118 protein-coding genes and 2 tRNA genes (1 of these 120 cut by a window edge) are annotated in these 110145 nt (G+C 64.6%); 75 read left to right on the plus strand and 45 right to left on the minus strand.

The window, feature by feature from the left end:
* Window positions 1-127: 127 nt before the first annotated feature.
* Window positions 128-997: a signal recognition particle-docking protein FtsY gene (gene ftsY / locus IEW81_RS10365; RefSeq protein ID WP_097061402.1), complete on the plus strand. Its 870-nt coding sequence runs from the start codon at window positions 128-130 to the stop codon at window positions 995-997.
* Here ftsY and IEW81_RS10370 read toward each other — a convergent pair.
* A complete protein-coding gene (locus tag IEW81_RS10370) occupies window positions 994-1515 on the minus strand; it encodes a gamma carbonic anhydrase family protein (RefSeq protein WP_097061401.1) in 522 nt (173 codons plus the stop codon). The two genes, ftsY and IEW81_RS10370, sit on opposite strands and share 4 nt — an antisense overlap.
* A gap of 57 nt (window positions 1516-1572) precedes the next feature.
* Here IEW81_RS10370 and ffh point away from each other — a divergent pair, with 57 nt between their 5' ends.
* Together ffh and IEW81_RS10380 are read left to right on the plus strand one after the other, a co-directional pair.
* Complete coding sequence (gene ffh, locus IEW81_RS10375) at window positions 1573-3117, plus strand: signal recognition particle protein (RefSeq protein ID WP_097061400.1); 1545 nt, start codon at window positions 1573-1575, stop codon at window positions 3115-3117.
* Between the two features lie 86 nt (window positions 3118-3203).
* Window positions 3204-3998 (plus strand): LLM class F420-dependent oxidoreductase, encoded by a 795-nt coding sequence (locus IEW81_RS10380; RefSeq protein WP_097061399.1) that lies wholly within the window; start codon window positions 3204-3206, stop codon window positions 3996-3998.
* Window positions 3999-4148: 150 nt separating this feature from the next.
* Here IEW81_RS10380 and IEW81_RS10385 read toward each other — a convergent pair whose 3' ends face one another.
* Window positions 4149-4817 carry a peroxiredoxin-like family protein gene (locus IEW81_RS10385; RefSeq protein WP_097061398.1) on the minus strand — a complete coding sequence of 223 codons (669 nt, stop codon included), beginning with the start codon at window positions 4815-4817 and terminating at the stop codon, window positions 4149-4151.
* A 180-nt stretch (window positions 4818-4997) separates the two neighbouring features.
* Between IEW81_RS10385 and IEW81_RS10390 the strand changes: the two genes are divergently transcribed.
* The 5 genes from IEW81_RS10390 to trmD all read left to right on the plus strand — a co-directional run bounded on the left by IEW81_RS10390 (window position 4998) and on the right by trmD (window position 8139).
* Window positions 4998-5939, plus strand: coding sequence for a DMT family transporter (locus IEW81_RS10390; RefSeq protein WP_229671358.1), 942 nt, complete (start codon window positions 4998-5000; stop codon window positions 5937-5939).
* A 146-nt stretch (window positions 5940-6085) separates the two neighbouring features.
* A complete protein-coding gene (rpsP, locus tag IEW81_RS10395; protein WP_097061397.1) occupies window positions 6086-6547 on the plus strand; it encodes a 30S ribosomal protein S16 in 462 nt (153 codons plus the stop codon).
* Between the two features lie 3 nt (window positions 6548-6550).
* Entirely contained in the window at window positions 6551-6787 is a 237-nt protein-coding gene (locus IEW81_RS10400) for an RNA-binding protein (RefSeq protein WP_097061396.1), read from the plus strand.
* Window positions 6788-6850: 63 nt separating this feature from the next.
* Window positions 6851-7459: a ribosome maturation factor RimM gene (rimM, locus tag IEW81_RS10405; protein WP_373285396.1), complete on the plus strand. Its 609-nt coding sequence runs from the start codon at window positions 6851-6853 to the stop codon at window positions 7457-7459.
* A 2-nt stretch (window positions 7460-7461) separates the two neighbouring features.
* Window positions 7462-8139: a tRNA (guanosine(37)-N1)-methyltransferase TrmD gene (gene trmD, locus IEW81_RS10410; protein WP_097061395.1), complete on the plus strand. Its 678-nt coding sequence runs from the start codon at window positions 7462-7464 to the stop codon at window positions 8137-8139.
* A gap of 14 nt (window positions 8140-8153) precedes the next feature.
* Here the strand turns inward: trmD and map are convergent, their stop codons facing one another.
* Window positions 8154-8921: a type I methionyl aminopeptidase gene (map, locus tag IEW81_RS10415; protein WP_097061394.1), complete on the minus strand. Its 768-nt coding sequence runs from the start codon at window positions 8919-8921 to the stop codon at window positions 8154-8156.
* Between the two features lie 216 nt (window positions 8922-9137).
* On the opposite strand from map, the gene rplS reads away from it, so the two are divergent.
* The 4 genes from rplS to IEW81_RS10435 all read left to right on the plus strand — a co-directional run bounded on the left by rplS (window position 9138) and on the right by IEW81_RS10435 (window position 11336).
* Window positions 9138-9485: a 50S ribosomal protein L19 gene (gene rplS, locus IEW81_RS10420; RefSeq protein WP_097061393.1), complete on the plus strand. Its 348-nt coding sequence runs from the start codon at window positions 9138-9140 to the stop codon at window positions 9483-9485.
* Window positions 9486-9579: 94 nt separating this feature from the next.
* Window positions 9580-10332, plus strand: a complete 753-nt coding sequence (gene lepB / locus IEW81_RS10425) for a signal peptidase I (RefSeq protein ID WP_097061392.1) — start codon at window positions 9580-9582, stop codon at window positions 10330-10332.
* Window positions 10332-11000: a ribonuclease HII gene (gene rnhB / locus IEW81_RS10430; protein ID WP_097061391.1), complete on the plus strand. Its 669-nt coding sequence runs from the start codon at window positions 10332-10334 to the stop codon at window positions 10998-11000. The genes lepB and rnhB overlap by 1 nt, the downstream gene beginning before the upstream one ends.
* A gap of 12 nt (window positions 11001-11012) precedes the next feature.
* A complete protein-coding gene (locus IEW81_RS10435) occupies window positions 11013-11336 on the plus strand; it encodes a DUF2469 family protein (RefSeq protein ID WP_097061390.1) in 324 nt (107 codons plus the stop codon).
* A gap of 184 nt (window positions 11337-11520) precedes the next feature.
* Here the strand turns inward: IEW81_RS10435 and IEW81_RS10440 are convergent, their stop codons facing one another.
* On the minus strand, window positions 11521-12195 hold the full coding sequence (locus IEW81_RS10440) for a hypothetical protein (RefSeq protein ID WP_218840043.1): 675 nt from the start codon (window positions 12193-12195) through the stop codon (window positions 11521-11523).
* A 230-nt stretch (window positions 12196-12425) separates the two neighbouring features.
* Between IEW81_RS10440 and IEW81_RS10445 the strand changes: the two genes are divergently transcribed.
* From IEW81_RS10445 to IEW81_RS10470, 6 genes are all read left to right on the plus strand, one after another.
* Window positions 12426-12563 carry a hypothetical protein gene (locus IEW81_RS10445; RefSeq protein ID WP_188732716.1) on the plus strand — a complete coding sequence of 46 codons (138 nt, stop codon included), beginning with the start codon at window positions 12426-12428 and terminating at the stop codon, window positions 12561-12563.
* 98 nt (window positions 12564-12661) lie between these two features.
* On the plus strand, window positions 12662-13018 hold the full coding sequence (locus tag IEW81_RS10450; RefSeq protein ID WP_097061389.1) for a YraN family protein: 357 nt from the start codon (window positions 12662-12664) through the stop codon (window positions 13016-13018).
* Window positions 13019-13034: 16 nt separating this feature from the next.
* A complete protein-coding gene (locus tag IEW81_RS10455) occupies window positions 13035-14570 on the plus strand; it encodes a YifB family Mg chelatase-like AAA ATPase (RefSeq protein WP_097061388.1) in 1536 nt (511 codons plus the stop codon).
* 2 nt (window positions 14571-14572) lie between these two features.
* On the plus strand, window positions 14573-15853 hold the full coding sequence (dprA, locus tag IEW81_RS10460) for a DNA-processing protein DprA (protein WP_218840042.1): 1281 nt from the start codon (window positions 14573-14575) through the stop codon (window positions 15851-15853).
* 41 nt (window positions 15854-15894) lie between these two features.
* The gene (locus IEW81_RS10465) at window positions 15895-16830 is read left to right on the plus strand and encodes a phosphodiesterase (protein WP_097061386.1); all 936 of its coding nucleotides are present in this window, start codon (window positions 15895-15897) and stop codon (window positions 16828-16830) included.
* The gene (locus IEW81_RS10470) at window positions 16827-17750 is read left to right on the plus strand and encodes a tyrosine recombinase XerC (RefSeq protein WP_097061385.1); all 924 of its coding nucleotides are present in this window, start codon (window positions 16827-16829) and stop codon (window positions 17748-17750) included. Before IEW81_RS10465 ends, IEW81_RS10470 begins: the two co-directional genes overlap by 4 nt.
* A gap of 217 nt (window positions 17751-17967) precedes the next feature.
* Here IEW81_RS10470 and IEW81_RS10475 read toward each other — a convergent pair whose 3' ends face one another.
* Entirely contained in the window at window positions 17968-18459 is a 492-nt protein-coding gene (locus IEW81_RS10475) for a M23 family metallopeptidase (protein WP_097061383.1), read from the minus strand.
* 308 nt (window positions 18460-18767) lie between these two features.
* Between IEW81_RS10475 and rpsB the strand changes: the two genes are divergently transcribed.
* From rpsB to IEW81_RS10520, 9 genes are all read left to right on the plus strand, one after another.
* Window positions 18768-19832, plus strand: coding sequence for a 30S ribosomal protein S2 (rpsB, locus tag IEW81_RS10480; RefSeq protein WP_097061382.1), 1065 nt, complete (start codon window positions 18768-18770; stop codon window positions 19830-19832).
* Window positions 19833-19885: 53 nt separating this feature from the next.
* Window positions 19886-20713 (plus strand): translation elongation factor Ts, encoded by an 828-nt coding sequence (gene tsf, locus IEW81_RS10485; protein ID WP_097061381.1) that lies wholly within the window; start codon window positions 19886-19888, stop codon window positions 20711-20713.
* A gap of 167 nt (window positions 20714-20880) precedes the next feature.
* Window positions 20881-21594 carry a UMP kinase gene (gene pyrH, locus IEW81_RS10490; protein WP_097061380.1) on the plus strand — a complete coding sequence of 238 codons (714 nt, stop codon included), beginning with the start codon at window positions 20881-20883 and terminating at the stop codon, window positions 21592-21594.
* Window positions 21595-21676: 82 nt separating this feature from the next.
* Complete coding sequence (frr, locus tag IEW81_RS10495; protein WP_097061379.1) at window positions 21677-22228, plus strand: ribosome recycling factor; 552 nt, start codon at window positions 21677-21679, stop codon at window positions 22226-22228.
* Window positions 22228-23103 (plus strand): phosphatidate cytidylyltransferase, encoded by an 876-nt coding sequence (locus IEW81_RS10500; RefSeq protein WP_097061378.1) that lies wholly within the window; start codon window positions 22228-22230, stop codon window positions 23101-23103. Before frr ends, IEW81_RS10500 begins: the two co-directional genes overlap by 1 nt.
* 45 nt (window positions 23104-23148) lie before the next feature.
* On the plus strand, window positions 23149-23700 hold the full coding sequence (locus tag IEW81_RS10505) for a DivIVA domain-containing protein (protein WP_097061377.1): 552 nt from the start codon (window positions 23149-23151) through the stop codon (window positions 23698-23700).
* Window positions 23701-23745: 45 nt separating this feature from the next.
* Window positions 23746-24426, plus strand: coding sequence for an aggregation-promoting factor C-terminal-like domain-containing protein (locus IEW81_RS14700; RefSeq protein WP_308421901.1), 681 nt, complete (start codon window positions 23746-23748; stop codon window positions 24424-24426).
* Window positions 24427-24491: 65 nt separating this feature from the next.
* Window positions 24492-24791: an Rv1322 family protein gene (locus tag IEW81_RS10515; RefSeq protein WP_097061376.1), complete on the plus strand. Its 300-nt coding sequence runs from the start codon at window positions 24492-24494 to the stop codon at window positions 24789-24791.
* Complete coding sequence (locus tag IEW81_RS10520) at window positions 24788-25537, plus strand: alpha/beta hydrolase (RefSeq protein ID WP_097061375.1); 750 nt, start codon at window positions 24788-24790, stop codon at window positions 25535-25537. The genes IEW81_RS10515 and IEW81_RS10520 overlap by 4 nt, the downstream gene beginning before the upstream one ends.
* A 7-nt stretch (window positions 25538-25544) precedes the next feature.
* Here the strand turns inward: IEW81_RS10520 and IEW81_RS10525 are convergent, their stop codons facing one another.
* Together IEW81_RS10525 and IEW81_RS10530 are read right to left on the minus strand one after the other, a co-directional pair.
* Window positions 25545-26606, minus strand: a complete 1062-nt coding sequence (locus tag IEW81_RS10525) for an AI-2E family transporter (RefSeq protein WP_097061374.1) — start codon at window positions 26604-26606, stop codon at window positions 25545-25547.
* Between the two features lie 47 nt (window positions 26607-26653).
* A complete protein-coding gene (locus IEW81_RS10530) occupies window positions 26654-28570 on the minus strand; it encodes a coiled-coil domain-containing protein (protein WP_097061373.1) in 1917 nt (638 codons plus the stop codon).
* A 299-nt stretch (window positions 28571-28869) separates the two neighbouring features.
* Here IEW81_RS10530 and IEW81_RS10535 point away from each other — a divergent pair, with 299 nt between their 5' ends.
* Genes IEW81_RS10535 through IEW81_RS10545 form a run of 3 tightly spaced genes read left to right on the plus strand, consistent with a single transcriptional unit; the run spans window position 28870 to window position 32010 of the window.
* On the plus strand, window positions 28870-30627 hold the full coding sequence (locus IEW81_RS10535) for a DUF8094 domain-containing protein (protein ID WP_218840041.1): 1758 nt from the start codon (window positions 28870-28872) through the stop codon (window positions 30625-30627).
* Window positions 30624-31541 carry a co-chaperone YbbN gene (locus IEW81_RS10540; protein ID WP_097061372.1) on the plus strand — a complete coding sequence of 306 codons (918 nt, stop codon included), beginning with the start codon at window positions 30624-30626 and terminating at the stop codon, window positions 31539-31541. The genes IEW81_RS10535 and IEW81_RS10540 overlap by 4 nt, the downstream gene beginning before the upstream one ends.
* 4 nt (window positions 31542-31545) lie before the next feature.
* Complete coding sequence (locus tag IEW81_RS10545) at window positions 31546-32010, plus strand: hypothetical protein (RefSeq protein ID WP_143544714.1); 465 nt, start codon at window positions 31546-31548, stop codon at window positions 32008-32010.
* 1 nt (window position 32011) lies between these two features.
* Here IEW81_RS10545 and glgB read toward each other — a convergent pair whose 3' ends face one another.
* Window positions 32012-34189 carry a 1,4-alpha-glucan branching protein GlgB gene (gene glgB, locus IEW81_RS10550; protein ID WP_097061370.1) on the minus strand — a complete coding sequence of 726 codons (2178 nt, stop codon included), beginning with the start codon at window positions 34187-34189 and terminating at the stop codon, window positions 32012-32014.
* The gene (locus IEW81_RS10555; RefSeq protein ID WP_373285397.1) at window positions 34189-36168 is read right to left on the minus strand and encodes an alpha-1,4-glucan--maltose-1-phosphate maltosyltransferase; all 1980 of its coding nucleotides are present in this window, start codon (window positions 36166-36168) and stop codon (window positions 34189-34191) included. Before IEW81_RS10555 ends, glgB begins: the two co-directional genes overlap by 1 nt.
* A 379-nt stretch (window positions 36169-36547) precedes the next feature.
* Between IEW81_RS10555 and IEW81_RS10560 the strand changes: the two genes are divergently transcribed.
* The 6 genes from IEW81_RS10560 to glgP all read left to right on the plus strand — a co-directional run bounded on the left by IEW81_RS10560 (window position 36548) and on the right by glgP (window position 43166).
* The gene (locus tag IEW81_RS10560; RefSeq protein ID WP_097061369.1) at window positions 36548-37153 is read left to right on the plus strand and encodes an alternate-type signal peptide domain-containing protein; all 606 of its coding nucleotides are present in this window, start codon (window positions 36548-36550) and stop codon (window positions 37151-37153) included.
* A gap of 134 nt (window positions 37154-37287) precedes the next feature.
* The gene (locus tag IEW81_RS10565) at window positions 37288-37875 is read left to right on the plus strand and encodes a hypothetical protein (RefSeq protein WP_097061368.1); all 588 of its coding nucleotides are present in this window, start codon (window positions 37288-37290) and stop codon (window positions 37873-37875) included.
* Entirely contained in the window at window positions 37872-38591 is a 720-nt protein-coding gene (locus tag IEW81_RS10570; RefSeq protein ID WP_143544713.1) for a hypothetical protein, read from the plus strand. The genes IEW81_RS10565 and IEW81_RS10570 overlap by 4 nt, the downstream gene beginning before the upstream one ends.
* Window positions 38588-39688: an RICIN domain-containing protein gene (locus IEW81_RS10575; RefSeq protein WP_097061366.1), complete on the plus strand. Its 1101-nt coding sequence runs from the start codon at window positions 38588-38590 to the stop codon at window positions 39686-39688. Before IEW81_RS10570 ends, IEW81_RS10575 begins: the two co-directional genes overlap by 4 nt.
* A 71-nt stretch (window positions 39689-39759) precedes the next feature.
* The gene (locus IEW81_RS10580) at window positions 39760-40548 is read left to right on the plus strand and encodes a signal peptidase I (protein ID WP_097061365.1); all 789 of its coding nucleotides are present in this window, start codon (window positions 39760-39762) and stop codon (window positions 40546-40548) included.
* A gap of 62 nt (window positions 40549-40610) precedes the next feature.
* On the plus strand, window positions 40611-43166 hold the full coding sequence (gene glgP / locus IEW81_RS10585; protein WP_097061364.1) for an alpha-glucan family phosphorylase: 2556 nt from the start codon (window positions 40611-40613) through the stop codon (window positions 43164-43166).
* Between the two features lie 37 nt (window positions 43167-43203).
* Here glgP and ybaK read toward each other — a convergent pair whose 3' ends face one another.
* Together ybaK and glgX (IEW81_RS10595) are read right to left on the minus strand one after the other, a co-directional pair.
* The gene (gene ybaK / locus IEW81_RS10590; RefSeq protein ID WP_097061363.1) at window positions 43204-43677 is read right to left on the minus strand and encodes a Cys-tRNA(Pro) deacylase; all 474 of its coding nucleotides are present in this window, start codon (window positions 43675-43677) and stop codon (window positions 43204-43206) included.
* 3 nt (window positions 43678-43680) lie between these two features.
* Window positions 43681-45729 (minus strand): glycogen debranching protein GlgX, encoded by a 2049-nt coding sequence (gene glgX / locus IEW81_RS10595; protein WP_097061362.1) that lies wholly within the window; start codon window positions 45727-45729, stop codon window positions 43681-43683.
* 76 nt (window positions 45730-45805) lie between these two features.
* On the opposite strand from glgX (IEW81_RS10595), the gene IEW81_RS10600 reads away from it, so the two are divergent.
* The 6 genes from IEW81_RS10600 to gatA all read left to right on the plus strand — a co-directional run bounded on the left by IEW81_RS10600 (window position 45806) and on the right by gatA (window position 54400).
* Window positions 45806-46963 (plus strand): cysteine desulfurase family protein, encoded by a 1158-nt coding sequence (locus IEW81_RS10600; protein WP_097061361.1) that lies wholly within the window; start codon window positions 45806-45808, stop codon window positions 46961-46963.
* 46 nt (window positions 46964-47009) lie between these two features.
* Entirely contained in the window at window positions 47010-48149 is a 1140-nt protein-coding gene (gene mnmA / locus IEW81_RS10605; RefSeq protein ID WP_097061360.1) for a tRNA 2-thiouridine(34) synthase MnmA, read from the plus strand.
* An 89-nt stretch (window positions 48150-48238) separates the two neighbouring features.
* Window positions 48239-50593, plus strand: coding sequence for an NAD-dependent DNA ligase LigA (gene ligA / locus IEW81_RS10610; protein ID WP_373285398.1), 2355 nt, complete (start codon window positions 48239-48241; stop codon window positions 50591-50593).
* A 353-nt stretch (window positions 50594-50946) separates the two neighbouring features.
* Window positions 50947-52545, plus strand: a complete 1599-nt coding sequence (locus tag IEW81_RS10615) for an alpha/beta hydrolase (protein ID WP_229671359.1) — start codon at window positions 50947-50949, stop codon at window positions 52543-52545.
* 35 nt (window positions 52546-52580) lie between these two features.
* Window positions 52581-52907, plus strand: coding sequence for an Asp-tRNA(Asn)/Glu-tRNA(Gln) amidotransferase subunit GatC (gene gatC / locus IEW81_RS10620; protein ID WP_097061359.1), 327 nt, complete (start codon window positions 52581-52583; stop codon window positions 52905-52907).
* Window positions 52904-54400 carry an Asp-tRNA(Asn)/Glu-tRNA(Gln) amidotransferase subunit GatA gene (gatA, locus tag IEW81_RS10625; RefSeq protein ID WP_097061358.1) on the plus strand — a complete coding sequence of 499 codons (1497 nt, stop codon included), beginning with the start codon at window positions 52904-52906 and terminating at the stop codon, window positions 54398-54400. The genes gatC and gatA overlap by 4 nt, the downstream gene beginning before the upstream one ends.
* 33 nt (window positions 54401-54433) lie before the next feature.
* Here gatA and IEW81_RS10630 read toward each other — a convergent pair whose 3' ends face one another.
* Window positions 54434-54976, minus strand: a complete 543-nt coding sequence (locus tag IEW81_RS10630) for a CGNR zinc finger domain-containing protein (RefSeq protein ID WP_097061357.1) — start codon at window positions 54974-54976, stop codon at window positions 54434-54436.
* 68 nt (window positions 54977-55044) lie between these two features.
* Here IEW81_RS10630 and IEW81_RS10635 point away from each other — a divergent pair, with 68 nt between their 5' ends.
* Both IEW81_RS10635 and gatB read left to right on the plus strand, forming a co-directional pair.
* Window positions 55045-56103: an EamA family transporter gene (locus tag IEW81_RS10635; protein WP_097061356.1), complete on the plus strand. Its 1059-nt coding sequence runs from the start codon at window positions 55045-55047 to the stop codon at window positions 56101-56103.
* A gap of 9 nt (window positions 56104-56112) precedes the next feature.
* The gene (gene gatB / locus IEW81_RS10640; protein WP_097061355.1) at window positions 56113-57627 is read left to right on the plus strand and encodes an Asp-tRNA(Asn)/Glu-tRNA(Gln) amidotransferase subunit GatB; all 1515 of its coding nucleotides are present in this window, start codon (window positions 56113-56115) and stop codon (window positions 57625-57627) included.
* A gap of 107 nt (window positions 57628-57734) precedes the next feature.
* On the opposite strand, the gene IEW81_RS10645 is transcribed toward gatB, so the two are convergent.
* The 5 genes from IEW81_RS10645 to IEW81_RS10665 all read right to left on the minus strand — a co-directional run bounded on the left by IEW81_RS10645 (window position 57735) and on the right by IEW81_RS10665 (window position 63377).
* Window positions 57735-58610: a CAP domain-containing protein gene (locus tag IEW81_RS10645; protein WP_179691884.1), complete on the minus strand. Its 876-nt coding sequence runs from the start codon at window positions 58608-58610 to the stop codon at window positions 57735-57737.
* A gap of 133 nt (window positions 58611-58743) precedes the next feature.
* Window positions 58744-60228, minus strand: coding sequence for an HNH endonuclease signature motif containing protein (locus tag IEW81_RS10650; RefSeq protein WP_097061353.1), 1485 nt, complete (start codon window positions 60226-60228; stop codon window positions 58744-58746).
* A gap of 477 nt (window positions 60229-60705) precedes the next feature.
* Window positions 60706-61758 carry an ABC transporter permease gene (locus IEW81_RS10655; protein ID WP_097061352.1) on the minus strand — a complete coding sequence of 351 codons (1053 nt, stop codon included), beginning with the start codon at window positions 61756-61758 and terminating at the stop codon, window positions 60706-60708.
* The gene (locus IEW81_RS10660) at window positions 61755-62699 is read right to left on the minus strand and encodes an ABC transporter ATP-binding protein (RefSeq protein ID WP_097061351.1); all 945 of its coding nucleotides are present in this window, start codon (window positions 62697-62699) and stop codon (window positions 61755-61757) included. Before IEW81_RS10660 ends, IEW81_RS10655 begins: the two co-directional genes overlap by 4 nt.
* A gap of 60 nt (window positions 62700-62759) precedes the next feature.
* Window positions 62760-63377, minus strand: a complete 618-nt coding sequence (locus IEW81_RS10665) for a DUF1294 domain-containing protein (protein WP_097061350.1) — start codon at window positions 63375-63377, stop codon at window positions 62760-62762.
* Window positions 63378-63555: 178 nt separating this feature from the next.
* Here IEW81_RS10665 and IEW81_RS10670 point away from each other — a divergent pair, with 178 nt between their 5' ends.
* The 4 genes from IEW81_RS10670 to IEW81_RS10685 all read left to right on the plus strand — a co-directional run bounded on the left by IEW81_RS10670 (window position 63556) and on the right by IEW81_RS10685 (window position 65435).
* Entirely contained in the window at window positions 63556-63792 is a 237-nt protein-coding gene (locus IEW81_RS10670; RefSeq protein ID WP_097061349.1) for a zinc-binding dehydrogenase, read from the plus strand.
* Window positions 63793-63802: 10 nt separating this feature from the next.
* Window positions 63803-63982, plus strand: a complete 180-nt coding sequence (locus IEW81_RS14780; protein ID WP_097061348.1) for a DUF1905 domain-containing protein — start codon at window positions 63803-63805, stop codon at window positions 63980-63982.
* Window positions 63983-64060: 78 nt separating this feature from the next.
* Window positions 64061-64660: an RNA polymerase sigma factor gene (locus IEW81_RS10680; protein ID WP_179691883.1), complete on the plus strand. Its 600-nt coding sequence runs from the start codon at window positions 64061-64063 to the stop codon at window positions 64658-64660.
* 1 nt (window position 64661) lies between these two features.
* Window positions 64662-65435 (plus strand): hypothetical protein, encoded by a 774-nt coding sequence (locus IEW81_RS10685; protein ID WP_097061346.1) that lies wholly within the window; start codon window positions 64662-64664, stop codon window positions 65433-65435.
* A gap of 15 nt (window positions 65436-65450) precedes the next feature.
* On the opposite strand, the gene IEW81_RS10690 is transcribed toward IEW81_RS10685, so the two are convergent.
* From IEW81_RS10690 to IEW81_RS10705, 4 genes are all read right to left on the minus strand, one after another.
* Window positions 65451-66836 (minus strand): pyridoxal phosphate-dependent decarboxylase family protein, encoded by a 1386-nt coding sequence (locus IEW81_RS10690; RefSeq protein ID WP_097061345.1) that lies wholly within the window; start codon window positions 66834-66836, stop codon window positions 65451-65453.
* 54 nt (window positions 66837-66890) lie between these two features.
* Window positions 66891-67103: a hypervirulence associated TUDOR domain-containing protein gene (locus IEW81_RS10695; protein WP_097061491.1), complete on the minus strand. Its 213-nt coding sequence runs from the start codon at window positions 67101-67103 to the stop codon at window positions 66891-66893.
* A 72-nt stretch (window positions 67104-67175) separates the two neighbouring features.
* Entirely contained in the window at window positions 67176-68099 is a 924-nt protein-coding gene (locus IEW81_RS10700; protein ID WP_097061344.1) for an SDR family oxidoreductase, read from the minus strand.
* A gap of 105 nt (window positions 68100-68204) precedes the next feature.
* Window positions 68205-68384, minus strand: coding sequence for a PspC domain-containing protein (locus IEW81_RS10705; RefSeq protein ID WP_097061343.1), 180 nt, complete (start codon window positions 68382-68384; stop codon window positions 68205-68207).
* Window positions 68385-68437: 53 nt separating this feature from the next.
* Between IEW81_RS10705 and IEW81_RS10710 the strand changes: the two genes are divergently transcribed.
* The 3 genes from IEW81_RS10710 (at window position 68438) to IEW81_RS10720 (ending at window position 69902) form a co-directional block, all read left to right on the plus strand.
* Window positions 68438-68770: a hypothetical protein gene (locus IEW81_RS10710; RefSeq protein ID WP_097061342.1), complete on the plus strand. Its 333-nt coding sequence runs from the start codon at window positions 68438-68440 to the stop codon at window positions 68768-68770.
* Window positions 68771-68798: 28 nt separating this feature from the next.
* Complete coding sequence (locus tag IEW81_RS10715) at window positions 68799-69086, plus strand: hypothetical protein (RefSeq protein WP_097061341.1); 288 nt, start codon at window positions 68799-68801, stop codon at window positions 69084-69086.
* Between the two features lie 81 nt (window positions 69087-69167).
* On the plus strand, window positions 69168-69902 hold the full coding sequence (locus IEW81_RS10720; RefSeq protein WP_097061340.1) for a YidC/Oxa1 family membrane protein insertase: 735 nt from the start codon (window positions 69168-69170) through the stop codon (window positions 69900-69902).
* A 20-nt stretch (window positions 69903-69922) separates the two neighbouring features.
* Here the strand turns inward: IEW81_RS10720 and IEW81_RS10725 are convergent, their stop codons facing one another.
* Window positions 69923-70789: an NYN domain-containing protein gene (locus tag IEW81_RS10725; protein WP_097061339.1), complete on the minus strand. Its 867-nt coding sequence runs from the start codon at window positions 70787-70789 to the stop codon at window positions 69923-69925.
* A 102-nt stretch (window positions 70790-70891) separates the two neighbouring features.
* On the opposite strand from IEW81_RS10725, the gene IEW81_RS10730 reads away from it, so the two are divergent.
* Window positions 70892-71554 carry an SDR family NAD(P)-dependent oxidoreductase gene (locus tag IEW81_RS10730; protein WP_097061338.1) on the plus strand — a complete coding sequence of 221 codons (663 nt, stop codon included), beginning with the start codon at window positions 70892-70894 and terminating at the stop codon, window positions 71552-71554.
* Here the strand turns inward: IEW81_RS10730 and IEW81_RS10735 are convergent.
* Window positions 71538-72671: an AI-2E family transporter gene (locus IEW81_RS10735; protein WP_229671360.1), complete on the minus strand. Its 1134-nt coding sequence runs from the start codon at window positions 72669-72671 to the stop codon at window positions 71538-71540. The genes IEW81_RS10730 and IEW81_RS10735 overlap by 17 nt on opposite strands.
* 9 nt (window positions 72672-72680) lie before the next feature.
* Entirely contained in the window at window positions 72681-73496 is an 816-nt protein-coding gene (locus IEW81_RS10740; protein ID WP_097061337.1) for an alpha/beta fold hydrolase, read from the minus strand.
* Window positions 73497-73694: 198 nt separating this feature from the next.
* On the opposite strand from IEW81_RS10740, the gene IEW81_RS10745 reads away from it, so the two are divergent.
* Window positions 73695-75386, plus strand: a complete 1692-nt coding sequence (locus IEW81_RS10745; protein ID WP_097061335.1) for a long-chain-fatty-acid--CoA ligase — start codon at window positions 73695-73697, stop codon at window positions 75384-75386.
* A gap of 20 nt (window positions 75387-75406) precedes the next feature.
* Here IEW81_RS10745 and IEW81_RS10750 read toward each other — a convergent pair whose 3' ends face one another.
* From IEW81_RS10750 to IEW81_RS10765, 4 genes are all read right to left on the minus strand, one after another.
* Entirely contained in the window at window positions 75407-75922 is a 516-nt protein-coding gene (locus tag IEW81_RS10750) for a DUF427 domain-containing protein (protein ID WP_097061334.1), read from the minus strand.
* A complete protein-coding gene (locus IEW81_RS10755; protein WP_097061333.1) occupies window positions 75892-77214 on the minus strand; it encodes an acyltransferase family protein in 1323 nt (440 codons plus the stop codon). Before IEW81_RS10755 ends, IEW81_RS10750 begins: the two co-directional genes overlap by 31 nt.
* Window positions 77215-77236: 22 nt before the next feature.
* Window positions 77237-77677 carry a hypothetical protein gene (locus IEW81_RS10760; RefSeq protein WP_143544711.1) on the minus strand — a complete coding sequence of 147 codons (441 nt, stop codon included), beginning with the start codon at window positions 77675-77677 and terminating at the stop codon, window positions 77237-77239.
* Window positions 77678-77741: 64 nt separating this feature from the next.
* Complete coding sequence (locus IEW81_RS10765) at window positions 77742-78509, minus strand: alpha/beta hydrolase (RefSeq protein WP_097061331.1); 768 nt, start codon at window positions 78507-78509, stop codon at window positions 77742-77744.
* A 280-nt stretch (window positions 78510-78789) separates the two neighbouring features.
* On the opposite strand from IEW81_RS10765, the gene IEW81_RS10770 reads away from it, so the two are divergent.
* On the plus strand, window positions 78790-79278 hold the full coding sequence (locus IEW81_RS10770) for an SRPBCC family protein (protein WP_097061489.1): 489 nt from the start codon (window positions 78790-78792) through the stop codon (window positions 79276-79278).
* Between the two features lie 18 nt (window positions 79279-79296).
* Here the strand turns inward: IEW81_RS10770 and IEW81_RS10775 are convergent, their stop codons facing one another.
* Together IEW81_RS10775 and IEW81_RS10780 are read right to left on the minus strand one after the other, a co-directional pair.
* A complete protein-coding gene (locus tag IEW81_RS10775) occupies window positions 79297-79779 on the minus strand; it encodes a pyridoxamine 5'-phosphate oxidase family protein (protein ID WP_097061330.1) in 483 nt (160 codons plus the stop codon).
* A gap of 77 nt (window positions 79780-79856) precedes the next feature.
* Complete coding sequence (locus IEW81_RS10780) at window positions 79857-80351, minus strand: FBP domain-containing protein (protein ID WP_097061329.1); 495 nt, start codon at window positions 80349-80351, stop codon at window positions 79857-79859.
* A gap of 334 nt (window positions 80352-80685) precedes the next feature.
* On the opposite strand from IEW81_RS10780, the gene IEW81_RS10785 reads away from it, so the two are divergent.
* Window positions 80686-81066: a VOC family protein gene (locus IEW81_RS10785; protein WP_097061328.1), complete on the plus strand. Its 381-nt coding sequence runs from the start codon at window positions 80686-80688 to the stop codon at window positions 81064-81066.
* A gap of 45 nt (window positions 81067-81111) precedes the next feature.
* Entirely contained in the window at window positions 81112-82587 is a 1476-nt protein-coding gene (locus IEW81_RS10790; RefSeq protein ID WP_097061327.1) for a DUF7059 domain-containing protein, read from the plus strand.
* An 84-nt stretch (window positions 82588-82671) separates the two neighbouring features.
* Here IEW81_RS10790 and IEW81_RS10795 read toward each other — a convergent pair whose 3' ends face one another.
* Window positions 82672-83229, minus strand: coding sequence for a TIGR03086 family metal-binding protein (locus IEW81_RS10795; RefSeq protein ID WP_097061326.1), 558 nt, complete (start codon window positions 83227-83229; stop codon window positions 82672-82674).
* Window positions 83230-83362: 133 nt separating this feature from the next.
* Between IEW81_RS10795 and IEW81_RS10800 the strand changes: the two genes are divergently transcribed.
* The 4 genes from IEW81_RS10800 (at window position 83363) to IEW81_RS10815 (ending at window position 86138) form a co-directional block, all read left to right on the plus strand.
* Entirely contained in the window at window positions 83363-83770 is a 408-nt protein-coding gene (locus IEW81_RS10800; protein WP_143544710.1) for a VanZ family protein, read from the plus strand.
* 162 nt (window positions 83771-83932) lie between these two features.
* A complete protein-coding gene (locus IEW81_RS10805) occupies window positions 83933-84619 on the plus strand; it encodes a M23 family metallopeptidase (RefSeq protein ID WP_097061324.1) in 687 nt (228 codons plus the stop codon).
* A gap of 76 nt (window positions 84620-84695) precedes the next feature.
* Window positions 84696-85250 (plus strand): hypothetical protein, encoded by a 555-nt coding sequence (locus IEW81_RS10810; protein ID WP_097061488.1) that lies wholly within the window; start codon window positions 84696-84698, stop codon window positions 85248-85250.
* A gap of 51 nt (window positions 85251-85301) precedes the next feature.
* On the plus strand, window positions 85302-86138 hold the full coding sequence (locus IEW81_RS10815) for a DUF3097 domain-containing protein (protein ID WP_097061323.1): 837 nt from the start codon (window positions 85302-85304) through the stop codon (window positions 86136-86138).
* A gap of 27 nt (window positions 86139-86165) precedes the next feature.
* Here the strand turns inward: IEW81_RS10815 and IEW81_RS10820 are convergent, their stop codons facing one another.
* The 4 genes from IEW81_RS10820 to glgX (IEW81_RS10835) form a co-directional block, all read right to left on the minus strand.
* Window positions 86166-86462, minus strand: coding sequence for a hypothetical protein (locus IEW81_RS10820; RefSeq protein ID WP_097061322.1), 297 nt, complete (start codon window positions 86460-86462; stop codon window positions 86166-86168).
* Between the two features lie 118 nt (window positions 86463-86580).
* A complete protein-coding gene (gene treZ / locus IEW81_RS10825; RefSeq protein WP_097061321.1) occupies window positions 86581-88305 on the minus strand; it encodes a malto-oligosyltrehalose trehalohydrolase in 1725 nt (574 codons plus the stop codon).
* Window positions 88306-90612, minus strand: a complete 2307-nt coding sequence (gene treY / locus IEW81_RS10830) for a malto-oligosyltrehalose synthase (RefSeq protein ID WP_097061320.1) — start codon at window positions 90610-90612, stop codon at window positions 88306-88308.
* The gene (gene glgX / locus IEW81_RS10835; RefSeq protein ID WP_097061319.1) at window positions 90609-92726 is read right to left on the minus strand and encodes a glycogen debranching protein GlgX; all 2118 of its coding nucleotides are present in this window, start codon (window positions 92724-92726) and stop codon (window positions 90609-90611) included. The genes treY and glgX (IEW81_RS10835) overlap by 4 nt, the downstream gene beginning before the upstream one ends.
* A 378-nt stretch (window positions 92727-93104) precedes the next feature.
* Here glgX (IEW81_RS10835) and IEW81_RS10840 point away from each other — a divergent pair, with 378 nt between their 5' ends.
* The 6 genes from IEW81_RS10840 to IEW81_RS10860 all read left to right on the plus strand — a co-directional run bounded on the left by IEW81_RS10840 (window position 93105) and on the right by IEW81_RS10860 (window position 97993).
* Window positions 93105-93950, plus strand: coding sequence for a glycosyltransferase family 2 protein (locus IEW81_RS10840; RefSeq protein WP_097061318.1), 846 nt, complete (start codon window positions 93105-93107; stop codon window positions 93948-93950).
* A 23-nt stretch (window positions 93951-93973) separates the two neighbouring features.
* The gene (locus IEW81_RS10845) at window positions 93974-94477 is read left to right on the plus strand and encodes a DUF1697 domain-containing protein (protein WP_268236661.1); all 504 of its coding nucleotides are present in this window, start codon (window positions 93974-93976) and stop codon (window positions 94475-94477) included.
* A 139-nt stretch (window positions 94478-94616) separates the two neighbouring features.
* Complete coding sequence (locus IEW81_RS14535) at window positions 94617-95240, plus strand: ECF transporter S component (RefSeq protein WP_229671362.1); 624 nt, start codon at window positions 94617-94619, stop codon at window positions 95238-95240.
* Entirely contained in the window at window positions 95237-96670 is a 1434-nt protein-coding gene (locus tag IEW81_RS10850; protein ID WP_229671382.1) for an ABC transporter ATP-binding protein, read from the plus strand. The genes IEW81_RS14535 and IEW81_RS10850 overlap by 4 nt, the downstream gene beginning before the upstream one ends.
* Complete coding sequence (locus IEW81_RS10855) at window positions 96667-97452, plus strand: energy-coupling factor transporter transmembrane component T family protein (protein WP_229671363.1); 786 nt, start codon at window positions 96667-96669, stop codon at window positions 97450-97452. The genes IEW81_RS10850 and IEW81_RS10855 overlap by 4 nt, the downstream gene beginning before the upstream one ends.
* Window positions 97439-97993: a nucleoside/nucleotide kinase family protein gene (locus IEW81_RS10860; protein ID WP_097061315.1), complete on the plus strand. Its 555-nt coding sequence runs from the start codon at window positions 97439-97441 to the stop codon at window positions 97991-97993. The genes IEW81_RS10855 and IEW81_RS10860 overlap by 14 nt, the downstream gene beginning before the upstream one ends.
* Window positions 97994-98013: 20 nt before the next feature.
* Here the strand turns inward: IEW81_RS10860 and IEW81_RS10865 are convergent, their stop codons facing one another.
* The 6 genes from IEW81_RS10865 to orn all read right to left on the minus strand — a co-directional run bounded on the left by IEW81_RS10865 (window position 98014) and on the right by orn (window position 100751).
* Window positions 98014-98571, minus strand: coding sequence for a hypothetical protein (locus IEW81_RS10865; RefSeq protein ID WP_097061314.1), 558 nt, complete (start codon window positions 98569-98571; stop codon window positions 98014-98016).
* 99 nt (window positions 98572-98670) lie between these two features.
* On the minus strand, window positions 98671-98952 hold the full coding sequence (locus IEW81_RS10870; RefSeq protein ID WP_097061486.1) for a metallopeptidase family protein: 282 nt from the start codon (window positions 98950-98952) through the stop codon (window positions 98671-98673).
* A gap of 64 nt (window positions 98953-99016) precedes the next feature.
* Window positions 99017-99589: a DUF2017 domain-containing protein gene (locus tag IEW81_RS10875; RefSeq protein WP_097061313.1), complete on the minus strand. Its 573-nt coding sequence runs from the start codon at window positions 99587-99589 to the stop codon at window positions 99017-99019.
* A complete protein-coding gene (gene clpS / locus IEW81_RS10880; protein WP_097061312.1) occupies window positions 99586-99876 on the minus strand; it encodes an ATP-dependent Clp protease adapter ClpS in 291 nt (96 codons plus the stop codon). Before clpS ends, IEW81_RS10875 begins: the two co-directional genes overlap by 4 nt.
* Window positions 99877-99960: 84 nt before the next feature.
* A tRNA-His gene (locus tag IEW81_RS10885) sits at window positions 99961-100036 on the minus strand.
* Between the two features lie 94 nt (window positions 100037-100130).
* The gene (gene orn / locus IEW81_RS10890) at window positions 100131-100751 is read right to left on the minus strand and encodes an oligoribonuclease (RefSeq protein ID WP_097061311.1); all 621 of its coding nucleotides are present in this window, start codon (window positions 100749-100751) and stop codon (window positions 100131-100133) included.
* Between the two features lie 308 nt (window positions 100752-101059).
* Between orn and IEW81_RS10895 the strand changes: the two genes are divergently transcribed.
* From IEW81_RS10895 to IEW81_RS10905, 3 genes are all read left to right on the plus strand, one after another.
* Window positions 101060-101335, plus strand: a complete 276-nt coding sequence (locus IEW81_RS10895; RefSeq protein WP_097061310.1) for an oligoribonuclease — start codon at window positions 101060-101062, stop codon at window positions 101333-101335.
* A gap of 76 nt (window positions 101336-101411) precedes the next feature.
* Window positions 101412-101630, plus strand: coding sequence for a thioredoxin domain-containing protein (locus IEW81_RS10900; RefSeq protein ID WP_229671364.1), 219 nt, complete (start codon window positions 101412-101414; stop codon window positions 101628-101630).
* Window positions 101631-101662: 32 nt separating this feature from the next.
* A tRNA-Arg gene (locus tag IEW81_RS10905) sits at window positions 101663-101738 on the plus strand.
* A gap of 16 nt (window positions 101739-101754) precedes the next feature.
* On the opposite strand, the gene IEW81_RS10910 is transcribed toward IEW81_RS10905, so the two are convergent.
* Window positions 101755-102987, minus strand: a complete 1233-nt coding sequence (locus IEW81_RS10910) for a helix-turn-helix transcriptional regulator (protein WP_097061308.1) — start codon at window positions 102985-102987, stop codon at window positions 101755-101757.
* A 156-nt stretch (window positions 102988-103143) separates the two neighbouring features.
* On the opposite strand from IEW81_RS10910, the gene fdhA reads away from it, so the two are divergent.
* Window positions 103144-104364, plus strand: a complete 1221-nt coding sequence (gene fdhA, locus IEW81_RS10915) for a formaldehyde dehydrogenase, glutathione-independent (protein ID WP_097061485.1) — start codon at window positions 103144-103146, stop codon at window positions 104362-104364.
* Window positions 104365-104758: 394 nt separating this feature from the next.
* Here the strand turns inward: fdhA and IEW81_RS10920 are convergent, their stop codons facing one another.
* The 3 genes from IEW81_RS10920 to IEW81_RS10930 form a co-directional block, all read right to left on the minus strand.
* Window positions 104759-105433, minus strand: coding sequence for a hypothetical protein (locus IEW81_RS10920; protein ID WP_097061306.1), 675 nt, complete (start codon window positions 105431-105433; stop codon window positions 104759-104761).
* Between the two features lie 64 nt (window positions 105434-105497).
* A complete protein-coding gene (locus IEW81_RS10925) occupies window positions 105498-105755 on the minus strand; it encodes a hypothetical protein (RefSeq protein WP_097061305.1) in 258 nt (85 codons plus the stop codon).
* Between the two features lie 76 nt (window positions 105756-105831).
* Window positions 105832-106839: an aldo/keto reductase gene (locus tag IEW81_RS10930; protein WP_097061304.1), complete on the minus strand. Its 1008-nt coding sequence runs from the start codon at window positions 106837-106839 to the stop codon at window positions 105832-105834.
* 68 nt (window positions 106840-106907) lie between these two features.
* On the opposite strand from IEW81_RS10930, the gene msrA reads away from it, so the two are divergent.
* The 5 genes from msrA to ettA all read left to right on the plus strand — a co-directional run.
* Window positions 106908-107435: a peptide-methionine (S)-S-oxide reductase MsrA gene (gene msrA / locus IEW81_RS10935; RefSeq protein WP_097061303.1), complete on the plus strand. Its 528-nt coding sequence runs from the start codon at window positions 106908-106910 to the stop codon at window positions 107433-107435.
* 72 nt (window positions 107436-107507) lie between these two features.
* Window positions 107508-107720: a methyltransferase gene (locus IEW81_RS10940; RefSeq protein WP_097061484.1), complete on the plus strand. Its 213-nt coding sequence runs from the start codon at window positions 107508-107510 to the stop codon at window positions 107718-107720.
* 196 nt (window positions 107721-107916) lie between these two features.
* A complete protein-coding gene (locus tag IEW81_RS10945) occupies window positions 107917-108447 on the plus strand; it encodes a single-stranded DNA-binding protein (RefSeq protein ID WP_097061302.1) in 531 nt (176 codons plus the stop codon).
* A 99-nt stretch (window positions 108448-108546) separates the two neighbouring features.
* Window positions 108547-109065 (plus strand): DUF6993 domain-containing protein, encoded by a 519-nt coding sequence (locus IEW81_RS10950; protein ID WP_097061301.1) that lies wholly within the window; start codon window positions 108547-108549, stop codon window positions 109063-109065.
* A gap of 34 nt (window positions 109066-109099) precedes the next feature.
* Window positions 109100-110145 carry the 5' portion of an energy-dependent translational throttle protein EttA gene (gene ettA, locus IEW81_RS10955; protein ID WP_097061300.1) on the plus strand. It continues 637 nt past the right edge of the window, so only the first 1046 of its 1683 coding nucleotides appear in the window; its start codon is at window positions 109100-109102; its stop codon lies beyond the right edge, outside the window.

Genomic DNA, 110145 nt, shown 5'->3' on the forward strand with positions numbered 1-110145 from the left:
CTGCACTGCGCGTCTGCACTGCGCGTCTGCACTGCGCGTCTGCACTGCGCGTCTGCACTGCGCGTCTGCACTGCGCGTCTGCACTGCGCGTCTGCACTGCGCGTCTGCCCAGCGATACCCTTGGAGCATGGCATCACCGTGGTCTCTCTCCAGCGCGCTCAAGGGCATGTTCGCGCGCCCCACCATCGACGACACCACATGGGATGACCTCGAAGACGCCCTCATCTCCGCCGACTTCGGGCCCGACATCACCGAATCGGTCATCGACGAGCTGCGCGCGAGCGTGGTGAAATACCGCACGACGGATCCCGTAGACCTCAAAAGGATGCTCCGCGAGACCCTCGAAGAACGCCTCGCGAAACTCGATCCGACGCTGCACCTCAGCAACCGTCCGGCGGTCGTGCTGGTGGTCGGCGTCAACGGGGTCGGCAAGACGACGACGATCGGAAAGTTCGCGAAGTTCCTCACCAATTACGGTCGCACGGTCGTGGTCGGGGCGGCGGACACCTTCAGGGCGGCCGCCGTCGAGCAGCTGGCAACGTGGGCCGAGCGTGGGGGAGCCGAGATCGTGCGCCCGCAGCAGCCGGGCCAGGATCCGGCATCCGTCGCCTTCCAGACCGTCGAGCGTGCCCAGCGGGAAGGCATCGAGATCGTGCTGATCGACACGGCGGGCCGGCTGCAGACCAAGAGTGGGCTGATGGATGAGCTCGGCAAGATCCGCCGCGTCGTCGAGAAGCAGACCGAGATCGCCGAGGTACTGCTCGTGCTCGACGCCACGACCGGCCAGAACGGGCTCTCGCAGGCCGAGGCGTTCATCCAGCACGCCGGAGTCACCGGGCTCGTGCTGACCAAGCTCGACGGTTCGGCCAAGGGCGGGTTCGTGCTCGCTGTGCAGGAGAAGACCGGCATCCCGATCAAGCTGGTCGGCCAGGGTGAGGGAATCGGCGACCTGACGGGCTTCACGCCCCATGTCTTCGTGCAGGGGCTGGTCGGCTAACCCTCCGAAGCGAGCCTGTGGCCGGCGCTGATGTCGAGGTAGTGACTCGCGTTGTCCCGGATGCTCGCCTTCTCGCCTTCGGTCAGCTCACGTCGCACCTTCGCAGGTACCCCCGCCACGAGCGACCCCGGCGGAACTACGGTGCCCTCGAGCACCACGGCACCGGCCGCCACGAGGGATCCTGTCCCGATCACTGCGCCGTTGAGCACCGTTGCGCCCATCCCGACCAGGCTGTCGTCTTCGACGGTGCAGCCGTGCAGGATCGCGCCGTGTCCGACGCTCACCCGGGCGCCCACGGAGGCCGGTTTCCCGGAATCGCAGTGAATGGTGACGTTGTCCTGGAGGTTGGTGTCGTCGCCGATCGTGATCGAGTCGACGTCGGCGCGCAGCACGGCACCGTAAAACACGCTCGCGCGCTCGCCCAGCGTGACCCGGCCGATGAGGGTCGCATTGGGCGCGACCCACGCGGAATCTGCGATGGTGGGCGACATTCCGGCATACGCAACGATGAGAGCCATGGATTCAGGCTAGCGGGTGAGATCTCCGCGCTGGCGAGCAGTTAAACTGGCCTCACCATGGCACTTTTTGGAAACCTCACTGATCGCCTCGCCGATACGTTCAAAAACCTGCGCGGCAAGGGCAAACTCAGCCCCGCAGATATCGATGGCACCGTGCGGGAGATCCGGCGCGCCCTGCTCGAGGCCGACGTGGCGCTCGAAGTCGTCAAGGACTTCACCGGGCGCGTGCGTGATCGTGCACTCGGCGATGAGGTCTCAAAGTCCCTGAACCCGGCCCAGCAGGTCGTGCAGATCGTCAACGACGAGCTCGTGGCGATCCTCGGGGGCGAGGCCCGTCGAATCCAGTTCGCCAAGACCGGGCCGACCGTCATTATGCTCGCCGGCCTCCAGGGCGCAGGTAAGACCACGCTCGCCGGCAAGCTCGCGAAGTGGCTCAAGTCAGAGGGCCACACCCCCATGCTGGTCGCGGCCGACCTCCAGCGACCCAACGCCGTCACGCAGCTTCAGGTCGTGGGTGAGCAGGCCGGGGTGGCCGTGTACGCACCCGAGCCCGGCAATGGCAAGGGCGACCCGGTGAGGGTAGCCAAAGACGCGATCAAGGAAGCTAATCGCAAGCAGTACGACGTGGTCATCGTCGACACCGCGGGTCGACTCGGTATCGACACCGAAATGATGAAGCAGGCTGCCAACATCCGCAAGGCTGTCGATCCTGACGAGGTGCTCTTCGTCATCGACGCGATGATCGGACAGGATGCCGTCACCACAGCTCGCGCCTTCCAGGACGGCGTCGATTTCACGGGTGTCGTGCTCTCCAAGCTCGACGGCGACACCAGGGGTGGAGCAGCACTCTCCGTCGCGAGTGTGACAGGACGCCCGATCCTGTTCGCGAGCACGGGTGAGTCGCTCGACGACTTCGAGCCGTTCTACCCGGATCGCATGGCGAGCCGCATCCTCGACCTCGGTGACATCCTCACCCTCATCGAGCAGGCGCAGAAGAACTTCGACGAAGAAGAGTCGCTCAAGATCGCCGAGAAGTTCGCGACAGACACTTTCACCCTCGAAGACTTTCTCGTGCAGATGCAGCAGCTCAAGAACATGGGCTCCATCAAGAACATGCTCGGCATGCTGCCGGGCGCGAAGGGCATGCGCGAGCAGCTCGAGAACTTCGACGAATCCGAGATCACGCGCACCGAGGCGATCATCCAGTCGATGACCCTGCAGGAACGGCGCGTTCCCAAGCTGCTGAATGGATCCCGTCGCGTGCGCATCGCTCGCGGGTCGGGAACCACCGTCACCGAGGTCAACGGCCTCGTCAACCGCTTCGAGCAGGCGGCCAAGATGATGAAGACCGTGGCCCGTGGTGGAACGCCGCAGATTCCAGGCATGGGCCCGATCCCCGGGCAGAAGTTCGGATCGTCGAAGCAGCAGCCCAAGAAGAAGGGTTCGAAGTCGGGTAACCCTGCCAAGCGAGCAGCGGAGAACGCTGCCCTGGCTGCGCCGAAGCCGACGGCTGCGGCCGGATCGGGGTTCGGTCTCGGCTCCACGCCGGGCGGCCCCTCCGAAGAAGAACTCGCCAGCCTGCAGAAGTTTCTCGGCCGCTGATCATCCTGGTGTGAGGGCTGGCCTCGTGTGAGGGCCGGCCTGGTGTGAGGGCCGTCACAGCCTGGAGGCCGTCGTAGTCTGAACCTATGACGACACGAACGATCAGACTGGGCGTCCAGGTCCAGCCGCAGCACGCCGATTACGCCACGATCCGCGCTGCTGTGCAGGAGCTCGAGCAGCTCGGCGTCGACATCCTGTTCAACTGGGATCACTTCTTTCCGCTCACCGGCGAACCGGACGGCCTGCATTTCGAGGCCTGGACCGAGCTGGCCTCGTGGGCCGAGCTGACCAGCCGCGTCGAGTTCGGCACCCTCGTCAACTGCAACAGCTACCGCAACGCCGACCTGCAGGCCGACATGGCCCGCACCATCGACCACATCAGCGCGGGAGCCACCGGCACCGGCCGCTTCATTTTCGGTACGGGATCGGGTTGGTTCGAGCGCGACTATGACGAGTACGGCTTCGAGTTCGGCACGGCCGGGCAGCGGCTGGATGCCCTGGCCGAGGCCCTGCCCAGGATCGAGCAGCGCTGGGCGAAGCTCAACCCCGCCCCAACCCGCACGATCCCCGTGCTCATCGGCGGTGGCGGCGAGAAGAAAACCCTCAGGATTGTGGCGCAGCACGCTGACATCTGGCACAGCTTCGCCGCCCCGGACGTCCTCGAACGCAAGCTCGCCATCCTGGCAGAGCATGGCGCCGCCGTCGGCCGCGATGTCAGCGAGATAGAGATCTCGAACGAACTCCGCGGCCGGGCCGAAGCCGATGCCGACGCACTGCTTGCGCACGGTGTGACATTGTTCACGCTCGGGATCACCGGGCCCGACTATGACTTCTCCGAGGTCAAGCGCTGGCTCGCCTGGCGCGACGCCCAGAACGGCTGAGCCGGCCGCGAGAGCCGGTTCCGATTGCCGATCGCGAGAGTGGTTTACGAGCGGCGATCACGAGCGCCAGTCGCGAGCGCCAGTCGCGAAAGCCAGTCGCGAAAGCCGATCAGGAGATGCTGCCCGGGAGTCCCGGGCAGCATCTCTCCGTTAGAGCGCCTCGACGGCTTCCAGGATGACCGGCACCTCGGTGCGCCTCGTGTAGTCGACGTGGACGTCGGCGAAGGTGACGACTCCGTCGGCCCCGATGACGAGCACCGTCGGGAAGGGGATGGCAGCCGTGGCGTCAGCGTTGCTGTCTGCGACGGCGAAACCGAGCTGCCCGTGAGCATCCTGGGCTCCGGCACTGGGTGCCGTGACGATGCCGAATGTGCTGGCGAGGGCATTGCCAGGATCGGAGAACACGCTGAAGGAAAGGTCGTCCTTGAGGATCGCGGCTTCGGTTCCGGCGGGCGTCTGCGGGCTGATGGCGATGAGTCGGACGCCGCGCCCGGCGAGCACCGGTGCGAGGTTCTCGTTGTAGTGCTTGAGGGTGATGTTGCAGTAGGGGCACCACGCGCCCCGGTAGAAGACCAGGACGGCGGGGGAACCGGCGAGCTCGTCCGACAGGCTGACGGTGGTTCCGTCGGCACGCAGCAGGGTTGCCTCCGGAAGGGTGTCGCCGGGGGAGACGACCGTGGCCGGGAGGCCTGCAGTCACGAGGTCCTGCTGCTCGAGCGCGAACACCTCGGCCAGCGCGGGCCCCACGGCCTCGTTGAAGCCTGTGTTGAATTCGGTCACGCTCGACTGGATGCTCGTGACGCTTTGGGTGCTGCTCATGGCGGTGCCTCCTCGGTATGGTGTGCTCTGAACTTATGCACTTTCCCCGAGAGGATGGCTGGGAGCGCGTAACGAAGCGTCATAGTGAAAATTGCGCAGACTTCGTCGACTTCCCGCCATCCTCTCGCCATCCTCCCGCCGGTCGCGTTCGAGGCCGGTCGTGGTCGTTAGCCTGTCGAGGTGAGCATCGATAGCATCGCCGAGGGTCCCGGTCGCCGCGTGGTTCTGGCCATGGTGGTGACGGTGCTCGCCTGGGCCAGCGCGTTCATCGTGATCAGGGGCACCGGCGAGTTCATCTCCGGCGGTGCGCTTGCGCTCGGACGACTCGTGGTTGGGGCCATCGTGCTCGGCATCATCGCGCTCGCGGGCGGTGCATGGGTGCGGCCGACGAGTCGCGAATGGCTGCTGATGGCTGGATTCGGTGTGCTGTGGTTCGGCGGATACAACGTCGCCCTCAATATCGCCGAGCAAACCCTCGACGCTGGCACCACGGCGATGATCGTCGGCATCGGGCCCGTGCTGATGGCGCTCGGCGCTGGCGTCTTCCTGGGGGAGGGCATCCCGAAGTGGCTGGCCGTCGGAGCCGGTGTCGCCCTGTTCGGCGTCATCCTGATCGGCATCGGTTCTGGCGCATCGCGTGTCGGTGACGGCAGCGGCATCATCTGGTGCCTCGCCGCAGCGCTGGCGTACACGGTCGGAGTGCTGCTGCAAAAGCCCGCACTGAGGCGACTTCCCCACACCCAGGTCACGTGGCTGGGGTGCGTGATCGGCATGGTGGCCTGCCTGCCGTTCTCCGCAGACTTGCTTCGTGAGGCGATGGATGCCCCGGCCAGCGCCATCCTCGGCGTGATCTATCTCGGTGCCGTGCCGACCGCGCTTGCATTCACGACCTGGGCCTACGCACTCTCGAGGATGCCCGCCGGCCAACTGGGAATTACCACCTACCTCGTGCCCCCGATCGTGATCGTGCTCGGCCTGGTCGTGCTGGGCGAGGTGCCGGCGGCACTCGCGGTGGTGGGCGGGGCTGTCTGTCTCGTGGGGGTCGCGTTGTCCCGCCGGCGCCCGCGTACACCGCCTGCTGTACTGCTCGGTACCGGTCCGGGCAAAACCGTGGCAGAATAGCGAGTCGAGTCCTTCGCAGCCCGACCCTCTAATCAGGCGCGAGTGGAATCCATCAGAGCTTTTGTGCCGAGTGTGCCCCCACGCTCACGGCTAGCGGTTCGCCACCAAAACCAACTCTTCAAGAGTTACACACCAACAGGAGCATTGTGGCCGTCAAAATTCGTCTCAAGCGCATGGGTAAGATCCGCGCGCCGTACTACCGCATCGTCGTCGCCGACTCACGCAACAAGCGCGACGGTCGCTCGATCGAGGAGATCGGCAAGTATCACCCCACCGAGGAGCCGTCGTTCATCGAGGTCAACTCAGAGCGCGCCCAGTACTGGTTGGGTGTCGGCGCACAGCCGAGCCCGCAGGTCGAGGCCATCCTGAAGCTCACCGGCGACTGGGGAATCTTCAAGGGCGACAAGAACGCCGTCAGCACCGTGAAGACCAAGGAAGCCAAAGAAGCTTTCCAGGCCGACGAGAAGAAGAAGCCGGTCCTCAAGCCCAAGGCCGAGAAGCCTGCTGAAAAGCCCGCCGAGGCTCCCGTCGACGCTGACGCGTCCGCTGCCGTGGCCACCGAGGCGCCCGCCGCCGAGGAAGCCGCAGCAAACGCCGACAAGGCGTAGCCCATGCTCGCGCCTGCTCTCGAACACCTGGTCAAGGGGATCGTCGATCACCCCGACCAGGTCCAGGTCGTCGCAAAAAGCTCGCAGCGCGGTGATGTCCTCGAGGTGCGCGTGCACCCCGAAGACCTCGGCCGTGTCATCGGGCGCGCAGGCCGTACCGCGAAGGCGCTACGCACCCTGATCTCGGCTCTCGCCGATGGCCAGCGCGTGCGCGTCGACGTGGTCGACACCGACGCTTAGACAGTCACGGTGTCAGAGCACAAGGTCGCCCCAGCGAAATCCACGACGTCGAAAGACGGCGAGGTGCAGGGTTCGGGTGCCGAACAGGCGATCCCGAAGCCGAGCAAATCGCAATTGAGGGTGGGGCGCCTGACCAAGGCGCACGGCCTCAAAGGCGCCATCAAGGTCGAGCTCTACACGGATGCCCCGGAACGACGTTTCGTTCCGGGCGCCGTGTTCTCCCTGCAGGTGCCGACCAGTTCAGACTGGCACGGCAAAACTCTCGAGCTCATCGAGCTCAAGTTCTATAACGCCCAGCCCGTCGCTTTCTTCGCTGGCGTGCTCGACCGTTCGACGGCCGAGACTCTCATCAAGGCCATCCTCTGGATCGAACACGATCCGGCAGAGAAATCCGACGAAGAGGATGCGTGGTTCGACCACCAGCTCATCGGGCTCGCCGTGATGCGAGATGGCGCAAAGGTCGGCACGATCTCACAGATCGACCACTTCCCGGCCCAGGACCTGATCACCGTCGACACTCCGACCGGCGATGTGCTCGTCCCGTTCGTCAAGGCGATTGTCGCCTCGGTCGACATCGAGGCTGGCACCATGACCGTCACGCCTCCACTGGGGTTGTTCGAGGAGATCGCGGACGACGTGCCCGATGAGGCCGAGTCCACCACCGGAAACTAGCCGTGAAGATCGACATCGTCACGATCTTCCCGGAATTCTTCGGGGTACTCGATGTCTCCCTGCTCGGCAGGGCACGCCAGTCCGGGCTGATCGACGTCGACGTGCACAACCTGCGTGACTTCACCCACGACAGGCATCGCACGGTGGATGACACACCCTACGGCGGGGGCGCCGGCATGGTGATGCGACCCGAGCCGTGGGGGGAGGCGCTCGATTCCGTCGTGGTCGAGTCATCCGTCGTCATCTTCCCCTCACCAGCAGGCGAGGTGTTCACCCAGGCCACGGCGCGTCAGCTCGCCCTGGAGCCCAGGCTGGTGTTCGGCTGCGGCCGGTACGAAGGAATCGACCAGCGAGTGATCGACTCCACGAGGTCGAGAGCTCGCGTCCGTGAGATCAGCCTCGGTGACTACGTGTTGAACGGCGGTGAGGTAGCCGTCATGGCGATGATCGAGGCCGTCGGTCGACTCGTGCCCGGGGTGATCGGCAACGCCGCGAGCCTCGACGAGGAGAGCCACGAGGGTGGGCTCCTCGAATACCCGAGCTACACGAAGCCCGCGCGGTGGCGCGACCTCGATGTGCCGCCGGTGCTTCTCAGCGGCAACCACGGGGCGATCGCAGCATGGCGGCTCGAGCAGCAACTCGAGAGAACCCGTCGGGTTAGACCAGACCTGCTGTCGTAGCCGTCCAGCTGTCGCTAGCGGCGCGCGGTCAGCACGATGGGGCCGTTCTCGGTGATCGCGACGGTGTGCTCGGCGTGTGCGGCGCGGGATCCGTCTTCGCTGCGAAGGGTCCAGCCATCCGGATCGGTGAAGATCCGGTCTGTGCCGATCATGAGCCACGGTTCGATCGCGAACACGAGCCCGGCGCGCAGGGGGAGACCCCGGCCCGGCCTGCCATCGTTCGGGATATGCGGGTCACCGTGCATCGTGCGACCCACGCCGTGGCCACCGAAGTCGACGTTGACGCTGTAGCCGTCCGCGTGCGCGACGGCGCCGATCGCGGCCGAGATGTCGCCCACCCTGTTGCCGACAGTCGCCGCCGCGATTCCTGCATCGAGCGCGCGAGAGGTGGTATCGATGAGAGCCGTATCTTCCGGGGCGGCAGTACCCACAACGAAGCTGATGGCCGAGTCAGCGACCCATCCGTTCACGGACGCAGCGAAGTCGAGCGAGACCAGGTCGCCGTCACGCAGGGTGTAGTCGTGCGGGAGCCCGTGAAGTGCCGCGTCGTTGACCGAGGTGCACAGCACTTTTCCGAAGGGCGACGCGCCGAACGATGGGTGGTAGTCGATGTAGCAGCTTTCGGCGCCGGCCTTGCGAATCATGTCATGGGCCAGCTTGTCGAGAGCTATCAGGTTCTTGCCGACAATGGATGCCGCGGCCGTGGCCTCCAGTACACTCGCCACGAATCTTCCGGCGGCGCGCATCTGCTCGATCTCGGCGAGGGTGCGTAGTTCTATCACTCGTCCGATAGTACGGCGTGCCCGGTTGCGGCCTCGCGAGATGGCCCACGAAGTAGCCGTAGGTGTGCCAGATGTGCGAGAATGAACGCTTGTGCCCACATCCGGCTCTGCCACAGGGGTTTCGGTTGGTCTCTTCGGAGATTCACCGGGCACACACTCCATTTTTTCTACTGAACACGCGTTCGGCCTGTGGCGGGCGCAGAGAGCGAAAACTCCATGCATATTCTCGACGCAGTCGATGCACCGTCACTGAAAGACAACATCCCGGACTTCCGCGCCGGTGACAACGTCAAGGTGCACGTCAACATCATCGAAGGCACGCGCGCACGTATCCAGGTATTCCAGGGTGTCGTTATCGGCCGTTCCGGCGAGGGCGTCCGCGAGACGTTCTGTGTTCGCAAGGTCAGCTTCCAGATCGGCGTCGAGCGTACCTTCCCGGTTCACTCCCCGGTCATCGACCACATCGAGATCGTCACCCGCGGTGATGTTCGACGCGCCAAGCTGTACTACCTCCGTGCTCTTCGCGGCAAGAAGGCGAAGATCAAAGAGAAGCGCGACTTCTAAGTCTGCGCATCGCCTGTCGGCCCCATTGTCGACGGCGTTGTGAGCATTTCCTGAGCTCCCGGCAACATATGCTTGCTGGGAGCTCAGGGGTTTAATGACAAGTGAAGTGCAGCCTGCCGTTGCCGATGGCGCTGGTGCGACTCGACCGCGTAACGGTCGCGGATGGAGGATCTTTCTCCGTGACATCCTGTTGATCTTCCTGGCAGCGTTGTTGATCTCGTTTCTGATCAAGACCTTCCTGATCCGCTCGTTCTACATCCCGTCAGACTCGATGAACAGCACCCTCATCCAGCAGGACCGCATCATCGTCAACCAGCTCGAGCCCGGACTCATCCCCATCGCGCATGGCGATGTCGTGGTTTTCCGTGATCCGGGCAACTGGCTTCCCCCGAGGGTCGACGTGCCGGTGAACGGTTTCGTCGGCGCGGTGGATGCCGTGCTCGGCTTCGTGGGTCTCAGTGCGCCCGACAGCAACGACCACCTGATCAAACGTGTCATCGGGCTGCCGGGTGACACGATCAAGTGCTGCAATGACTTCGGCCAGATCACGGTCAACGGAATCCCGCTCGAGGAGCCCTACATCCTGCTGCCGGATGGCGTCACCAAGGCGACGCGTGATGACTTCGAGGTGACCGTCCCGGAAGACAAGCTCTGGGTGATGGGGGACAACCGTTACAACTCGGCGGACTCCGCGTATCACCGCGACGACCCGACGGGCGGTTTCGTGCCGATGAGCAATATCGTCGGGCGCGCCCTGCTCATCAGCTGGCCCGTCGACCGCTGGACCTGGCTCGACAACTATCCGGTGACGTTCCGCGATGTCGGCAGCGGCACCTCCGGGCAGTAATGCCTGTCGCTGATCCCACACTCGATCTCGAGCGCCAGCTTCACGGTGACGGCGCCAGGTTCGTCATCGGCTGCGACGAGGTCGGGCGCGGAGCGATAGCGGGCCCGGTCGCTGTGGGGATGTCGGTGGTCGGCCCCGGGGTGGGCGCACAACCGACGGGCCTGAGGGATTCGAAGATGCTCAGTGAGAAGCGGCGCGAAAGCCTGGCGCCGCTCGCACAGGAGTGGTCGTTGCACTCCGCAGTGGGCCTCGCAACGGCGGCAGAGGTCGACACGTTCGGCATTATGGTGGCACTGGGGCTCGCGGGCAAGCGCGCCCTGGCCTCCCTGCATGAGTCGGGGGCATCCATCATGAACTGTGTCGTGCTGCTGGACGGATCGTTCGACTGGCTGACTCCGGCGCTCTCGAGCCCGCCGCGCGTTCGCACGCAGGTCAAAGCCGACCGGGACTGCGCGTCGGTGGCTGCGGCATCCGTCATCTCGAAGGTGCATCGCGACCGCTTGATGATCGCGGCAGACGACTCCCTGCCCGGCTACGGATGGAAGGGCAATAAGGGATATGGATCCGCGGAGCATTTCGCAGCCATCGCGAGTCTCGGTGCGACCGAGCTTCACCGGCATACGTGGCTGCGCTCGCGCGGCCGCAACGGTGACTTCGTGAAGGATTAGACTCGACTCAGCATGGATGAAGACGAGTTCGAAGACTACGACCGCGAGGTCGAGCTTGCGCTGTACCGCGAATACCGCGACGTCGTGAGCCAGTTCCGATATGTGGTCGAGACCGAGCGCAGGTTCTATCTTGCTAACGAGGTCGAGCTCGTTCGCCAGGACACGGAGCACGACTTCTACTTCGAGCTCACGATGAATGACGTGTGGGTGTGGGATGTCTACCGCTCAGACCGTTTCGTGAAGAGCGTCAGGGTGCTGACGTTCAAGGACGTCAACGTCGAGGAGCTCTCGGCGAAAGAACTCGAGCTGCCCAAGGAACTCGCACTCGACGAATAGCACCTTGTCTACCGCCGCTGCCGGTCTCGGGCTGGAGCGCTCTCTCATCGTCGCCATCGTCTTTTGCCCACTCCGTCGTGCGGGGCAGCTTAATGCCGACAGGCCCCGTTGATGCCGGATCCGAGGGCGGATCTGGGCTCAACAGGGCCTGCACCCAGCGCGACGCCAGCTCTTGGCGGAATCCTTAGCGCAGGACTCCACAGGCGGCTGGGTCGGTCGCTTCAGCCGGCAGGTTCGGGTCAAGCTCGCTTGCACCGCTGCTGAAATCGTACGTGCCGTTACCGTTGTAGTCGACGCCGTGGATCACCACGACGCCTTCGCCCGCGCGGATGCCGTCGGCAATTTCTTTAGCCGTGCCCGTTCCCGCCACCTTGGTGATCCGAATGCCGTCGCGGCTGTAGTCGTAGCTGCCGTTCTCAGAAACCGGGAAACGGCTTACGTCGAGGAAGCTGGCTGGCGTCGTGTCGCCCGTCGTATTCAGCGACACTACGACCGGCCCGTAAGCCGGGGTTCCTTCCGCGGTGTCGAGGCGACCGTCACCGTTGACGTCGAGTGCCGCAGCGGGGCACTCGTGCAATGCTGTCGCGCCATAGTGGATGTGCTGCGCGTGCGGGGCGTTTGGTGTGAGCCCCGAAGCGTGCACCTCGATGTGTTGGATCTTCTGGTTACGAACTACCGCGGTTGCAACGGCGGATGCCCCGGAGTCGTTTAGCTCGGTGAGGTTGGCAGTCAATGTGACCGTCTTGTCAGAACCGTTGGATTGAGGACTATGAGCCTGAGCTGCGCCTACTCCGAGCACTCCCGCAGCGAGTAGCGCAACGGTGGAAGCCCCAAAAATCCCCTTAAAGTACCGTTTCACGATTGTCTCCTTGATCAATGTCCAACGAGAAGGTCACGTCGGACGGAAGGCCATCGGCAGCATCACCACTCCTAGGACGTTTGCGTTGCCGTAGTCGATGGGTTCATGCTCTTACGCTAGGCAGAGACATCTACGTTGGCGACCCGGTTGACAGCGCGGTCGAAATAGGTAGGAGCACAGGTCGGTCTATCCACAGGAGAACAGGGCGATCGCATCCATCACTGGTGAAGATGTCGAATACCCAACGCGTTGGTCTCCTGCTGAAGCCCGTACTCGGCACCCTTCTTCCGATCAACGATTTCCAGGACTGGCCGGTGCTGACCGGTGCTGACCTTCCACGCGATGCGCACCCTCCGATGGTGGGATGAGGCACACCACTAGTTCCCCACAGCGGCCTGCCCGGGTCGAAGGGCACTGGTTTGGCGCCCGAGACCCCGGTGGCCGCACGCTCGGCCACTCTCGAGGCATGGCAGCAAAAGATGCACTGGGTGTTCGCGGTGAGGCGGTCGCCGCGAGATACCTCGAACTCGCGGGGCTGTGCATCGTCGACCGCAACTGGCGGTGCCCCCAGGGCGAGATCGATCTCGTGGCACAAGACGGCCACGAACTCGTCTTCGTCGAAGTGAAGACCCGGTCGAGCGTCGCATTCGGGCATCCCCTCGAAGCAATCACGGCCAGCAAGCTCGCGAGGCTCCGGCGGCTCGCGGCCGCCTGGTGCGAAGCCCACCCCGGCAGTCATAACAGCATCAGAATCGACGCGGTCGGCATCATCATGCCTGCCGTCGGTGAGGTCGAAGTCGAGCATCTCGAGCGGGTGTTCTGATGTTCTGGAGACACCGATGACGATCGGTCGCACCTGGTCGGTGTCGCTGCTCGGTCTGCGCGGGGCCGTGGTCGAGATCGAGGCAGACATCTCGAGCAACCTCCCGGCCTTCGTGCTGATCGGCCTGCCGGATGCGGCGCTCGGCGAAGCAAAAGATCGCGTACGCGCAGCGGCGACCAATTCAGGATGCGGGCTGCCCAACCGCAAGATCACCGTCAACCTCTCGCCTGCCGCACTTCCGAAGCACGGCTCAGGCTTCGACCTCGCGATCGCTCTCGCTGCACTCGCAGCAGCGGGCACGGTCAGGGTGGAGTCGATTGACAGCGTGCTGCATCTCGGCGAACTGGGTCTCGACGGGCGACTGCGGCCGATCGACGGCATCCTGCCGTGTGTGCTGGCGGCATCGCGCGCGGGATTCACCACGGTGATGGTCGCGACCGGCAACGCAGACGAAGCCTCCCTCGTGCCAGGCGTCAGGATCGTTCCCGTCGCATCGCTGAGGGACGCCGCGATCTGGCACGGCGGCGAGTTCCAGCCCGAGCCGGTCGACGCGATCCTGCGCCCGGTGGTGCCTGACCGCAGCGACGACGCAGGAGACCTGGCGGATGTCGCGGGCAACACCGACGCGGTCGAAGCCATGATCGTCGCTGCCGCCGGCGGCCACCACGTTTTCCTCCTCGGCCCACCTGGAGCAGGCAAGACGATGCTCGCTTCGCGGCTGCCGGGGCTTTTGCCCGATCTCGACTCCGAGGCGGCGCTGGAGGTGAGCTCGATCCGCTCGCTGTGTGGGCTGCCGGTCGGCGGGTCGCTATCCCGCAGGCCGCCGCTCGAGAGTCCACACCACACGGCGACCGCGGCAGCCCTCGTGGGTGGCGGCAGCGGGCAGATCCGCCCGGGAGCCGCGGCGCGGGCATCCCACGGCGTGCTTTTTCTCGATGAAGCGCCCGAGTTTTCTCCGTCGGTGCTTGACGCGTTGCGCCAGCCGCTCGAATCCGGAGTAATCAGCATCCATCGTGCCAACGCAGTGGCCCATTTCCCCGGTCGTTTCCAGCTCGTCATGGCGGCAAACCCCTGTCCTTGCGGCCAGTATGGGGCTCGGGACTCGGAGTGCACCTGCCCGCCCAACTCCCGCCGGAAGTATGTCGGCCGGCTTTCCGGTCCGCTGCTCGACCGTATCGACATCCAGTTCAGGGTGCAGCGCATCACGGCTGCACAGTTGAGGGTGTCTGCCGATGGCTCGCACACGTCGAGTGCCGAAGCCCGAGCGAGGGTCGTGGATGCCCGGGCGGTCGCCGCTGATCGGCTGGTTCGCACACCGTGGTCGTTGAACTCGGAGGTTCCGGGAACGTGGCTTCGCGGTCCGTCGACACGGCTCGGGCTCTCTACGACGACATCGATCGACCGCGCGCTCGAACGCGGCGGAATCACCATGCGTGGGTATGACCGCATTCTGCGGCTCGCGTGGACCATCTGCGACCTCGACGGCGCGACGGCACCTACCGCCGCGCACGTCGGACAGGCGCTGTTCCTGAGGAGGGCGATCTCGAGTTGAACATGTTCGGTTTGAAAGAAGCGGAGGTCGCCGAGCTGGTGAGGACTGTGGCGGGCTCCGACCTCGACCGCAGCGAGATCGAGGAGAGATTCGCCCGAGCGGCCTGGAGCGGAATCTCAGAGCCCGGAGACGGCGTCGCAGGGGAGGTCGTCGCGATGCTGGGCGCGCCGACGGCCCTGACTGCGGTCATCGACCGGTGGACTCCCGAGGTATTCCTCGACAGGCTCAGGTCGACCAACATCATGGCCGATGACATCGAGAAGGCGCTGGCGCGATGGATGCCTCGGCTCGAGTCCGGCCCCACCATCGTGGCCCTTCGCCAGGCCGCACGCTTCGGCGCCCGACTTCGAGTACCCAGCGACGAGTCCTGGCCCACCTCGCTCGACGATCTCGGGCATTTCGCCCCGCTTGCACTGTGGACCAGGGGCACCGAGCACGCCCTCGAGACCTTTCATCGATCGATTTCGCTCGTGGGTGCGAGGGCTGCCACAGGATATGGGGAACACGTCACGATGGAGGCGGCGGCCGGGCTCGTGGATCGAGGGTATGCGATCGTCTCAGGCGCTGCCTATGGAATCGACGGGATGGCCCACCGGGCGGCGCTGGCCAGCCACGGCATGACCGTGGCATTCCTCGCCGGCGGGGTAGACCGCTTCTATCCCAGCGGCCATGACGCGCTGTTGGGCAGGATCGTCGACCACGGGATGGTGATCTCCGAACTACCGTGCGGATCACAGCCCACCCGCTGGAGATTCCTGCAGCGCAACAGGCTGATCGCCGCCGCAAGCCTCGCCACGATCGTCATCGAAGCAGGCTGGCGTTCAGGATCGCTCAATACCGCACACCACGCCCTCAGCCTGTCGAGACCCGTGGGCGCCGTACCGGGTCCGGTCACCAGTGCGGCTTCGGACGGGTGTCACAAGCTGATTCGCGAGTCTCTGGTGACCTGCGTCACCTCCGCAGACGAGATGGCCGAACTCGCCCCACTCAGCGGCCAGTCCCGGATGCCAGCCGAACAGCCCGCCGAACAGCCCGTCGATGCTCGAGATGACACCGACTCGGCCAGCAGCAACCCCACCACCGCACGGGTTGTCGATGCACTCAGCGCCCGATCCCCACGCGAAGCGGGTGACATCGCGACGAGATCAGGGCTCTCGATCGGGGACGTGCGCGCGGAGCTCGGTCGGATGCTTCTCGACGGGGCCGTGCGTGAGGCAGAGCGGGGGTGGACCAAACGCGCCGAACCCGCACAGAAACCACGGCAGTCACGCGCATCGGGTTAGACCGGCGCTGGAATCGACCCCTGTCAGAATAGTCTGGGCGGGTGATCCAACTCGGTCAGTATCCTGTCGCATCCCATGTCATCGCGCACGTCAGCGATACCCACCTCCTCGGCGGCGGGCGTCCGCTGTACGGCCAGGTCGACACCATCGAACACCTCGCGCAAGCGATGGCCCAGCTCGAACGATCGAGCGCCAAACCCCAGGCCATCGTGTTCACCGGCGACCTCGCCGACCTGGGAGAGCCGGACGCTTACGAGCGTTTGAGAGAGATCGTTGAACCGGCTGCTGCCCGCATGGGCGCGCAACTGATCTGGGTCATGGGCAACCACGACGAACGCATCGAATACTCGCGACAACTGTTCGATGAAGAATCCGAGGCGCCGCAGGACCGCGTGTACGACGTCAACGGGCTCCGCATCATCTCCTTCGACACCACGGTCCCGGGATACCACCACGGGGAGATCACCGACGACCAGCTCGACTGGTTGGCTGACGTGCTGGCGAGCCCCGCGAAGCACGGCAGCATTCTCGCCATCCATCACCCGCCGATCCCCACGCCGATGCTCGAAGCGATGGGCATGCTCGAGCTGCGTGACCAGCCACGGCTCGCCGAGGTGCTCAGGGGATCCGATGTTCGAGCGATCCTCGCCGGGCATCTGCACTACTCCACCCACAGCACGTTCGCCGGAATCCCCGTGTCCGTCGCCTCCGCGACCTGCTACACCCTCGACCTCAGCGCCGAAGACAGCCTGCTCTCCGGGGTCGACTTCGGCCAGTCCGTCAACGTGGTGCATGTCTATGACGAGCAAATCGTGCATTCCATCATCCCCGTCGGTGACACGCCAGAGGTCTCCGGTTTCCCGGCCTCCGCATTGGCGCAGCTCGAGGCCATGACGGCCGAGGAGCGCCTCGAGGCGTTCTCCTCGAAGAACTCGACCTTCAACGTGGCCGAAGAGGAGAGTTCGGGACAGGCATGACCCTCGCACTCACCGTCGAGAAGTTCATCGAACACCTGGCCGTCGATCGCGGATTCAGTGAACACACCGTGCGGTCATACCGGTCAGACCTCGTGCAGCTCACGGCATTCGCCGCGGAACGCGGTGCCATCGACGGTGATGACCTCGACCTCGACCTGCTGCGCGACTGGCTCTGGCGGTCAGCACAGGATGGGCTGTCCCGCGCGACCCTCGCCAGGCGGGCCGCATCAGCTCGAAGCCTCACCGCCTGGCTGGCGCGCACCGATGCCGTCGCGTCGGATGCCGCAGCACGACTGAAGGCGCCCAAGTCCGACCACCACCTGCCCAGAGTGCTCAATCGTGACCAGATGGATTCGATCCTCGGTACGGTCGCACATCGCGCCCGCTCCGACGATCCGGCGGCGCTTCGCGACCTCGCGATTATCGAGCTGTTATATGCATCGGCTCTCCGCGTCAGCGAACTAACCGGGCTCGCGATCGGGGATGTGGACCAGGGGCGGCTCACCGTCCGGGTTCTCGGAAAGGGCTCGAAGGAACGGGTTGTGCCGTTCGGCGTGCCGGCGCGCGACGCGATCCAGGCCTACCTGCGACTCGGCAGGCCCGCGCTCGTAGTGGGAGGGCTGGCAGTGGATGCCTCGGCATCCGCCGCACTGTTCGTCGGCGCCCGCGGTGGACGACTGGGTAACCGCAGTGTGTACGGTCTGGTGTCGGCCCTGCTCGAGTCGGTTCCCGGATCCGGTCCCGCCGGGCCGCACACCCTGCGCCATACGGCTGCCACCCATCTTCTCGATGGGGGAGCAGATCTCAGGGCCGTGCAGGAGATGCTTGGGCACACCAGTCTCGGCACGACGCAGCTGTATACCCACGTGTCGACCGAGCGGCTCAAGGAGAGTTACCGCATCGCTCATCCCCGCGCCTGAGGCGGGGCGCTCGGAAAGCGGAGGAGGCTGTCGAATACGGCAGGAGAGTGGGAATGATCCGTGCCCTGCCCCTGATCACCCTCACTGAGATCGGGATCATCGTAGGTATCGGCACGCTTTTGGACAGTCCGCCGGTCAGGACGGTCAGCGTGCCAACGCTCGCCGTTATCGCCGACGCGGGGTTCTGGTGGCCGAGTCGCCCGGCACGCTGGCACACTCACCGCCTCGTCGGGAGCAGCACTGAGGGTTCGATCCCGCCGAGGTAGAGCAGCGGAGACACGTACTCGCCGTCTCGCCGGACTCCGAAGTGCAGGCAGGCATGGGAGCAGTGGCCGGGCAGCGCCGGGTCAGTAGGCACCGTGCCGATGACGTCACCTCGAGCGACGGTGGCGCCCTTGTGCAGTGTGGTCTCGACCGGTTCGTAGCTCGAGATAAGGCCGCCGGTGTGCCTGATCGACAGCACGGGGCGGTCGACGACCACACCGGCGAAGTGCACGACACCATCGGCCGGTGCGTAGACACTGCCACTTGCCGTGGCGAGGTCGACTCCCCGATGTCCGCTGGAATAGGCGGTCATCGGCGCGATGAACTGGCGCACCAGCACCCTGGGCGGGTCTACCGGCCAGTCCCAGCTTGGTCTGGGTGCGGCGGGAGCCGCAGACGCCGGCACGAGTAGCATGAGCGCGATGGCGACGATGGATCGGAGCATCCGCCCATCATTGTCGCGGTGGAACGTTCCCGATCGTTCGTCGTCGCATCCGTGAGGAGAACGCTGTAGCGCGCACGGTGGGGGAGCGGTGCTATCCTTTTCGAAGCACTCGGCGCAACCCGAGTGACTACGCGTGCCCGTGTTCGCCCGGTAAACGGAACAGAACACCTTCGGCAAACACATCCATTCAGTCCTGGAAACAGGCGGGTGTGTGCCCGGGCACCAGGTTCCGCACCGACCGGTAGCGGGAAAAACTGAGAAATGGCACGAGGCTGCTGAAAAGTGGCGTGCCGAGAAGGAGCACGGTCATGGCCGTTGTCACCATTCGCCAGCTGCTCGACAGCGGCGTTCACTTTGGACACCAGACCCGTCGGTGGAACCCGAAGATGAAGCGCTTCATCCTGACCGAGCGTTCGGGAAGCCACATCATCGACCTCCAGCAGTCGCTGAAGCACATCGATGCGACCTACGACTACGTCAAGGAAACCGTCGCCCACGGCGGCACCATCCTTTTCGTCGGTACCAAGAAGCAGGCCCAGGGCTCCATCGCCGAGCAGGCACAGCGTGTCGGCCAGCCCTACGTCAACCAGCGCTGGCTCGGTGGGCTCCTCACCAACTTCCAGACGGTCTCCAAGCGCCTTGCACGCATGAAGGAGCTCGAAGAGGTCGACTTCGACGACACCACGCGTGGTTTCACGAAAAAAGAGCTGCTCATCCAGAAGCGCGAGCTCATCAAGCTCCAGAAGAGCCTCGGTGGTATCCGCAACCTGACGAAGACCCCATCGGCTGTCTGGATCGTCGACACCAAGAAGGAGCACCTCGCGATCGACGAGGCGCACAAGCTCAACATCCCCGTCATCGCCATTCTGGACACCAACTGCGACCCGGATGACGTCCAGTACCCGATCCCGGGCAACGATGACGCCATCCGCTCGGTCGGCCTGCTGACCCGCATCATTGCGGATGCAGCCGCTGAGGGGCTCATCCAGCGCCACCAGAAGCCCGAAGACGGCGCTGAGGTCGAGCCGCTGGCCGCCTGGGAAGCTGAACTGCTCGCGTCGTCGGAGACCCCGTCCACCGAGGCCGAGAAGATCGAGGCCGCTGATGGTCGCGTCGAGTCGACCAGCGCAGACTCCGAAGCGGTCGCCGAGGTTGTCGCCGCTGCGGTTCCAGTCGAGGAGAACGACGCTGACGCTGTCGCTGCTGAGCACGAGGCCGTCGCTGACGAGACCATCGTTGCCGAGCACCACGTCGAGTCCGATGAGGTAACCGAGGCGAAGATCGAAGCCGAGGCGACCGACGCCGAGAAGGCCCCCGCTGACGAGAAGACGGCAGCCAAGGCCGCTCCCCGGAAGCCCGCAGCCGCAAAGTAATCTTCGGCGCTGTCGATTATCGACAGCGCCAGACCAACAAGTGAGGAAGAACAATGGCAGACGTTAGTCTCGCTGACATCAAAGCCCTGCGCGAGCGACTCGGCACCGGCATGGTCGACACTAAGAACGCTCTCGTCGAAGCCGAGGGTGACTTCGAAAAGGCTGTCGAGATCCTGCGACTCAAGGGTGCGAAGGGCAACGCGAAGCGTGCAGATCGTTCCACGAGCGAAGGCCTCATCGCTGCCGTCGAGAGTGCAACCGCGACGACCATGATCGAGCTCGCCTGCGAGACCGACTTCGTCGCCAAGAGCGACAAGTTCGTTGCGCTGGGCAACGTCGTGCTCCAGGCTCTCGCCGACTCTGGTGCTGAGACCCTCGAGGCTGCTCTGGCCGTCCACTCCGATGGTAAGAGCCTCGCGGCAGTTATCGACGACGAGGCCGCCATCCTGGGCGAGAAGGTTGAACTGCGTCGTGTCGTTCGTATTCCGGGCGATAAGTTCTCGGTGTACCTGCACCGTACGAACAAAGACCTGCCTCCGCAGGTCGGCGTCGTGCTGTCGTACACCGGCGACGATGCGGAGACCGCCCGCAGTATCGCGCAGCACATCTCGTTCGCAGACCCGCAGTACCTGACCCGCGACGACATCCCGGCTGCTGACGTCGAGAACGAGCGTCGCATCGTCGAGGAGATCAGCCGCGGCGAGGGTAAGCCAGAGGCCGCACTTCCGAAGATCGTCGAGGGTCGCGTGAACGCCTACCTCAAGCAGGTCGCCCTGCTCGAACAGGACTATGCGCGTGACAACAAGCTCACGATCAGCAGGGTTCTCACCGACGCGAAGATCGGCGTGACAGGCTTCGCCCGATTCAAGGTCGGCGCCTAGATACCCACGACCGCGATTCCCGTATCTCCGAGCCTGTCCCGCGTCGCCCATCCGGCGGTCGTCGGGGCAGGCTCGAGATCTGTCCGGGCGCAGGCCGGTCGGGATAACCTGTATGAACCCGCTCCCGAGTCAACGCCGCCTCATCGAACCCCCCACGAAGGAGAACCATGACCGACGGTCGCAAGCGCCGAATACTTCTCAAGCTATCGGGCGAGGCCTTCGGCGGTGGTTCCCTCGGGGTCAACCCTGACGTGGTCTCCTCCCTCGCGAAAGAGATCGCCGCGGCGTCATCCGATGTCGAGATCGCGATCGTGGTCGGTGGTGGAAATTTCTTCCGAGGGGCCGAACTCAGCCAGCGGGGAATGGATCGCGGCCGCGCTGACTACATGGGCATGCTCGGCACGGTGATGAACGCCCTCGCACTCCAGGACTTCCTGGAGCAGGCCGGCGCTGCCACCCGCGTGCAGTCGGCCATCTCGATGACGCAGGTCGCAGAGCCGTACATCCCGCGCAGGGCCGAGCGGCACCTCGAAAAGGGTCGGGTAGTCATTTTCGGTGCCGGTGCGGGCCTTCCTTATTTCTCCACTGACACCGTTGCCGCCCAGCGTGCTCTTGAGATCGATGCGAAGGTCGTACTTGTCGCGAAGAACGGAGTCGACGGTGTCTACGACTCCGACCCCCGCAGTAATCCGCAAGCCAGGCGAATCGACGAGCTCACTTACCAGCAGGCACTCGTGCAGGGTCTCAAGGTCGTCGATTCCACAGCCTTCAGTCTTTGCATGGACAATTCGATGCCGATGGTCGTGTTCGGCATGGAGCCAGCTGGCAACCTGACGAAGGCGATCCGAGGCGATCGCATCGGTACCCTCGTCTCCAATTAGTCCATCACCCGTGCCGGCCAACCGGCTGGCAGGCCCAGGGGTGCTCTCCCTCTAAACTTGAGCGAGACGCAAAGGAGTTGCCGTGATCAGCGACGTTTTGGCAGAAGCCAAAGAGAAGATGCAAAAGGCTCTTGAAGCCGCAAAAGACGACTTCGGCACCGTGCGAACGGGTCGGGCGAATCCGGCGCTGTTCCAAAGGGTGCTTGTCGACTACTACGGCACGCCGACGCCTCTCGCGCAGCTGGCCTCGATGGTCAACCAGGAGGCTCGCACGCTCCTCATCACCCCGTACGACAAGAGTGCGCTCAAAGACATCGAGAGGGCCATTGTCGGCGCATCCAACCTCGGTGCCAGTGTCGGCAACGATGGCAACGTCATCCGAGCGACCCTGCCCGAGCTCAACGAGGAGCGTCGGCGTGAGTTCGTCAAGATCGTGCGAGATAAGGCCGAGCAGGCTCGAGTGAGCCTCCGAAACATCCGGCGCAAGGCGAAGGATGACCTCGATAATCTCAAGGAGGTCGGTGACGACGAGATCGCTCGCGCCGAGAAAGAGCTCGAAGCCGCCACCAAGCAGCATGTCGACGCGATCGACGACGCACTCAAGCGCAAGGAAGCTGAGCTGCTCGAGGTCTGATGGCGAGTGACTTCGAGGCGCAGGTTCGCGCTACCAACGACAAGATCAACGCGCGAACCGGCAGGCCGCTCGTCCGCGCGATCGTCGTTGGCCTGCTGCTCGGCCTCGCACTGCTCGCCAGTCTGCTGATCGTCAAAGAGCTTTTCATGGTCTTCGCCGGTGCGCTCGTGGGGTTCACCGCCTGGGAGCTGGCGAGCGCCCTGCGATTCGCCGGTAGGCGCGTGCCTCGGGTCCCTGCACTCATCGCGGCCCTGGCGGTCGTGCCGGCAGCCTTCTACTGGCTCGCCACGGGCCACTGGCTCGTGACCCTGGCCGGCATCGGGCTCATCGTCGCATGGCGGCTTGCTGAGCTGGCGAGGCCAGCGGCGCGTACCTCGCCGCGCGAGGTGCTGCTCGACCTCGGCGCCGGCGTGTTCATCATGATGTACATCGCCTTCATGGCGGGATTCACCGTGCTGTTGACGGCCCAGGATGGCGGACAGGTCTGGACACTCGCCTTCCTCATCGTGGTCGTCTCCGTCGACGTCGGGGCTTATGCGACGGGATTGACCTTCGGGAAGCATCCGATGGCGCCGACGATCAGCCCGAAGAAGACTTGGGAGGGCTTTGCGGGCTCGGTCGCCGCGGCAGTTGTCGCCGGCATCCTGACCGCCATCTTCATGCTCGACCAACCATGGTGGGTGGGTCTCATCCTCGGAGGGGTGCTCGTCGTCACGGCGACCGGCGGTGACCTTGCGGAATCGCTGATCAAGCGCGACCTGGGCATCAAAGACATCAGCACCTGGTTGCCCGGGCACGGTGGTTTTCTTGACCGCGTCGACTCGTCGTTGTTGTCTGGAGCTGCCGCGTACGCGCTGTTCCTGATTTTCACCTAGGTCTGTCGTCAGGTGTAGCGGAAGCTTCTCCGGCACAATGTAGGGGTGAGCACAACATTTCCCCGGATCCGTAAGTCAAAACTCGGATACAACGTCGACCAGGTCGAAGACTTTCTCGAGGAGGCGCGGCGCGCATATACGGCTGCAGTTGACCAGCCGAACGTGCTGGGCGCAGATAACATCCGGATCATGGCATTCGCGATGCAGAAAGGTGGATACTCGACCACCCATGTCGATGCAGCGCTGGAGCGATTGGAGGAAGCGTTCGCGTCACGCGAGAGGGAGCGGGTCGTTGCCAGCGAAGGTGACGCCGCCTGGTACGCCAAGGCACGAAGCTCGGCCCAGACCATCCTCGACAGGCTCGCGCGAGAAGATGGACATAAGTTCTCGAGAGTAGGTCCGTTCACCAGCGGCTACCACCCCGTCGACGTAGATGCGTTCGCTGAACGCATGGTCGGCTACTTCCAGCACGGCAAGACTCTCAGCGTCGAACACGTCCGTACCGTGGTCTTCCGGACGGTCAAAAGAGGGTACAACGAGCAGCAGGTCGACCTCCTGCTGGATTCCGTCATCGACGTCATGCTGGCGGTCAAGTGACCCCGAGTACGACTTCCCAGCTTTTTGGGCTAAAATCCTGTAATCGTGAGTAGACATTCTCGAGTTGACGAACTCCGCGCACAGTTGAAGAGCGCTGGCGGAGACGTCTCAGGACGGCACAGGCGGGCTGCCTGGTCGCTTCCCATCTTCGCGACGCTCGCCAGTTTCGCGTTCATCGCCGTCAGTCTCGCCCCGCCGTCTGTGTCATCGGCCGCCGCTGCGTCGGGTGTCGAATTCGGTTCGATCGTCGCTCCTGCGGACGTGCGCGTCGCCCAGTCCCAGTCGGTGACTGCGGCTGCGGTGGCGGTGTCGGTGGCAGGTCGCGACGCATTCTCGATCACCGATCCCGTCGTCGTCGTCGCGCCCCCGGTCGTGGTCGAAGCGGCCTCGGCATCCGCCGCTCCAGCAGCGGGCGTGCCCGACCCGGGCAGTGCGCAGGCCATCGCGCAGGGCATCCTCGCCTCGATGGGCATGGGCGACGACCAGTACAGCTGCCTCGTGGCACTCTGGAACCGCGAATCAGGCTGGAACGTCTATGCGTTCAATGAGTCGAGTGGTGCGTACGGGATCCCGCAGTCGCTTCCTGGTGACAAGATGGCGTCGGCCGGTGCCGACTGGGCCACCAACCCCGCGACCCAGATCTCATGGGGCCTCAGCTACATCACGAGTCGCTACAGCACTCCCTGTGGTGCCTGGGAACACTCCGAGATCAACGGGTGGTACTAACCACCGACGGCGTGTCCGCTCTGTGCCGTGAACGACGTCACGTGGGGCTGGCATACAGTGGAGGGATGCCACGTTCCAATCGCCCGCGCGGTCGCCGTTCGGGTGGAGCTGACGACGAACCGGATCTCTCCCGGGCTCTCGCAGGCATGCGGCACATCCAGGACAAACGTGATGGTGCCTGGAACGTGCAGCCACTGTCTGGTGTCGGCGCCACGAAAACCTACGTGTGCCCCGGTTGCGGTTTGGAGATCGGCGTCGGCGTTGCGCACACTGTCACCTGGCGCGCCGATGGAATCATGGGCGAAGTGAACGATCTCGCCGCCCGCCGCCACTGGCACCTGCACTGCTGGAAGTTGAAGTCATGAGCGACGAGATGGTGCGGGCTGGGAATCCTGACCCGGTCAAAATCCGCGGTGGCATCGAGCTTCCTGCGCACCGCGAGGATGTGGAGCTGCACACGAGCGACGGCCTCACGCTGGTGGGGGAGTTGGCGCTGCCGCTGCACGCCGAGCCCGTCGCCACGCTCGTGACGCTGCATCCGCTTCCCACGGCTGGCGGCTTCATGGACTCGCACATTCTGCGCAAGGCTGCAGCTCGCCTCCCAGCGCTGGCCGATATCGCCGTGCTCAGGTTCAACTTCCGCGGGGTCACGTCACCGCGGGGAACGTCCGACGGTGAGTTCGGCCAGGGCGTGGATGAGGGCCTGGACCTCAAGGCGGCCATGGCCTTTATCACCGCGCGCGGGCTGCCGAATCCGTGGCTGCTCGGGTGGTCATTCGGCACGGATGTCGTGCTTGCGCACGGTCGCGACTATCCGGTGATCGGGGTCATCCTGCTGTCGCCGCCTCTGCGCACCACGACCCCGGCCGAACTCGCAGCATGGGCGGGGTCGAGCGCGACGATGGTCGCACTCATCCCGGAGTTCGATGACTTTCTACGGCCGGCCGAGGCTGCCGTCGCTTTCGCGGCAATCCCCGAACTGGAACTCGTCAACGTCGACGGAGGAAGGCACCTGTGGGTCGGGGAAGAACAGACCAGCCGTGTTCTGTCGGAGATCGTCGCGAGGCTGAACCCCGGAGTGCTTCCGCTGCCGATGACCTGGAACTTGTAGATCCCGGTCAGAGGTCGTTCTGCCGCGGTACGAAGACCTGGTTGATCACCAGCATGATCGCTGCCGCGACAGGGATGGCGATGAGCGCACCGAGAATACCCAGTAGCGTCCCACCCGCAAGTGCAGCAATCACGACGATAGCCCCGGGGATCCTGACTGCCTGGGCCATGATCCGCGGATTGAGCACGTATGCCTCGACCTGCATATAGACCACATAATAGATGCCGACGGCGATTACGCTCGGCGGACCATTGAACAGCAGCACCAGAAGGGTGATGATCACCGAACTCGAAACGGTGCCGACCAGGGGGATGAGCGACCCGAGGAACGCAATGAAGGCCAGCAACGCCGAATACTTCACCGGCAGCCCGAAGGCGGGGTAGATCAGCGTCAACACAATGAACGAGAGCGCACCGTTGACGAGGGCAAGCGAACCCTGGCCGATGACGAACCGGCCGACCGCCGCGGAGACCTGCTCGGCCAGGTCGATGAATCCGGGCCTTCTAGAGGCAGGAACCAGCTGGTACAGGCCACGCTTGAGGCTGGTGAGCGACGACACGAAATAGATCGTCAGGATCAGCACGATGATCGTTCCTGTCACCCCTGTCGCGATGCCGATTCCGACGCTGAGGACACCACCGCCGATGGAGGTGAAATCCAGCGTCCCGAGCCAGCCCTGAAGTCCGTCGAGAGCTCCCTGCACGTCGAACCACGGCACAGCCTTCTCGATGTTGTCGCGCAGTGTGCCATCGATGAACGCGTTGATGAGGCCGGGGGTGGCCCTGATCGCGGTCTGGACCTGTTCAGTGACGACAGGGATGATCGCGAACACAAGCCCGGTGAAGACGCCCAGCACGGCTACCAGAACCGTGGCTATCGCGATCGGACGCGGGAATTTCTTCTTCTCGAGCCAGGTGACGAGCGGATCGAGACCCAGTGCGAGGAAGAGAGCCGCTCCGATATAGGTCAGGATCGTCGCAAGTGAACCGATTGTTGCGCCGATGGCGATCGCGACGAGCACACCGAGTCCACCGAGTAAGCCGAAAAGGAATGGGTTATGGATCTTCACGGCGGTCCTCAGTGTTCGGCGACGAGTCTGCTGTCGTAGGTCGAGACTTAGTTGGCAGACATCTTCTCTGCCTGCTGCAGCACACCGCGCAGGTTCTCGAGGTAACCGGCAACCGTGTCACGCTCGAGCATAATCTTGGCGAGTCGCTCTTCTGCTTCAGACACCAGTTGCGAGCTGCGTTTTTCGGCGTCGTCCATCATGGCCGCTGCGCGTGCCTCGGCATTCTCGAGCACGTCCCTGGCACTGGCCGCTGCGGCGTCCCGCGTCTTCTTGGCGGTGGCCTTCGAGGTCGAGTCGAGAGAGCTGGCCTGCTGGCGCTTCGTGTCGGTTTGCCGGATGAGGTCGGCGAGTTGGGCCTGCGCCTCGTCGAGATACTTCTGGGTCTGGCTGCTGGCCTCCTGGTGCTTCTGCAGGAACTCTTTCTCAGCCAGATCGCGACGTGCGGTCATGTCGAGCTCGTGGTCGATGCGCGCCTGCTCAGTCTCGGTGGCGAGCGTCGACCTGGCCTCGTCTGTCTCGTGGGCAAGGGCTGCGCTCGTCGACTCGGCCTCGCTCGCAAGTTCGGCACGCTGGCGTTCGATATCGCGCGCGACATCGGTCCGCTGCTTCTCGATGTCGTGCTTGAGCGACGCGCGGGCTCCGGAGATCTCCGCTTCGAGGGCTGCGCGTTGTTCGACGATCTCGGCAGTCAGGCTCGCCAATTTCTCCGCGGTGTCGGCCTCAAGGGTTGTGTGTGCGGTCGCCGTATTCTTCACCAGTGTGTTCTGGGCGGCCCTGTTTTCGGCTTCGAAGCTCACCCGTGCCGACGCAGTGTCAGCGTCGAGGGCACCGCGAGCGGCCGTAGTATCAGCCTCGAGAGCAGCCCAGGCCGTGGATGTCTCGGTCTCCAGCGCAGCACGAGCCGTCGCTGTCTCCGCCTCGAGTGTGGCGCGAGTGTTCGCGGTGTCGGTTTCCAGCGCGGCACGGGCCATCTCGGTTTCCGTGGCAAGCGCCGACTGCGCTGCCTCCGTCTCGGCGGTGAGAAATGCACGGGCGGCTTCGGTCTCTGCCTCCAACTCGGCCCGCGTTGCTTCGGCGTCGATGCGCAACTGGTCCTGGGCGCGGGCCGTGTCGTTCGCCAGCTTTTCGTGCTGCGCGCTTGACTCGTTCTCGAAGGCTTCGTGCGCTGTCGCAATCTCTGTCGCGAGCCCGGTGCGGCCGGTGTCGAGTTCGCGTGCGAGATCCGTCCGTCCATGTTCGATATCGCGAGAGAGGTCGGCGCGCAGCGTGGCGTTCTCGTTTTCGAAGGTGGCGCGCCCCAGTTCGGAATCACGCGTGAGCTGGTCTGCGATCTCCCGCGCTTCGGCGGCGTCCCTGCTGGCCGTGGCCTTCAGCTCCGCTGCCTCGTGTTCGGCCTGGGCGCGAAGCGCTGCCGCTTCACGCTTGGACATGGTTCGGAGTTCGGCGGCTTCGGTGGCGACAGCGCCGCGGATGGCTCCGGCTTCGCGCATGGCATCCTGCGTCATCGCGTCGGCATCGACCCGGGCGCTGGAGAGCACGGCGTCAGCTTCAGCGCGTGCCTCCTCGAGCAGCGTCTTCGCGGCCTCGGATGCGACTTCTGTCGACCTTGTGTTCTCGAGCTGCGCGTCTGCCTTGAGCTTGGCTACTTCGACTGCTGTCGTGGTGCGCAGCTTCTCGGCGTCGATGTCGGCCTGGCTGATGAGGCGTGTCGACTGCTCCTCGGCGACCCTCAGTGTGTTCTCGAGTTTGGTTCCCAGACCGGCATAGGTGGGGCTCCCGCTTTCGTCGAGTTCGGCCTGCAGGTCTTCATTGACCGCAAGAAGCCGTTTTACCTCTTTCGCTGAGTCGTTTCGACCCGTGTTCGCCCTGATGAGTTCGGTGCGGAGTTGCTGGAGGGTCCTGTCGACCTCTTCCTTCTTGTATCCGCGCATTTCGGTGCCGAAAGTGGTGTCGTCAGCAGCCATGACATCTCCTTGGAAGGTGTGGGGAACGCTGCGAGTTTAGCGTGCTGGTAATCACGGAACTCGACGGGGCTGGACGCTCGAAATTCGATGCTGACGTATTGTCGCGTCGGAAACATGCAGCATATTCCCAGACGAACGGTTAGTCCTCCCCGGATCGATCCGCTAATCTTGAAAGTCTTTGTTGCTACTATTCCCCGAAACCGGGGGCCCCTCCTCTCGTCCTGAGTGTGAGCATCCGCTTCCCGTGGCGGAGGGTGTCACGACTGTTGTCTGGCTGAGTAGTGCGAAAGGAGTAAGTCGTGCGATTTGTACTCGCCATCATCAGTTTTGTGCTCGCTGCCGTCATGATCGGCGCGGGCATCGCACAGCGCACTATCTTCGCCGAGCCTGACCAGGCGGTGTTGTCGACCTCGGTGTCGACCGACTCTGCCGTCACAGTCGTCGATGGAACCGCACTCAACGCCTACGCGGGCAACCAGTCGTTGACTATCTCTGGCGCAGACACGATCTTTGCAGCGTACGGTCGCACGACCGATGTCGTCGCGTGGGTCGGAGATGCGACCCACAACGAGATCGGCTTCGACCCGGAATCGATGGAACTGACGGACACGCTCGTTCGAGGTACCGATTCTGAGGTGCCTGACCCCACCGGTTCCGACCTCTGGCTCAACGAGTACTCGAGTCAGCAGCAGCTCGCCCTCCGCGTGAGCGTCCCCTCCGATTTCTCCTTCGTGGTCGTGTCCGATGGCATCGAACCAGCCGCGGGCACCGTGAGCGTCGCGTGGCCGCTCGACAACGCGACACCGTTCTCCGGGCCGCTGATCGTGGGTGGTGCCCTCGCGCTGCTGCTCGGTCTCGCCTTCCTCCTTTGGGCGATCACCCACATGCGCAAGCTGCGTGGCCCGCGACGCAAACCACTGAAAATGCCAAAACTTCCACGCAAGCCTCGCTACAAACTGCCCCGCAGGTCCATCGCCAAGCCCGCCGTCGGGCGTCGAGCGATCGGCCGGGGCATGGTTGCGGCACCGGTGATGCTCATCGGCGCACTGGTGCTGAGCGGATGCACTTCCGGGCCCTTCTCCGCGGGCGTCGCGACCAGCCGGCCGACTCCTAGTGCGTCAGCGACGACCGGCGGAGCCGAAGCCGCAGTAGCCGACCCGCCAGCCATCACGGTGTCGCAGGCCGAGCGCATCATCGCTGACGTCTCGAAGGTCGTGGCGGCGGCGGACAAGGCGAAAGACCCAGCGCTACTGGCGACGCGGTTCGCTGGCGCCGCCCTCGAGATCCGCACAGCGAATTACGCGATCACGACCGCCGACCCCACGCTGGCCGCTTTGCCGGTGATTCCCGCCGGTCCGGTGAAGCTGACCCTGCCACAGCGGACCGATACCTGGCCGCGAACAGTCTTCGCCGTAATCCAGGATGATACTGACGACACTGTGCCGTCGATCGCCCTCTTCCTCGAGCAGGATGACGCGCGCGACCCGTACAAGGTCAAGTACGCCGTCACTCTCGAGCCGTCGCAGAAGATTCCGGATGTCGCCCAGGCAGACGTCGGGGCAGACCGCCTGTTGCCCGACAACCCCGTGCTCAGGTTGACCCCCACCGAGATTGCTCTCGCGTACGCCGACATCCTGGACAAGGATGTCAACAGCGAGGCGTACCTCGACTTCGACCCGCAGGGCGACAGCCTCCGCACCGCGGTTGGTCCGGCTTATAAGGCATCGGTGCGCGCTGCGCTACCCACCACCGCAAGCGTCACTTTCGGCAGCGGCATCGGCGAGGCCGAGGCGATCTCGCTCGGTACGAATGACGCTGGTGCTTTGATCGCCGTGAATCTGAACGAGACCACGACCGTTGCTCCGATCGAGGAGGGCGCGGCGGTGAACACCTCGGGCCAGGTGAAGGCGCTTTCGGGCCTCGCCGTCAGTTCCAAGGGAGTGGTCGCCACGTATGGCGACCAGTTGCTGTTCTACGTCCCACCGGCCGGCAGCGGCGGCAAGATCGTGCTGCTCGGATATACGCAGGGGCTCGTCAAGGCTGGGGAGATCCAATGACCAACACACCTATAAGCGGAGCCAACATCCGGGGAGCTGTCGACCTCTCGTCGCTCGTAAGACCTGCGGCCACTGCCCCGGGAGCAGCCGGATCGCCGGCTCCCACCGGTGGGGGCGTGGTGAGGTCGTCGACCGACTCGACGTTCACGCAAGTGCTGGAACTTTCCTCAACCGTTCCCGTGATCGTAGAGTTCTATGGCCAGGGTGTCGAGGCCGCGCTGACCACGTTCGTGCCGCAATACGGCGGTCGCCTGGTGCTGGTGACTGTGGATGCGACGACCAACCCCCAGCTCGCGCAGGCGTTTCAGGTGCAGCAGGTTCCCACCGTCGCGGCGGTCGTCGGCGGTCGCCCGGTGCAACTGTTCACCGGCACGCTGACGGATCCTGAGTTGCGCGAGGTCATGGACCAGGTTTTGCAGCTTGCGGCGCAGAACAACGTCACGGGGTCGATTCCGGTCGATACCGACGCCGGTGTCGATGCCGAGCCGGTCGAAGAGCCGCTGCCTCCCCACCACCAGGAGGCCTACGATGCGATCGCCATCGGTGATTTCGCGACGGCGATCAGGGAATACGAGACGGCTATCGTGCAGAATCCGCGCGACAGCCTCGCGGTGGCCGGCCTTGCACAGGTATCGCTGCTGGCGCGGCTGGACAGCACTATCGCCGATACGGTGCGCGCTGCCGCGGCTGCTGCTCCGGATGACGTCGATGCGCAACTGGCTGTGGCCGACCTCGACGTCTCCGGCGGTCATCTGGAGGACGCGTTCGCGAGGCTGCTCGACCTCTTCCCGAGCCTCGATGCCGCTGGCAAGAACCGGGTGCGCGCCCGGATCCTGGACTTCTTCGAGATTGCTGGTCCCGATGATGAGCGCGTCGGCGCTGCTCGCCGGCGACTGACCCTGCTGCTGTACTGATCCTGTGACCGGAAATCTCGTGTCTGCGGGTCGCTGGGAGCTGCGGCGCCGGCTCGTGCTGCTCGTCGCCCTCGCGGCCTTGATCCTGGTTCTCGTCCTTGGTGCATCGAGGGTGCTCACCGGCCAACTGCTCGGCGTGGTCACGGTCATCATCGTGATCGCCACCACAGCGGTGCTATGGCATGTAGGGCGCAACCAGACGGCCTCGGTCGCCGCGGAGAAAGCCGCCGGATTCTCGACCCTGTACGACTTCGACGGAGTCGAGTTGCGTGATTATCGCACGGACGAGGTGATCCGGGAGAGAGACATTTCGCCGGGTAACGGAATCCGTCGCTCCCTGATCAGCGGAATGTTGATCGTGCCCGCAGGCTCGCAGTTGGCGCGCCGCCTGGCCGACGAGGCTGACGCACGCGACCAGCCACGTCATGATCAGCCCGGCGCCGCCGGACCGGGCGACGGCCAGCGCTGAGCTAGCGGCGTGGCTTCAGCCAGAGGCCGCCGAGGGGCGGAATGGTGAGTTCGACCGAGGCCGGTCGCCCCTGGAACGGCTCATCGAGGGCCTGCACCGAGCCGAAGTTGCCGACACCTGATCCACCGAAATCCTCGGCATCGGTGTTGATGACCTCGTCCCACGTTCCGGAGAACGGCAGCCCTATGCGGTACGGGCCGACGGGATTGCCGCCGAAGTTGAAGATCGCGACGAGCGGCTCGCCCGAGCGTGACCAGCGCACGAACGCGACCACGTTCTGTAGCGAGTTGCCGCCGTCGAGCCACTCGAACCCGGCGGCGTCATTGTCCTGTTCCCAGAGCGCCGGGCTCGCGGTGTACGTGTGGTTAAGGCCGGCGACCAGCTTCTGCATCCCCTGGTGCATCGGCTGGTCGAGGATCCACCAGTCGAGACCGCGCTCCTCGCTCCATTCCGACGGCTGCCCGAACTCGCTGCCCATGAACAGCAGCTGCTTGCCGGGATGCGCCCACATGAACGCGAGGTAGACGCGCAGGTTGGCGAGTTTCTGCCAGTGGTCGCCGGGCATCTTGTGAAGCAGCGATCCCTTGCCATGCACGACCTCGTCGTGGCTGATCGGCAGCAGGAAGCTCTCGCTGAACGCGTAGACGAGCCCGAAGGTCAGCAGATTGTGGTGGTACGAGCGGTTGATCGGGTCTTCCTGCATGTACCGCAGGGTGTCGTTCATCCACCCCATGTTCCATTTCATGCCATAACCGAGACCGGATGAGGTGGTCGGCTTCGTGACGCCGGGCCACGATGTCGACTCCTCGGCGATCATGATGATGCCGGGGTTGCGCTTGTAGGCCGTGGCGTTGACCTCCTGCAGGAATGCGATCGCCTCGAGGTTCTCACGGCCGCCGTACTGGTTCGGCAACCACTGGCCTTCTTCGCGGGAGTAGTCGAGATAGAGCATGGATGCGACCGCATCGACCCGCAGGCCGTCGATGTGGAACTCTTCGAGCCAGTACAGGGCGTTGGCGACCAGGAAATTGCGCACCTGCGAGTCGCCGAAGTTGAAGATCAGCGTGCCCCAGTCCATCTGCTCACCGCGGCGGGGGTCGCTGTGCTCATACAGGGATTCGCCGTCGAATTTCGCGAGCGCCCACTCGTCTTTCGGGAAGTGGCCGGGGACCCAGTCCATGATCACGCCGATGCCGGCCTGGTGCAGGCAGTCGATGAGGTACTTCAGGTCGTCAGGATGCCCGAACCTGCTGGTGGGCGCGTAGTAGCCGGTCACCTGGTAACCCCAGGATCCGCCGAATGGATGCTCCGCCAGCGGCATGAATTCGACGTGGGTGAAACCGAGCTGGGTCACGTAGTCGATGAGCTCGATGGCGAGGCTGCGATAGTCGAGCCCCGGACGCCACGATCCCACGTGCAGCTCGTACACGCTCATGGGAGCGTTCTGCGTGTCGGTGGACGCGCGTCGTGACATCCACGAGTCGTCTGCCCATTCGAACCGGCTCTGGCCGACCTTCGAGCCGGTGGCGGGCGACACCTCGGTGTAACGTGCCATCGGGTCGGCCCGGGTGACCCACTCTCCCTGCTGGGTCAGCAGCTCGAACTTATAGGTGTTTCCGGGCTGCAGGGCTGGGACGAATATCTCCCATACGCCGTTGTCGTCGAGACGGCGCATGGAGTGCCCGACACCGTTCCAGGAGTTGAAGTCACCGACCACGCGGACCGCCTTCGCGTGGGGAGCCCACACTGAGAAGCTCGTTCCGTCCACGCCTTCATGCGGGCGGAAATGGGCACCCAATACCTGCCACAGCTGCTCGTGTCGACCTTCGGCCCAGAGATACAGGTCCATCTCGCCGACCGACGAGACGAAACGGTATGGGTCGTCAGCTGACCAGGCCGGTGCACCGTCATAGCTTGCTTCGACGTGGTACGCCAGTCCGGCTCCCGCAGCGTAACCCTGCCAGAGCCCATCGGCGACGTGGTCGAGCTCGACTCGCGATCCGTCACCACGCACCGCAGCGACAGTGGAGGCGAGCGGGCGCAGGGCGCGGATCACAAATCCATCCCCCACGGCGTGCTGGCCCAGGGTGTCGTGAGGCTGCGGGTGGCTTCCGCTGGCGATCGAGGCGATGAGTCCGGGGTGAAGCTCGGGAAGAGCGGGACTGGTGGTGTCAGCCATTAGTTTCCTTTCGGGTACACGACGCGCAGGATATGCACAGGCTGGGTGAATGGATCGAGGCGCACGTAGTTGTCGCGGCCCCAGGTGAAGGTGTCGCCGGTGATGAGGTCGACGACGTGGATGCGATCATCCGGTGCGAGGCCGAGGCGGGTCAGGTCAAGGTGCACCACGGTCTCCCGCACGGCGTGGGAATCGAGGTTGGCGACGATGATCAGCCCGTCAGGGGAGCCGGAACCGGTGAACCTGGCGGGCAGGAACTTCGAGTACGCGATGATCGACTCATCGTCTGTCCACTGCACATCGAGGTTGCGCAGCTGCCTGAGTGACGGATGCGCCGCCCTGATCAGGTTGAGCCGGGTGAGGTAGGGCGCCAGGGTCGTGCCTGTCGCGTCGGCGGCAGCCCAGTCGCGCTGCTTGTACTCGTACTTCTCGTTATCGAGGTTCTCTTCGCTGCCGGGTCGAGCCACGTTCTCGACGAGTTCGTAACCCGCGTATACGCCCCAGGATGGTGATGCGGTCGCCGCCAGCGCCGCACGCACCTTGTAGGCGCCTCGACCGCCGAACTGGAGGTATTCGGTGAGGATGTCGGGAGTATTGACAAAGAGGTTGGGGCGGAAGTAGTCCGCGGATTCCCGTGACAGCTCCTCGAAGTATTCCTCCAGCTCGACTTTCGTGTTGCGCCACGTGAAGTAGGTGTACGACTGCTGGAAACCGGCACCGGCCAGGCCGCGCATCATGGCCGGACGAGTGAACGCCTCGGCGAGGAAGACGACCTCGGGGTGACGGTCGTAGATGACGCCCAGCAGCCATTCCCAGAACGCCAGCGGTTTCGTGTGCGGATTGTCGACGCGGAAGATGTGCACGCCGAGCGAGATCCAGTATTCGACGATGCGGAGTACCTCGACTCGGATACCTTCCGGATCGTTGTCGAAGTTCACGGGATAAATGTCCTGGTACTTCTTCGGAGGGTTCTCGGCGTACGCGATCGTGCCGTCGGGGAGGGTCGTGAACCACTCGGGATGCTCGGTGACCCAGGGGTGGTCAGGTGAGCACTGGAGCGCGAGGTCGATCCCTACCTCGAGTCCGACCTTCCTCGCGGCGCCCAGGAAGAACGTGAAGTCCTTGACGGTTCCCAGGTCGGGGTGGATGGCGTCGTGCCCCCCTGAGGTAGCGCCGATCGCCCAGGGCGAGCCGGGATCTTCGGGCCCGGCGTCGAGCGTGTTGTTCGGGCCCTTGCGGTTGGTGACACCGATGGGGTGGATGGGCGGCAGGTAGAGCACGTCGAAGCCCATGGCCGCCACCCCCGGCAGTCGCTTCGCGGCGGTGCGAAAAGTACCAGACACCCACGAGCCATTCTTTGCCTTCTTTGCGCCCTCGCTGCGGGGAAAGAACTCGTACCAGCTGCCGACCGCGGCCCTGGCACGCTCCACCCGGAGGGAAAGCACCTCGCTCACAGTGTCGAGGCTGGTCAGCGGCTTCGCGTTGATGGCTGTCACGATGGCGGGATCGGTGACGGCAGCGAGTCGGCCCTCGGGGGAGAGGGTGCTGTTTTTCAGCGACTGGCGAGCGTTGGTGAAGATTCTCTTCGATCCCGCGCGGGCGAGCAGCCGGTCCGCCATGGTGAACATGAGGTCAACATCCACTCCCGCCGGGATCTTCAGCTCGGCATTGTGTTGCCAGGTCTGCCAGTCGTCGGTGAACGCTCGGATGCGCCACGTCCATGTTCCGGGAGAAGTGAGCTGGGCATCCACTGTCCAGCCATCGGTGCCTGCTGCCATCGGAGCCATGCGGTGTACATGCTCGAGGCCGGTCGGATCCGTCAGCAGCAGCTGCACCCCGATCAGGTCGTGACCCTCGCGGAACACTGTCGCCGTGAAGGGCACCACCTCGCCGACGAAACTTTTCGCGGCCCAGCGGTTCTCGGGTTGTTGCGGTGAGAGATTGCGAATAGGGATGCGGCCGATGGCCGGCGTGCGGATGTCTGTGGCCGGCGAGACCACGCTGTCAGATTTTGTCTTTGCCACCTTTCGAAGTTAGCGCACACGCTCGAATAGTCGTCAGTCCCTGGCAAATACGGCAGGCAAGCGGCAACGCAACACCGGCCCATTTCGGTGGGTCATAGGGGGGACACGATTTGTCCCCCGTTTTGGGTGGGGTACAAAGCTTGTCCCCCCTAGTGCCCACCCGATATATTTCTTGTGGGGGGAAGAGAGCTCAGTGTTTTGGGGCAACATTCTCGGCCTGACTCAGAGCAGGCAATTCATCGGATATCAACCAACCCGCCGCATACCAGGAACCTGGTGCGCGATCTCACACCAACACCTGGTGCCGTTTGTGGCGCCCTCGAAAGGAAACACAATGAACAAGCTCGTCAAGGGTGCAGTGGCAACGGCCGCTGGTGTTGCACTGCTCATGGGTGGCGCCGGTACCTTCGCGTACTGGAACGACTCGGTCGGCATCACCGGTGGCACGATCACCGCCGGCAACCTGGTCGTCACCGACGCCACACCCACGAGCGGCGTGTGGACGGTGTTGAAGAACGGTGTGGGAACCGCAACCACCATTACCAACATCGCGACCTTCGTGGCGTCACCCGGCGACAAGTTCACCTACACGAAGAGCGTCACGATCACCGCGACCGGCGACAACCTGACCGCGACGCTCGCACTCGGCGCCGGATCGATTACTGCCGCTGGCACCGTTCCGACCGCAGCCAGCACGGCGCTCGCCGCCTACCTGACCAAGACGGCTGGCATCACCGCCATCGGCACGGGCGTCACCGCTGGTGCGGTTGCCGGCACTTACATCATCACCCCCGGCACCGCAGGCGTGACCGCCCGCACCGTCGTTGTCTCCGTCGTGATCGAGTTCCCCAAGAACGCATTGGCGACCACCGTCGAGAACACCACGAAGCTCGGCTCCGTGACCCTCTCCGGCCTGAACGTCACGCTCGACCAGCAGTAGCCGCTCAGCTGTGGGCGTGCCGAACCCGAACCTCGGCACGCCCACGCTGACACCAGCACGAACACTCGTCATGATCCGGCCGACACGGCCCCTCCCAGCCTTCTGACCATCGGCTATCGAAAGCAGAGACCGCCATGCCTCGAATCGCACAGACGCCCAGCGTCACTGCGTCGAGGCGTCGTCGGTCTCTTTTCAGTTTCTCGAACATCCTCAAGTCGATGGTCACCGTCACCGTCGCGATCTCGCTCTCGGTTTTCGCGGCGGGTGGCACGTACGCCTACCTCAACTCGAGCCGTCCCATCAGCGTCGGAACATCGGGGGGAACATCCGCCACGATCAACAGCGGAACCTCCGGTCTCGTGGCCAGCACCAACACCATCGCATTCGCTGGCCTGTATCCCGGCGTCACCCAGACCGCCGATTTCAGCGCATCTGCATCAGGATCCGCTGACCTGATCCTGAGCGTCACGTCCATCACGGGCCAGGGTGCCAACGGGCTCACCATCACAGTCGCACCGGGTACGTGTGCAGCCCCCGGAACTGCCATTGTCGTCGGATCGCTCGGCGTCAAGGCCGTCGCCGCGACGACCTACGACGCCGTAATCACGCCGGCCTCTACGGTGCAGTTGTGTCTCGTCGTCAGCATGCTGGCAAACGCACCCGCCAGCGCCGCCGGAACCACCACTGCGATTCTGGTCAACCTCCAGGGAGACCAGCCGTGATGCGCCAGCGGCTGGCCATCGCGATCGTCGTGGCCGCAGGCGCCATACTCGGGGCAGGAATACCTGTCGCCGCGACGGCTGCCGCGCCCACCGTCGAATACAGCCGTGATGGTGGGCTGACGTGGTCGGCGGCTCCGCCGTCGTTCCTGTTCTCGTCGTCAATGCGGCTCGTTCCCGGTGACGCCATGACCGAGAACGTGCTCATCCGATCACTGCGTGCTGACCCGACGCTCATGCAGTTATCGCTCGCCAATGCGACAACCGCCAGCGCGCTTCTCGAATCGGCGCTCACAGTCGAGGGAGCCGATGCCGCCGGCGCAGGGCTCACACCGACAACGCTGGACGCGTTGACCACGTGCCAGACCGTCGTACCCGACCGTGTGCTGGCCCAGGGCGAGATCGTGTCTGTCTCCCTGACGATGCGCGTATCGTCTTCGCTCACGGGGCAGGAGGCGCAGGACTCGATAGGTTATTTCGACCTGGCGCTGGCCATGTCTGATCCCGGCACGGCGATCGCTCCCAACGGTTGTGCGGTGAACGCCGTGCTCATTCCGGGCACGGGTGAAGGGCAGGACACCCCGCGCTCTATCCCAGCGGGCCTTGCGTACACCGGGACGACCCTGGCATATCCTGCAATCATCACCACCCTGGTTAGCCTCGGCGTCGGAGGGTTGTTCGTGCTGATAGGTCGGCGGCGAGGGAGGGAAAGCGAATGACGTCACGAAAGCCGGCGCGGTCACGCAACCTCGGACGTTTATCGCGCCTTCCCGGATGGCGCCCCGCGGCGGTCATCGGGCTGGCGATATTCCTCATCGCAACCGGGACCCTGGCCGGGAATGCATACTGGTCTGCTGTCGTCTCGAGGTCGGCGACGGTCACCGCAGCGACGCCCGCAACCACAACTTCCGGTATCGATGGGCTTACCGCCACGTATAAGCAGGGGCTCACCTTAGGCGGCTCCGTGGTGATCTCTGCTCCGTTGCTTGCCGACACGGCGCCGATCACGATCACAAATACCGGCTCTACCCCGCTGAATTACTCGGTGTCGGTGTCTGGCGGTGACGCCGCGGTGACTCTCCTGCTCTGGAAGCGGGGTGCGACCTGCGACGCTGGCACCGTTCCGGCGGCCGGGGCGACCACGGGGACGTTGTTGGCACCACCGGTGATGCCGGCAGATGCCACCTCGGCCGCTGCAGGCGTAAGCCTTCTGCTGTGTGCGCGCACGATCCTGACCAGTACCTTCGCTGATGCCGCCGGCGTCACGATCACACCGACAATGACCTTTACCGGCAGGGTCGGTGACAACTGGAGTGTAGGGAGTGGAACCGCATTCACCCAGACCGCGACGCATAGCTGGTTCAGGATCAAGCACAGCTTCAGCGGGAAATGTTTCGATGCCAATGGCGCACCTCTCGTGCTGGGTACGACGATGGTCCTGTTCCCCTGCAAGTTGCCCGACAAGACAGATAACCAATCGTTCAGGTTCGAACCCGTAGGCAGCCAGTTCCGCATCTACATCGGCAATGGAACCGGCATCGGGCCGGTCGTAGCACCCACCGTCGATACCCAGAACGCGCAGGTGCAACTCGTCGCGAAGACGACGACGACCGGAGCTCTGTTGAACCGACAACTGTGGAATGTGGTGGCGAACGGCGCGGCCGGTGACTACCGACTGGTCAACCAGCAGACCGGCCTATGCCTGACCATGAACAATTCGAATGATCTCACGGTGTTTGTGATGACGACATGCTCCTCGAATTCCGGCACTAACGAATACCGCGCAGAGCACTACAGCTTTGTCGAAATACCCTGATTCGTTGGGATACCCGATGGTGATGATCGTGCAATATCATTCAACCGGAGTGGCTGATCCGGGGGAGTCGTATGGCACCGCCTAGGCACAGGGCCGCAGCAGGTCGCACCGGCATGCGCCCCGCCGGCACGGGCTTCGGCAGCAGGGCTGCCGGCAGAGGCTCGGGGGAGATCGGGATTCCGAAGGAGAAGGGGCTACTCCAGTATCTAGGCCTCGCGCTCAGCGGCGCCTTTCTGGTGTTGGTGCTGGCTGTAGCGGTTCTCGTTATCGCGCTCCCGCTGATCTCCGGCGGTGCCGCGCTGACCGTTCTCACTAATTCGATGGCACCGAAGTTCCCGCCCGGCACGCTCATCATCATCAAGCCGACCCCGATCGCCGACATCAGGGTCGGCGATGTGCTGACCTACCAGATCACCTCTGGTGACCCTGCCGTGATCTCCCACCGGGTCATCACTCGCAGTGTGAGTCTCGAGGGCGAGACGACGTTCATCACGAAGGGCGACAATAACGATCTGGCCGATCCGAAGCCCATCAGTGAATTGCGGGTGAAGGGCACCCTCTGGTACGCGATCCCGTACCTCGGCTTCGTCAACAATGCCGTGAACGGCGAGGCCCGCCTGCTGGTGACCCCGATCATCGCCGGGCTCCTGTTCGCATATGCGGTATACACGGTGATCTCGAGTATCGCGGGTCGCCGGAAGAAGCTCGCGGCGGCGGCGGCGGCAGCGGCGGCGGCGGCAGCCGACGCAGGCGGGCCTGATGCGCAGCTGCCGGCAGCACTGGTCGAGGCGCGAGCTCCGGGTCGGAGCAGCTCCGAACAACACGAACCCGAACAGCTCGACCCCGACCTCTCCCACTGACCCGGACGGGTCGCAACGGCGTAGCTCACCTGACAGCTGCCCTCCTGCCGTAGGCTTGCCGAGTGAAGGCAATCAGACGGTTTACGGTTCGCACGGTTCTCCCGCAAGCGCTTGCGGGCCTGGAGGAGCTTGCGTCCAATCTGCGATGGTCGTGGCACGAGCCGACCCGCCAGTTCTTTCGAGCGATCGACCCGGTGCTGTGGGATGAGACGGGGCACGATCCGATCCGGATGCTCGGAGCCGTCGAACCCACCAGGCTGCACGAGCTCGCGGTCGACGAGGATTTCGTGGGCACCGCGACCTTTCTGTTAGACGGGTTGCACCAGTACCTGCGCGAGCCGCGCTGGTACCAGCAGCTCGAGGGAGCGCCTGCATCCATCGCCTATTTCTCACCCGAATACGGGATTGCCGCAGCGCTACCGCAGTACTCCGGTGGGCTCGGTATTCTTGCCGGCGACCACCTGAAGAGCGCCTCAGACCTCGGTGTACCGATCATCGGTGTCGGGCTCTTCTATCGCGCGGGGTACTTCCGCCAAGGCATCTCGCGTGAGGGTTGGCAGCAGGAGAGCTATCCGGTGCTCGACCCCGACGGCCTCCCCTTGCGGGTGCTCAGGCAGCCGGACGGCCAGCCAGCCAGGGTGACCCTCGCGCTACCGGACGGCCAGGGTCTCTCGGCGATCGTCTGGGTGGCGCAGGTCGGACGCATCCCGCTGCTGCTGCTTGATACCGACATCGCTGAGAACAGCGACGACCTGCGCTCTGTCACCGATCGCCTCTATGGCGGAGGGGGTGAGCACCGGCTCCTACAGGAGTTGCTGCTCGGCATCGGCGGCGTTCGCGCCATCGGCCTCTACACCGAACTCACCGGTACGCCGCTGCCCGAAGTGTTCCACACCAACGAGGGTCACGCCGGTTTTCAGGCGCTCGAGCGCATCAGCGACCTGATCGGTGAGGGTCTTGGTTTCGCGGATGCCCTGCAGGCCGTTCGCGCCGGAACCGTCTTCACCACCCACACGCCGGTTCCCGCTGGCATCGACCGTTTCCCCGTCGACATGATCGACAGGTACTTCTCGACCGACCTGCTTCCCGGCGTCGCCTCGGCGGATGTGCTCGCCCTCGGCACTGAGAACTTCGATGGCGGTGATCAGGGAATGTTCAACATGGCCGTAATGGGTCTCAGGCTCGCACAACGCGCCAACGGGGTCTCAAAGCTGCACGGCGAGGTGTCGCGCGGAATGTTCGGTGCCCTGTGGCCCGGATTTGACAACGCAGACGTGCCGATCACCTCCGTCACCAACGGTGTGCATGCGCCGACGTGGACGGATCCGCAGATGCTGGAGCTCGCCCAGAAGAGGTTCGGCACCGTCGACACGACAGCTGTCGACTGGTCGTCACAGGCCGTCACCGACAGTGACCTGTGGGAGGTGCGGGGCCGGATGCGCGCGCAGCTGGTCGCGGACGCGCGCCGACGCACCGCCGAGGCCTGGCACGAGCAGAACCCCGGTGTGGGCGCCCCTGCATGGTTCTCGGGGCTGCTCGATCCGTCAGTGCTGACGATCGGATTTGCGCGCCGCGTTCCGACCTACAAGCGCCTCACCCTGATGCTGCACGATCCTGAGCGGCTGCGCGCGCTTCTGCTCCACCCAGAGCGACCTGTGCAACTCGTGATCGCCGGCAAGTCGCATCCGGCAGACGATGAAGGCAAGCGACTCATCCAGAAGCTCGTCGAGTTCAGCCAGGACCCCGAGGTCCGCCAGCGCATCGTGTTCCTTCCGAACTACGACATCGCGATGGCGAAGCTGCTGTACCCGGGAACCGATATTTGGCTAAACAACCCGTTGCGCCCCCTGGAAGCGTGCGGCACATCCGGCATGAAGGCAGCCCTGAACGGGTCTCTCAACCTGTCGATTCTCGATGGCTGGTGGGCTGAGTTCTACGACGAAGAGAATGGCTGGGCGATCCCCTCCGCTGACTCCGCAGGCGACGGTGCTGAGCGCGACGAGGTGGAGGCGAACAGCATGTACGACCTCATCGAGCACCAGATCGCTCCCAGGTTCTACGACCGCCGGGCCGACGGAGTGCCCTCCCGCTGGGTGGACGGGATACGCCACACCCTCGCCACGCTGTCGCCCGCGCTGTCGGCCGACCGCATGGTGCGTGAATACGTCGAGCGGCTCTACGTTCCGGCGGCGGACGCAGCCCGCGTAATCAGCGCAAACGCCTACCAGCCGGCCAGGGAGCTCGCGGCCTGGAAATCGCGGGTCATTGCGGCGTGGCCGAAGGTGCATGTCACCCACGTCGAATCAGGCGGAGTCGACACTGTGCCCCAGGTCGGTGACGAGCTGCACCTGCGTGCCACCGTCGACATCGACGGGCTGGATGCCAGTGACCTCAGCGTCGACGTCGTCTACGGCCGCGCTCGCGACGGTGACATGCTCGAGAACGTCGAGCAGGCGCCACTCGAACTGATGCCGTCGTCGCCCGGTCAGCCGAAGGTATTCGGCGGGACTGTTCCGCTGTCGCGTGCCGGAAGTTTCGGCTACACCGTCCGGGTCGTGCCGCGGCATCCGCTGCTGGCGTCGCCATCTGAGCTGGGGCTGATCGCGGTAGCCGAATAGCCAACTAGCGGATCGTTGTCGGCCGAAACCGCAGGATCTATGAGCGACCGATGGCTGCCACCACCGCACCGGTGGCAGCCCGAAGGTCGTGCGGTGTGAGCTCGATGTCGAAGCCGCGGCGCCCACCAGAGACGAATACCGTGTCATAGAGTTCGGCGGTCTCGTCGAGCACCGTAGGGTTCACGGTCTTCTGCCCGATCGGGCTGATCCCGCCGACCACGTACCCGGTCCGTCGTTCGGCGAGCCTCGGGTCGGCCATACTCGCCTTCCTGCCAGCGACCGCGGCGGCAAGGGCCTTCAGATCGAGCGTGCCCGAAACCGGGACGATCGCCACGACCAGCCGGCCGTCGACATCCGCCACCAGCGTCTTGAACACCTGCCCGGGATCGAGCCCGAGCACGGTTGCAGCCTCCAGTCCGAAATTGGTATTGCCCGGGTCGTGATCGTATTCGTACTCCACGAACGGGATACCCGCCGCGGTGAGCGCGACAGTTGCCGGCGTACCGCCCATCGTTCAGTGTGCCCTGAACAGCTGCATCGAGGTGCCAGCGACGATCAGATCATCACCCGGCACGTGCTCTGTCATCCACTCCGTCGCATCCTCGACCGCGGAATCCCACAGCAGTGTGTACCCGCTGACGCCGGCGTGATCCGGCAGCGTGACAGTCACATCGTCTTCGAGGCCGTGCACGATGAGCAGGATTCGATTGAGCTCCTCGAATTCGGGCGTCGACGCGGCGAGGTACTGCAGGGTGCGTTCGGCGGGGGAATCCCAGTCCTTCTCAGACATCGACAGGCCCTCCTTGTTGTACCAGTCCATCTGGGTTGCCGACGGGATGGTTTCACCCGCGATCCCGTAGCGTCCGGGTCGGAGTGCCGGATTGTCGCGGCGGAACTCGATGAGCTGTCGAGCCACCTCGAGCAGATCGTCCTGCCAGCCCTCACGCTCCCACGGCAACCAGGTCAGCTCGCTGTCCTGGTTGTAGGCGTTGTTGTTGCCGCGCTGGGTGCGGCCGAATTCGTCGCCAGCGGTGAGCATCGGGATGCCGGCCGACAGCAGCAGGGTGCCGAGCAGGTTGCGCATGGCTTTGTACCGTGCATCCCGGATCTCGTCGTCGTCGGTGGTTCCTTCTGCGCCGTAGTTGAACGAGTGGTTGTTGTCTGTGCCGTCCCGGTTCTTCTCGCCGTTGCCGAGGTTGTGCTTCTCGTTGTAGGCGGTGAGGTCGGCCATGGTGAATCCGTCGTGAGCCGTGATGAAGTTGACCGACGCCATGGGCCCGCGGTCGAGTGCAAACACGTGCGCTGAGCCCGCCAGGCGGCGTGCGAGCGAGCCGATGCCGTTCGGGGCAGAACCCGTGGCCCGCGCGGTGCCGATGTCTGTCAGCCAGAAGTCCCGCATACGGTCGCGATAGCCGTCGTTCCACTCGCTCCACCCAGCGGGGAACCTTCCGACCTGCCAGCCGCCCATTCCCACATCCCAGGGCTCGGAGATGATCTTGACCCCGGCAAGCTGCGGGTCGTCCCGGATGGCGAGCAGCAGCGGATGCTCCGGGTCGAATTCGTTTCCCTCGTCGCGACCGAGAGTGGCGGCAAGGTCGAAGCGAAATCCGTCGATCTGCACGTCATTGGCCCAGTAGCGCAGCGAATCGAGGATGAGGCGCTGGGCGGCGGGCGTCGCGGTGTTGACCGAGTTACCACAGCCCGTCACATCCACATAGGTGCCATCGGTCGTCTGCCGGTAGTAGTTCCTGTTGTCGAGGCCACGAAGGCTCGTCGTCGGGCCCGTGCGGCCTTCCTCGGCCGTGTGGTTGTAGACCACGTCGAGCACGACCTCGAGCCCGGCCTCGTGCAGGAGCTTGACCATGCCTTTGAACTCTCGCAGCACGGCGCCGGTTCCTCCGTGCTGCGCCTCGCGGCTTGCGTATGCCGCGTGGGGGGTGAAGAAGTTGAGAGTGTTGTAGCCCCAGTAGTTGGTGAGCCCCTGCTTGATCAGGCGCTGCTCACTCACGAACTGCTGCACGGGCAGCAACTCGATGGTCGTGACGCCAAGATCCTTCAGGTACGCGATCGTCGACTCGTGTGCGAGCCCCGCGTAGGTTCCGCGGAGGTGCTCCGGAACATGGGGATTCAGTTTCGAGATGCCTTTGGCGTGTGCCTCGTACATCACCGTGTGGTCCATGCCGATCTGCGGCTTGGTCGACTGTCCCCAGTCGAAGGTGTCTGGTTCCTGGACGTATCCGCGCCAGTCGCCGCTCTTCGTGCGATCGAGCCCGCGTGCGTAAGGATCGATCAGGTGCAGGTCGGGATCGAACGCGTGCCCGGCGCTGGTGGGGCCGGTAGCCCGCACCGAGTAGCGCACACCCGGTCTCAGATCGGTGGATGATACTGACCACACGTCGGCGTCGTCGCGGTGCAGCGGTAGCCGTTTTGCGATCCAGTTGGCGTCCCGTTCATCGAAGAGACACAGCTCCATAGCGGTGGCACTCGCGGACCAGATTCGCAGCTCGCCGCCCTTTGGGCTAAGGGTGACGCCGAGGTCGGCAAGGAAATCGGCTTCGGGCATGCGTTCTAGAGTAATGAATGGCTGAGTCGTCTATGTCCAACGCGAAGCCCTGTGAGGTAGGGGAAGGGAATGGGCCATGGCCATCTATCTGGATCACGCTGCCACCACGCCGATGTCGACTGCGGTCATCAGCTCATACGCTGACGCTCTCGGGCTGGTCGGAAACCCCTCGTCGATTCATTCGCAGGGCCAGAACGCGAAGCGGATGCTGGAGGAGGCCCGCGAGAGCGTCGCAGCCTCCGTGGGTGCCGATTCGGTCGAGGTGACTTTCACCTCCGGCGGGACCGAGGCCGTCAACCTTGCTATCAAGGGGCTCTACTGGGCGCGACAGGGTGATATCCCGCGACCCCGCATCCTGTCGACCAGGGCCGAACACCATGCCACCATCGACGCTCTCGAGTGGCTGGAGCAGCACGAGGGCGCGGTGATCGACTGGGTACCGGTCTCGCCGGCGGGCCGCATCGACCTCAAATACCTCGAGGCTGCGCTCGCCGACGATGTGGCGCTCGTCACCACCCTCTGGGCGAATAACGAAGTGGGAACAATCCAGCCGATCGACTCGATCGTGGCTCTTGCGGCTGCTCACGGCGTCCCGGTGCATTCAGACGCGGTGTCGGCGTACGGCTACCTCGGTATCGACTTCCACGCATCGAAGCTGGCCGCGATGAGCATCTCGGCGCACAAGATCGGTGGGCCCGTGGGCATCGGCGCACTCGTGATCGCGCGCTCGGCCACCGTCACGCCGCTTATTCACGGAGGCAACCAGCAACGCGCTCGCTCGGGGACCATGGACTCGGCGGGAGCCGTCGCGTTCGGCGTCGCAGCGGGCCTCATCGAGTTCGACCGGGTGCGCGGCATGCGCGACCGGCTCGTCGACGCGGTTCACGCCGCGATTCCCGAGGCGATCCTGCGAGGCGATCCCGTCGACAGGTTGCCGGGCAACGCGCACTTCACGTTCCCAGGCTGCGAAGGTGACTCGCTGCTCTTCCTGCTGGATGTCGCCGGCTTCAGCGTCTCAACCGGCTCAGCTTGCCAGGCCGGTGTTCCGGAGGCATCCCATGTGCTGCTGGCGATGGGCCTCGACGAACCGACAGCGCGCGGAGCGCTGCGCATCACGCTCGGGCACCAGACAACTGCCGCCGAGGTCGATGCCTTCGTGGACGCGCTGCCGGCCGCCGTTTCCCGGGCCCGCTCCGCAGGCTACGCGGACCGCGATACGCAACTGGGGCACTGACCCGGCATCCAGCCTCCACGCTTCGTCGACGTTTACACTGGAACCCATGAAGGTTCTGGCGGCGATGAGTGGTGGGGTCGATTCGGCCGTTGCCGCGGCCCGGGCCGTCGACGCTGGTCACGAAGTGGTGGGCGTGCACCTCGCACTCAGCCGCCAGCCCGGCACGCTCCGCACCGGTGCCCGTGGCTGCTGCACGATCGAAGATTCGATGGATGCCCAGCGTGCGGCCAATATCATCGGCATCCCGTATTACGTCTGGGACTTCTCGGAGCGATTCAAGCTCGACGTCGTCGACGACTTCATCGCCGAGTACGCCGCCGGTCGCACTCCCAATCCCTGCATGCGCTGCAACGAGCGCATCAAGTTCGCCGCGCTGCTCGAGAAGGCCATCGCCCTCGGATTCGACGCCGTCGTCACCGGCCATTACGCGAACATCGTCATTGACGCCGACGGTAACCGGGAACTTCATCGTGCGAGCGACTGGGCCAAGGACCAGTCCTATGTGCTCGGTGTGCTGACGACGGAGCAACTCGCCCACAGCATGTTCCCGCTGGGCTCCACCCCATCCAAGGCCGAGGTCCGCGCCGAGGCTGCGGCCCGCGGTTTCAGCGTCGCGACCAAGCCTGACTCCCACGACATCTGCTTCATCCCCGATGGCAATACCCGCGGCTGGCTCGCCGATAAAGTCGGTGCCGAGCAGGGCGAGATCCTGGATCGCAGCGGCGACGTGATCGGGAAGCACGATGGTGCGCTCGCCTTCACGATCGGACAGCGCAAGGGCCTGAACGTCGGTTTCCCGACGGACGACGGCAAGCCCCGTTTCGTGCTCGAGATCCGGCCGAAGACAAATGAGGTCGTCGTCGGCCCGCGTGAGGCGCTCGCCCTGGGCGAGCTTGCCGGATCGAAGTTCAGCTGGGCCGGGCTGGATCCCGTCGCATCCGGCATCATCGCCGTCGCCGATGATTCTTTCGAGTGCCACGTGCAGATCCGTGCGCACGCCGACCCCGTACCGGCCGTCGCACGACTGGTTGCGGATGCGGCCGGCGTGAACGAACTGGTGATCAACCCGGCGGATCCGATCATCGGGGTCTCCCCGGGCCAGACCGCGGTGCTGTACGTCGGCACCCGGGTTCTCGGGCAGTGCACGATCGCCCGCACAGTGAGTGCCGCACCCGCGATTGTCTAGCCGTCACGAGTGTCGCCGCGCGATCATAAGCTGGGGTTGTGGCTGACATCGACAACCCCATCGCCGACAACCCCATCGCCGAGAGCTCCATCGCCGGCCACACCGCGCCTAGCCTTGCTGCCGCGCCTGGCCCTGCCGTGGAGCCTGACCTTTCTGCAGGGAAACGCGAGGCCGACGAGCTGACCACCCGCATCCTCGAACTGCGCGATGCGTACTACCAGCGCAACGCTGCGGTGGCCAGCGACGAGGAGTACGACCTCAGCGTCCGCCGATTGGCCGAGCTCGAGCGGCTGTTCCCGCAACTGCAGGGCCAGGACAGCCCCACGCAGACGGTTGGTGGTGGCATTTCTGCACTTTTCGCTCCCGTGGTCCACGCCGACCGCATGCTCAGCCTCGACAACGTATTCAGCGAAGCGGATTTCCTCGAATGGAGCGCGAAGGTCGAACGGGATTCCGGCAGACGGGTCGACTTCCTGTGTGAGCTCAAAATCGATGGGCTCGCGATCAACCTCCGGTATGAAAATGGACGACTGGTCAGTGCGGCTACTCGAGGCGATGGGGTCACCGGCGAAGATGTGACGGCCAATATCCTCAGGGTTTCCGGAATCCCGACTGAATTATCGGGCGACGGCCACCCGCCGCTGGTGGAGGTCCGTGGCGAGGTCTTCCTCTCCGTGGCCGCCTTCGAACGCCTCAACGAGGGGCTTTCCGGTTTCCGCGAGCGGGTGGTGCAGGAGGCCACTGCGAAGGGCATCGACGACGACAAGGCGAAGGCGACCGCAGCTCGCCGCTTTCCAGCGCTGGCCAACCCGCGCAATGCCGCGAGTGGCGGCCTGCGTCAGCAGGTCGACAAGAAGACCGGGCTGGAACTGGAGGCCGGTCTTGCCCGCATCGAGTCACTCTCGCTCTACGTGCACGGCATCGGCGCCTGGCCCGATCCGCCCGTCGCCACGCAATCCGAGATCTATGAGCTGCTGGAGTCGTGGGGCCTGCCGAAGAGCCCGTATTCAGCGGTGCGACCCGACTCTGCGGGAGCCGCCGAGTTCATCCGCTACCACGGCGAGCATCGCCACAGTGTCGAGCACGAAATCGACGGCGTCGTCATAAAAGTAGATGAGTTGTACCTGCACGAAGAGCTCGGCGCCACCTCCCGCGCCCCGCGCTGGGCGATCGCCTACAAGTACCCACCAGAGCAGGTCAACACCCGACTGCTCGACATTGTGGTGTCTGTGGGCCGCACGGGCCGCGCCACCCCCTTCGCAGTGATGGAGCCGGCGCGGGTCGCCGGCTCGGTCGTGCGCCAGGCGACGCTCCACAACCAGGATGTGGTGAAGGCCAAGGGCGTGCTCATCGGCGACATGGTCGTGTTGCGCAAAGCCGGCGACGTGATCCCCGAGGTGCTCGGCCCGGTCGTCGAACTGCGCGACGGCACCGAGCGCGAGTTCGTCATGCCGACGCACTGCCCGGAGTGTGGCACCCAGCTTGCCCCCGCCAAAGACGGCGACGTCGATCTACGCTGCCCGAACGCCCGCAGCTGTCCGGCGCAGGTCCGTGGGCGCGTCGAGCACGTCGGCAGCCGAGGCGCTCTCGACATCGAAGGCCTCGGAGAGGTGGGCGCCGCAGCACTGACCCAGCCCGATTATCCGGATGCACCACCGCTGGTCACCGAAGCCGGACTGTTCGCGCTCACCCTGCCGCAGATTTTCGACATCAGGGTGCGGGTGCGCGATTCAGAGACAGGGCTGGTCAAGCTCGACGACGATGGGACGGAACGAACTGAGACCCCGTACCGTCGCAAGCGCGCGAAGAAAGATGGCGAATATGATCCGGAATTCGCGGAATTCACCGGGAATGCCGCATACGTGCCGTCCAGCGCTGCGATCAAATTACTCAGCGAACTCGAACTGGCGAAGTCCAAAGACCTGTGGCGCATCCTCGTGGCGCTCAGCATCCGGCACGTCGGCCCCGTAGCGGCTCGGGCGCTAGCCAACTACTTCGGCTCGCTCGACGCGATCAGGGCGGCCGACCGCGACGCGCTCGCCGCGGTGGACGGGGTTGGCGGCATCATCGCCGACGCCGTGATCGCCTGGTTCGAGGTGGACTGGCACCGCGAGATCATCGACAGCTGGGCCGTGGCTGGCATGCGGCTTGCAACCCCTGGCCACCCCGGTCCGGGTTCAGCGGCGGCCAATGATGGACCGCTCGCTGGACTGTCCATCGTCGCGACCGGGAGCCTGGACGGCTTCACGAGGGAGGGCGCGCTGGAGGCGATCATCGCTGCCGGAGGCAAGGCAGCATCCAGCGTCAGCAAGAAGACCGACTTCGTCGCTGCAGGCCCTGGCGCCGGGTCAAAACTCGGTAAGGCCGAAGAGCTCGGTGTTCGTATCATCGACGCCGCACAGTTCGCGCTGCTGCTGTCGGGCGGGCCGAGCGCTCTCGACTGAACGGCGCAGTACTGAACGGCGCAGTACTGGATCGCGCAGGACTGCGAGCGCGCAGGACTGTGAGCGCGGCTGACTGCAGCGACCGATATCTGTGCCAACGTCTCGTACAGCCGGCCTCGTACAGCCGTCTCCTACTGCCGTCTCGTCCTGGTGGCCTGCTATAGGCGGTCGCGGTTGGCGATGATTTTGCGCGCACGCCGCGAGTTGCGGGCGGATGGTCGAAGGTGAGCCGCGTGCACGAGCGAAATTATGATCTTTTCTACAGAGCGGTCTAGCCCCTACTATTGGGGGTGCGATGCAGCGCTTCAAGGGGGAGTGGTGCTGCAGACGCAGACTGAGGGGGAAACCCGACTGTGCTGGTAGACGTTGCGGCCTTGACCTCGGTGGCACTGGGACCTGTCGCCGAGGCGTTCGAGGTGCACGAAATCTCGCGGTACTCGACAGTGCAGTCGTCGGTGACGATGCGGATCGACATCCTCCCGGCCGAACGCTCGGGCTCCGGTCGAACTGGGGAGTCCCTGGTGTCGCGGCCGATCGACGCATCGACCCTGGCCATCGTTCCGGCTGTCCAGCCAGGCCCGGTCATCGGGCCGCAACCCGGCACGCAGCCGCACAGGCAGGTGCAGAGCATGCGTACGCTCAAAGAACTCACGCTCCTCAGCGGCCCCGACATCTCGCGGTTTGTCGCGGCCCATCCCCATGCCGTCAGCTCCCTGCTCGCCAGCCCGCCGCCGCCTCGTGATGTCACTCTCTGGTGGTCGACGCTCGGCGCGCGAGCCAGGTCGACCCTCGGAAGCTCCGCTCCTCAACTGATCGGCAATCTCGAGGGCATCCCCTTGTCGGTGAGGGATGGCGCCAACCGCACCATGCTCCACTCGACCATCGATTCTCTTGATCGACTCGTCTCCAGCGGCGCTGGCCGGTCGGTCATCGAGAACGCAAAGCAGCAATTGAAGATGCTCCGGTCGATTTCTGATGCGCTGGATGGCGTCGAGGCGGCGGACCTGTCGACCGTTACCTCGGTGGCCACGCAGACCTGTGACCTCGGCGAGGCCACTCGCACCCTGCTCACTCTCGACGTGGCCGGCCAGGGCCGCGCCGCGATTGTGCTCGGTGATCTCACTACGGCCGACTACGTCTCGTTCCTGGTGCCCGGCATGTTCTTCACCATCGAGAACCAGATGGGGGCGTGGGCAGAAGCGGCCGACGAGCTTTATGAGCAGCAGCTCGACTGGTTGGACTACTTCGACTCGAAGTCCGGGGCGTCGCGAGTCCAGGCGGCCTCAGACCAGTCCGTGCCCGAGCAGAAGACCGTGCCCGAGCAGAAGACCGTGCCGGGGCAGAAGACCGTGCCCGAGCAGAAGTCCGTGCCGGAGCAGAAGACCGTGGCCACGGTGGCGTGGATCGGCTACCACACGCCCAACCTCACGAACGTGGGCGGCATCCAGAATGCCGATGAGGGCAGGGATGCGCTCGCCTCCGCGATCAAGGGACTTCAGGCGCTGCGCACTTCTGACGAGCCATACGTAACGGTGATCGCGCACTCTTATGGGTCGACCGCTGCGCTGATGGCCCTCACGGAATACGACTTCGAGGTGGATGCCCTCGCGCTGGTGGGATCACCGGGAAGCCCGGCCAGGTCGGTAGACGAACTGCACGTGCGTAGCGGCAACGTCTACGTGGGCGAGGGCGCGTGGGATCCGATTCCCAACAGCTCCTACTTCGGCAGCGACCCGGGCGCCGCGAGCTACGGTGCGAAGCAGATGAGTGTCGCCGGCGGGAATGATTCGATCACGGGGGGCCCGCTGCTCGCGTCCAATGGTCACAATGAGTACTTCAGCCCGGGGACAGAGTCGATGCGCAATTTCGCTCTGATCTCGATCGGCAAGGGACAGTTCGTCAGCGGAGGCAGCCCGGTCGTCCTGGCGAAGGCATCCGGTCCCTCCAAATAGACTGGGGGAATCCCCGAAACTGTTTACGGAGCCGCATGTCTGAAACCCCCCTTGGCGCTTACGGCGCCGCGATCACAACCGACGTGGTGTCGCATCTCGCGAACCTCGCGCGAATCGCACTGACCCCTGACGAGATCGTCAAACTCACCGGCGAGCTCGGCGCGATTGTCGACGCCGTGGCGAAGGTCAGCGAGGTGGCGACACCGGATGTCCCACCCACCAGCCACCCGATCCCACTGGTCAACGTGTTCAGGCCTGACATTCCCGGCGTCACGCTCACGACCGCCGAAGCCCTCGCGGGAGCGCCGGAGCACGACGGCAGCCGCTTCAAGGTCAGCGCGATCCTGGGGGAGGAGCAGTGAGCTCGTTGATCCACCTCACCGCTTCAGCCCTTGCCGAGAAGCTCTCGACGGGCGAAGTGAGCTCGGTCGAGGCCACACAGGCTCACCTCGACCGTATCGCCGCGGTCGACGGGGACATCCATGCGTTCCTGCACGTCAACGCCGAGGCGATCGCGGCGGCGACAGACATCGACGCCCGTCGCGCGGCCGGTGAGAAGCTCGGCCCCCTCGCCGGAGTGCCGGTGGCCATCAAGGACGTGCTGTGCACGATCGGTATGCCGTCTACGGCAGGCTCGAAGATCCTCGAGGGATGGATCCCGCCGTATGACGCCACGCCCGTTGCGAAGCTGAAGGCGGCCGGGCTCATCGCCCTCGGCAAGACCAACATGGACGAATTCGCCATGGGTTCGTCGACCGAGCACTCGGCCTACGGCCCCACGAGGAACCCCTGGGACCTCTCCCGCATCCCCGGCGGCTCCGGCGGCGGTTCGGCCGCAGCTGTCGCGGCCTTCGAGGCGCCCCTCGCGCTGGGTTCAGACACTGGCGGCTCCATCCGTCAGCCCGCGGCGGTGACCGGTTCCGTCGGAGTCAAACCCACGTATGGCGGGGTCTCGCGCTATGGCGCGATCGCGCTCGCCTCGTCGCTCGACCAGGTCGGTCCTGTGGCCCGCACGGTGTTGGATGCCGCGATGCTGCACGACGTGATCGGCGGCCACGACCCGCGCGACAGCACCTCGCTCACCGACGTGTGGCCGTCGTTTGCCGCGGCCGCCCGCGAGGGCGCGAGAGCCGAGAACCTCAAGGGCCTGCGCGTGGGTGTCGTGAAGGAACTCGACAGCCCCGGCTTCCAGCCGGGCGTGTCACAGCGGTTCCACGAGGCACTGGAGCTGCTGACGGCAGCCGGTGCCGAGATTGTCGAGGTGTCGGCACCCCACTTCGAGTACGCCGTGGCGGCGTATTACGTGATCCTGCCGGCCGAGGCATCCAGCAACCTCGCCAAATTCGACTCGGTCAGATTCGGCATGCGCTCGAAGGTCAGCGGCACCGTCGAGGACGTCATGGCGGCGACCCGCGAGGCCGGCTTCGGCCCGGAGGTGAAGAGGCGCATCATCCTCGGCACCTACGCACTGTCTGCCGGATACTATGACGCCTATTACGGGAGCGCGCAGAAGGTGCGCACCCTAATCCAGCGTGACTTCGCGTCCGCTTTCGAGAAGGCGGATGTGCTCGTCTCGCCGTCTGCGCCGACGACGGCATTCACGTTCGGCGAGAAGATCGATGACCCGCTGGCCATGTACCTGAACGACGTGACCACGATTCCGGCGAACCTGGCAGGTGTGCCCGGAATGGGACTTCCCATCGGGCTCGCACCGGAAGACGGGTTGCCGGTCGGCTTCCAGATCATGGCTCCAGCGCGAGAGGATGCCCGGTTGTACAAGCTCGGAGCGACCCTCGAGCGGTTGCTCGAAGACGGCTGGGGTCGCACGCTGCTGAGCCAGGCACCCACGCTGTAGGTCGTTCGCGGTCGGGCGCGGTCACGGGTGGGCTCACGTCCGTTCGCGGAATGCCAGTTGGTTCATCCTGTTTCCGCAGCGCACGCTGCAAAAACGCTTGGATCCGTTGCGCGAGAGATCGAGCATCAGGCCTGAGCAATCCGGAGCCGCGCACACGCGAAGGCGACTGGTCTCGCCCGACCTGATCACATCGACGATCGCGAGTGACACCTCCACCCTGATGCGCTCGGCGAGTGGGGCACCCGGCTCCGTCGCATGCAGGTGCCAGTCGAACGGCTCATGGCGCACCAGGAAAGGCAGGGCGCCGGCGTCGCGCAGCATGCGGTTGACCTCGGCCACCGCCTCATCGCGCGGCAGGCTCCAGACCCGCCGGAGCAGGGCGCGCGTGTCTACGACCGACGCCAGTTCGGCTTCGTCGCGGTCGAACCGCCCCGAGTAGCTGTGCGCCTCGAGAAGCGCTGTCAGCTCGGCGATCGTCGCGATCTCATCGAGGCCGCTTTTGGAGGCTCCGGCGTCGGTGTTCGCGAGCGCGACCGTAAAGAGGAGCGTGTCTTCTGTGTCAGGGGCAAAATGCAATTTGACTCCTTATTCTCGGCCAGAGTACCGTCAACTTCATTAGCCGCAGAACCCCGGAGACAGGCAATATGAAAGCACTCATCATCGGCCTCACCGCGTCGCTTGCCTTTGGTGTTTCCGGGGCCTTCATCAAGCCGCTGCTGGAGAATGGATGGAGCCCCGCGGCGGCCGTCGCGATGCGCACCGTCGTCGCCGGTCTCGTGTTGCTGCCGTTCGCGATCGGGTCACTCCACCGCAACTGGGGAAGCGTCTGGCGAGGTCGCGGCCGTATCCTCGCCATGGCGTTGGTGGGGGTCGCGGGTACACAGCTCACCTACTTCATCGCCGTGCAGCGCATCCCGGTTGGTACCGCGATACTGATCGAATACCTGGCACCGATCCTGCTGGTGCTGTTCGCGTGGGCGACAACCAGGGTGATTCCGAGAAGAGTCGTTCTGCTCGGTTCTGCCGTTGCGATCGTCGGGCTCGTGCTCGTCGTCGGGCCCGGAAGTATCGCCGGGGATCTGATCGGGGTTTCAGCCGCATTTCTCGCCGCTATTGGCGCTGCCACCTACTACCTGATCGCCGCGCGCCCCTCCGAAGGGCTGCCACCGGTCGCGCTGGCGGCCTCGGGGCTACTCCTCGGGTCGTTCGCGCTCTCCATTCTCGGGTTAGCTGGTGTGCTGCCCTTCACCGCCGCATTCACTGACATGCCCTTCCTCGGCGCAACAGCACCGTGGTGGGTGCTGCTCGGTATCGTCGCGGTCGTGGGCACCGCCATCGCCTACGCGACGAGCATCATCGCCACCGGAATGCTCGGCTCCCGCATCATGTCGTTCGTCGGCCTCCTGGAAGTGGTGTTTGCCGCCATGTTCGCGTGGCTGCTGCTCGGCGAGAACCTGGGCATCGTGCAGTTGCTGGGCGGGCTCCTCATTCTCGCTGGCATCGCCTTCGTCCACTCGGAGCGACCTGCACCTCTTGAGGTCGTGACAGTTGTGACCGATGACGAAGCCGAGTTGCTCGTGACCGACGGCGAGACCGGACTGCTCGTGACCGACGGCGAGACCGCACTGCCTGTGACCGACGACGGCGCCGGACTGCCTGTGACCGACGACGACCGGGAGTCTGCGGCATCCACCCCCGGTTAGACTCGTTTCGTGGCTAAAGCTGAACTGATGGACTACGACCGTGCCCTCGAACTTTTCGAGCCTGTCCTGGGTTTCGAGGTGCATGTCGAGCTGAACACCCAGTCGAAGATGTTCTCGGATGCCCCCAACCCGGCCGCGCTGGGTAACGTGCCGCACGAGCCGAACACGACCATCACGCCCGTCGATCTCGGTCTGCCGGGGTCGCTGCCCGTGGTCAACGAGCAGGCGATCAAGTACTCCATCAGCCTCGGTCTCGCCCTCGGCTGCGAGATCGCGCCGTCGAGCCGCTTCGCCCGCAAAAACTACTTCTATCCCGACCTCGCGAAGAACTACCAGATCAGCCAGTTCGACGAGCCGATCGCGTTCGACGGCCAGGTCGAGGTGGAGCTCGCGAACGGCAAGAAGTTCACGATCGACATCGAGCGCGCCCACATGGAGGAAGACGCCGGCAAGCTCACGCACGTCGGCGGAGCGACCGGCCGCATCCAGGGCGCGGAATATTCGCTCGTCGACTACAACCGCGCGGGCGTCCCGCTGGTCGAGATCGTTACGCGCATGATCACCGGTGCCGAGGCGGACGCCCCCGAACTTGCAAAGGCCTACGTGTCGGCGATCCGCGACATCGTCGTGTCGCTGGGTATCTCCGAGGCCAAGATGGAACGCGGAAATCTCCGCTGCGATGCGAACATCTCACTGTCCCCTCGTGGTTCAGGAAAGCTCGGCACCCGCACCGAGACGAAGAACGTGAACAGCCTGCGGTCGGTCGAGCGCGCGATCCGATACGAGATCCAGCGCCAGGCCGCGATTCTCGATGGCGGCGGCACCATCATCCAGGAAACTCGTCACTGGCACGAGGACACGGGTGTCACCTCCGCGGGCCGCCCCAAAAGCGACGCTGACGACTACCGCTACTTCCCTGAGCCCGACCTCCTTCCTGTGGAGCCGTCGCTGGAACTTATCGAAGAGTTGCGGGCGGCCCTTCCGGAGGCTCCGTCTCTGCGCAAGAAGCGACTGCAGGGGGAGTGGGGCTTTACCGACCTGGAGTTCCAGGATGTGGTCAACTCTGGTCTGCTGGTCGAGATAGACGAGACCGTCGCCGCGGGTGCTGCACCGGCCCAGGCGCGCAAGTGGTGGACCGGTGAGATCGCCAGGCTTGCGAATGTGTCATCTGTGGATGCCTCGTCGCTGGTGTCGCCGGCGGATGTTGCCGCTCTCGTGGCTCTCGTCGACGCCGGTGAGCTGACCGACCGACTTGCTCGCCAGGTGCTCGAGGGGGTCATCGCCGGTGAAGGTTCTCCGGCACAGGTGGTGGAGTCTCGCGGCCTGAAGGTTGTCTCTGACGACGGAGCTCTCATCGCTGCGATCGACGAGGCTCTCGCGGCCCAGCCCGACGTGCTCGAGAAGATCCGCGAGGGCAAGGTGCAGGCAGCCGGCGCCGTAATCGGGGCGGTCATGAAGGCCATGAAGGGCACGGCGGACGCGGCTCGTGTGCGCGAATTGGTGCTGGAGCGCGCGCAGCAGTAGCTGCTACTTGTTCTGTAACCCGTCCGACAGTGAGATTGTCTACCTGCCTGCCAGATCCGCTGGCCTGCCAGACCGCCTGCCAGCCAGCCTGCGCACCATTCAGCCCGCTACGCCGTGTGTCGCACGCGCTCGTCGCGTTTCGAACGCAGCCGGTAGCTGAGGTTTGCCGCTGCGGCGACGATGACGGTGCCTAGAATTGCCGACCACAGCGGGGTCGCGGCCCCTGACGGACCGGCTGCGTTTGTGACCGAGTTGGCGGTGTCGCTAATCTCGTCATCGTTTGCCGTTGGTTTCACGCCGGCGCGCGTGTCCTTGCTCGGATCGAGATTTTCGCGTGTTGCGGTGCTCGGTTCGGGGGTCGCGGCCGGGGCAGGAACCGCATCGAGGGGTGTCGAATCTTCCGCGACCGGTGCGGGTTCGGCGGGTGCGGCGGGAGCTGCAACGGCGGGTGCAGGTGCCGCGGCAGGCGCTGCGGGAGTGACCGTGCCGGGATAGTTTGCGAACACCTGGACGCCCCAGGTGGTGCCCCCGGCTTCGAGGTAGGCGATGCCGATGTCGGTGAAGTTTCCGAAGATGTTGGCCCGGTGGCCGGGTGAGTTCATCCAGCCGTCGTGCATGGCGGAGCCACCGCTGTAGCCCTGCGCTACGTTCTCACCAGCTGCTACCCAACCGCCTGGAATCTTGCTGGAGTAGTCGGGGTTGTGGGACAGCGTTCCAGCCTGTGCAAGCGCGCCGGCCCAGTTTGCCGCGACCGTATCCATCGCAGGATTCCGCACGAGACCCGGGCTTCCCTGGCTCCATCGGGCCTCGTTGACGAGCGAGTAGATGGTGTCGGTTTCACCCGCGTGTGCCACCGACGGCTTCGCTACGACCAGCCCGAGCGCCACCAGGACGGCGACGAGGAAGGCAAGGAGGAACGGGACGAGGCTAGCGTGGAGCACGTTGGTCGTGGCCCCGCGCATTCGGCCTGCCGTGCGATCCATCATCACCCATCCGCGCTGGCCCGACGCCAACGCTGTGCTCCAGGGCGACCGTTTCCCCCCGCATCCTGCTCGAAGACACGATACGTGACGCTCCTGGCGTAAGCACGTCGGTTGTGCCAAAGTCGCACCTTCTCTACGCAGGCTGGAGGCTCTTGTGATCGTGGACATCACGGCGCGCTGGTGCCGCACCCAGCAGATCACGCAACGCCGAACTCTTGCTTGGCATGGCGCGGGGAGTCTGTGTGGGGTCGATAGCGATAGGCGGGATCAGCTGGAATCCGCTGCCGTCATTCATGACCTCCCAACCGTTGTTGTGCGCGAGCATGTGGTGATGTCGGCACAGCAGCACACCGCGGTCGACGTCTGTTCGACCGTGATCGCGGTGCCAGTGGTCGATGTGGTGAGCCTCGGTCCAGCTGGGCGGCCTGTCGCAGCCGGGGAAGAGGCATCCTCCATCCCGGGCGGCGAGCACAACGCGCTGTCGTGGACTGAAGAGCCTTTGCTCGCGACCCAGGTCGAGCGGTTTTCCATCCGCGTCGAACGTCACCTCGACTGTTCCGTGGGCGCAGGCGATGCGCTCGACGGTAGCCAGTGACACCGGTGTGGACATACCTTCGATGCGGCCGACCCCTTGACCTGATGTGAGAGCGACCGCGCTGACCAGAACCCGCACGGCCGGTTGACGAGATCCGATGAGTAGTCGGGTGGTGGGTGAATCGTTGCCGACGGCCAGCCGAAGGAGGTCGATGATCGTATCGTGCACGTACTGGTCGGTGGTGCGGCTGTCACGACTGACGGCGTCAGCCCAGGCGCGGTCCTCATCTGACTGGAACGTCACGGAGCCTCGCCGCGGCGAGGTGGCGCGGTCGTACAGGTCGTCGAGAAACGCTGCGGTTTCGATATCGGGGTCGATGACATATCGGCTGAGCCCATTCGGTCGACGGTAGCGGCGGATGCTGCGCTCGTCGCGTAGCTGCTGCTCCCGCTGTGCCACGCCAGCGACGTCGAGCTCGTCGCGTAGCTGACGGGCACGAACGAGGAGCGCGTCAACATGAAGGCCCGGAGCTTCGGCGAGCAGCGTGAGCACCGCGCCTCCCAGTTGCGCGGCACTGACCCCGCTGGCACTGACCCCGCTGGCATCGCCCGGGCGACCGAGCCCCGTGCGGATGGCCTGCGCAGCATCCACGCCCATGGCGCCGGATGCCACGGCTCGGCCGACGGCGAGAAGCCAGGGCTCGCGCGCCTCGGAACCATCGCCCCCACCGTTGTGGGAGGTGGCCGCTTCGGCATCGTGGATGAGCGCTCCGACGGTCACGAGCGCAGTGGCATCCCGAGCGGTTGACCCCGTCGTGTGTTGAACGAGCTTCTCGGGAGTGCGGAAGCCCTGTCGCTGTGCGAGCCCGCTGTAGCCGAGTTCGGGTCGCGACCTGTGATGGATCTCGCCGGCGATCATGGAAGCCGAGGTCTCGAGAGCGCGGCGCGCGTCAGCGATGGTGCGCTGAGCGTTCACCAGCTGGTGGTCGTCGAGGGCCCGGACTAGGCCGGCGGTCGCCAGGGCACACGTTGCCGCTCGAACCGCCGCAAGCGATTCGGCGAATACGTCTTCTAATCTAGCCATGAGGCAATTCTGTCAGATTAGAACATCAATCTGAATAGTGCTCAGATAGTGGTGGAAAAGTCGTGGACAGGTCGCCTGTGAAGGAGAAGGCGGCCACTGGGCAGCCTGACCCGTATGACCAGCAAAGGGATCCTCGCACCAGCCAGCCAGCCAGCCAGCCAGCCAGCAATCAACCAACCCGGCAGCCAGCCAGCAATCAACCCGGCAGCCAGCCAGCCAGCCAGCAAGCAACCAACCCGGCCGCCAGCCAACCGACCCGGCAGCCAACCGACCAGCCATCCAGCCAACCCGGCAACCAACCAACCCGGCAACCGGGACCAACCAACCAACCAACCAACCCGGCAACCGGGACCAACCAGCCAACCAACCAGCCAGCCAACCAGCCAGCCAGCCAGCCAACCAACCCAGCCAACGTTGATGAGTCCCGGTGCTGGAGCACCACCGCGAAGTCGCGCGCGCCAGCGGGTTAGCCCGGCGTCAGGCGATGCGGCTGCCCCGGCTGAGCCGCGACGCGGGAGTTCTCGTGCGTGCCCACGCCCCGGTGAGGGCACCAGCGGCCAGCAGCAGGTGGATGACGAGCCCCACGAACCAGCCGGGCGTGGTGGTGTCGATCACTTCCCTGGCTGTCGGTGAGGATTCGGGCGGACCATCCGCGCACTCGTCATACTCGACTTCGGTCTCAGGTGTGATCTGCGCCGAACGAATCCCGAACTTCACCTGCCCGAAAAGGTCGGTCGGGTAGCCGTTGCTGTCATAGGTCGACGGCACCGCGTCGGCGAGTACCACGTAGGGGTTGGCCGCGAGCACGCCCCAGAAAAGGTCGAACCGTGGGGTCGGATATCTGGTGGTCTGGCGCGGAGAACAGGAGATGGCCTCGCCAGAGTCGTTATAACTCACGCCGTAGCTCGAAGTGTTCGTGACCTCGCTCTGCACGGCCAGGCCGCCGAGCGTGAAGGCGATGAGCGTCCCGATGCTGAGGGCGGCCACCGCAAGATAGCTGAGCACCACCGAGAACAGCGGTCGAGAGACGAGCCCGGACAGCCCGACACCGATTGCCGCCACCACTCCTAGCTCGACCGCGAGAATGAGAAGCGACACCGCGATGGCGCCACCGCCCAGTCGACCGACTATCGAAGCGTAAATCAGGAACGGCACAGCGGCGGCGAGGAAGGCGAGCGCGGTGACCCAGGCCGCGAGGAACTTACCGATGATGAGTTCCCAGGTGGTGATCAGGGTGACCTGGGTGGTGGCGAGGGTTCCGGCATCCCGATCGCCATTGATGGCGTTGCCGCTGAGGGCCGGCGCCACCAGGGTTCCGAGTAAGAGGACGAAATAGATGATGGTGGAGTAGACCCCGGCTCCACCGGAATTGTCTACCTCGAAGCCTCGCAGGGCGACAGAGAGCACGATTGTGACGATGGCGATGAGGCCGATGAAGACACCGATGAGCACGTACCAACTGACGGTGCGCACGCGCTGTCTGAGCTCAAGAGTGAGGATGACCCAAACTCCGGTGAAAAACGCACTCATGTCAGGTCTCCGCTGCTGCTGAGGTCGAGGAAGGTGTGTTCTAGGTCACCGACCGCTGGCGCGAACGCGCTGATCACGACCCCGGAACGGATGAGTGACACCAGGAGTGTCGCCGCGGCATCCTCACCACTGAGCGGAACGAGCAGGTCTTTGCGGTCTGTCGTGATCTCGGCATCCGTGATTCCTACCGAGATGAGGCTGGCACGCAGGGCCTCGATATTCGATGACCGGATCCGCCAGGGGCGCGCGCTCGCACGGCTGCGCGCGACGACGTCAGCGGATGCCGTCACCCCGCCATCGATGTAGACGACCCCGTCGGCCATCTCGTCGAGTTCGGCGAGCACATGGCTCGAGACCAGGATCGTCTTGCCCTCTGCGGCCAGCCGACGCACGAGAACCCGCAGGTGAGTGCGAGCTCCAGGGTCGAGTCCGGATGCCGGCTCATCGAGCAGCAGTACTTCCGGGTTGTGCACGAGGGCTCGCGCCAGGCTCAGTCGCTGCTTCTGCCCGCGCGACAGCACCCGGGTGGGGCTCGAGGCGAGTTCGGCAAGGTCGACGATACTGACGAGTTCGCCTGCGCGGGCCGACGCCGCGGGGAGGTCCATCCCGTACATTCTCGCGGTGTATTCGAGGGTGCTCCGTACGCTCAGGTTGGCCCACGAGCCGAGCACATCGGGCATCCAGCCCATGCGCGAGCGCACCTCCGCCGTGGCATCCATGGGGTCGAATCCTGCGATCCGGATGCTGCCACCTTCCGGCTGCAGCAGTGACGCCAGCATGAGCATGAGCGTCGTCTTGCCCGAGCCGTTGGGGCCGATCAGGCCGGTCACGGTGCCGGGCATGGCGGTGAAGCTCGCGTCCCTGACCGCGTGGACGCTGCCGAATGACCTGCGGACGTGGTCGACGACAATGCCGCCAGACACTAGTTGAGCAACCGTCATGGCGCCGAGCTTAGTGGAGCGTGGCGGCTTCACGGGAGCCAGGTTCCGCACGCCCGTCGCTCACGCCCGGCTGATGAATTCCCGGATGCCCGGGGTGGCAATGATCGCGAAAACCAGCAGATTGAGCGCCACCGATCCCCAGAACGCCCGGCGGAAGCTTGCCTTCCTGGTCTTATGGCGAAAAAGTTGCTGCGCGATGATCGCCCCCGGCCAGCCGCCGATAAAACCCATCACGAGCAGTGTGGCTTCGGAGACTCGCCACCGGCCCGATCGGGCGCGCAGCTTGTCGACTCCGTATGCGATGAAGGTCACCGCGCTCATCACCGCATAGACAGTGATCATTCCGATGTGTAGTGCAGCGACGGAGTTCGAGAGGATGATCGCGCCGACGAACAGCGCGACGACGACGAACCCGAGCACGGCACCGCGGCCAGCGGGTCTGGGTGTGCTCGGCCTGACCAGCCCGGTTCCTCGGACATCCAGCGCCTGGATGCGACCGTTGCGGCCGGGACCGAGTCGGAATTCGAGCGGGTCGCCCACCTGGGGTCGCCCGTTGATGGAGGCGAAGGCCCGAATGTGCACGAATACGTTTCGTGACCCGTTCGCCGGTCGGATGAACCCGAATCCCCTGTCGTCGTTCCACGAGATGAGTGTTCCGTCGAGTCGCGCGCCAGGCATGCGCCGATACTAGGCGGGCCGGGCTATCGACCGGTTCGTCACCACGCCGAAACGCTGACGTCCAGCCATTCGCCGAGCGCCACGGTCCCGGCCCGCACCATCGTGTCGTCTTGCGCCACGCTGGGGAGCAACCCGTGCACCGCGTTGACCGTGAGCCTGTCGCGCTCGCAGTTTGGGCTTGCGACTCGGGCTCGCGATCTGGGGTCGCCTTCTCGGCCGGGTGACCGGCAGACGGTTCCGGATGCTGTGGCTGAAAGTCAATCGCAGCACCTCCGCCGTCGCGACTCTCGCCGAAGTCGGCGTGCTGAAGCCCTACATCGACTGCGTGCTGCCGCTCACAGAGACCACGTTCGCGATGAAACGATTCGGAGCCGCCCAGCACCGAGGCAAGATCGTGATCGGCGTGGCCGAGTGACGATCTCCACATGCACCTTCACCACTGCGCCGGTGAGACGGGGTCAATAGGCGGGAGCGCCGAGCACCCTTCGATCTTCCCGGACCCGAGAGTGGGCGCCATTGTTCTTTCGATCGGGAAGGCGGTGCGCAGTGCCAAGGGTATCGACGTCGGCAGTCACCTCGAGGTGACGGTCGAAACTGTGGAGTAGGTGAGCCATCATCATGACCTCCTTTCTGGGGTGATCGCATCTCTGGTGGTGATAGGCCGTGCCCCATATCGTCAGATTGTGGTGAATCCTGGGGACACGCGCACCGATGGAGTGACGTTCGACCTTGTGCTCGCCGCTGCGCAATCGGGTGCAGCGTGGGCAAGCGCGACGTTGTGGCGCGAGTATGCGCCCAGCGTCGTCGGGTTCGCTCGCGGCCGCGGAGCCAGGGATCCTGATGATCTTGCCAGCGACGTGTTCCTCGCTGTCTTCGACACGTTGTCGACGTTCACCGGAACCGAGTCTGAGTTCCGGTCGTACCTGTTCTCCATCGCCTACCGCCGAGTTGTGGATGAGATGCGCCAGCGCTCTCGACGAGGCGAACCTGCGCAATGGCTGCCTGAAAACGACCTGCGATCTGAACCGAGCGCAGAGGATGCCGCCGACCTCAGATCATCCGACGAGTCTGTTCTCGCTCTCTTCGACTTCCTGCCGGTGGACCAGCGCAACGTCATGGTGCTGCGGATCGTGTCGGACCTCACCATCGAACAGATTGCCGACGTGCTCGGTAAGAAGACGGGTGCCGTCAAGTCGCTGCAGAAGCGGGCAATCGACTCACTCCGGAAAAAAATTTTCGCGAAGCCGTACCCTTTTCGACCCCTCGAACGATTACCCGTGTGAGATGAAAACCACAACGAAACCCGGTAGCGACGCTTGCGAGCTCGCTCACGGTCGCCTGCCTGCACGCCCTGATCTGGACTCGCTGGCTGACCTGCTCACGGCATATCGCAGCGCGGCAATCGGGCCTGCGCCACAACCGTCAGCAGCTCTCAGTGCACGAGCGGACCTGACCGCGACTCCTCTTGCCATGCAAAGCAACGTCATCGCGAGCGGAATACCCACCAACGGCGCAACCGGTCGGGCAGTCAGGGGGCTGTTCGGTCTGGGCGTCACTGTGGCGATTGTCTTGGGTGCAGCGGGGGCTGCAGCCGCAGCGAGCATGGGAACAGCCGGGCTGCTTCCCCCGGGAGCACAGGATGTGTTCGATCAGGTCGTCTCCGACAGTGAACCGCTAAGGGCAGTGGGCGTCGAGGCGACCGATCAGGGGGAAGCGCCCGGCGTACCTGCCGTCATCACTTCCACGCCCGTGCCCACTGGTGACGCTCCTGCCAGGGGGTTAAGCGACGACGAGGGCGAAGACGCCGACTCACGTCACGAGAGCGGCACGGGTAATTCGGGCCATAACAACGGCATCGGCAGCTCGGGTGAAGACAACGGGTTCGGAAATTCCGGCAAGCACAACGGGACCCCGAGCGACGACGATTCCGATGAGAGCGAGGAAGATTCCAAGGGGAGCGACCTCGACTCCGATGAGAGCACCGGGAAGTCGCACGCGAAGAACGGCGGCTCCGGCGAGAACAACAGTGGCGGGAATTCGAGCAAGGACGACGACTAGCCCACCCTGCTCAACTCAGGGTGCCGCTGCTTGGCGCATCGCGCGCTGCACGGCCTGCACCGAGGTCGCCACATCCGCAGCATCCGTCGACCAGTTGCTGACCGAGATCCGCAGGACATCGCGGCCGGACCATCGTGAGCCAGACATCCACACCTCACCGTCTGCGATGAGTGCCTGGGTGACGGTCCGGGTGCGCTCATCGCTGCCGAATGACAGGCAGACCTGTGTGAAGACGACGTCATTCAGGATTTCGATGCTCTCGATCTGCCCGAGAGCGTCGGCCAGCTCTCGCGCTCGAGCGGCCAACCCCTCGACGAGTTCAATCACGCCTGAACGGCCGAGTGATCTCAGCGCGGCCCACACCGGAATCCCGCGTCCGCGTCGCGACAGCTCGGGAACCAGCTCGAAAGGGTCTGGTGGGCCGTCAGCCCGCTGGATCAGGTAGCTCGTGTGGGCGCCGAAAGCGGTGCGGGCAGCGGTCGGATCTGCGACGATCGCGACTCCGCAGTCGTAGGGCACGTTGAGGGTCTTGTGGGCATCCGTCGCCCAGGAGTCGGCGTCGTCGAGACCGTCGAGCTCCGTTGCCCAGCGGGGGCTCGCTGCTGCCCATAGCCCGAACGCGCCATCCACATGCACCCAGGCGCTGTTCTCGTGGGCAATCTCGATGCAATCGCGCATCGGATCGAAAGCACCCGAGTGCAGGTTGCCCGCCTGGAGTGCGACCATCACTGGCCCGTCGGTCTCGGCCAGGGCGAGAGCGAGCGAGTCCGGGCGCAGTCGACCCTGCGCATCTGATTCCACCAGTTGCGGCATCCCGAGCCCCAGGTAGCGCAGCGCGAGCTCCACCGAGGCGTGCACCTCGGCGCCGGCGAGCACTGTCACCTTCGGCGCACCCTGCAGTCCGCGGGTATTGAGATCCCAGCCGACCCTGTGCAGCACATCGCCGCGGCCTGCAGCGAGTCCCACCATGTTCGCCATCGTGCCACCGGTGGTGAACCCCACAGCGGCGGCTGCTGGAAGGTGCAGGGCCTCAAGGAGCCAGGATCCTGCGGTCTCCTCGATCGCGGCAGCGGCGGGCGTCGCGTACCGCAGCCCGGCGTTCTGATCCCAGGCGCTGACAAGCCAGTCAGCGGCAAGCGCGGCTGGCAGCGTGCCGCCCATCACCCAACCGAAGAACTTCCCCGAAGGAATCGCCATCAGGCCCGGTTCGGCCTTCCGAGCCAGTTCATCGACCACCGCAGCAGCACTCGTGGGACCATCCGGCAGGGGACCGGCGAAATCCAGTTCATCTGCGGTCAGGGTGGGGCGCACCGGACGACCGGGCACGGAGTCGAGCCAGTCGAGGGCATGCCGGTGCGAACGGCCTAGCGCATCGCGATACTCTTCAGGGTCGAACGACATGCCCCACGGTAGACCCGCGATGCGGCGAGTGGCAATGCATGATCTCTCGGGGCGCTAATCCTTCAGCTTGCGCAGCGCACTCCACTTATGGGCGGCCTTCGCATCGGTCTTCTCGGACTGCACGATGAATGCTGGCTCAGCGGATGACGCGGTGAACTTCTGGTTGGCGAACTCGAAGTCCTTCACCTTCCGCTCGAGGATCCTGCCGTGAGTACGGCCCTGTGACGTGTCCCAGCTGACGCGGTCTCCTACAGATAGATCTGACATCACCTCACGGTACGGGTTCGGGCGCACCCAGGCGAGGGCTTGACAGGTGGGGTCGGCTCCGTCCCATGAGGACTAGCCGGCGGTAATACCGGTGAGTTCCTCAGACACCGTCCAGAGCCGAGCCGAGTCGGCGGTGTCCCGTGCGCGACGCGGCACATGGGCCGTAGTGGCCGCACCCCGGATCTCGAGGAATCCGTTCGGACCGTAGTAACCGCCCGGTGCGATGCCAGGGCTTGTTGCGGCGTAGAGGGAGGGCAGGATGCCCTGTGCGAGGGGCTGTAGGAATCGACCGTTCGCCCAGGCACTGATGCCGGTGAGCGCGCGACCCTGCCGAGGGCCCGCCACCTGCAGGTTTGTGGCGGTTCCGCCGGGATGCGCGGCGGTGCTCGTGATTCCCCAGCCCGCAGCGTCGCTGCGCAACTGCAACTCCCGCGCGAACATGAGGTTGGCGAGCTTCGAGAGCCCATATGCCCCGAACGGTACATAGCGCTTCACAGACTGCAGGTCATTCCAGTCGATTCGCCCTGCACGCGCCGCCAGGCTGCTCGTGCTCGTAACCCGGGGCTTCTCGGCGGAACGTAAAGCGGGCAGGAGTTGTGCGGTGAGGGCAAATGGGCCGAGGTGGTTGCTACCGAACTGCAGCTCGAATCCGTCGGCGGTCGTCATTCGTTTCGGTGGCGCCATCACTCCCGCGTTGTTGATCAGGATGTCGACGGGTCGGCCGTCGGAGGCGATGGTCGTGGCGAACGCTGCGATGCTGTCGAGCGAGGCCAGGTCCAGCACGCGGACGTCGAGCTTCGCGCCCGGCAGCTCGCTGCGCACATGTTCTGCGGCCGCTGTTCCTTTCTCCACCGAGCGAACCGCGAGAATCACCTCGGCGCCAGCGCGCGCAAGCCTGCCGGTCAGTCCGAAACCGAGACCGCTGTTGGCGCCGGTGATGATCGCGAGCCGGCCGGTCAGGTCGGGGACGCTATCGGCGAAGGATGCTGCTGCCATGCTGGCTCCGATCGTGGAATGTCGTTACCCCCATCCAAGCACCCGCGCGATCACCCATGCCATTCAGTAGGGGAACTGCGCATGGCGTGCGCGCGGGTCAGGTCCTCAGTAGTCGTCTGACGGGATGACGATCCACAGCACCACATAGACGGAGACGTTCAGTCCGCCGAACAGTACGGCCAACAGGGTGATCACTCGCACCGTGTAGGCGGTGATGTCGAACCGGCGTGCCACCCCTGCGCAGACGCCCGCGATGACCCGGCCATCTCTCGGTCTGCCCTGCACGCCCCAGCGTCGCACACTCCACCGCGTCTGGGGTACGGCAATACAGTAGGGGTATGGGTGATCTCGTAGTCGAAGTGCACGTTCCGTTGACCAAATCCACCGAGCTCGAGGAGGGCGAATACGCCTTCCCGTGGATCGACGACATCTCCGAGTTCGTGGCGAGCCTCGATGAGATGCCCAAATATGACGGCGCCACGATGCACGACGACCCCGAAGAGTGGGAGGGGCATTACCTGTTCTTCGTCAGCGGAGCATCGGAGGACGCGTTGCTGAGGGCAGCCAACGACATCAGCCAGATGAGCGGCGTTCCGGTCGGCACCTTCGCGATGGTGACCGATTCCGGCGCATCGACGTACGGTGAGGGAACCAGGGTCGAGCTCGGCTGAGCCGACGTCGGCGACTAGAGTCGGTCGCATGGTGCGCGTCGTGTATGAACGGTTGGCCACTCTGGCCACGGCCGTCATCGTCGCGCTCGTGGTCTCGCAGGGCGCACCTCCTGCCCTCGTCGTCGCAGGGGTGGCCGCCGTGCTCCTCGTGTCTGCCGTTCGCCGTGCGGCCATCGTGGTCGGCTCCCGTGAAGTGACCGTGGGGTCCAGGGCTCGCGCGCACAGGGAGGCCATGACCGGGATGCCCGCGCCGCGGCATCCGTCCACTGCCGGGTTGCCTCTCACCAGGGCACCGTCTGAGGGTCTCGCCGCGTAGCCAGCCACCGGGCCTCACCCAGGCTGGATTCTGCGTCGCCGCAAGACTCCTACCATCACCCTCCCTGGACAGGACTTTCTCATGGACCCGTTTTCTTTTGCCCCGCTCTGGCACATTCTCGATGCTGCATACCGGCTCGTCGAGAGCATCGCACAGCTTCTCGAACCGTTCATCGGCTCATGGAGTGCCGGCGTCGCCATCATCGCTCTCACTCTCCTGGTGCGCATCCTGCTCATCCCCGTAGGAATCTCACAGGTCAGGGCGGAGTGGTCTGGACGCCGGATCGCCCCGAAGCTGCGGACGCTGCAGCGCAAATACAAGAAGAACCCCGCGCTGCTGCAGAAGAAGACGATGGCGCTGTACCGGGCAGAGAATGTCAGCCCGATGGCGGGTTTCCTGCCGATGCTGCTGCAGGCGCCGGTGATCTCGATCGTCTACGCGCTCTTCATCCGCGGCACCATCGGCGGCCATGCCAACGCCCTGCTCGCGTCGACCATCGGTGGGGTGCCGCTGGGCGCATCCCTCGCTACGACCGGCGTCACCTGGCCGGGCATCTTCGTCTTCGTCGGGCTCATCGTCGTGATCGGCGCCGTCGCCTGGATGTCGCGTCTCATCGCCCGGCGACTGGCGATCCAGCCGGTGGATGCCCCGGCCATGGCCCGACTGAACGCGGTGCTGTCGTGGCTGCCGTTCATCACGCTCGTCGTGGCCGCGGTCGTACCGCTGGCGGCCGTGATCTACCTTGCCACGACGACCACGTGGACCCTGGTAGAGCGGGCCATCCTCCGCCGAAGGTACTGGGGTGCGGTGGCCTGACGCTGCTCGGTGCCGAAAGCTCAGGCCTTGTTCCGAAGGCGGATCTTCCTGTTGGTGGTGCCGCTGTCGAGCTCGACGATCTTCTCGAGGGCCTGCGCGAAATCGGTGAAGGTCTTGAACCCGAGAGCGCGCTCCTGGAACGTGGGGTCGAGGCGCAGCATCTGGCTCTTCACTCCAGCGCTGGACTGCCACTCCTCGTCGGTTTTCTCCTGGCCGAGCTGCAGTGCGCGTACGAGGAGGTCGGCGGCAATATCGTTCTCGCTTCGAGGCTTCGACGACCTGCGGGTCTTGATCTGTGAAAGCTCGACCGACGTCACGGGCGCGGGAATCGTCACGCCGGGGAGGGCGTCGTAGTCCTTGAACTCATTGCACGCATAGGCCAGGGCTTTGCTCGTGGAACCGGCAACCCCGATACCGACCACGTAGCGGTTCAACTGCTTGCTGCGCTGCGCGAGCGCGATGTAGTCAGAGTCGCCGGCGACGATCACCACGTGGGTGAGGTGCGGCAGCCTGAACAGGTCTTCTGCGACATCGAGCGCCAGCCTGATATCTGCACCGTTCTTGCCAGAGGCGACGGTGGGGAACAGCTGGATCAGGTCCACCGCGCGCTCGATCAGCTGGCGGCTGTAGTCGGCGTTGACTGCAACCGACCAGTCGGCGTATGCGCGGCTGACGGCGATGGTGCCGAACGACGATGCGTAATCGAGAACGGCACCGAGATCGACCTTGGCCTCCTCGAGCAGCTTCGCGGTCGCTGGGTCTTTAGGGTCGAGATCCTTGACCTTCTGCACCCGGTTTCCCCGGCCGTGCAGTTGGTTGTACCGGGAGATGACGATGTTGTCGAAGTCGATATAGACGGCAACGCGGGTGTCTGTCGGTTCGGCCATCCGGACAGTCTTGCGTGCCTTTCCTCGGATCGCAATCTGCGGGCTGAGGCCGCCAGCCTGACAGCCTTCACAGCGGGCAGCTTCCTCGTCTAGAGTCGGATCATGACAGATCTAAATGGCGCGGTCGTCCTGGTTGTCGGTGCGACTGGCGGGCTTGGCTCCCGCATATCAGACCAGCTCGAGCAGGCTGGCGCTACCGTGCTCCGCTCGGGCCGCTCGACCGCATCGCTCGCGGCCGACCTGCGCACCGACGGCGCTGCCGAGTCGCTCATCGAGGCCGCGGCGGCCGCGCACGGCAGGCTCGATGGCCTCGTCATCGCTGCCGGGGTGGTCGCCTTCGGGCCGGCTACCGAGGTGTCGGATGCCACACTTCGTGAGCTGTTCGACACCAATGCCCTCGCCCCCGTGCGACTGGTGCGCGCCGCGGCACCCCACCTGTCGGCGGCTGCTCAGTCCGGCGGTGATCCTTTCGTGGTGACGTTCAGCGGAATCGTATCCGAGACTCCTACCGCCGGGCTCGCGGCCTACTCTGCGTCGAAGGCGGCCCTTGCTGCGTTCATGCAGGCATCGTCCCGCGAACTGCGGCGCGCATCCATCCGCCTCATCGATGCCAGGCCGGGTCATATCGAAACCGCGCTGTCATTGCACCCCTTGCAGGGCACAGCCCCCGCATTCCCTCCGGGCCTCGCACCGGAAGTAGTTGCCGCGCGAATCGTGAAGGCGATCGTCGACGGAGAGAAAGACCTGCCTAGCGGCGCTTTCTAGGGGCCGGTGCTGCGGTCGAGTATTCGGCCTCAGCCTCTGGTCGGTTCCAGACCTTGATGATTGCCCACGCCACGGCCGCGATCGGCACAGACAACACGGCACCGACAATGCCACCGACGATCGTGCCCGCCGTCAGCGCAAGCAGGATGACCAGTGGATGCAGCTTGAGAGACTGGGCCATCACAACGGGCTGCAGGAAATTTCCTTCAAGCTGGTTCACAGCGACGACGATGATTACGACGATCAGGGCAGTGAATGGCCCGCTGGCCACGAGAGCGATCAGCGCCGCAAGGGCTCCGGCCACGGTGGCACCGACGATCGGTATGAACGAGAAGAGAAAGACGATGACGGCCAGCGGCAGTGCAAGTGGGACCTGGAGTATCGCGAGTCCGATCCCGATGGCAGAGGCATCCACGAATGCGATCACGGCGGTACCGCGCACGTAGCCACCCAGGGTCCGCACAGCCGTGCGGCCGATGTGGCGACCGCGCGCCAGCTGGTGCCCGGAGAACGGCCTCAGGAAGAACTCCCAGATGACGTTGCCGTCTTTGAGGAAGAAGAACAGGATCACCACCATGAGCACGGTGCCCGCGATGAACTCTCCTGCGACAGACACGCCTGCTACCGCGCCAGAGCCGAACTGCGCGCTCGTGATGAAGTCGACGATCCCGTCGCGTGCCGAGTCGATCTGCGCCTGATCGATCGGGATCGGGCCATCCTCGATGAAGGTCTGGATGGTGTCGATGCCCTTGGTCGCCGACACGGCGAGCTCATCCCATTGGTTCTGGACCGCCACGACGATGAGGGTGATGATGCCGCCGAACACCGCGATCGCCGCGACCAGGGTGATCCAGGTCGCGAGGATCGCCGACACCCCGCGCGTGCGCATCGCCCTCTGCACGGGGCTCGCCGCCGAGGCGAGGATCAGGGCGATCAACAGCGGGATCACCACCAGCTTCAGCTGGACGAGTGCGAACACGGCTGCAATCACGAGCAGAACGATGACGATGATCTGGCCGCTGCGGAGGCTGGCGGCGCCCAGGCGATCCGTCATCATGCTGCGGAGGGTGGGTTGAGTCTCTGGCGCCACCGGGGCTGGAGTCTTTTTCGTGAACACCCCACCACTCTATTCAGGTGAGGAGTCTGCCCCGGAAGCCTTGACAGGCGCACCCGTCAGGAACGCGATCGCCGCAGCGCGGAACTCGCGGGAAAGGGGAGCATTGAAGTGGTTGCGGCCGGGTATCTCGAAGAAGGTGCCGTGAGGTGAGGCCGCACACAGTGCCCGCGACTTCTCGATGATTCGATCGTCGCTGCCGGTAGCGAAGAGCAGCGGCTGGCGCGGCGCGTTGGCGACGGTCGGTTGCTCCCCGTTGCGCATGCCCTCGACGAGCGAGATCAGGGCAGACAGGTCGTTGTTCGGGATGCCAGCGGCCATGGTCAGGTACGTTGCCGTGAGCCGGTCATCGGGAAGCCCGCCACCGCCGATGAACCGTCGAGCCTGCTCGAGCTCGAAGCGGGTCAGCGGGTCACCGTCCGGGATTCCGCCGAGCACGGCCATGGAGATGCGTTCAGGGTATTCGCGGGCAGCCTTCCAGCCGACCCTCGCGCCGAGGGAGTAGCCCACGTACTGCACCTCGTCGAGCAGGAATGTGTCGAGCACCGTGAGCACGTCATCAGCCAGGATCTGGATCGTGTAGCTGGCGGGGTGGTGGGGCTTGTCACTCGCGCCGTGACCGCGCTGGTCGATGGCGATGACGTGTTTACCGGCGCGCACCAGGTCGCGCACCCAGCCGGTGAGGTTCCAGTTGCCCAGGGCGCTCGATGCAAAGCCGTGCACCATGACGACAGTGGATGCATCCGGGTCGCCGAATTCGTAGGTGGCCACGGCGACGCCATCCGCCGTCATCACGCGTCGGGGCTCGGGAGCTGTGGAGTTAGGCATCCCGCCATTCTCGCAGCGCTGGCGTGGACGCCGGGCCCAGCCCGCTGCTGCGGTCATGGTGTCCCGTGGTGGTGAACTCGTCGTTCGCGGCAAAACTGCGGAATTGCCGGCCGACATTCGTCATGTTGGCAGGCGAAGATACCGTCGGCTCCGAATCACGGTGGTACCCAGACATGATCATGGGGCAGAATGCGACTGATGACTGCTTTCTCTTCACAGCCCTGGCTCGCCTCGTACGCCGACGGGGTTCCCGCCACCATCGACCCGCCGACGCAAACGCTGGTCGAGATGCTCGACGTGTCCGTCCGCCGGCACCGTCGTCGGGTCGCGCTGGAGTTCTTTGGAGCGGAGACGACCTACGCAGAGCTCGGCGACCAGGTTGCGAGGGCCGCCAACGCGTTGCGCAAGCTCGGCGTTCGTCGCGGAGACCGCGTCGCGCTCGTGCTGCCGAACTGTCCGCAACACGTCGTGGCGTTCTACGCCATCCTGCGTATCGGTGCCATCGCGATCGAACACAATCCGCTGTACACCGAGCGCGAGCTTCGCCACCAGTTCGAAGATCACGGCGCGAAGGTGGCGATCGTGTGGGACAAGGTTGCCGGCACCGTGGTCGGTTTTCCTCGGGATGTCGGTGTGCAGACTGTCGTCTCCGTCGATGTCACCCGCGCCATGCCGCTGCGCATCAGGGTTGCCCTTCGGCTGCCGGTGAAGAAGGCACGGGATTCCCGCACAGCGCTCACCGTCGGTCGCGCGGTCGCGGGTGCCGTCGCATGGAGCACTCTCACCGACGCGTCTCGCATCAACCGCAGGGTCGCGGGCCCCGAGCTCGGCGACATCGCCGTGCTGCAGTACACGAGCGGAACCACGGGGTCACCGAAAGGCGCGATCCTGACCCATTCGAACCTGCGGGCGAACGCGTCGCAGGGTGAAGCGTGGGTTCCCGGACTCCGCCCCGGAATGGAGGTCTTCTACGGGGTGCTTCCGATGTTCCACGCCTACGGGCTGACCCTCTGCCTGACCTTCGCTATGAGCATGGGCGCCAGGCTCGTGCTGTTCCCGAAGTTCGACGAGAATCTCGTGCTTGACGCTATGCGCACGACGCCGGCCACGTTCCTGCCGGCCGTTCCACCGATCTACGATCGGCTGGTGACGGCCGCGACAGCGAAGGGCGTCAGCCTCCGTGGCATCCGGTTCGCCATTTCTGGCGCGATGAACCTACCGATCGACACCGTGACCCGGTGGGAGACGACCACAGGCGGACTCCTCGTCGAGGGTTACGGCATGACCGAGACGTCGCCGGTGGCCCTCGGAAACCCGATCGGCCCATCACGTCGGCCGGGCACCGTTGGTGTGCCGTTTCCGAGCACAGACATCAGGGTCATCGACCCCGCAGATCCGACCGTCGACAGGGGGATCGACGAAGAGGGCGAGCTGCTCATCCGCGGCCCGCAAGTGTTCAGCGGATACTGGAATCGTCCGAGCGAGACGGCGGAGGCGCTTCTCCCCGGCGGCTGGTTGCGCACCGGCGACATCGTGAGGGTGTCTGCCGATGGATTCGTCACGATCGTGGACCGTATCAAGGAGCTGATCATCACCGGCGGCTTCAACGTGGCACCGAGCGAGGTCGAATCGGTGCTGCTGTCGCATCCCTCGGTCGCCGATGCCGCGGTCGTCGGCCTGCCGAGCCTCTCTGGAGGCGAGGATGTCATTGCGGTGGTCGTGCTTGCTCCCGGCACGACCCTGGAGCTCGATGACTTCCGAGCCTGGGCGAAGTCACACCTGGCTTCATACAAGGTGCCGCGGCGCATCGAAGTGGTCGACGAGCTGCCTCGCAATATCGTCGGGAAGGTGCTGAGGCGGGTCGTGCGCACGAACCTCCTCGACGGCTGAATTTCGGGAGGTACCCTGCCCTACCAGCCGGTGGTGCCCGCGCCGCCCTTGAACGGGCCGACCACCCTGCTCGTGATCCAGCCGCCGTAGAAGTCGCCTTCCTGGGCCTGGACTGTCTCCCCGGCGACCACACACGAGTCCATGGCTGAGGGGTATACGGCAACCTTGTCGGCGAGGGACTCGAAACCTTTCGCCGGTGTCGGGTAGTACCACGCGGCTCGCTCTGCCGTGGCATCCGGCGACACCACCGAGAGGTATTTCGCTGCACCCTTGAATTCGCAGAAACTGCTGCCGGCAGCGAGGATGAGGCTGCCGTCGACGAAAGCCGAGCGGGGCAGGTAGTAGACGGGTGGATGACTCGTCTCGAGCACGCGCACCGAATCGGTCGTGTCGGCGATCACCCGACCGCCGAGCGTGACGACGATTCGCTCCGAACTGGGTTCGACGCGGGGCGGCCGAGGATAATCCCAGACCGACTCCTGCCCGGGGGCAGGTTCAATGCGGCTCAGTCCAGGGCGGTTGCGTGAGTTCTCCATCGTCCGAGCATAAGCACCGAAACTGCGAGGAGCATGCTTCCCACGATGGCCAGGGTGAGGTTCATGAAGAACTCGAGCACAAGGAACGACGGAATGAATGACAGTACGGCAGCAAGGGCGACGATGCCGCCCGGGGGAGTCGCTGTGATCTCGCGGGGAGCCTCCCACCGGCCGACCAGGAACGACAGCGCGAAGACGGCCAGCAGCACGACGATGTAGAGCACCGGCCGTGACCACCACCAGGCCGCGCTTCCGGGCGTGGGCGCTGCCCCGGGGATGAGCAGCGATGCGCCGGTGATGATCAGGAGGATGGGCAGGTGCCACAGGTAGACGGTCATGAGCCGTGAGCCGACGATCGAGACGACGGCTCGGGCGGCATGGGTATTCATCAGCAGGGCGAGTGCCGGACGAAGCAGGCGCAGCACGCAGGCCTGCGCGACGGCGAGCGCGATCAGGGGAACCGTGGGCGGGTTCAGGTTGGTGAGCATGTCGAATGGATACGACCCGCTGAAGGTCAGGGGCAGCAGAGCCGCGTAGGAGGCAGCAGCGATGAGCACGAGGTGCCATCGCCGGCGGGTGGCGAACCAGCCGTCGGCATACCAGAATCCGAGTTGCTGGGCGAACAACCACACGAAGAACAGGTTGGCGAGACCGATCTCGTCGATTCCTGTCGCCAGTCGAAGAGAATCGACGATAACGGCTCCGAGCAGAAGCGACGCGAGTGTACGCCGCGGTGCTCGGGTATGGAGTCCCACCATGGTGGGAACCATCGACTGGCATAGCGTGTAGGCGGCCAGGAACCAGAGCGGTGACGCTGCGCCCTGCACAGCGAGGCTGAGAAGTTCGGGTGCTATTGCGGCGATGGTCGCGGCACCGATGACGACGGCATAGAAGAGGTAGAGCGGCAGCGCAGGCTGCGCGAGCCTCAACACCCTGTTCCGCACGTAGTCGGCGGGCGTGCCTCCGCGGCGCACCGTGCTGCGCCAGGCGGTGATCGACGCGAATCCACCTACGACGAAGAACAGTGGCATGATCTGGCCAGCCCAGGTGACACCGGCGAACCAGGGCTGGGTTCCCAGCGGGCTCTCGCTCGGACTCTGGGCCACGAGCCGCCCGTCTGCGTCAAACCCGACCCCCACCATCATGAGGTGGATCGCCACCACGAGCAGCACGCAGAAGACCCGAGCGATGTCGAGGGTCAGGTCTCGCCGGGAGAGGTCGATCGACGACCTCCGTGATTCGACCGTCGATGGCGAACGTGTCGTGTTGGTCTTCGGGGCGACGTTGGTCATGGCGACACTCCAGGAGAGATCGTCATGTCCAGATGTTCGGCGCGGCCGGATACGCCCGCAGGTCGCCGAAGTCGATGCCTCCGCCGAATCGCGGTCGCTTATACGGCAGGAACACGAGCAGGGCAGCCCCCTCGCGATGTTCGATCCGCACCTCGACGGCATCCGTCTTCATCTCACTCAGCCGAGTGTTGACGGTGAGCGCCGCACAGCGGATCGTGGAGACGATGGAGCGAAGCTGGTTTGTCGTCGCATCCGCTATCCGGTCGGATTCCGGATGCTTCCCGAGGCCCGAGAGATCGACATCGGCGGCGAGCAGGCGGCCGTCGAGATCGGTGACCAGCGCGAATGGATCGAATTCGCTTGACTCGGCGAGGTGCTGTTGAGCGACGCGGATGGCGGCGTCGAGTGTGCTGTCGACGTCCGACTGCGCTGACGCGCTCAGAACGACCCTCGGCGATAGCATGAGCACACCATATCCAGTCCACCGGGCCAATCGCTGGCGCCACTACGGGTGGCATTCGCAACGGTCAGCGCACGTTCCTGCCGACCACCGACTGCAGCAGCTCGGTGATCGCGTCGCGCTCCTGGTCGCTGGTGAGAGTCGCCGTGCCGTCGCCGGGCTGTGTGCCGTAGTCGCCGAATCCGGCGTGGTTGAGGCCGTCGACCTGCACGAGGTTGGCCTGCCCCGGCAGCAGGTGCGAGGCGTCCCTGATCTTTCCGGGCGTGCTGAGGCCGTCTTCGCTCCCACCGATCGAGAGCACGTCGAGGTTCGAGTCAGAGAGGTTGTTGGCGCAATAACTTCCGAACAGCACGAGTCCCGCCACCTCAGCGCCGGCCCCGGGCGACTCCGCGAGCTGGCACGCACGCACCCCACCGAGCGAATGTCCGCCGACGAACCAGCGGGTCACGTCCGGTGCGTCAGCCTCGAAGAGTGAGAGTGGTCGCAGGTCGAAGAACGCGAGATTCAGCGTCGGTTTCGTGATGACGACGGTTACGCCGCTCGACTCGACGATGCCTGCCAGCTTGTAGAGGTAGGCATACGGGTCGACTTTGGCGCCGGGGATGAAGACCAGCCCGCTCCCGGATGCCTCACCCGTGGGCTCGAGAACGACCGAGTGCCCGGTAGAGGTGATGGTCACCGCCGGATTCGACCAGGCCTTCACCGCTGCCGTCCTGTCACCCATCATCACCATGCTCGAATAGAACAGGAATGCCACGACAAGCAGCACCACCACGACGACGGTCACGGCTAAAACTCGGCGCGCTCGGCGCAGGATGAGGTTCACACACGCCATTCTCCCCGTCTAGCCGTACCCGGTGTCGCCGGCGGGGCGACTGAACGCACAGACACTCTCTTTATTCTCGGCGGCAGCGGTGACCTCGCCGCCCGGCTGCTGCTTCCGGGCTCGTGGAGTCGCCTGGGGCCAGCGCTTGCCGCATGGCCGCAACGACACTGTTGTATCGGCGAGAACACCGCGGGATCAGACTGCCCTGGCACTGCCGCGCACTGCGCCTGAATGGGTCCCTATCGAAACTGTCATGCGCTACGAAGAGCAGTCAATCGAAAGGGTCCAGATGCCAGGCACGAGCGCAACGTCTGTCGCGGTGGCGATCGCCACCCCGAAACAGGCATACGAAATCTCGGGCCCTCTCGACCCGGCGAAGTTCTATCCCCGGTCGGGGCTGCTGCCTGCAGTCGTCGCTGTCCACGACCAGAGCGGAACCTGGGACACCGTCGGGCGAACCCGCAAACTCATGCTGTCTGATGGCGGCCACGTTATCGAGACGATCACGGACACTGACTCTCCCACCTACTTCGCGTATGAGCTCAGCGACTTCCAGAAGCTGTTCGGGTCGCTCGTCTCCGGCGCCAGGGCGGAGTGGCGATTCGAACGTGTAGAGACGGGCACACAGATCAGCTGGACCTACACATTTTTCGGCAAACCCGGCAGGAATTGGATCGCGGCTTTGATCGTCAGGCTGCTGTGGGCTCCGTACATGAGGAGGGTGCTGCCACCCATCGCCCGTGAAGTGTCGCGGCAGGCAACCGGGACAACCGCGTAAAGCGCGGCGGGCTTTGCTTTAGAGCTGGATGGTGCGGTTCTCTCCGACATTCGGTGTCGATCGGGTGATGATCCCCTTCACGACCTCGAACGCTCGCGCGATTGCGGGCTTGTCGATGTCCCAATACTCGATGCTGGTGGCGTCCACCTGAAGGAGTGCGACGGTCGGGTCTGCCCGGCCGTCTTCGAACCACGACCCCGCGAAGGGGTTCCAGAACTCGTCGATCCGAGCCTGGTCGCGGCTCACCGTCGCGATGCCAGCCAGCGAGACGGTGTTCTGACCATCGATATAGGTGACGTTGACGTGCTCGTCGAACGCGATGTCGGCGGTTTTCGGGCTGGGTTCCTGTGTGAAGAACCAGACGGTTCCCTCGAACTCATGGCCCAGCACGGCGAGTGGGCGGCTCACCAGGTCGCCGGTCGACGTGCGAGTGGTGACTGACGCGAATCTCGTGCTCTTGATGATGTCGTTGATCGTCTTCAGGTCGTCGTCGTGTGTCATATCTCCACCCTGCAACCTCGGTCACACGGGCAACAGGGGTTGACCAACGCGAAGGTCGGGGCTACCGCTGGCTGGGGTCAGGCCGAGTTCATCACGCTGGCGGTGAAGGCCTGCATGCGGGAGATGAGCCCGGCGGTGCGTGTTGCGAGTACCTGGTCGGGCGATGGTTGCATGGGATGCGCCGGCGGCAGGATCCTGATGAGGTGGGAACATGCCAGGTCGTCGCAGAGATACGTGCCGATCGTGTTGCCGTCACGACCAGCCTGCCCTGACCGGGGCGCTGAGAACAGGCTGATCTCGTCGGAGCGGCGGGTGATCCGGCACAGCGAGCACATTGCTGCGATGCCCGGCTGGAGCGAGAATTCGGATGAGCGCAGCAGAATCCCGACAGGCCTCTCGTCGACCCAGTGCACCAGATATGCGCGCTGGTGAGCCTGTTGGTCGCGCCACCCCAGATATTCGCGGTCGGCCCAGATCACGTCATGCAGCCCCGGCATCGGAACTCGTTCGGCCTCACCCCGGGTGGCGTTGACGAAACTCGCACGGATGTCGGCGGGGGTAAGCGGTTTCACATATCCACCCTACCTAGGCGGCACCGATCATCATGAGTCGGTGAATCGGGCATCGATGAGCGACAGGGCGAATCCGTGCACTGCCGACGACGCGAGAAATTCTGCCTGTGTGCTTCGCTCCGGCGGCATCGCGCCGGAGAGTACGGGCCCGCTCCAGACTCGCCAGCCCTATCCCGGCGGTGGGCAGCACCTGCCCGAGGTCCCCGTGGTGATAGTTCGGTCGACCGTAGGTCGCGGTAGGGATGGCGGGCCTCTCCTGTAGACGCTTGCCCGACCCTATGCCAGTGTTTATGGCGTAAAGATATTCGCCAGGCGCGTGGCAGGGAGAAGTATCGTGTTCGCAGACTCACCGGCTTTCAGTGGCTTTTCGGTCGACGACATCGACAAAGCCAGGATCTTCTATCGCGACACCCTCGGGCTGGATGTCAGCGACAACTCCATGGGGTTCCTCAACATTCACCTGCCGACCGGTGCCGTGATTCTCATCTATCCCAAGCCCGACCATGTCCCGGCGACCTTCACGATCCTCAACTTCCCCGTCACGGACATCGACGCTGCAGTGGACGACCTGAACGCGCGAGGAGTGGTGACGAAGATCTACAACGGGTTCACAGACGAACGCGGAATCTCCCGCCCACCGGATCCGCAGTTCGGTCCGCCGATCTGCTGGTTCAGGGATCCGGCCGGAAACGTGCTGGCGGTACTCGTCGACTGATCGACTGACCGGTGGTGCTGCTCCCGACGGTGGTTGAATGGACGGATGACAGCACTGGCCGATCTCGCGGCGGATCTCTCGAGTGCGAACTTCACCGTCGACGCTCTGGCCGATCTGTGGGGGCAGGATGCCTCGGCAGCCCTGCACCGCGGCCAGCGGGTGCCCGCCCTCCGGCGCATCACGTCGACCACGCCGCTCTCCACGCTGGCTCGGGTGTTCGTGCTCGGCCTTGCTGCCGACCCGGTCGACGTGGACGCAGCACTCCCGACGCTCGGGCTGGCCGGAGCGGTCGAGCTCGGTCTCGTAACCGTGGAGGGTGCCCCTCGACTCGACCTGCGCCCGTACTCCTTTGCCGATGGTCGCGGCCTGGTCAGCTGGTGGATCGCGTCAGACCTCGGAGAGCTCGCCCTCGGCACCCCGATTCCCGAGAATCATGTGCTCGGCGTAGGTGGGGCATCCACCACTCTCAGTGGCCTGATGATCTCAGAGCCCGTCGATCTCGCTCTCGATCTCGGCACAGGTTGCGGAATCCAGGCCCTCCATGCCGCCCGTCACGCCACCCGGGTGATCGCTACGGATATCTCGGTGCGAGCGCTCGAACTCGCGGCCTTCAATGCCGAGCTCAACGGCATCACGAACATCGAGCTGCGTCTCGGCAGCCTGTTCGACCCGGTGCTTGGCGAGAGATTCGGTCACGTCGTATCGAACCCGCCATTCGTGATCACTCCGCGTGGCCAGGACGGCGTGCCCGCCTACGAATACCGGGATGGCGGGATGATCGGGGATGGGATCGTGGCATCCGTGATCAAGGATGTCGAGTCGCGGCTCATCCCCGGCGGAATCGCCCAGTTGCTTGGCAACTGGGAGTACGGCGCTGCCGATGGGCTCGCACGGGTCGAGCAGTGGGTGCGATTCACCGGTCTCGATGCCTGGGTGATCGAACGCGAACGGCAAACGGTCGAGCGATACGCGGAGACCTGGATCCGCGATGGAGGAACGCTTCCCGGCCCGGAATTCGACCGGCTGTACGGCGCCTGGCTCGACGACTTCGAGTCGAGAGGAGTCACCGAGGTCGGCTTCGGTTACGTCACGCTTCGCAGGCCGCTATCGGGAGGGCCGACCTGTCGACGGTTCGAACGACTCGAGGCGCCGCTCGCCGATTCCCTGGGCACGCATATCGCCGCGCTATTCGCCGCCGCAGACTGGCTTCATTCGGTGGATGACGCGGCCTTCGCCCGCGCCAGCCTTACTGTCGCACCCGACGTCACAGAGCAGCGGCACTACTGGCCGGGCGACGAGCATCCCACCGTGATGGACCTGCGGCAGGGCGCGGGTTTCTCACGCACCGTTCCGCTCGGAACCGCACTGGCCGCGGTGGTCGGCGCGTGCGATGGAACGCTATCCGTCGGCGCGATCTGTGCCGCGGTCGCGCAACTGCTCGAGGTCGACGAGGCAGAGCTGACGGCCGAACTCCTGCCTTCATTGCGCGAATTGGTGCTCACCGGCTTGCTGTCGAGATAGCGGAGGCTCCCAGCACCGTTCGTGTCAGCGCCGTTCACGTGAGCGCCGTTCGTGCGGGCGCTGTTCGTGTCAGCGCTGTTCGTGTCAGCGCGGGTCGCGGCCGGTGACGGCAAGAAGGCGCTGCTGGAGCGGCGCGTCATCCGGAACCGGCACAGGGGAGGCAAAAAGGCCGCTCGCTGCGAGGGTCTCTTTCTGCGGTTCGAAGACCGTCCAGACGGCCTCCACCAGACTGGCATCGATGGTCTCTTCGGCACCGATGGCACGCGACAGGTCCCAGGTGTGAATGGTCACGTCGGCGACCTGCTCGCGCAGGTACTCCTCCATCGTGACCGTGTCGTATGACAACTGCACCATGATGTCGGGCGATGTCGCCTCCCAGGCGGTGGTGGCCGCGAAGGAATACAACTGCCACTCGGCGCGCAGTTCATCCCTCAGTGGTTCCAGTTCTTTACGGGCCACCGCGATCGATGAACCTGCCAGCAGGTACGGAACCCACTGCTGCTCCTCGATGACGTGGCGCACGAGATCCCGCACAGTCCATTCGGTCGCAGGGGTGGAGGCATCCCAGTCGCTGATCTCCGCAAGCCGCTGGTCGAACTCCTGATGAGCTCGCCTCTGAAGTTCAAGCCAGTCCTGTGTCATAGTGCGTCTCCGGTATCGATTCGAGAGTAGCAACAGCAAAAGCCCGGGAACGATTCCCAGCGGTGCGAGTGCTCCCACCTGCCGCTCACGCTACTCACACCTTTCGCGAAGGACTCCGGGTGATACTGGAGCAATGAGTGCGAGAAGGATGATGTTGTTCAGCGTCACTCTCGTGTATCTCACGCTGCTCGTCTTCGCGACGTTCATGCCGGGTCCGGCACACGCACGTGACTCGTGGTACTGGCCGGTCATCGCGTTCGTGCCCGTCGGGGTGTTGCTTTTGCTGTTGCTCGGCCGGCGACTCTGGTGGGCTGCATTCGCGTTCAGCGTCCTGGCCGCTGTGTGGATCGAGGCAGCACAATCCGCATGGATGCCGGCGGGCTACGCGCGACTCAGTGATGTGGCTTGGTCGGCAGGCGGTGCCATCGTCGGAGTCGTCATCGCGTCGATGTTGACGGCCCCTCGGTCGCGATTGATGCGTGTACATGAATCACACAGGGTCGTCCGTCAGAGTGGTAGTAGGGAAATCCCCCAGGACTGAGTGAGCCCCGGCGCGATAGCACCGCCAAATTGAGAGCTCCCTTCGAGGCCGCACCGCACCGCCCAAGGTGCCGACTACCCCTCTTTCCGTGCCGTTTGCGCACGCGCCGTGCGTCTGCACGGGCTGTGCGTCTGCACGCGCCGATCTCGAAAGTACATTCGCTTGCTCCACGAATCCCGCACGCCCGCATCGGACGTGCCCCCGATCCATCCAGCCCGCCCGCACGGGATCCTTCGCGTCATCCGTTCGCGACACCGGGCCCTGATGCTTGCGGTCATCGCCGTGCTCGGGCTGCTCTCGAGCCTCCCATCGCTACCGCAGGAAGCGTTCGCATCCGCGGCCGACGGGGAGGCGGTGCGAGTGCAGGCGCTGACCACATCGCCTGCCACGAGACCGGCACCCCAGCGTGACGGTTTTGCGATCTCGACATTCTCGGTCGTCCAGTGGCCCGTGCTCGTGTCGACCCCGATCAGCAGCGGGTTCGGCTTGAGGGACTGTGACGGATGCTCGACCGACCACTCTGGCACCGATTTCAACCCAGGGTCCGGATTTCCCGTCCAGGCCATCTCGGCGGGTGTCGTGACCGAGGCTGGCTGGGATTCCACCGGCTACGGCAATAAGGTCATCGTTCAACATGTCGTCGACGGGCAGGTGGTGTCGAGTCTTTACGCCCATCTGCAGGAAAGGTCCCTTGCTGTCAGCGTCGGTGACGTCGTGCTGCGCGGGCAGCAGCTCGCGCTCGTCGGATCTACCGGCCAATCGACTGGCGCGCACTTGCACCTCAGCATCATCATCGACGATGTCATGATCGATCCGTATCCCTGGCTCGTCGCACACGTCAATTCGTAGTCTGATCCGATCGGGTTACCAGATTCAAACCGTACGCTGTATGCAGTGGGCGCCCGCCTGCGGCTGGGAGAACATCATGGGATTTTTTGACAGGCTTTTCGGCGCGCCCGACCAGGCGCCACCACCCCCAGCGCGACAGGGCGCGGCACCTCGCAGCGATGATGACATCGCGGTCGAGCGTTACCGATACCTGCTGCGCACAGCTCCGCCCGAGACCATTGAGCAGGTACATGCCGAGGCATTCGCCAAGCTGACGGATGAGCAGCGATCGAAGATCTTCGACGACCTGTCGCACAATGCTCCGGCGGGTGAAGCGCCCAGGGGAAAGGATGCCGCGTCCCTGGCCTCATCGGCGACGCGGTCTGAACTGCGCCAGCCCGGCACCATGGAACGATCGTTTCAGGGCCCGGGATTTGGCAGCATGGTGGGAAGCACCATTCTCGGTACGGTAGCCGGATACGTGATCGGGTCGGCACTTGTCTCGGCGTTCATGCCCGATCTCGGTGGCCAGGATGCGGCAGCAGACTCCGGGGCCGACACGGGTTCGGATTCCAGCGCTGACGCGAGCGCGGACGGCGGAGGCGACTTCGGCGGCGGAGGGGACTTCGGCGGAGGAGATTTCGGCTTCTGATCCGTGCCGGGGGGTCTGAACGCGCTCGCGTGCACCGTCGGCTAGCCTCGAATGGTGAGTGATGACCGGTACGGCAGCGACGTTCTCGCGGGTTTCAGCAAGCAAAGGGGACCGGCGCCGATTCTCGAGCTGCCGATAGAGCGCGGGCTGGTTCTCGAGGAGACCGGCACCGGATTCGTGGGCGCCATCGTGGCATACGCGAACGGGATGATAGAGCTCGAGGATCGCGCCGGCGCCATCCGCACATTCACTCTCGGTGCTGGCTACCTTGTCGATGGCAGTCCGGTGAAGCTCGTGCGCCCGCTGCCGAAGGCCTCGACACCGATGCGCAGCGCCTCGGGTTCTGTGGCTGTCGAGGGACAACGAGCCAGGGTTGCGCTTCCCAGCCGCATTTTCGTCGAGGGTAGACACGACGCCGAACTCGTTGAGAAGGTGTGGGGCCACGACCTGCGGGTAGAGGGTGTGGTCGTCGAATATCTGGCCGGGGTGGACGATCTGGAATCCATTCTGAGGGATTTCGCCCCGGGACCCGGTCGGAAGGTGGGTGTGCTCGTCGACCACCTCGTCGCCGGCTCCAAGGAGTCGCGCATCGCCGATGCGGTGCACCGGGGCACGTCACGCGAGCACGTGCTTGTGGTCGGGCATCCCTTCATCGACGTCTGGCAGGCTGTGAAGCCGGCACGACTGGGTATGACAGCGTGGCCGGTCATACCGCGCGGAACAGAGTGGAAGCACGGCATCTGCGAGGCGATGGGCTGGCCGCACGACGAGCAGGCAGACATTGCCCGTGCCTGGCAACACATCCTGTCGCGCGTCGACAGCTACACCGACCTGGAGCCGCAGTTGCTCGGCAGGGTCGAACAGTTGATCGACTTCGTCACCGCGTAAGCGTGGAGCGACGAATCGTCCGGACGCTCAACTCGGATTCGCCCGCCGGCCGCGATGATGAGCGAGACACACCATCTCGACCGCGACGTCCCACGAGAGCGACTGGCCGACCTCGACGGCCCTGATCTGACGCTCGCCGGACAACGCGACGTAGACGCTTCCCACTCGTTCAACGAAACCCATGGTTTCGCATATGTCGAGGACTGCGTACACGTCATCACGGACGAGAGTGATAGACGGTTCGAATCGTTCGCGGCGGAACGCCGCCGATGGTGCCGCTGCGCGAGCATGTGAGGGGGCGTGGGGCAGTTGACTGATCGACATTGGTCGCCTTCCGACAGGGGGGTATGTGGTGATTGCACCACTGACCGGCGTCCAGCAAAAGTGCTTGACAGTTGCTCTGGATCAGGTATCATTCGGCTCGCTTTCGCGAGGCCGCCCGTCAGGTGCGGAGAACTACCGCGCTGTGTGCGGGAAGGGCGACGGAACCCGAGCTCACTTCCGGTCTGCCAGAGGTCGCCAGCAGCACCTGCCCCGCCGGGGCGGGAACCTCCAGCGGCACAGTCGAGAAGTTGATCAATACGCTGACGCCGGGCCGATCCATCCTGAACCATTTCGCCGCATCGTCGAACTCGCAGTTGACCGAATCGAACGCCGGGTCCGTGAGGCCGGGCAGCTCGCGGCGCAGGGCGATCAGCTCGCGATACAGCGAGAAGAGCCGAGCGTGAGCTGGTTCGGCGAGTTCGTTCCAGTCGAGCTTCGAGCGGGCGAAGGTCGCCGGATCCTGGGGGTCTGGCACCGAATCCGGATCCCAGCCCATCTTCTCGAATTCGGCGATGCGGCCTTCAGCGGTCGCGGTGCCGAGTTCGGGCTCCGGATGCGACGTGAAGAACTGCCACGGAGTCGTGGCGCCCCACTCCTCGCCCATGAACAGCATCGGTGTGAACGGGCCGAGTATCGTCACCACGGCAGCGATGGCCTGCTGGTCAGCATCGAGCGTGGCCGTCAGCCTGTCACCGATGGCGCGATTGCCGATCTGGTCGTGATCCTGGGTGAACGTCACGAGCCGCCAGGTGGGTACGGCCCCACGATCAATCGGCTTGCCGTGAATGCGTTCCCGGAATGACGAATATGTGCCGTCGTGGAAGAAGCCGCGAGTCATCGTCTTCGCGAGCGCTTCGAGCGAATCGAAGTCCTCGTAGTAGCCGATCGTTTCACCCGTCAGGTTCACATGAGCTGCATGGTGGTAGTCATCGCTCCACTGTGCGGTCAGTCCGTAGCCGCCCTCGGATCTTGGCGTGATCAGCTTCGGGTCGTTGAGATCAGACTCGGCGATCAGCGTGAGCGGCCTGCCGATGGATTCGCTGAGGCTGTCGGTTCTCTCCGCCATCTCCTTCAGGAGGTGCTTATCGCTCGGATCGACGAGAGCGTGGACGGCATCGAGCCTCAGCCCATCGACGTGGTAGTCATTCATCCACATCAGGGCGTTGCCGATGATGTACTCGCGAACCTCGGGCTCAGCGAGGTTCACGGTGGTGCCCCACGTGTTGGAACTCGCGTCGTCGAGGTACGGCCCGAACTGCGGCAGGTAGTTTCCGCTCGGCCCGAGATGGTTGTACACGACATCCTGGATGACGCCCAGGCCGCGCTCGTGGCAGGCGTCGACGAACCGCTGGTAAGCGGCGGGCCCGCCGTACCCCTCATGGACCGTGTACCAGAGCACGCCGTCATAACCCCAGTTGTGGGTTCCATTGAATCCGTTGACCGGCAGCACTTCGACGAAGTCGATTCCGAGCCCGACGAGGTGATCCAGCCGTGCAATGGCCGAATCGAGGGTGCCCTCTGGGGTGTACGTGCCGATGTGCAGTTCGTAGATCGTGGAGCCTGCGAGCTGACGACCGGCCCAGGTGGTGTCACGCCACTGGTAAGCGCCGGTGTCGAAACTGCGGGAAAGGCCGTGTACTCCTTCGGGCTGTCGTCGTGATCGTGGATCCGGAAGTGGAGTCGTGGAATCGTCGATGAGATAGCCGTAGTCGACCCCGTCGACCCACTCCGCCCGATACCGCGGAGACCACCAGCCGCCGCCGACATCGTGAAGTGCGATGCTCTGGGCTCCGAGAACCAGAGTCACCTTTGTGGCACGTGGTGCCCACACTTCGAACGCCATCTAGAGCTCCCTCGTTGCGAGCAGTGCCACGGGATAGCGAGCCAGCAGCACGCCGACCTCCAGTTCGCCGCCCTCGTATTCGACGCCGGTGATGAGATCGACGATCGGCCGCTGTGGCAGCAGTACCGTCGTCGAACCCCAGCCGCCGCGAGCCTCCAGCCGGACGGGCAACCGGGTGGCGAGGGTCACGGCGCCACCGCGGTCGAAGGCGACGAGGTGCTCCGCAGCCTCGCCGATCGCCGACATCGGCGCATAGCGTGTGAAGAGCCCGGGGTGATCTCGACGGAGGCGAAGGGCTGCACTCGTCACGAGCAGTTTTGCGGCACCCGTCGAATCGATCGGTGGATGCTCCCCGCCATCGATCGCGGTGAGCAGGGCTCGACGCTGAACAAAATCCACGTCCCGGCGGTTGTCGGGATCGACAAGGGAGGTCTCCCACAGTTCGCTGCCCTGGTACACGTCCGGGACACCCGGCGCGGTCAGCTGGATCAGTTTGGCCGCGAGAGAGTTGGACCAGCCGGGTGGCGATACGCGCTCCACGATGGTCGCGACGATCCCTGCCACGCGCGGGTTGTCGAAGGCGCTGTCGACGAGCGCGTGCATCCTGGCCTCGAAGTCTTCATCGGGGGCCGCCCAGGCTGTCGAGTTCCCGGCCTCCCTGGCCGCCTTCTCGGCGTAGGCGTGCAGGCGCTCACGGGATGCGGGCCACGTGCCCACGATCGACTCCCAGAGGAGGTTCTCGAGCGGTCCGTCACCGAGGGGTGCGAGTTCACGCAGGCTGGTCAGTGTCGACCGCCATTCGCTGGGAATCTCGGAGAGCACGTCGATGCGGGCTCGCACATCCTCGCCACGCTTGGTGTCGTGAGTGCTGAGCGTCGTCAGCGAGGCGGGGAAGACTGCGTGCCGCTTCTCCTGTCGGGAGTGGAACTCGTCGAGGTCAATCGAGAATTCGGAGGGATCGCCACCGACCTCGGTGAGCGACGCGAGTCGTGAGTACCGGTAGAACGCGGTGTCTTCCACGCCCTTGGCCATGACCATGCCGGTAGTCTGCTGCAGCCTCTGGGCCGCCGGGTTCGACGGGTCGCTGAGTAAGGGAAGCAGTACGTCGAAGGCGTCATCCAGGTCGGGCCTGCGATGACGCGCATCGGATACGGCCTGCTCGAGATGCTCGAGACCGTAAGGAAGGTATGAGCGGTACACCGGGAAGCATGCCGCGATCTCGGCGAGAGCATCGTCAGCCTCGCCGGTCGACAGGGCGTCGGTCTCGTCGGCCAGCATCCTCGCGATCCGCAGGATCTCCGACCTCAGGATGCCGTCGGCGATCGCCCGTTTCGTGTCGTGGATGAGGTCAGGCCACGGCTGTTTCGGCGCATCGTCGATGCTCGCGTCGAGCCGATCCAGCCGATGACGGCCGGCCGGGTCGACGAGCACACGGTCGATGTCGCCGAGCGCGTCGTATCCGGTCGTTCCTGCGGCCTGCCAGTGGGTGGGCATACGTTCGCTGCCCTCGAGGATCTTCTCGACCAGCACATAGGCCGAACCGGTCGCCCTCGCGAGGTCGTCGAGGTAGGCGCCGGGGTCGAGCACACCGTCGGGGTGGTCGACCCTCAACCCGTCGACGAGTTTCTCGTCGAACCAGCGCACGATCTCGGCGTGGGACTCGTCGAAAACCCACGGCACCTCGACCCGGATCCCGGCAAGCGAGTTGACGGCGAAGAATCTGCGGTAGTTGAGTTCGGAATCTGCTCGACGCCAGTTCACGAGCTCATAGTGCTGCCGGTGGTGGACGGTTCGAGCGTCAACCCCGTCGTCGGCGGTGCCCTCGGCGATCGGGAAGCGCTGGTCGTAGTACGCGAGCTGGCCGTCGACGATCGAGAACTCCGGGGACTCCTCGTCGCCGAGTACCGGGATCCGGATGCGACCGTTGCCGAAATCCCAGTCCACGTCGAAGGCCTCTGCATAGCGCGAGGCCGTGCCGCGCTTGAGCAGGTCCCACCACCACGGATTCGTCGCGGGACTCGCGACGCCGACGTGGTTTGGCACGATATCGACGAGCACACCCATGCCACGGCCGTGTGCCGCAGCCGACAGGGCATCGAGCCCAGAAGCTCCGCCGCGCGCCGGGTCGATGATGGAGTGATCGATCACGTCGTAGCCGTGGTCAGACCCGTGCTCGGCGGCGAGGAGCGGCGACAGGTAGACCCAGTCGACGCCCAGCAGCTGCAGGTAGTCGACGAGGTCGGCAGCGGTATTCAGGTCGAATCCAGCCCTGACCTGAAGCCGGTAGGTCGAGATCGGGATGCTCAGGATGTCTTCTCCTCACCAGCACGCAGCACTATGACGGAACGTCCGCCGACCGTGATGGATTCTCCAGCGAGCACGTTGCCCTCTGGCGCGGTGGGGATGGAGGTGTCGAGCACGAGATCCCAATTGGCTCCGTACTCGGCGGACGGGAGCTCGAATGTCACTCCCTCGTCCGAGGCGTTGAAGTAGAGCAGGAAGTTCGCGTCGCTGATGTCCTGCCCGCGCGCGTCCCTGGCCCTGATGCCATCACCATTGAGGAACATGCCGATCGACTTGACGTAGTCGACGTCCCAGTCCTCGTCGGTCATCGCAGATGCATCCGTGCTCATCCACTCGACGTCTCGCAGCGGCTCGCCTTCTGCGCGCCTGACATGTCGTCCCGTGAAGAACCGCTTGCGCCTGAAGACCGGGTGGTTGGCCCTGAGCGTCGCCACCATCGACGTGAACGCCATGAGCGACTCATCGATATTCGCCCAGTCGACCCAGCTCAGCTCGGAATCCTGCGCGTAGGTGTTGTTGTTTCCGTTCTGGGTGCGTCCCATCTCGTCACCGTGAAGCAGCATCGGCACACCCTGCGACAGGAACAGCGTGGTGATGAAGTTGCGCTGCTGGCGTGCCCTGATCTCGAGCACTACCGCATCATCGGTCTCGCCCTCGGCTCCGCCATTCCACGAGCGGTTGTGCGACTCACCGTCGTTGTTGTCTTCACCGTTGGCGACGTTGTTCTTCTCGTTGTACGACACGAGGTCGCGCAACGTGAATCCGTCGTGGGCTGTGACGAAGTTGATGGATGCCACTGGCCGCCGACCCGACGCCTCATACAGTTCAGGCGATCCACTCAACCGGCTCACGAACTCGCCGAGCGTTGCAGGCTCGCCCCGCCAGAAGTCGCGGACGGTATCGCGGTACTTGCCGTTCCACTCCGTCCACTGCGGTGGGAAATTTCCGACCTGGTAGCCACCGGGGCCGATGTCCCAGGGCTCGGCAATCAGCTTCACCTGGGAAACCACTGGATCCTGCTGCACGAGTTCGAAGAAGGTCGAGAGCTTGTCGACGTCGTAGAACTCGCGGGCAAGGGTGGATGCCAGGTCGAACCTGAACCCGTCGACGTGCATCTCGGTCACCCAGTAGCGCAGCGAATCCATGATCAGCTGGAGCGAGTGCGGGTGACGCACGTTGAAGGAGTTACCGGTGCCCGTGTAATCCATGTAGTGCTTCATGTCGTCATCGACGAGCCGGTAGTACGCGGCGTTGTCGATTCCCCTGAAGGAGATGGTCGGGCCGAGGTGGTTTCCCTCTGCAGTGTGGTTGTAGACGACGTCGAGGATGACCTCGATGCCGGCGTGGTGCAGCGCTCGCACCATGCTCTTGAACTCGAGCACCTGCTGCCCGTGATCGCCGGTAGAGGAGTAGGCGGCGTGCGGCGCGAAGAAGCCGATCGTGTTGTAACCCCAGTAGTTCGAGAGCCCCTGGTCCTGCAGCACCGAGTCGTTCACGAACTGGTGTACTGGCATCAGTTCGATCGCGGTGATCCCGAGCTTATGAAGGTGCTCGATCACGGCGGGATGGGCGATACCGGCGTAGGTGCCGCGCTGTTCCTCGGGGATGTCCGGGTGCGTCGCCGTCAGGCCTTTGACGTGCGCCTCGTAGATGACGGTGTCGTTGTAGGCGATCCTCGGGGAGGATTCGCCCGTCCAGTCGAAGAAGGGGTTCACGACGACGCCGCGCATCATGTGGCTGGCGGAATCCTCGTTGTTCTCAGAATCCTCGTCGCCGAAGGTATAGGAGAACAGTGACTGGTCCCAGTCGATGTCGCCGCTGGTGGCCTTCGCGTACGGGTCGAGCAGCAGCTTCGATCCGTTGGCGCGCGCACCGTTGGCCGGGTCGTACGGCCCGTAGACGCGGTAGCCGTAGAGCTGTCCAGCCTGCACAGTGGGGAGGTAAGCATGCCAGATGAAGGCATCGACCTCGGTCAGGGGGATGCGTGTCTCCACGCCGTCGTCGAAGAGGCACAGCTCGACTTTTTCGGCAGCTTCGCTGAAGATCGCGAAGTTCGTTCCACTGCCGTCGAAGGTCGCGCCTAGGGGATATGCCGTTCCCGGCCAGTTTTCTACCATGACTCAGTCGACCGAAGAAGATGCGGTTGCTGTTGCGAGAGGCTCATGTAACTCCACGCTACCGGAGGGCTGGATGTACGTTGCGTGATGGGTGAACCGGTCACGTTCAACGGCGCGGAGCACACTCCGTGCGTCGCGCTCCGGGTATCGCCGGTCGCAGACCCGCCATTCGTGCATCGAGATGATGTCGAGGCGGATGTCTTTATTCGTGGGTGAAGCAGGTTGTCAGATTGCATGTAAAGAACCTCCGGCGTCGATTCTAGGCAGCGCCGGAAATGCACCCAGGGGGGTTGTGCTCGGAGAATTCTCCGGCTATCTGCCATGAAACCGGTGGAGTCGGAACCGCCTGTGCCGAAACGACTCGGCTAGGTTGTCAGCATGGTCCAGACCCGTCCCACCGTGTCCATCGTGATTCCGGCATGGAACGAGGAAGACACGATCAAGGCGTGCGTGCTTGCGGCGCTCGACCAGACTGTCGCTGCGCTCGAGGTGATCGTGGTCGACAACATGTCGACGGATGGCACGGCCCAGGTCGTCCATGCCCTGCAGCTCGCTTTTCCGGATGCGCCCCTGAAGTACCTGCAGCAGCAGGACGTGCAGGGCCTCATCCCGACGCGCAACTTCGGACTCGACCAGGCGCGCGGCGACATTCTCGGACGGATCGACTCAGACTCGGTGCTCGAGCCGACCTGGGTCGAGGAGGTGCAGAAAGCGTTCACCGACCCCGAGGTGGCGGCGTGCACCGGCCCGGTCATCTACTACGACATGCCGCTTCGCCGATTCGGTGCCATCGCGGATAACGCCATCCGGCGAGCCATGATCGTGATAACACGGGACTATCATCTGCTGTTCGGCAGCAACATGGCCCTCCGAGCAACGGCCTGGCAGCTCATCCGGTCTGAGGCGTGCCTCGACGCGGACGACGAACTCCACGAGGACATCGATCTCTCGATCCACCTCCACGAGCATGCGCGGAAGGTCGTGTACTCCTCGGACATGGTGACCGGCATGTCGGCCCGGCGACTCGACGATAATCCGCGCGAGTTCTACAGCTATGTCATGCGGTTCGAGCGAACGTATAAGAAGCACAAAGTGCGCAATATCGCGCTGCGGGCGCCGATGGCGATCCTGATGTCGGCGTATCCGGCACTGAAGGCCATGCGCGCTGGCGAGTTGTTGAACAAAGCAAGCGAATTGCGCAGGGAGCAGAGATCGACGGAGTAGTCGAGGGCGCGCGCTCGGTCGCGCTGCTGCGCGGAATCAACGTGGGCCCCACGACGAAGGTCCCGATGGCAGTGCTGCGCACCGCCTTCGAAGAAGCTGGTGCGACAGACGTCGTGACCGTGCTCAATAGCGGGAACGTCGTATTCACCGGGAACGTAGATACGGCGGCGCTCGAGAAGCAGATCGCCTGCGAGACCGGGGTGACCACGACCATCCTCGTCATCGACGCCGTGCGCTTCCGGCGGATTGCTGCCGCGTTCCCATTTGAGGGCGACGAGTCGAAACTCACCATCACCTTCATGTCCAGTGTTCCGGCGCATGTGGAGGTGCCGGATGGGCTCGCCCCCGAACTCGTCGCCATCGGCGCCGAGGCTGCCTACCAGTGGATGCCAGACGGAATATCGAAGACGAAGCTGAAGCCGTCGTTCTGGCGGCAGTTCGGACGTGATGCCACGGCTCGAAATCTCAGGACGGTCTCGAGGCTGCTGGTGCTGCTCGACGACACCGCGGCCGGGAATCTGTCGTAAGATCGGGAAGAACACGGGAGTCCGGTGAGCCGGGCTGAGAGGAAGCTTCTCCAAGCTTCGACCGTCGAACCTGATATGGATCATGCCAGCGCAGGGAGGCAATCTCGAAACCCGTGCCGTTTCATTCGAAAGGCACGAAATGACGACAACACTCCCCACTGCGCTGCCTTCGACGCTGGGTTCGCGCTTCCGCTGGCGCGTCGTCGATATCGTCGTGGCCAGCGTCATCGGCGTTGCGAGCGGGCTCGTCTTCGTGGCATGGAACGTCGCATCCAATCCCATCACAGACCCTCTTGCGGCGCTTCTTCCCGGCTTGCAGGCAGTCGGTGGCGGATTCTGGTTGTTCGCCGGTGTGCTGACCGCCATCGTCGTGCGCAAGCCGGGAGCGGCCCTCTACGGCGAGCTCGTCGCGGCGACCGTCTCGGCTCTCATCGGCAACCAGTGGGGGCCACTCACTCTCGTCAGTGGGGCGGTGCAGGGCCTCGGCGCCGAACTGGTCTTCGCGATCTTCCTGTACGCCAACTGGCGGTTCGGGGTCGCGATCCTCGCCGGCGTGGGAGCGGGAATCGGCATGGCCGTGACCGACCTCACGCTCTGGTACCCGGGCTCCGATACCCCGTTCATCGTGATCTACACGATCTCGGCCATGGTGGGCGGAGCGCTCATCGCGGGCCTGCTCTCGTGGCTCGCGATGCGCGGGCTGGCCCGCACCGGTGCGCTCAATCGGTTCGCGGCGGGTCGAGAGATCGCGAAACGCGTCTGAGCACGATCATCCCCGCGTCTGTCGCCATCTCCGGCTGGGGATGGCGGCACGCGGGGCGCCTCGCATGGGCTGTTCGCGGCCTCGACCTCAGCATCGAGCCCGGGCAGCGGGTGCTCCTGCTCGGGGCATCCGGTGCAGGCAAGTCCACGCTGCTCCATGCGCTTGCCGGTGTGCTCGCCGACGATGAGGGCGACCGTGAAGGCACCATGCTTATCGATGGGCGGAGGCCAGCCCCCGGTCGCGCAGGGCTGGTGCTCCAGGATCCAGACAGCCAGCTGATCCTCGCGAGAGTCGGTGACGATGTCGCCTTCGGTTGCGAGAACCTCGGTGTGCCGAGGGATGAGACGTGGCGGCGGGTTCGTGAATCACTCGAGTCTGTCGGGCTCTCCGTCCCGCTCGACCGTTCGACCACAGCTCTCTCGGGAGGGCAGAAGCAGAGACTGGCGCTCGCGGGAGTGTTAGCGATGCGGCCCGGCCTGATCCTGCTCGATGAGCCGACCGCGAACCTCGACCCCGACGGTGTTACCGACGTGCGGGACGCCGTGGCGAGGGTGGCGCACGACACCGGAGCGACGCTCGTGGTGATCGAACACCGGGTGGCGGTGTGGCAGCACGTCGTCGATCGGGTGGTCGTGCTCGGCGCGGGAGCCGGTGTGGTCGCCGACGGGGATCCCGCCAGCGTGCTGGAGGCGCGCGGTGTGGAACTCGCCGCTGGCGGGGTCTGGGTCGCGGGCCATCCACCGGTGCATCCGCCCCGGCGGGCAGGGCGGGAGCGGATCGCGGTGCTCGACACTCATGGGCTCGCCGCCGGGAGGGCTCGCGAGGCCGTGCAGTCCGGGCTCGACCTGACGATCCTGAGCGGTGCCACCCTCGCGATCACCGGAGCGAACGGCACAGGGAAGTCGACTCTCGGGCTCACTCTCGCCGGGCTGTTGCCGCCGGTCGGGGGAGTGGTGACCGCGAGCGAAGCGCTTGCAGCCGGGGCTGGGCCGTATCCGATCACCTGGCGTTCCCGGCAACTGTTGACCCGCATCGGCACCGTGTTCCAGCAGCCGGAGCACCAATTTCTCGCGTCGACGGTGCGTGCTGAGCTTGCCGTTGGCCCCAAAGCCCTCGGCCTGGCTGCCGCCGAAATCGATTCACGGGTGACGGAGTTGCTCGAGAGGCTGCGACTGGGAAGACTCGCCGAAGCAAACCCGTTCACTCTCTCCGGCGGCGAGAAACGCCGGCTGAGCGTGGCGACGTTGCTGGCGACCCGGCCGGGAGTCCTCGTGCTGGATGAACCAACCTTCGGACAGGATTCCCGCACCTGGGCCGAGCTCGTCGCTCTGCTCGCCGAGCTGGTCGGGGATGGCACAGCCCTCGTTGCGATAACCCATGACCTCGACCTCATGGATGCGCTCGCCGACTCCACCGTGACCCTCGCGTGACCGCCGTGAACCCTGCGATTCCTGTGAACCCCGTGATTCCCGTGAACCCCGTGGCCCGGCTCGGTGCGACGCTGCTGCTTGCGCTGTGCCTCGTGCTGACGATCGACTGGGTTTCGGCGAGTGTCGCGCTGGTGCTCGAACTGGTGGTCTTCGTGTTCATCAGGATGCCAGCACGGCAGTTCTGGCTGCGAACTCTGCCGGTCTGGGTGGCGGCTCCACTCACCGGCGTCACGATCGCCCTGTACGGACGTACCGAGGGCACCGTCTTCTTCGAGTTCGCCTTCGCTCGCGTGAGTGAAGGCTCGATCACGCTGGCCATCGCGACGGTGCTGCGGGTGCTGGCGATCGGGCTTCCGGCCGTCGTGCTGTTCGTGACCATCGATCCGACGGAACTGGCCGACGGTCTTGCTCAGCGGCTGCGGCTGCCTGCCCGGTTCGTGCTGGGTGCCCTCGCCGGTATGCGACTCATCTCGCTGTTCCTGGACGACTGGCGCTCTCTCGAACTCGCCCGCCGTGCACGCGGGGTCGCAGACAGTGGGCGGATCCGTCGGCTGGCCGGGCAGGCCTTCGCACTGTTCGTGCTGTCCATCCGCCGCGGGAGCACCCTGGCCACGGCCATGGAGGCTCGAGGATTCGGGGCTGACGTGCAGCGGACCTGGGCTCGTGAATCCCCCTGGGGCGCGCGAGAGTGGCTCGTGATGGCCGCCGGGCTGTCGATCGGACTGGTCGCTATCGTCGCTGCCGTGGCATCCGGAAGGTGGAATTTCATTGTCGGCCCCTGACCCGTTGAGAACCGACGCGGCAACGAGAGTTCTCATCGACGGCCGCTCCGGTTCGGGCAAGACCGAACTGGCGCGCGCGCTGGTCGACCGCTGGCCCGGATCCCAGCTTGTGAGACTCGACGACCTCTACCCGGGCTGGGATGGGCTGGATCGTGGCAGCGTCGCCGTCGCCTCGATCCTCATCACGGCACGCTGGCGAGCCTGGGACTGGTCGGCGGAAGCACCCGGCGCCTGGCATCAGCTCGATGCATCCGCTCCCATCGTCATCGAGGGCGTCGGTGCAATCAGCAGGTCATCGAGGGCGTTGGCGGATGTCGCGGTCTGGGTCGACCTCGACGATGCGACCCGCAAGTCGCGCGCCCTGCAGCGCGATGGAGACGCTTACGCGCCATTCTGGGAACGCTGGGCGGCCCAGGAGGAACGCTTCATGGCGAGGGAGAACCCGCGAACGCTCGCGAGCATGGTGGTGGATGGGGTAGATACCGCCGCAATTGTCGACAGTGTCAGCCGCGCAGCGCGGCCCGGAACTACTCAGCCCTGAACTATTCAGCCCTGAACTATTCAGCCCTTGATCCAGGCCTGGGTCACTCCGCCTCCACGGGGATGGGTGGTGAGTGCGTCGCCGTCGCATGTCAGTTCGACCCCAACCGCATCATTCAGGTCGGCATTCAGCACGCTGTACGGCACGGGGTCGAGCGGGGCACCGTTCAGATCCCCCACCGTCTTGATGATGGTGCCGGTCGCATCCCAGTTGCGAGGGATCGCGATGTTCTCGTTGATATATGAGGCCCCGGTAGCTTTGCCGGTGTGGGTGGTGGTGACGGTCTGCAACTGGCCCTCTGCGGGAACAGTCGTCATCGTCAGGGTGTACGCGGACTCGATCACGACAGCGCCGTCGATGTCCCAGGTCATCGTCTGCGTGCCGTCGATAGCGACTTCGGCGGCCACGCCTTGCGCTCCGATGTTGGCCTTGACGTCTTCAGCCAGCTTGGCCATGTCAAGCTTCCAGGTGTGGCCCTGCGCGCAGGCTGCGATTCCCGAGAGGGGCACCTCTGTACCCTGCGGTTCGATGAGAGAGCAGCCACCGAGCCCGAACACGATCGCGGCAGATAGAACCACTGACGTCGCTCGCTGTGCCGAAAACACGGTGCCTCCTGATCAGAACCTCAACGGGAATCTTACGTTGCCCCGAAGGGGCCCCGGCGCAAGGGCACGCGTTCAGCCCCAGCCGAGTTCGTGGAGATGCTCATCGTCTATGCCGTAGAAGTGGGCGATTTCGTGCACCAGGGTGACGTGAATCTGCTCTTTCAGTTCGTCGAGATCGGCAGACACACCCAGCAGGGGTTCCCGGTAGAGGATGATCCGATCCGGCAGTTCCCCGAAGCCGTAGTTGCCCCGTTCCGTCAGTGCCACCCCGTCGTAAAGCCCGAGCACATCCAGTGATCCATCCTCCGGGCGGTCGTCCGTCACGAAGATCACGTTGTCGAGACCGTCGACCATGTCGTCCGGTAACAGGTCGAGCTCGTCGATCACGAGCTTCTCGAACTGTTCGGCGTCTACCTGTTCAGAATTCACGCTCACCCGCCATCCGTTCGATCTCGTCAAGCAGTGTGCCCTGCAGGTAGCCGAGCCACTCGTAGACGCCGAGCATCGCCTCGTCTCCGGTGCCGTCGTCCCCGTCTTCTTCGATGTGGAGCCTGGCGGCAAGGGTCAGCCTGAGGTCGGTGAGAGTTCTCAGCCACGATTGCGCTGCAGGCTCGGTGAGTTCGACGGGATCGGTCGTGAGTGTCGCCATGACGAGATTCGCGTTGGCGATCTTGCGTTCGACGAGCCCCATCTCGGTGAGTCGACGATGCTCGGTCGAAGCGGCATCGTCGTTGCGGTACGCATCCGGAAGAAGTCGTGCGAGAGCCGGATCCAGCGGCGCGCTCTCTGAACCACCTATCCCCAGTTGCGCGAGCAGTGCGGCGGCCGATACCAGTTCCGAGTCGCCGTGCGGCTCGGTCTCTGCTCGCGCGTGCGGTGCTCTCTCGCCCAGCAGCACGATGAGCTGGCCCGCCAGGTCACCCAGCAGCTCCGCCTCGAAGCCCTGCAGCCGGGCGGTAATGACGGCGCCCGAATGCTCGAACGGGGTCACGCGTCATCCTTCGCAAGGGTGGCGGACAGGCCGAAGTCGTGCATAGCCTCGACGTGGCGCTCCATCTCTTCCCTGCCTCCTGATGCCACTACCGCCCGTCCCTCGTTGTGCACGAGCAGCATCAGCCGTTCGGCTTCAGGGCGGAGGTGTCCGAAATAACTTCGGAAGACGTACGACACGTATGACTGCAGATTCACCGGATCGTTCCAGACGATCGTGACCCAGGGGGTGTCTGGCAACCCAGCAGTGTCGAGAGTGGTGTCGCGCTCGAGGGTTGGGATCGACATCCATCCCCCTTGCGACTTCTGCTCAGCGCACAAAATAACCCGGTACAAAAAGAAACGGCCTGACCTGGGTCAGACCGTTTCCGATGGGGTGAACGACGGGGCTCGAACCCGCGACTTCCGGCTCCACAAGCCAGCGCTCTGCCAACTGAGCTACGCCCACCATGGCCACGCGCAGTTTCACGCTTGGCGACTTCTTGAGTGTAATGCCTCAACGACGAATCCAAAACCGGGCATCGTGCGGTCAGGGTAGCGAGTCAGCCTCGCTTGGCGAACTGCTCGACGACCTCGGTCGAGATCGCCTGGACCTGCTCAGTAGTGGGGCCGGGCTCCTGAACGAAGACCGCTTTGCGGTAGTAGTCGAGCTCGCGGATGGATTCCCGGATGTCTGCGAGCGCCCGGTGACCGCCATCTTTCGACGGGGCGTTGAAGTAGACGCGGGGGAACCAGCGTCGTGACAGTTCTTTGATGGATGACACGTCGATGCTCCGGTAGTGCAGGTGGCTGTCGACGCGGGGCATGTACTTCGCGAGGAAGGTGCGGTCGGTGCCGATCGTGTTACCGGCCAGCGGGGCGCTTTGCGGCGTCGGGACGAAACGCAGGATGTACTCGTTGACGGCATATTCGGCGTCGGCGAGAGACACCCCGTTGGCTACTTCCTCGATAAGACCACTCTCGGTGTGCATGTTGCGCACGAACTCACCCATGTTGTCCCAGGATGCCTGATCCGGCTTAATCACGATCGAGAAACCGGGATCGAGGGGCTGGAGGTCGTAATCGGTGATCACGACGGCCACTTCCACGAGTTCGTCGATTGAGATGTCGAGTCCGGTCATTTCGCAATCGATCCAGACCAGAAGGTCAGAGTGGGAAGCCATGGCGCAAGCTTACCGTCGGGGTGTGGCGCTGGCCGGAGCGGCTGTGGTCAGCCCACTTCCCCCGCAGTGATGGCGTCGGCTTCGACTCGGTTGCTCTCGCTCCCCGCGGCCACCAAGTTCGGCGTTGCCGAGGTGACATTGCTACCGAGCCCAGCGAGGGGTGTGCAGCGACAATCACTGCGAGCCCGATCAGCTGGGCGCGCCGGAGCCGTATCCATCGTCCTGGTGTTCAACCACGCTGTGTAGCCTCGCGATCCTGTTGTGGGAGCGCGGAGACAACCGGCAGACGGGTCTGATAAGACTGACTCATGACTGACACAGCTCCTGAGATCTCCCGCGGCGAGGAATACGTGGTGTTCTACACCGCTGGACCCTACGACGGTCGCACCGATACCCGCATCAGCACCGATGGAACCTGGGAGACTGAGATCACGGTCATCGCCGCATTCGACGGCAAGGAGACCCAGCTCGAGTACGGCGCTCCGGTCGCGAAGCGCGTCGGTGAGCAGGTGCAGGTCACATACACCTGGGACCAGAAAGACAGCGACCCCATCGAGGCCGTTGAAGAACGGTACGACGCCTAGGGATCCTGCGAAACCCCGCGACGTTCAGGTAACGATGAACCTACTTTTCTTCTCGTCGAATTTCTGCGAACCATGCATGGTGACACGCGGGGTGCTCCTCGAAGTGGCCGCCCTCGTCCCAGCGGCGCACATTGCTGAACTCGATGTGGTCCGTGACGCCGCTGAGGCTGAGAAAGCCGGTATCCGAGTCACCCCGACCGTCGTTGTGGTGGGAGATGACGGCTCAGAGGTATTCAGGGCCGAAGGGGTGCCGACGGTGAACCAGGTCCTGGTGGCGCTCGCAAAAGCTGTCTGACCCGCGACGCTGTATCGTGGGGGACGATTCCCGCCCTCGTAGCTCAGGGGATAGAGCAGGAGCCTTCTAATCTCTTGGTCGCAGGTTCGAATCCTGCCGAGGGCACCACGGGCCGCGACCACGACTAGGAAAACGGCGCTCGATGCTCGAACGCCAGCGCAACAGCCTCGGCCCGTGATCCGACCCCGAGTTTGCGGAAGACCTTCGAGACGTGGAATTTGACGGTGTTCTCGCTGATCCCCATGTTTTCGGCGATGGAGCGGTAGCGCCGCCCGGTCGCGAGATGTCCGAGCACCTCGAGTTCGCGCGGCCGCAGATCCCATGATGAATTCTCGTCGCCTCGAACGGGCGGCGGATCGAGGGGCAGGACCACTGACATCTCCGTACCCCAGCCGACAGTGGCATTCAGGCTCAATTCGCCGCTGAGCGCGAGCACCCGCTGGGCCAGGGGCTGAAGTTGTGCGCTGTCGATCGAGAGTTCGCCCGGGCCGTCATCCCGAACGCCGATCAGGAGATTCCGGCCGTCGCAGTCCCACTGCACCCGAACTTTGCCGACGGAAGGCTGGTCGACGAGAGCGAGGATCGCCCCTCGCACCACAGCCCGAGCCCCGTGTGCTACCTCGCTCGGCAGCGCCCTGCCGTCGACGGGCGGCTCGATGAACTGCACATCGATGTCGCGATACCTCACGAGCGGCCGCAGGTCGTCCCGAAGTCGCTCAAACGCCTGGCTCACCGGCTCTTCGTTGAAGGTGCGGACGCGGTCTGTTGACGTGCGCAGTTGTACGAGTGCGGCTGCGGTGAGTCGCGTCGCGGTTTGCCGTGCGGATCGGTCGTCCAGCGTTGGCGAACGCAGCACGGACACAAGCGAGTCCAGCACGGCAGAGTGGTGATCCGCGAGCTCTGCGACAGCCTTGGCGCGCACGCTCGATGCGGCTCGCGATTGGAGGAGATAGTCGGGGGATGCCTCGCTGGCACGTTGCCGCATTCGCAGTGCGACGATCTGCCATAGCTGCATCACGAGCTGCTCCGACACGATCTGCCCAGGGTCGAGAAGCACGAGCAACGCACCGGAGTCGGCGACAGCCGTGAAGGCGCGACGGGACCCTGTCCCGACCCGGATGAGCAGCACCCCCATGGCTCCCGGTTCGAGACCGGTCCGGACCCTGTCGAGTTCGGTGAAGGTGAGCAGGTCGCTGTCGGGCGCAGCGCCATGTTGCTTCACCGGGTGTTCCACGTTCTCCTCGGCAAGGATCGCGAGGGTTGAGTGGTGGATGTAACTGTTGAGCAGCCCCGAGAGGCTGGAAGCAACGTCGGGGAGGGGCGCGGCAAGCACCTGGGTGAGACTCGCGAGCAGCATTTATCCACAGTATAGGACAACAGGAGTGTCCTATCTGTTGGGGTAGTTGCACTGTTCTGATTGGTGATGGTGCGGTCCAAATGCAACACGCAGGATGGAGAGCGGTGCGCGTCGCTTTGGCGCAAGCACCACACACCGTTGTGGAAGAGGATGAACATGGCATCTAACAGGGCAGTCGCATACAAAGGGCCGGGAGAGGTCGAGGTCATCGACATCGACTACCCGTCCTTCGAGCTCAAGGATGGCCCGGGAGTCAACCCGGCGAACGTCGGGCGCAAGGTGCCCCACGGCGCGATCCTGCGCACGGTGTCGACGAATATCTGCGGGTCCGACCAGCACATGGTTCGTGGTCGCACGACGGCTCCGGTCGATCTCGTGCTCGGTCACGAGATCACGGGCGAGGTCATCGAAGTCGGCCCGGGCGTCGAGTTCATCAAGGTTGGCGACATCGTCTCCGTACCGTTCAATATCTCATGCGGTCGCTGTCGCAACTGCAAGGAAGGTAAAACCGGGATCTGCCTCAACGTCAATCCCGACCGCCCGGGAAGCGCGTACGGCTACGTCGATATGGGCGGCTGGGTCGGAGGACAGGCCGAGTACGTGCTCGTTCCCTACGCTGACTGGAACCTGCTGAAATTCCCCGACCGCGATCAGGCCCTTGAGAAAATCATGGATCTGACCATGCTCTCCGACATCTTCCCCACCGGTTTCCACGGTGCGGTCAGTGCCGGTGTGACCGTCGGTTCGACCGTCTACATCGCGGGGGCAGGCCCGGTGGGACTCGCGGCCGCTGCGGGCGCACAGCTGCTCGGAGCGGCAGTGGTGATCGTTGGTGACCTCAACGAGGAGAGGCTGGCCCAGGCCCGCAGCTTCGGATGCGAGACCATCAACGTCGGCGACGGCAATCTCGTGGACCAGCTCGATCAACTCCTCGGGGTTCCCGAGGTGGACGCTGCGGTCGATGCCGTGGGGTTCGAGGCTCGCAGCCAGGGTGGGGGCGCTCACGCCAAAGAGGCGCCCGCCACGGTTCTCAATTCGTTGATGCTCGCCACAGGAGCCGGCGGAGCGATCGGGGTCCCAGGGCTCTACGTCACCGGTGACCCCGGGGCAGTCGACGAGGCCTCACGGGTGGGATCGTTGTCACTCAGCTTCGGAACGGGCTGGGCGAAATCGCTCTCCTTCACCACGGGCCAGTGCCCGGTCATGAAGTACAACCGCCGGCTCATGATGGCGATCCTTCATGACAAGGTGCATATCGCCAAGGCTGTCAACGCGAAGGCGATAACTCTCGAGGATGCCCCGCGTGGCTATGCCGAGTTCGATGCGGGAGCAGCAACGAAGTACGTACTTAACCCCAATGGTTACCTTAACGCCTAACCGCCCAACCAGGCACAGCAACCCCTAGGGAAAACCAGCGTCGGCCCCGATCCTGGCAACAGCCCGGATCGTCAGCGCATGGACCTTCCGAGCCTTCGGCATCCAGTCGAAGGCCCGGAGGGAACATCGCAGGCCGGCCGCCGATTTTATGGTCTCGATGCCGGTGGCGGCGAGAAGGTTGTGATCTTCGCGAACGGGATGCCGCTTTCGGCAGGTGGAGTAGTCGTGGGCGATTGTGATGCCGGCAGTTGGGCCAGCAACATCAGGTGTCGTCGAAGCAGGCGCCACTGTACTCTGAAAACGTAAAGCGGCGCCCGTGCACAGGCCTTAGGGCCGTGCACGGGCGCCGCTTTGTCAGGGGTGGCCGGGTCTTACTTTCCTACTTGCCTGCGGCCTACTTGCCTGCGGCCTGCGGTAGAACTGCGGTGGCGGCGCTCGTCGAATTCGATGTGGACCCAGGCGTAGACCCAGAAGTAGACCCAGATGACGACCCAGACGCTGCAGGCTGCGACGCCGACCATTCGCGCTGTTTGGTGGCGAGCTGCTCATCGGCAGTGGGAGTTACCGGCGTCTCGTATTTCCACGCGGCAAGATCCTGGGCGAAGAGTTTTTTGGCGCGGCCCGGCTTCGATTGCCAGTTGAGGAGACCGTCCTGGAAATCGGCGAGATCCTGTTCGGCCTGGAAGCTGTAGTTGGTGGAGTTCTTCTTCATAGTGGCCAGCTGGTGCGCAGCCCAGTCAGCAGCCAGCGTCGCGCCGAGCACGGGAAGGAGTCGCACGCGGACTTCGGCCTCGCTCGACTGGTGCTCTACATGGTCTTTCTCCGGGGCCGACAGGGTGCTCCAGGTGGCAGCCCGACGACCGGCGGCGATGAGCGTGGCGACGGCCGCAGCCTTGTGCTCACGATCCTGCTGGGCGATGAGTCGCTTTATCGCGCCGCGCGCGATCAAGCCTGCCACCACCCCACCGACGACTATCGCGATGAAGGGGATGATCGCGCTCGTGATAACGGTCTGGCCGCCATCGGAGTTGAACCAACGGACAATATCATTCCACCACTGCTGCAACATGCAGGCACTGTAACCCCGCACGCATCACAGATCGCGGAAGCCTCGGGCGAGTCGCCGCAGCCGGTCAGAACCTGAAGCAATCCATCGCGTCGTCGAACTCCCAGAACTCGCCGATGGGCAAGAACCTGCGCTGGCGCTGCAGAAGGCGTTTGGCGAGGTAACGATATCCCGACGCCGTCAGGCTGCGCTCGACATAGCCGATCACATCACCGTCGGGACGAGTCACCCGCCACAGGTCATCGTGAAGCGGCACGACGGCGAGGCCGGCGCGTATTCCCGCAGGATAGATCTGGTGGGTTTCGGCGAAATCGAGCGTGGTCACGGTGTCTCCTCAAACGTAGTGGTTCGCTACATTCGAAGATACGTTCTACCAGCGACATTGTCCGCCAGCAGCGGGATCAGGTCCGGGCGCCTGTGCGATCCACCGCGAATTCATCGATGGCGGTGATCTCGTCGTCAGTGAGGTTATCGAAATCGAGAGCGGCCAGGTTGTTCTCGAGCTGGGCAACGCTGCTGGCCCCAATGAGCGCTGACGTCACCTGTGGGATGCGGAGCACCCATGACAACGCGAGCTGGGCGACGCTCTGGCCCCGAGACTGGGCAATGCTGTTCAGCCCACGCACACGACCTAAATATTCGTCTGTGATGTTCGAGGCGCCGAGGAAGGGGCTGTTTGCGGCACGGGAGTCGCTGGGGATCCCCTCAAGATAGCGATCCGTCAGAAGCCCCTGCGCAAGGGGTGAGAACACGATGCTGCCCATGCCGAGGTCGTCGAGCACGGGAAAGAGCCCGTCTTCGATGTGACGATCGAACATGTTGTAACGGGGCTGGTGGATGGTGAGCGGCACGTTATGCACGGCCAGAGCCGCTTCGGCCGCACGGGTCTGCTCCGGGCTGTAGTTGGAGACGCCCACATAGAGCGCTTTGCCGGAATACACTGCGCTCGCCAGGGCGCCCATGGTCTCCTCGATGGGGGTCCCAGGGTCAGGCCGGTGGGAGTAGAAGATGTCGAAGTAGTCGAGCCCGGTGCGCTTCAGGCTCGCATCGAGCGACGAGAGCAAGTACTTGCGCGAGCCGAGATCCTGGTACGGCCCCTCCCACATCGTGTAGCCGGCCTTCGATGAAACGATGAGCTCATCGCGATACGGCGCCAGGTCCTGCGCGAAGATCGTGCCGAAATTGCTCTCGGCTGAGCCGGGGGGAGGGCCATAGTTATTCGCGATGTCGACGTGGGTGACGCCGAGGTCGAACGCCCGACGAATAATCGCCCTCTGGGTATCGAGCGGGCGGTCGTACCCGAAGTTGTTCCAGATCCCGAGCGAGATCTTCGGGAGCTTGAGCCCGCTGCGACCCACCCTCGCATAGTCGATTGATTCATAACGGTCGTCTGCTGCAGTGAAAGGCATTCCCCCAGACTAGGGCTGCGGCAGGCTGAAAAGTGCTGTCTCCTGTGGCAAGAACGTAGGCTCAGATCATGAAAACATTCGTTCTCGCTGGTGGCTGTTTCTGGTGTCTCGACGCCGTCTACCGCACCCTTCGCGGCGTTCAGGATGTTGTCTCCGGCTACACCGGCGGGCACACCATTCATCCGGACTACGAATCGGTCTGTTCGGGAAGCACCGGTCACGCCGAGGCTGTCGCTGTGACGTTCGATCCGGTTGTGATTCCGGATGACATCATCCTCGACGTGTTCTTCAGCCTGCACGACCCGCGCCAACTGAACCGGCAGGGTGCAGACGTCGGCACTCCGTACCGCTCTGCCATGTTCTACACGGATGATGCGCAGAAGTGGAGCTTCGAGGCTGCTGTGGAGCGTGCTTCCGAATACTGGGACGGCGGTCTGGTGACGACGTTGGAGCCGCTCGGCGACTGGTACCGGGCAGAGTCGTACCACCAGGATTTCTTCGCCAGGAACCCCGGCCAGGGATACTGCATGGCTGTGGCGCGTCCCAAGGTCAACAAGGTACGGAAATCGTTCGCAACCTACGTGCTCGCTTCCTGATTGCGCTGCTCCCTGTCTTTCACGATCGGTTCGGCGTAACGTCGACACCGGACGTGCGAAAGGGGCTCAATGATGAGTGACATGACGTTGACCGGGCAGACGTGGGTGGCTTTCGGGCCGGCTGGGGCCGTGGGTTCAGTGCACCGCATCGACGGTGGCTACACCTTCAAACTTATGGCTGACCCTGGTTTCAGGGCCGCATACCCGTCTCTCGATGTGGCCAAGAGTGCGCTCTACGCGGCGCTTCTGCCCGGGGCGGAGTGGCCAGAGTTCCGCGAGCACTAGCGGGCGTCATCTCCTGCACAGTCATTGCTGGAGCGAGTTTTCCCCAAAGCGGTACGGGCCTCGTTACCGATCCTTCCGTCGGGCAAAACTGTGGGCATCGAAGCCCGGGGCGGCTTCCCGGCACGAGTGCCGACCCCGGGCTCCGATCCCGGTACGGAAGACCTTCCGTGCCGGGCCTTCTGCCTACGGAGCGAACATGACCGACAACATCACCATCACCGGCCTCGTGGCCACAAATCCGCGGAACATCGTGACCAGCGAAGGGCTCTCGATCTCGTCGTTTCGACTGGCCTCCGCACAGCGACGATTCGACCGCAATGCCGAGAGGTGGATCGACGTCGACACCAACTGGTACACGATCACCGCCTTCCGCCAGCTCGGCGACAACTGTTCGGGCTCGATCGAAAAGGGCGACCGCGTGCTCGTCACGGGACGCCTGCGGATCCGGGAGTGGGAGAACGGCGAGCGCACCGGCACGACGATCGACATCGAAGCGGATGCTATCGGCCACGACCTCTCATGGGGAACCTCGAGGTTCTCCCGAACCATCTCGACCGCCCGCGTGAATCCAGTAAGCCAGGCTCTGACCGGCGACGGTGCTGCCGCCACCGAATCGTGGTCGACTACCACGTCGATCGGCGACGGTGCTGACGGTTCGGAGGCACTGGCAGGCTCAGAAATGCTCGCCGATTCTGAGGAGACAGAGACGGCCAGCGTGCCGTTCTGAGAATCGCGCTCACGCTGCGGCCATATACTCGCCCTGATCAATTGCACGATCGCGATCGGCGATCGTTCGGGCGAATCACATCTGTGGGAGATTTCAGGAATGGTGCTCAAAAGACGGATTGCGACCGCAACCGTCGCTGGCTTCGCTCTCGCCCTGGGGCTCAGCTCCTGCGTGGGCACCACCGGATCCACGGCAGATAGCGGCCCATCCACCAGCCGACAACCAGCAACCTCCGTGCCGGGTGACGGGGCGATTCCGACGCCGGCACCGACGCCCACCAAGCAGCCCGTGCATATGGCTGGCGGGACCGCAGAGCAAAACAAGCCCATATTCGACGCCACCAACCAGCGGTATTTTATTGACGCTGGCAACGTCATCCCCGAGGGCAGGGGAGTGATCGACAATCTTGTGAGCGTGGGGTTCGACAAGAGTGCGATGCAGGTCACGCCCGACCGCACCGCCATCGACCTGCCGGTCGACTCACTCATTTTCTCCGTGCTGATCGGTGACAAATGCCTCGTGGGGCAATTCAGTGCGCTCGGATACAGCACGATCGTCGCACCGAAGCTCGCGACCGGGTCGTGCCTGATCGGCCTCACCCGCACGATCGACTGGTAGCCGTCGGCTCCATCGCGTTCCGTACACTGGAGCCATGGCCGAATTCATTTATTCCATGGTGCGCGCCCGCAAGGCGGTCGGCGACAAGCTCATCCTCGACGACGTCACCATGTCGTTCCTGCCCGGTGCGAAGATCGGGGTGGTCGGCCCCAACGGTGCCGGTAAGTCCACGATCCTCAAGATCATGGCCGGGCTCGACACCCCCAGTAATGGGGAAGCGAGGCTCAGCGCTGGGTTCAGTGTGGGCATCCTGATGCAGGAGCCGGAACTCGACGAGTCGAAGACCGTGCTCGAGAACGTACAGGACGGCGTCCGGGCGATCAAAGACAAGGTCGACCGTCACTCTGCCATCGGACTCGAGATGGCTGAGCCTGACGCAGACTTCGATGTGTTGCTCGCTGAGATGGGCACGCTGCAGGAAGAGATCGATGCAGCAGATGCCTGGGACCTCGACTCCCAGCTCGAACAGGCGATGGATGCATTGCGCACGCCCCCCGGAGACTCCAGGGTTGACAAGCTCTCCGGCGGGGAGAAGCGTCGTGTCGCGCTGACCAAACTACTGCTTCAGAAGCCCGACCTGCTGCTGCTCGATGAGCCCACCAACCACCTCGACGCCGAGAGCGTGTTGTGGCTCGAGCAGCACCTCGCCCAGTACCACGGAGCGGTCCTCGCGGTCACTCACGACAGGTACTTCCTCGATCACGTGGCTGAGTGGATCGCCGAGGTCGACCGTGGTCACCTCTACCCCTACGAGGGCAACTACTCGACCTACCTCGAGAAGAAGGGGGCCAGGCTCGAGGTCCAGGGCAAGAAAGACGCCAAGCTCGCCAAGCGGCTGTCGTCCGAACTGGAATGGGTTCGTAGCAACGCCAAAGGCCGCCAGGTGAAGTCCAAAGCTCGACTCGCGCGCTATGAAGAGATGGCCAGCGAGGCGGAGAAAACGAGGAAGCTCGATTTCGAAGAGCTGGTCATCCCGATCGGTCCCCGGCTCGGTGCCCAGGTCATCGACGCGAAGAAGCTCAAGAAGGGCTTCGGTGAGCGCGTGCTCATCGACAACCTGAGCTTCACGCTTCCCCGCAA

Origin of the sequence: Salinibacterium xinjiangense (assembly GCF_014645015.1) — a bacterium.
GTDB classification, from domain to species: domain Bacteria; phylum Actinomycetota; class Actinomycetes; order Actinomycetales; family Microbacteriaceae; genus Rhodoglobus; species Rhodoglobus xinjiangensis.

What these genes read in the sequence shown, in the direction of transcription:
- IEW81_RS10575 (WP_097061366.1), top strand. Translation starts at nt 38,588, where the DNA reads ATGACGTCACGAAAGCCGGCGCGGTCACGCAACCTCGGACGTTTATCG.
- IEW81_RS10800 (WP_143544710.1), top strand. Translation starts at nt 83,363, where the DNA reads ATGAGTGCGAGAAGGATGATGTTGTTCAGCGTCACTCTCGTGTATCTC.
- IEW81_RS14535 (WP_229671362.1), top strand. Translation starts at nt 94,617, where the DNA reads ATGACGACAACACTCCCCACTGCGCTGCCTTCGACGCTGGGTTCGCGC.
- IEW81_RS10520 (WP_097061375.1), top strand. Translation starts at nt 24,788, where the DNA reads ATGAGCGACGAGATGGTGCGGGCTGGGAATCCTGACCCGGTCAAAATC.
- IEW81_RS10565 (WP_097061368.1), top strand. Translation starts at nt 37,288, where the DNA reads ATGCCTCGAATCGCACAGACGCCCAGCGTCACTGCGTCGAGGCGTCGT.
- IEW81_RS10920 (WP_097061306.1), bottom strand. Translation starts at nt 105,433, where the DNA reads ATGTTGCAGCAGTGGTGGAATGATATTGTCCGTTGGTTCAACTCCGAT.
- IEW81_RS10765 (WP_097061331.1), bottom strand. Translation starts at nt 78,509, where the DNA reads ATGGCGTGTGTGAACCTCATCCTGCGCCGAGCGCGCCGAGTTTTAGCC.
- IEW81_RS10770 (WP_097061489.1), top strand. Translation starts at nt 78,790, where the DNA reads ATGCCAGGCACGAGCGCAACGTCTGTCGCGGTGGCGATCGCCACCCCG.
- IEW81_RS10650 (WP_097061353.1), bottom strand. Translation starts at nt 60,228, where the DNA reads ATGGCTAGATTAGAAGACGTATTCGCCGAATCGCTTGCGGCGGTTCGA.
- IEW81_RS10795 (WP_097061326.1), bottom strand. Translation starts at nt 83,229, where the DNA reads ATGACACAGGACTGGCTTGAACTTCAGAGGCGAGCTCATCAGGAGTTC.
- IEW81_RS10635 (WP_097061356.1), top strand. Translation starts at nt 55,045, where the DNA reads ATGAAAGCACTCATCATCGGCCTCACCGCGTCGCTTGCCTTTGGTGTT.
- clpS (WP_097061312.1), bottom strand. Translation starts at nt 99,876, where the DNA reads ATGTCGATCCCAACCCTCGAGCGCGACACCACTCTCGACACTGCTGGG.
- IEW81_RS10815 (WP_097061323.1), top strand. Translation starts at nt 85,302, where the DNA reads ATGGTGAGTGATGACCGGTACGGCAGCGACGTTCTCGCGGGTTTCAGC.
- IEW81_RS10900 (WP_229671364.1), top strand. Translation starts at nt 101,412, where the DNA reads ATGGTGACACGCGGGGTGCTCCTCGAAGTGGCCGCCCTCGTCCCAGCG.
- pyrH (WP_097061380.1), top strand. Translation starts at nt 20,881, where the DNA reads ATGACCGACGGTCGCAAGCGCCGAATACTTCTCAAGCTATCGGGCGAG.
- IEW81_RS10790 (WP_097061327.1), top strand. Translation starts at nt 81,112, where the DNA reads ATGACAGCACTGGCCGATCTCGCGGCGGATCTCTCGAGTGCGAACTTC.
- msrA (WP_097061303.1), top strand. Translation starts at nt 106,908, where the DNA reads ATGAAAACATTCGTTCTCGCTGGTGGCTGTTTCTGGTGTCTCGACGCC.
- rpsB (WP_097061382.1), top strand. Translation starts at nt 18,768, where the DNA reads ATGGCCGTTGTCACCATTCGCCAGCTGCTCGACAGCGGCGTTCACTTT.
- IEW81_RS10725 (WP_097061339.1), bottom strand. Translation starts at nt 70,789, where the DNA reads ATGGCCGAACCGACAGACACCCGCGTTGCCGTCTATATCGACTTCGAC.
- rnhB (WP_097061391.1), top strand. Translation starts at nt 10,332, where the DNA reads ATGCCTGTCGCTGATCCCACACTCGATCTCGAGCGCCAGCTTCACGGT.
- IEW81_RS10840 (WP_097061318.1), top strand. Translation starts at nt 93,105, where the DNA reads ATGGTCCAGACCCGTCCCACCGTGTCCATCGTGATTCCGGCATGGAAC.
- IEW81_RS10475 (WP_097061383.1), bottom strand. Translation starts at nt 18,459, where the DNA reads ATGCTCCGATCCATCGTCGCCATCGCGCTCATGCTACTCGTGCCGGCG.
- IEW81_RS10750 (WP_097061334.1), bottom strand. Translation starts at nt 75,922, where the DNA reads ATGGAGAACTCACGCAACCGCCCTGGACTGAGCCGCATTGAACCTGCC.
- IEW81_RS10600 (WP_097061361.1), top strand. Translation starts at nt 45,806, where the DNA reads ATGGCCATCTATCTGGATCACGCTGCCACCACGCCGATGTCGACTGCG.
- rplS (WP_097061393.1), top strand. Translation starts at nt 9,138, where the DNA reads ATGCATATTCTCGACGCAGTCGATGCACCGTCACTGAAAGACAACATC.
- gatC (WP_097061359.1), top strand. Translation starts at nt 52,581, where the DNA reads ATGTCTGAAACCCCCCTTGGCGCTTACGGCGCCGCGATCACAACCGAC.
- IEW81_RS10530 (WP_097061373.1), bottom strand. Translation starts at nt 28,570, where the DNA reads ATGGCTGCTGACGACACCACTTTCGGCACCGAAATGCGCGGATACAAG.
- IEW81_RS10645 (WP_179691884.1), bottom strand. Translation starts at nt 58,610, where the DNA reads ATGGATCGCACGGCAGGCCGAATGCGCGGGGCCACGACCAACGTGCTC.
- fdhA (WP_097061485.1), top strand. Translation starts at nt 103,144, where the DNA reads ATGGCATCTAACAGGGCAGTCGCATACAAAGGGCCGGGAGAGGTCGAG.
- IEW81_RS10695 (WP_097061491.1), bottom strand. Translation starts at nt 67,103, where the DNA reads ATGTCAGATCTATCTGTAGGAGACCGCGTCAGCTGGGACACGTCACAG.
- IEW81_RS10870 (WP_097061486.1), bottom strand. Translation starts at nt 98,952, where the DNA reads ATGGTCGACGGTCTCGACAACGTGATCTTCGTGACGGACGACCGCCCG.
- IEW81_RS10930 (WP_097061304.1), bottom strand. Translation starts at nt 106,839, where the DNA reads ATGCCTTTCACTGCAGCAGACGACCGTTATGAATCAATCGACTATGCG.
- IEW81_RS10810 (WP_097061488.1), top strand. Translation starts at nt 84,696, where the DNA reads ATGGGATTTTTTGACAGGCTTTTCGGCGCGCCCGACCAGGCGCCACCA.
- orn (WP_097061311.1), bottom strand. Translation starts at nt 100,751, where the DNA reads ATGGCTTCCCACTCTGACCTTCTGGTCTGGATCGATTGCGAAATGACC.
- IEW81_RS10500 (WP_097061378.1), top strand. Translation starts at nt 22,228, where the DNA reads ATGGCGAGTGACTTCGAGGCGCAGGTTCGCGCTACCAACGACAAGATC.
- glgX (WP_097061319.1), bottom strand. Translation starts at nt 92,726, where the DNA reads ATGGTAGAAAACTGGCCGGGAACGGCATATCCCCTAGGCGCGACCTTC.
- IEW81_RS10945 (WP_097061302.1), top strand. Translation starts at nt 107,917, where the DNA reads ATGACCGACAACATCACCATCACCGGCCTCGTGGCCACAAATCCGCGG.
- IEW81_RS10370 (WP_097061401.1), bottom strand. Translation starts at nt 1,515, where the DNA reads ATGGCTCTCATCGTTGCGTATGCCGGAATGTCGCCCACCATCGCAGAT.
- IEW81_RS10720 (WP_097061340.1), top strand. Translation starts at nt 69,168, where the DNA reads ATGGACCCGTTTTCTTTTGCCCCGCTCTGGCACATTCTCGATGCTGCA.
- IEW81_RS10655 (WP_097061352.1), bottom strand. Translation starts at nt 61,758, where the DNA reads ATGAGTGCGTTTTTCACCGGAGTTTGGGTCATCCTCACTCTTGAGCTC.
- ftsY (WP_097061402.1), top strand. Translation starts at nt 128, where the DNA reads ATGGCATCACCGTGGTCTCTCTCCAGCGCGCTCAAGGGCATGTTCGCG.
- IEW81_RS10710 (WP_097061342.1), top strand. Translation starts at nt 68,438, where the DNA reads ATGGGTGATCTCGTAGTCGAAGTGCACGTTCCGTTGACCAAATCCACC.
- IEW81_RS10685 (WP_097061346.1), top strand. Translation starts at nt 64,662, where the DNA reads ATGAAAACCACAACGAAACCCGGTAGCGACGCTTGCGAGCTCGCTCAC.
- dprA (WP_218840042.1), top strand. Translation starts at nt 14,573, where the DNA reads ATGTTCGGTTTGAAAGAAGCGGAGGTCGCCGAGCTGGTGAGGACTGTG.
- mnmA (WP_097061360.1), top strand. Translation starts at nt 47,010, where the DNA reads ATGAAGGTTCTGGCGGCGATGAGTGGTGGGGTCGATTCGGCCGTTGCC.
- IEW81_RS10700 (WP_097061344.1), bottom strand. Translation starts at nt 68,099, where the DNA reads ATGGCAGCAGCATCCTTCGCCGATAGCGTCCCCGACCTGACCGGCCGG.
- IEW81_RS10775 (WP_097061330.1), bottom strand. Translation starts at nt 79,779, where the DNA reads ATGACACACGACGACGACCTGAAGACGATCAACGACATCATCAAGAGC.
- treZ (WP_097061321.1), bottom strand. Translation starts at nt 88,305, where the DNA reads ATGGCGTTCGAAGTGTGGGCACCACGTGCCACAAAGGTGACTCTGGTT.
- IEW81_RS14780 (WP_097061348.1), top strand. Translation starts at nt 63,803, where the DNA reads ATGCACCTTCACCACTGCGCCGGTGAGACGGGGTCAATAGGCGGGAGC.
- IEW81_RS10940 (WP_097061484.1), top strand. Translation starts at nt 107,508, where the DNA reads ATGAGTGACATGACGTTGACCGGGCAGACGTGGGTGGCTTTCGGGCCG.
- IEW81_RS10820 (WP_097061322.1), bottom strand. Translation starts at nt 86,462, where the DNA reads ATGTCGATCAGTCAACTGCCCCACGCCCCCTCACATGCTCGCGCAGCG.
- IEW81_RS10660 (WP_097061351.1), bottom strand. Translation starts at nt 62,699, where the DNA reads ATGACGGTTGCTCAACTAGTGTCTGGCGGCATTGTCGTCGACCACGTC.
- ybaK (WP_097061363.1), bottom strand. Translation starts at nt 43,677, where the DNA reads ATGGGCGGTACGCCGGCAACTGTCGCGCTCACCGCGGCGGGTATCCCG.
- IEW81_RS10895 (WP_097061310.1), top strand. Translation starts at nt 101,060, where the DNA reads ATGACTGACACAGCTCCTGAGATCTCCCGCGGCGAGGAATACGTGGTG.
- IEW81_RS10745 (WP_097061335.1), top strand. Translation starts at nt 73,695, where the DNA reads ATGACTGCTTTCTCTTCACAGCCCTGGCTCGCCTCGTACGCCGACGGG.
- IEW81_RS10470 (WP_097061385.1), top strand. Translation starts at nt 16,827, where the DNA reads ATGACCCTCGCACTCACCGTCGAGAAGTTCATCGAACACCTGGCCGTC.
- tsf (WP_097061381.1), top strand. Translation starts at nt 19,886, where the DNA reads ATGGCAGACGTTAGTCTCGCTGACATCAAAGCCCTGCGCGAGCGACTC.
- IEW81_RS10665 (WP_097061350.1), bottom strand. Translation starts at nt 63,377, where the DNA reads ATGCCTGGCGCGCGACTCGACGGAACACTCATCTCGTGGAACGACGAC.
- IEW81_RS10435 (WP_097061390.1), top strand. Translation starts at nt 11,013, where the DNA reads ATGGATGAAGACGAGTTCGAAGACTACGACCGCGAGGTCGAGCTTGCG.
- IEW81_RS10540 (WP_097061372.1), top strand. Translation starts at nt 30,624, where the DNA reads ATGACCAACACACCTATAAGCGGAGCCAACATCCGGGGAGCTGTCGAC.
- IEW81_RS10755 (WP_097061333.1), bottom strand. Translation starts at nt 77,214, where the DNA reads ATGACCAACGTCGCCCCGAAGACCAACACGACACGTTCGCCATCGACG.
- IEW81_RS10455 (WP_097061388.1), top strand. Translation starts at nt 13,035, where the DNA reads ATGACGATCGGTCGCACCTGGTCGGTGTCGCTGCTCGGTCTGCGCGGG.
- glgX (WP_097061362.1), bottom strand. Translation starts at nt 45,729, where the DNA reads ATGCCCGAAGCCGATTTCCTTGCCGACCTCGGCGTCACCCTTAGCCCA.
- IEW81_RS10715 (WP_097061341.1), top strand. Translation starts at nt 68,799, where the DNA reads ATGGTGCGCGTCGTGTATGAACGGTTGGCCACTCTGGCCACGGCCGTC.
- IEW81_RS10380 (WP_097061399.1), top strand. Translation starts at nt 3,204, where the DNA reads ATGACGACACGAACGATCAGACTGGGCGTCCAGGTCCAGCCGCAGCAC.
- IEW81_RS10400 (WP_097061396.1), top strand. Translation starts at nt 6,551, where the DNA reads ATGCTCGCGCCTGCTCTCGAACACCTGGTCAAGGGGATCGTCGATCAC.
- IEW81_RS10580 (WP_097061365.1), top strand. Translation starts at nt 39,760, where the DNA reads ATGGCACCGCCTAGGCACAGGGCCGCAGCAGGTCGCACCGGCATGCGC.
- IEW81_RS10910 (WP_097061308.1), bottom strand. Translation starts at nt 102,987, where the DNA reads ATGCTGCTCGCGAGTCTCACCCAGGTGCTTGCCGCGCCCCTCCCCGAC.
- IEW81_RS10730 (WP_097061338.1), top strand. Translation starts at nt 70,892, where the DNA reads ATGACAGATCTAAATGGCGCGGTCGTCCTGGTTGTCGGTGCGACTGGC.
- IEW81_RS10445 (WP_188732716.1), top strand. Translation starts at nt 12,426, where the DNA reads ATGTCGAATACCCAACGCGTTGGTCTCCTGCTGAAGCCCGTACTCGGC.
- IEW81_RS10690 (WP_097061345.1), bottom strand. Translation starts at nt 66,836, where the DNA reads ATGTCGTTCGACCCTGAAGAGTATCGCGATGCGCTAGGCCGTTCGCAC.
- glgB (WP_097061370.1), bottom strand. Translation starts at nt 34,189, where the DNA reads ATGGCTGACACCACCAGTCCCGCTCTTCCCGAGCTTCACCCCGGACTC.
- ffh (WP_097061400.1), top strand. Translation starts at nt 1,573, where the DNA reads ATGGCACTTTTTGGAAACCTCACTGATCGCCTCGCCGATACGTTCAAA.
- lepB (WP_097061392.1), top strand. Translation starts at nt 9,580, where the DNA reads ATGACAAGTGAAGTGCAGCCTGCCGTTGCCGATGGCGCTGGTGCGACT.
- IEW81_RS10515 (WP_097061376.1), top strand. Translation starts at nt 24,492, where the DNA reads ATGCCACGTTCCAATCGCCCGCGCGGTCGCCGTTCGGGTGGAGCTGAC.
- IEW81_RS10560 (WP_097061369.1), top strand. Translation starts at nt 36,548, where the DNA reads ATGAACAAGCTCGTCAAGGGTGCAGTGGCAACGGCCGCTGGTGTTGCA.
- IEW81_RS10385 (WP_097061398.1), bottom strand. Translation starts at nt 4,817, where the DNA reads ATGAGCAGCACCCAAAGCGTCACGAGCATCCAGTCGAGCGTGACCGAA.
- IEW81_RS10950 (WP_097061301.1), top strand. Translation starts at nt 108,547, where the DNA reads ATGGTGCTCAAAAGACGGATTGCGACCGCAACCGTCGCTGGCTTCGCT.
- IEW81_RS10760 (WP_143544711.1), bottom strand. Translation starts at nt 77,677, where the DNA reads ATGCTATCGCCGAGGGTCGTTCTGAGCGCGTCAGCGCAGTCGGACGTC.
- IEW81_RS10740 (WP_097061337.1), bottom strand. Translation starts at nt 73,496, where the DNA reads ATGCCTAACTCCACAGCTCCCGAGCCCCGACGCGTGATGACGGCGGAT.
- IEW81_RS10450 (WP_097061389.1), top strand. Translation starts at nt 12,662, where the DNA reads ATGGCAGCAAAAGATGCACTGGGTGTTCGCGGTGAGGCGGTCGCCGCG.